This window comes from Streptomyces sp. NPDC005722, from assembly GCF_040630935.1.
In the GTDB taxonomy this organism is placed as follows: Bacteria; Actinomycetota; Actinomycetes; order Streptomycetales; family Streptomycetaceae; genus Actinacidiphila.
This window is the reverse complement of record NZ_JBEXYN010000017.1, coordinates 1-113,006: the sequence shown is the minus strand read 5'-3', so window position 1 is coordinate 113,006 and position 113,006 is coordinate 1. Positions and strand designations below refer to the sequence as shown.

Below are 113,006 nucleotides of genomic sequence, written 5' to 3'. Positions count from 1 at the left end.
GCACCTGGGCGGCCGCCGACTTGTTGCGGCCCGTCGCCAGATAGGTGCGCAGCACCTCCAGCAGCGCCGGGTTCCCCAGCAGGGGGCCCAGCTCCCGCCCGATGAAGGCCTGCAGCTCGGGTTCGTCGCGCAGCAGGCGCACCAGGCCGCGCAGCCGTACGTCGCGCAGCCGGGCCACCGGCGCGTCCGGGGGGCCGGCGACCGCCGCGTCCGCCACGTGCACCGCCTCCACGAAGGAACGGCGGACCTCGTCCAGTTCCCCGCAGCCGAACCCCGCGCCCACCACCGCCGTACGGCCGCGGCCGGCCAGTTCCTCGTGCACCCGCAGCGCCACCTTGTGCACGGCGGCGTCGGCGTCCTGACCGGCGGGGATGCTCAACAGGACCGCCGTGCCGGCGGCGCCGGTCCGCGCGACCAGCCCCGCGACGCCGGGATGTTCGGCCAGCAGGTGCTCGATCAGCTCCGGCATGTCGTCGCGGCCCCCGGGCGGCGGGCCGAGGGGGCGGACCACGACGGGCACGAAGGTGCGCCGGTTGACCGGGAGGCCCGCCGCGCGCACCCGCGTCACCAACTGCTCGGGGCGGGCCGTGCCGGTCGCCAGGTCGTGCAGCAGGGACTCGGCGGCCTGGTCCTCCCAGCCCCGGTCCTGGTCGCCGAGGAGGCGGTGCATCGCCAGCGCCTCCGAGGCGCGGGTGCCCAGCACCCGGCCGAACTCCTCGGGGCCGTGGTGGCCGAAGAGCACCAGGCGCCCCCACTGCCGGCCCCGGGCCTCCAGCGGTGCGACGACCCAGCCGTCCGGGCCGACCGTCACCGCGCCGCTGCCGGCCAGCTCGGCGACCTGGCCGGAGACCCGTTCCCAGTCGCGCAGCAGGTCGTTGAGCGAGCCCTTGTCCCCGGCCGAGGCCAGCACGCGCTGCGCGAGGTTGACGACGACGGCCGGACAGCCGCTGTGCGCCGCGATCTCGTCCAGGACCTGCTGGAGGCCGGCGCCGGAGAGGTTGAGGGCGGTCAGCGAGGAGCGGACCCGGTCGGAGAGGTCGAGCGCGGCGAACCGGCCGTGCACCAGGCGGGCGTGCACCTCCTCGGTGAGCCGCGCGAACGGCGCCGGCCGGTGCAGGACGATCAGCGGCACCCCGCAGCGTTCGGCGGCCCGCCGCATCGGCTCGGGCGTGGTGCGGAACGCCCGGCCGAGACCCAGGACGACCGCCGCGACGTCGGCCCGCTGCATCGACTCGACGTACTCGCGCTGCGCCCGCTCGTCGCCCGCCAGCAGCAGACCGGTGGTCAGCACCATCTCCCCGCCGCTGAGCATGACGCCGACGTCCAGCGCCTCGGCCACGTGCAGCCAGCGCACGGCGCGGTGCAGATGGGCGGAACCGGCCACGACCTCCGGCACCCAGGGAGTGACGAGGTCCAGGTCGAGCACGTCGCGCACGGTGAGCCGCCCCGCCGTGCTCGCCGGGGGTGTGTCCGGTCTGCCGTCGCTCACGCGCCCACGCCCGTTCCTCGTGCCGCCAGGGGTGGGAGTCTAATCACCCGCACCCCGCCCGGCGCCGTCCGCGCGTGTGCTCAGAGACCGTAGACGCGCCGTGCCGTGCCGGAGAAGACCTCCCGCCGCTCCGCGTCGTCCAGCCGGCCGGTCAGGACGCGGGCGGCGTCGACCACCTCGGCGTAGGAGGCGGCGAGCCGGCACACGGGCCAGTCGGAGCCGAACATCAGGCGGCCGGGCCCGAACGCGTCGAGCACGGTGCCGGCGTAGGGCGCGAGGGCGGCGGTCGTCCAGGTGTCCCAGTCGGCCTCGGTGACCATGCCGGACAGCTTGCAGGCGGTGTTGGGCCGGGCGGCCAGCGCCCGCACGTCCGCGCTCCACGGCTGCGTGGCGCCCTCGGCGATGGGCGGCTTGCCCAGGTGGTCGAGGACGAACACCAGCTCGGGCACGAGGGCCGCCGCACGGGTCGCCGCCGGGAGCTGGTGCGGGAGCACCACCAGGTCGTAGACGAGTCCGGCGTCGGCCACCGCGCGCAGCCCGCGCAGCACGTCGGGGCGGAGCAGCCACTCCGGGTCGGGTTCGCCCTGCACCTGGTGACGGATTCCCACCAGGCGCTGCCCGCCGGGCAGTTCGCGCAGGGCCGCCAGCCGGTCGGCGACCGCGGGGTCCGTGAGGTCGGTCCAGCCGACCACCCCGGCCACCAGGTCGCTGCCCGCGGCCAGGGCCAGGAACTCCGGGGTCTCCGCGGCCACCGTGACGGTCTGGACGAGGACGGTCGCGGTGACGCCCGCGGCCTTCGCCTCCGGTTCCAGGTCGGCGAGGGTGAAGTCGCGGCGCAGCGGGGCCAGCCGCTCCCCGGTGATCCAGTCCTGGTCGCGGACGGACAGGTCCCACAGGTGGTGGTGCGCGTCGACGACGCCCTCCGGCACGGTCACAGCTGCCACACCACCGGCAGCGGCGCCCCGGCGCCGTCGGCGGAGTAGTCGTGGGCGACCTCCAGCAGCTCCGCCATCCGGGCCTGCCAGGCGATGTTGACGGGCAGCCGCTCCAGCTCGGCGAGCATCGCCGGGTAGTCGTCGACGTCCAGCAGGTGGAAGAGGTCGCTGCCGCTGCGCCAGATCGTCCACTCCCGTACGCCCGCGCCGCGGATGGCGGCGGTCAGCTCGGGGGGCACCTCGCGGTGCGCCTCCTCGTACGCGGCGATCCGGTCCGTACGCACCCTGGTGTGCAGGGCGACCCTCATGTCGGCTCCTCGTCCGGTACGGGTACGTCCGCGCCGAGCAGGCCCTCGGCGCGCAGGTCGGCCCACATCGCGGCCGGGAGCGGCAGCCGCAGCACGGCGGCGTTGTCCCGCGCCTCGTCGGCGGAGCGCAGCCCCACCAGCGTGCTCGCGACCGCGGGATGGGCCGCGGGGAAGCGCAGCGCGGCCGCCCGCAGCGGCACGCCGTGCCGGCCGGTCACCGAGCGCAGCCGCCGGGCGCGGGCGAGCACGGGTTCCGCGGCGGGCGCGTAGTCGTACGTGGCGCCCTCGCCCGGGTCGATCAGCAGGCCCGAGTTGAAGGCGCCGCCCACGACCACGCTCGCACCGCGGGACGCCGCCAGCGGCAGCACCTCGGCGAGGCCCTCCTGCTCCAGCAGCGTGTAGCGGCCGGCCATCAGCACCACGTCGACGTCGGTGTCCCGCAGGAAGCGGGCGAGCATGGCGGTCTGGTTCATGCCCGCGCCGATCGCGCGGACGACGCCCTCCGCGCGCAGCCGCTCCAGCGCCGGGTACCCCTGGCCGAAGGCCTCCTCGGCGTGGTCGTCGGGGTCGTGGAGGTAGACCAGGTCGACGTGGTCCAGGCCCAGGCGCTCCAGGCTGGCCTCGATGCTCCGGCGCACGCCGTCGGCGCTGAAGTCCCAGACCCGGTGCGTCGTGGCGGGCACGGCGAAGCCGTTCGCCGCGTCGTCGCCGCCGGGCCCGCCGGGTTCCAGCAACCGTCCCACCTTGGTCGAGACGGTGAACGCCGACCGGGGCCGGTCGCGCAGGGCGGCGCCGATCCGGCGTTCGGACAGGCCGAGCCCGTAGTGGGGCGCGGTGTCGAAGTAGCGGACGCCGGCGTCCCAGGCGGCGTCCACCGCCGCGCGGGCGGCGTCGTCGTCGACCGGGGTGAAGAGGTTGCCGATCGGGGCGGCGCCGAAGCCCAGCTCGGTGACGGCGACGCCACTGCGGCCCAGGGTGGTGGTGCGCATCGTGGTCCGGTCCCTCACTGCCCGGCCGGGCGCAGCCGCAGTCCGGCCATGCCGCCGTCCACGGCGAGCGCGGTGCCCGTGACGGAGGCCGCGGCGGGGCTCGCCAGGTAGACGATCGCGGCGGCGACCTCGTCGGCGGTCACCAGACGGCCCATCGGCTGCCGGGCGTTCAGGGCGGCGCGTTCCGCCTCGGGGTCGTCGGCGGCGTCCAGCAGCCGGGCGACCCACGGGGTGTCGGCGGTGCCGGGGTTGACGCAGTTGACCCGGATGCCCTCGCGGACGTGGTCGGCGGCCATCGCCAGGGTCAGCGAGAGCACGGCTCCCTTGCTGGCGCTGTACAGGGCGCGCTGGGGGAGCCCCGCGGTGGCGGCGATGGAGCAGGTGTTGACGATCGCGGGCCGGGCCGAGCGCCGCAGGTGCGGAAGGGCGGCGCGGGTGGTGCGCACCATGCCGAGCACGTTGACGTCGAGCACGCGGTGCCACTGCTCGTCGGGGTTGTCCTCGACGGTGCCCGCCGCGCCGACGCCCGCGTTGTTGACGAGGACGTCGAGGCCGCCGAGGGCCTCCGCCGCGGCGTCCACGGCGGCCCGGGTGGAGGCGTCGTCGGAGACGTCGGCCTTGAAGCCGGTCAGCTGTGCGGGCAGCCCGTCCGGCGCCAGGTCCAGGACGGCGACCCGGGCGCCGCGCGCGGCCAGCAGCCGCGCGGTCGCCAGGCCGATCCCGGAGGCGCCGCCCGTCACCAGGGCGCCGAGGCCCTCCAGGTCGCGCAACTCCTCGCTCATGCCGTCCCACCTTCCTGCCGTGCCCGGTCCGCCACCCAGAACGTACCGTCGGGGTAGCGGTACGTGTCGATCGATTCCGGTCTCATCTGCGCGGAGAAGCCGGGTGCAGTGGGGGCGGTGTAGTGGCCGCCGCGCATGACGACCGGTGTCGCGAAGTGCTCGTGGAGGTGGTCCACGTACTCGATGGCGCGGTCCTCGGTCGTCCCGGCCAGCGCCACGAAGTCGAACATCGACAGGTGCTGCACCAGTTCGCACAGCCCGACGCCGCCGGCGTGCGGGCACACCGGGACGTCGAAGGCCGCGGCCAGCAGCAGGATCGCCAGGTTCTCGTTGACCCCGCCGACCCGTGCCGCGTCGATCTGCAGCACGTCGATCGCGCCGGCCTGCAGCAACTGCTTGAAGACGATGCGGTTCTGCACGTGCTCGCCGGTGGCGACCCGGACCGGGGCGACCGCCTTGCGGATCGCGGCGTGGCCGAGGACGTCGTCGGGGGAGGTGGGCTCCTCGATCCAGTACGGGTCGAACTCGGCCAGGGCGGTGACCCAGGTGACGGCCTCGGCGATGCCCCACCGCTGGTTGGCGTCGATCGCGATCCGGACGTCCGGGCCCACGGCGGCACGGGCCGCGCGCATGCGCCGTACGTCGTCGCCGAGGTCGGCGCCGACCTTCAGCTTGATCTGGGTGAAGCCGTCGGCCACGGCCTGCTCGGCGAGCCGGGTCAGCTTCTCGTCGGAGTAGCCGAGCCAGCCGGGCGAGGTGGTGTAGCCGGGGTAGCCACGGTCCAGCAGTTCGGCGGTGCGTCCGGCGGCGCCGGCGCGGCCCGCGCGCAGCAGTTCCAGCGCGCGCCCGGGGGTGAGGGCGTCGTCGATGTAGCGGAAGTCGACCTGGGAGACGAGCCATTCCGGGTCGGCCTCGGCCAGCAGCCGCCACAGCGGCAGGCCCCGGCGCTTGGCGGCCAGGTCCCACACGGCGTTGACGACGGCTCCGATCGCCATGTGCATCACGCCCTTCTCGGGCCCCAGCCAGCGCAGCTGGCTGTCGCCGGTCAGGTCGCGCGCCACGGAGCCGGGGTCGGCGCACAGCTCCTCGACCGGCCGGCCGAGGAGATGGGGGCGGAGTGCCTCGATCGCCGCGACCTGGACGTCGTTGCCCCGGCCGATGGTGAAGACGAAGCCGTGCCCCTCGTGGCCGTCGTCGGCGTCGGTGCGGAGCACCACGTACGCGGCGGAGTAGTCGGGATCCGGATTCATCGCGTCCGAGCCGTCCAGTTCCCGGGAGGTCGGGAAGCGGATGTCATGGGTGTCGATCGCGGTGATGCGGGCGGAGGTTGCGGACAAGTGGCTGCCTTTCACGCTCGGCCTGGCCAAGACATCGGAGGTCTCGCGCCACGGTGACTCTAGGCCCCCGGGACGGGACTGGCAATCCATTCCTCGGATGTCTCGTCGGTCGAACTCCATTCGATCGTGTCCGTATAGGGGGTTGTCAGGGTCGCGGGACGGACTTACCTTCCTCTCGTCCGGGATACCTCGGATGAATAGCCCCGGCTCACCCGGACAGGGAGAACACGGCATGAAGCCCGCCCGCACGCGCTCCACCGCCGCGATCGCCGCGACCGTGCTCGTCACGGCCGCCCTCGCCACCGCCTGCAACCGCGGCAGCAGCGGCACCGCCGCCGGCTCCGGCGACGACAAGCCCGCCATCGGCGTCGACCTGCCGCGCTCCGACTCCGACTTCTGGAACTCCTACGCGCAGTACATCGAGAAGGGCATCGAGGACGACGGGCTGAACGCGCTCCCGCGGAGCAACTCGCAGAACGACATCACCAAGCTCGTCGCGAACGTCCAGGTCTTCCAGAACACCGGCGCCAAGGCCGTCGTCATGGCCCCGCAGGACACCGGCGCCATCGCCTCCACCCTCGACACCCTCGCCGGCAAGAAGATCCCGGTGGTCAGCGTGGACACCCGCCCCGACAAGGGCGACGTCTACATGGTCGTGCGCGCCGACAACAAGGCGTACGGCACCAAGGCCTGCGAGTTCCTCGGCGAGCAACTGGGCGGCAAGGGCAAGGTCGCCGAGTTCCAGGGCGCCCTGGACTCCATCAACGGACGCGACCGCTCCGAGGCGTTCGCGGCGTGCATGAAGGAGAAGTTCCCCGGCATCACGGTCTTCGAGCTGCCCACCGACTGGAAGGGCGACGTCGCCTCCGCCAAGCTGCAGAGCCTGCTGGCCCAGCACCCCGACCTCAACGGCATCTACATGCAGGCCGGCGGTGTCTTCCTGCAGCCGACGCTCGCCCTGCTCAAGCAGAAGGGCCTGCTCAAGCCGGCCGGGCAGAAGGGCCACATCACCATCGTCTCCAACGACGGCATCCCGCAGGAGCTGGACGCCATCCGCAAGGGCGAGATCGACGCGACCGTCTCCCAGCCCGCCGACCTCTACGCCAAGTACGCGCTGTACTACGCCGAGGCCGCCGCCGAGGGGAAGACCTTCAAGCCCGGCCCCACCGACCACGACTCGACGATCATCAGCATCCCCAACGGCCTGGAGGACCAGCTCCCCGCGCCACTGGTGACCAAGGACAACGTCGACGACAAGGCCCTGTGGGGCAACAACATCGGCTGACCGCCCGTCCGCACCAGAAGAACGGAAACCACCATGGCGGACCCCGCCACCGCGCCGCCGGCCGTGGCCGAGGCGACCGGGATCGGCAAGCGCTTCGGCGCCACCGTGGCGCTGCGCGACGCGGGCATCTCGGTCGCCCCGGGCGAGTCGCACGCCCTCGTGGGCCGCAACGGCGCCGGCAAGTCCACCCTCGTCGGCATCCTCACCGGCCTCCAGCAGCCCGACAGCGGCACCCTGCGCTTCTCGGGCGAACCGGCGCCCTCCGTCGGCGACACCGACGCCTGGCGCTCCCGGGTCGCCTGCGTCTACCAGCGCTCCACCGTCATCGGCGACCTCTCCGTCGCCGAGAACCTGTTCCTCAACCGGCAGAGTCCCGGCGCGCTGCGCCCCATCCGGTGGACGGCGCTGCGCCGCCGCGCGGCGGAACTGCTGGGCGAGTACGGGGTGGACATGGACCCGTCCGTCCGCGCCCGCGACCTCACCGTCGAGCAGCGGCAGTTCGTGGAGATCGCGCGCGCCCTCTCCTTCGGCGCGCGCTTCATCATCCTCGACGAGCCCACCGCCCGGCTCGACGCCCGCGGCATCGCCCGGCTCTTCGACAAGCTCCGCGACCTGCAACGGCAGGGCGTGGCCTTCCTCTTCATCTCGCACCACCTGCAGGAGGTCTACGACCTCTGCACCACCGTCACCGTCTACCGGGACGCCCGCCACATCCTCACCGCCCCCGTCGCCGAACTGGGGCACGACGCCCTGGTCGAGGCGATGACCGGGGAGAGTGCCGCGGCGCCCGCGGCGGGCGCCCCGGCTCCCGGCCCCTCCGCGCCCGCCACGGGCGAACCGGTCCTGGACGTGACCGGCCTGACCCTGCGCGACGCCTACGCGGAGGTCTCCCTGGAGGTCCGCGCGGGCGAGGTCGTCGGCCTCGCCGGGGCCACCGCCAGCGGCAACGTCCGGCTGGCGGAGACCCTCGCAGGGCTGCACCGCGCCGACGCGGGGCGGATCACGGTGGCCGGACGCGAGCTCCGCGCGTCCGGGGTGCCCGCCGCGCTGGCCGCCGGGGTGGGCCTGGTCCCCGAGGACCGCCACCACCAGGGCCTGGTCGGCACGCGCAGCGTGGCCGAGAACGCCACCCTCACCGTCACCGACCAGCTCGGGCCGTACGGCACCGTACTGCCCTCGCGGACCCGCGAGTTCGCCGAGCGCATGATCAAGGACCTCGACATCAGGACACCGGGCGCGGGGACCCCCGTCTCCGCGCTGTCCGGCGGCAACCAGCAGAAGGTCGTGGTCGCCCGCGCCCTGGCCACCGACCCCCACGTGCTGGTCGCCGTGCGTCCCACCAACGGGGTCGACGTGCGTTCCAAGGAGTTCCTGCTGGGCAGGATCCGCAAGGTCGCCGACGACGGGCGGGCGGCGCTGGTCGTCTCCGACGAACTGGACGACCTCAGGGCGTGCGACCGGGTCGTGGCCATGTTCCACGGCCGGGTGGTCGCGGAGTTCGGCCGGGGCTGGCGGGACGAGGAACTGGTCGCCGCCATGGAGGGCGTGGCCGCCCGTCCCGCCGCGCGGGAGCGGGACACCGAGCAGGGAGAGGAACAGGAAAGGTAGCCATGTCCACCACCACTGACGTCACCGAGCCGCCGGTGCCCGCCGCCGAGGCGGCCGCGGCCGGGACGCCGCGCCGCGTACCGGGCGGCCTCGCCCGTTTCCGCGAACTGTCCCTCGTCCCCGCCATCCTGGTGCTGGGCGTCATCGGCTTCATCGTCTCGCCGGCCTTCCTCACCTCCGACAACCTCATCGGCGTCGCCCAGCAGTCCACCGAGCTCAGCCTGCTCGTGCTGGCCCAGGCGCTGATCCTCATCGCGGGCCGGATGGACCTGTCGCTGGAGTCCACCATCGGCGTCGCGCCGGTCATCGCCATCTGGCTCGTGCTGCCCGCATCCGGCGGGCGCTTCACCGGACTGGAACTGCTGCCGGTCTGGACGGCGATACCGGTGTGCCTGCTGGTCGGGGCGGTCATCGGCGCCGTCAACGGCTTCTTCATCCTCAAGCTGCGGCTGAACGGCTTCATCGTCACCCTCGGCGCGCTCACCATGCTGCGCGGGCTGCAGATCGCCATCTCCGAGGGCCGTTCCATCGTCGAACTGCCCGGCTCCTTCAGCTACCTCGGCCACGCCTCCTGGGCCGGGGTGCCCGCCGCGATCTGGATCTGCGCCCTGCTCTTCGCGGCCGGCGGCTGCGCACTCGCCTGGCTGCGGCACGGCCGGGCGCTGTACGCGATCGGCGGCAACCCCGAGGCCGCGCGCACCGCCGGCATCCGGGTGGACCGGATCACCTGGGTGGTGCTCATCGTGGGCGGTGTGCTCGCGGCCTTCGCGGGCGTCCTCTACAGCGGGCACTACGGCTCGATCTCCGCGGACCAGGGCAGCGGCTGGATCTTCCAGGTCTTCGCCGCGACCGTCATCGGCGGCGTCAGCCTCAACGGCGGCCGCGGCACGCTCTTCGGGGCGCTGACCGGCGTCCTGACCCTGCAGCTCGTCGTCAACGTGATGACCCTGGCGGGCGTGCCCCCGCTGTGGAACCAGTTCCTCAACGGGGCCATCATCATCGTCGCCCTGATCATCTCCCGCTTCGCCTCGGGCGAGAAGCAGGAGTGATCGGGCCGGGACGGGCCGGCCGGATCAGTAGTAGCCCTCGACCGGGACGCGGGCCTCGTCGTACAGGGCCGGCCCCTCCTGCGGCACCTGCGGGAAACCGGCCTTGGCCGCGGGCGACTTGAGCCCGGTGAGCTGGTCGGTGGAGAGCGCGTAGACGACCCGGCCCAGCCCCGAGCGCTCCAGGGCGCCCGCGCACATCCCGCAGGGCTGGCAGCTGGTGTACATGGTGGTGGCGGCCGCGGTGGCCGGATCGAGCTCCCGGGCCGCCCACCGCGCCAGCTTCAGCTCGGGGTGGGCGGTGATGTCGTCGTCGCTCAGGCTGCTGTTGCGGTCCTCGGCGAGCACGGTCCCGTCCGGGCCGGCCAGCAGCGAGCCGAAGGGCGGGTTCCCGGACGCGCGGGCCTCGGCGGCCAGCTCGACCGCCCGGCGCAGCAGGCGGCTCGTCATCTCGTCGGTCATCGTCACTCCGATCGTGGGCGGTGGGCGGCGACCGCCGCGAGCGCCTGCCACGCCGTCCGCGGGCGCAGGATCTCGCGGGGATCGCCGTTGAAGGGGTCCAGGACGACGGTGTCCGCGCCGAGCGCCCGCAGTTCGCCGAGGTCGGCGGTGACCTGTTCGAGGGTGCCCTGACCGGCGAGCCGGTCAGGACCGGTGAGCGGCTCCGCCGTGAGCCGCAGCGCGATGCGCGGCGCCAGGGCGGGCACCGGCCGCCCCTGCTCACGTGCCTGCGCGCCGAGCCCGCCGACGGCCTCGCGCAGCCACGGCACGGTGAACCGCAGAGGATGCCAGGCGTCGCCGACGCGGACCGCGCGACGGCGGGCCGCCGCGCTGTTGCCGCCGATCCACAGCGGCACCGGGGCGCCGGCGTAGTCCGCCCCGTCCTTCCACGCCTCGCGCAGGACCGTCAGGTGCTCGTCCGTCAGCGCTCCGCGCCGCTCGAACGGGACGCCCAGCGCGGCGAACTCCTCCCGCGCCCAGCCGACGCCGACCCCGAGGACCAGCCGTCCGCCGCTGAGCATGTTGAGGTTCGCCGCCATCCGGGCCGTCAGCAGCGGATGCCGGTACGGCAGGATCAGCACCGTCGTCCCCAGCCGGATGCGGTCGGTGACGCCCGCGAGCCACGACAGGGTGGTGAACGGCTCGTAGAAGGGCGCCGGGTACTGCTCCGCCACGTCCGGGGTGATGACGACGTGGTCGGAGACCATCAGCAGGTCGAAGCCCAGCCCCTCCACCGTCCGCGCCCAGTCGCGCAGCACGCCGGGGTCGGTTCCGGGCCCGAAGTTCGGGACGTTCACACCGATTCGCACCCCGCCAGGCTATCCAGCGGGCCGTCCCGCCAGGAAGGCGTTCCCCACGGTCCGGGCGGCGCCCGGCCGTGGATCCCCCGGTATCTTCGCCGTATGGCCGAGAATCTCGACGCGACCGACTGGGCGATCCTCACGGAGCTGCAGCGCGACGGCCGGGTCCCCTTCACCGAACTGGCCCGTCGGGTCAGCCTCGGCGCCTCCGCGACCGCCGAGCGGGTCCGCCGGCTGGAGGGCCTGGGCGTCATCACCGGCTACCGCGCCGAGGTCGACCTCGGCAGGGCCGGTTACCCGGTGCTCGCGGTCGTCCGCCTGAAGTACCCCGGCAGCCGGCACGAGCCCCTGCACCGGCTGCTCGGCGAGCGACCGGAGATCCTGGAGTGCCTGCGCACCACCGGGGAGGAGTGCTACGTCCTGAAGGTCGCCGCCGCCTCCATGGGGCACCTGGAGGAGGTCATGGACGAGTTGGCGCGGTTCGGGAGCGTGACGACCAGCGTGGTCTACCGGCAGACCCTGCCGTACCGGGGTCCCGGGCGGGCGCCGTCCGGCATGCTGTGAGCATGGAGTCCGCGAAGGTCGTCGAAGAGCTGTGGCAACGGATCCAGGCGCGCGACTGGGCCGGCGCCGGTGAACTGATCGCCGAGGACGCCGTGGTGGAGTGGCCGGTGAGCGGCGAGCGCATCGTCGGCAGGGCCAACTTCCTGGCGGTCAACAGCGAGTACCCGGAGGGCTGGTCGATCCGGGTGCTCAGGGTGGTGGCCGACGGCGACCAGGCCGTCTCGGAGGTGGAGGTGCCGCACACGGACCTCGGGCTCTTCCACGCGGCGTCGTTCTGGACCGTCCGCGACGGACGGGTCGTCGCCGGCCGCGAGTACTGGACGAGCCCGGGCGCCGACCCCCGCCCGGAGTGGCGCGCCCGCTACGTCGAGCCGATGTAGCGGGCGCGCGCCGGCTCCCGTGCGGGTCAGCCGCCGATCGCCGGGTCGCTCGTGCTCTCCCGGCCCGTCTCGACGTGGCCGGCCAGCCGGCGCCGGAAGGTGCCGTCGAGGTCGGAGGTCACCGACAGGTCGTACCAGCCGTGGCTGTGGTGCGTCCCGGCCACGTGCACGGCGCGGGCGCCCGGACGCAGCGGGTAGGCCACCGGGTGCTCCTTGCCGTAGCCGTCCTTGACGGTGAGCTCGACCGTGCGGGGCCCGTCGTTGGTCAGGACGAGACGTACCGAGCCGCGCTCGCCGTCGTGCCGGGCGCTGACCTCGGGACCGGCCTGGCTCGCCCGGCCCGCGAACCGGCGCAGGAAGCCGTTCGGCCCGTGCGCGGTGAAGTCGTACGCCCCGTGGGCGTCCGCGTCCACGGGCCAGGTGTCCGCCAGGGAGCGCGTGGCCGCGACCGTGTACGACCACGGGCCCTCGGTGTGCGTCGGGGAGGTCACCAGGAAGTGCGCGCCGGCGGAGGCGTGCGAGGCGAAGTCCAGGCGCAGCGTCCCGGTGCTGGTGCTGATCCGGCCGTCCGCCGACAGGTCGTAGGGGACCGGGCGGGCCGGACGCAGTCCGCGCTCCTGGCGGGGGAGCGACGGATGGGCGGGTGGCGCGGGCACGTAGTCCGGGTGCCGGTCGCCGTCCGGCGGCAGGTAGCCGCTGGTGTCGGGCAGCCTCGGGGGCTCGGTGTCCTTGTGCCCGAAGTCGAAGGCCGTGGTGAGGTCGCCGCAGACGGCGCGCCGCCAGGGGGAGATGTTCGGCTCGTGCACGCCGAAGCGGCGCTCCATGAAGCGGATGACCGAGGTGTGGTCGAAGGTCTGCGAGCAGACGTAGCCGCCCTTGCTCCACGGCGACACCACGAACATCGGCACACGCTGGCCGAGCCCGTACGGGCCCGCCGGGCGGGAGCCGGAACCGGCGTACAGGTCGCCGGCGACGTCCACCGTCGAGCCGCCCTGCGCCGCGGAGCCGGCCGGGAACGGCGGGACGACGTGGTCGAAGAAGCCGTCGTTCTCGTCGTAGGTGACGAACAGCGCGGTCCTGCTCCACACCCGGGGGTTCGAGGTGAGGGCGTCGAGGACCTGCGCGATGTACCAGGCGCCGTAGTTGGCGGGCCAGTTCGGGTGCTCGGTGAAGGCCTCGGGGGCCACGATCCACGAGACCTGGGGGAGCTTCCCGGCCTTGACGTCGGCGCGCAGGAGGTCGAAGAAGCCCTCGCCCTTGCGCGCGTCGGTGCCGGTGCGGGCCTTGTCGAACAGCGGGTCGCCCGGCTTCGCGTCGCGGTACTGGTCGAAGTACAGCAGGGAGTTGTCGCCGTAGTTGCCGCGGTACGCGTCGCCGATCCAGCCCCAGCCGCCCGCGGCGTCCAGGCCGTCGCCGACGTCCTGGTAGATCTTCCAGGAGACCCCGGCCGCCTCCAGCCGCTCCGGGTAGGTCGTCCAGGAGTAGCCCAGCTCCTCGTTGCCGAGGACGGGGCCGCCGCCCTTGCCGTCGTTGCCCGTGTGGCCCGTCCACATGTAGTAGCGGTTCGGGTCGGTGGAGCCGATGAACGAGCAGTGGTAGGCGTCGCAGATGGTGAAGGCGTCGGCGAGCGCGAAGTGGAAGGGGATGTCCTCGCGGGTCAGGTGCGCCATGGTGGTGGCGGACTTCTGCGGCACCCAGCGGTCGTACCGGCCCCGGTTGAAGGCGGCCTGGCCGTCGTTCCAGCCGTGCGGCAGGTCCTGCAGGAACGCCAGCCCCAGGTCGTCGGCGTCGGGGTGGAACGGGAGCACGTCCTTGGTGCCGTCGGACTGGTACCAGACCGGCTTGCCGTTCGGCTGGGCCACCGGGTGCGGGTCCCCGAAGCCGCGCACTCCGCGCAGCGTGCCGAAGTAGTGGTCGAAGGAACGGTTCTCCTGCATCAGCACGACGATGTGGTCGATGTCGCGCAGCGAGCCGGTCCTGCGGTCCGCGGGGATCTCCGCCGCGCGGGCGATGCTGGTGGGCAGCGCCGACAACGCGGCGGTACCGCCCGCCAGTTGCATGAAGCGTCTGCGGTCGATGTGGTTCATGGCAGGCCTGTCTCCCGGGTGGTCCGCGGCAGTACGGGGGCGGCGGCCAGTGTCACCCCGCGTGCGCGAACACCGGGCGGCGGCCAGGGGAAGCCCCCGCGAAGGCTGCGCCAATCCGCCACGGCCCGCCTGACCGGATCCGCCCGGAGGGGGCAAAGCGGTGCGTCCGGTCGGGCGTTGGGGTGTCGCGCCGCGGGTCTTCCACGGGACGGCGCGGGCCGGGCGGTGGGGGCGGCCGGGAACGCGGCCTCGGACCGCGGCGGTTCGGGCCCGGGTCCGGGGGCTCGACCGGGGGCCGGCAGGACGACGTCGGTACCGGTGTCCCGTCCGCGGCCGGGGGAATCCGTTCGCGGACCCGGGTGACGGCCCGGTAGCCTCCGCCCCTGTTCGACGCCAACCGTCCACGGGGGAGCAACGTTCCGCGATGCCTCAGCCGACCGCCGCCCGCTCCGCCCTGCTCGCGACCGCCGTCCTCCTGCTCCTCGCCGGCCTGTCCGGGTGCGGGGAGGGTTCCGGCGAAGGGGCCGACGGGGCGGGTGGGCGTGCCGGCGCCGCCGACTTCGACGTCGCGACGGTCCTGGGCCATGCGGACCCGGCACCCTACTCGGCGGCCGTGACCCTGACGACCACCGTCGCCGGGCCGCCCACCGTGTCGCGGGGCCGGGTCAACCTGAACGGCCCGACCACCGGCCGGCTCACCGTGCGCGACCCGCACAACGGGGTGTCCGACGCGCTCTACACCGGAGAACGCGCCTACGTCCGCTTCCGCCAGGACGACGGGCGGCCCGGCCGCTGGAACGCGCTGCCGGCGTCCCTCGGCGGGCGCCTCCACCTCGGCAACCTGGGCGGCTACGCGACCCTCCTGGCCGCACGCCCCGGCGCGGACAAGGGGCCGGAGCGGACCGCGGGCCTCGCCGTCCACCGGCTCGAGGGAACCGTCACCACCGGCGAACTGGCGAAGCTCGACCCGGACGTCCACGACGACATGACCGCCGCTCACGCCCGCTCGTTCGACTGCGAGATCTGGGTGACGGCGCAGGGCCGCGTCGTACGGTTCGAGCGGCGGCTGGTCGGGGACGACCGGACGACGGTCCGCACCGTCGTGACGCTCTCCCGGTTCGGTGCGCCCGAGCGGACCACCGCGCCGGTGAACCCCTGAGCGACCGGTCCGGGTGCCGCAGCATCGTCGTCGCCGCAGGTCAGCCGCGTCCCGCGGACGTTGATCGGCCCCACCGGGGTGCCGGGGCGCGGGGGATACTGCCCCCATGAACCGTCTCGAACGCTGGGAGCAGCAGACCAGGGCGGCGCTGCTCACCCTGGCCGTGGTGTTCGGCGCCGCCTACGCCCTGCCGATCCTGGTGCCGGCGGCCGACCCCGCGCTCATCACCACCGCGCACTGGACGGAGCGGACGGTCTGGGCCCTGTTCGCCGCCGACTACGCGGTCCGGCTGGCCCTGAGCGAGCGGCGCTGGGAGTTCGTCAAGCGGCAGCCGCTCAGCCTCGCCGTGGTCGTCCTCCCGCTGCTCCAGCCGCTGCGCCTGCTGCGCCTGGTGTCCGCGCTCTTCCTGGTCGGCCAGCGGGTGCGGCTGGCGGCCCAGGTACGCCTGACGACCTACGTCGTGGGCGCCGTGCTCGGGCTGCTGGCGTTCGGGTCGGTCGCCGTCCTCGAGGCCGAGCGCAACTCGCCGCACGGCAACATCCGCACCATCGGCGACGCCCTGTGGTGGTCCTTCACCACGATGACGACGGTGGGCTACGGGGACCACGCCCCGACCACGGGCGTCGGCCGGCTCATCGCGGTGGGGCTGATGCTCTCGGGCATCGCCCTGCTCGGTGTCGTCACCGCCAACATCGCCGCCTGGTTCCTGGCCCGCTTCCAGGAGGACGAGGAGGAGAACCGGCGCGTCCAGGAGGTCACCGAGGAACTGCTGCGCGAGGTCCGTGAGCTGCGCCGTCAGGTCGCCGACCTGACGGAGGTGACGACCGGCACCCGCCCCGGGGCGTCCGGACAGGCCGCCGAGCGGCGCTGACCGTGCCGTCGAGGAGCGCCGCAGGAGGACTGCCGGAGAGCTCCCGGGCGGGTCGCGGGGCCGCCGCCGGATAGAGCATCGCGTCCGAACGGATCAAGGGTCCACCGGAATGGGCAAGGTCACAGGTGTGCCCCCTGCTGCTCACCTGCTGACGGGCACTAGCCTCTGTGAGCATGACGGTCCTGCCTGACGACGGGCTCTCCCTGGCCGCCGAATTCCCGGATGCGACCCACGAGCAGTGGCGGCGCCTCGTAGAGGGCGTCCTGCGCAAAGCGGGCAAGGACGTCTCGGGTCAGGCGGCGGAGGACGCGCTGTCCACCTCCCTCGACGACGGGCTCATCACGCGCCCGCTGTACACCGCGCCCGACGCGCCCGACGCCTTCGGCGACGGCGTCGGCCTCCCCGGCTTCGCGCCCTTCACCCGGGGCGGTGCCCCGGCGGGCGGCGTCCTGGGCGGCTGGGACGTACGCCAGCGCCATGCGCGGCCCGACGCGGCCCGCACGAACGAGGCCGTGCTCGCCGACCTGGAGAACGGCGTCACCTCCCTCTGGCTCGTCCTGGGTGACGCCGGCATCCCGGTGCCCGCGCTCGGCGCGGTCCTGGACGGCGTCTACCTCGACCTCGCCCCCGTCGTGCTCGACGCGGGCGCGGACTTCGAGGCGGCCGGCCAGGCGCTGCTCGCGCTCTACGACGAACGGGGCGTGGCCCGCGAGGCCGCGCGCGGCAGCCTCGGCGCCGACCCCCTCGGCCACGTCGCCCGTACCGGTGACGCGGACGCGCTCGCCGCGCACACCGCCGTCGCCGTGGCGCTCGCCCGCCGGACGCACCAGGAGTACCCGGGGCTGCGCGCGCTGACCGTGGACGCCCTGCCGTACCACGAGGCAGGCGGCTCGGCCGCCGAGGAACTCGGCGCGTCCCTCGCCACCGGGGTGGCCTACCTGCGGGCGCTGACCGAGGCCGGGCTGCCGGTCGACGCGGCCTGCGCGCAACTGGAGTTCCGCTACGCCGCCACCGCCGACCAGTTCCTGACGATCGCCAAGCTCCGCGCCGCGCGCCGGCTGTGGGCCCGCGTCGCCGAGGTCTGCGGCGCCTCCGCGACCGCGGCGGGGCAGCGCCAGCACGCCGTCACCTCGCCGGTGATGATGACCCGCCGCGACCCGTGGGTGAACATGCTGCGCACCACCGTCGCCACGCTCGGCGCCGGCGTCGGCGGCGCGGACTCCGTCACGGTGTTGCCGTTCGACCACGCGCTGGGCCTGCCCGACGCCTTCGCGCGCCGCATCGCCCGCAACACCTCCACCATCCTCATGGAGGAGTCCCACCTGGCCCGGGTCGTCGACCCGGCGGGCGGCTCCTGGTACGTGGAGCGGCTCACGGACGAACTCGCCGGGGCCGCCTGGGCCTGGTTCCAGGAGCTGGAGCGCTCCGGCGGGCAGGCCGCCGCCCTCGCCTCCGGCCTGGTCGCCGACCGCCTCGCCACGACCTGGGCGGCGCGCACACGGGCCCTGGCCAGGCGGCGCGAGCCCATCACCGGCGTCAGCGAGTTCCCGCTGCTGTCGGAGCCGCCCGTCGAGCGCGACCCGGCGCCGGCCGCGCCCTCCGGCGGCCTCCCGAAGGTCCGCCGGGACGAGGCCTTCGAGGCCCTGCGCGCACGCTCGGACGCCCACCTGGCCGCGACCGGGTCCCGCCCGAAGGTCTTCCTGGCCGCCCTCGGCCCCGCCGCCGCGCACACCGGACGGGTCACCTTCGCCGCCAACCTCTTCCAGGCCGGCGGCGTCGAGCCCGTCCACGACCCGGTGACGGTCGACGCCACGACCGCGGCCGGGGCCTTCGCCCGAAGCGGCGCGCAGGCCGCGTGCCTGTGCTCCAGCGACGCGCTCTACGAGGAGCACGCCGCGGACGTCGCCGCGGCACTGAAGGAGGCGGGCGCGGGCCGGGTGTTCCTGGCCGGCCGTCCCGGCGAGCGCGAGGCCGCCTGGACGGCGGCGGGTGTCGACGGCTTCGTCTTCGCGGGCGGCGACGCGGTCGCCGTCCTGACCTCGGTCCTCGACCGGATGGGAGTGGCGTGATGCGGATCCCGGACTTCTCGGAGATCGAGCTGGGACCGGGCGCCGGGAACGGCGCCACCGAGGAGCAGTGGCGCGCGGCGGTCAAGGAGACCACCGGCCGCGGCGCCGAGGACCTGGTGTGGGAGACGCCCGAGGGCATCGGCGTCAAGCCGCTCTACACCGGCCGCGACCTGGAGGGCCTGGACTTCCTGGGCACCTACCCGGGCATCGCGCCGTACCTGCGCGGCCCCTACCCGACGATGTACGTCAACCAGCCCTGGACGATCCGGCAGTACGCGGGCTTCTCCACCGCCGAGGAGTCCAACGCCTTCTACCGGCGCAACCTGGCCGCCGGCCAGAAGGGCCTGTCCGTCGCCTTCGACCTGCCGACCCACCGCGGCTACGACAGTGACCACCCGCGCGTCACCGGTGACGTCGGCATGGCGGGCGTCGCCATCGACTCGATCTACGACATGCGGCAGCTCTTCGACGGCATCCCGCTGGACCGGATGACCGTGTCGATGACGATGAACGGCGCCGTGCTGCCGGTGCTGGCGCTCTACATCGTGGCCGCGGAGGAGCAGGGCGTACCGCCCGAGAAGCTGGCGGGGACCATCCAGAACGACATCCTCAAGGAGTTCATGGTCCGCAACACCTACATCTACCCGCCCAAGCCCTCGATGCGGATCATCTCCGACATCTTCGCGTACACCTCGCAGAAGATGCCGCGCTACAACTCGATCTCCATCTCCGGCTACCACATCCAGGAGGCCGGGGCCACGGCCGACCTGGAGCTGGCCTACACCCTCGCGGACGGCGTGGAGTACCTGCGCGCCGGGCTCGGCGCGGGCCTGGACGTCGACGCCTTCGCGCCGCGGCTGTCCTTCTTCTGGGCGATCGGCATGAACTTCTTCATGGAGGTCGCCAAGCTGCGCGCGGCCCGGCTGCTGTGGGCCAAGCTCGTCCGGCAGTTCGAGCCGGAGAACGACAAGTCGCTGTCCCTGCGCACCCATTCGCAGACCTCCGGCTGGTCGCTGACCGCGCAGGACGTCTTCAACAACGTCACACGCACCTGCGTGGAGGCGATGGCCGCCACCCAGGGCCACACCCAGTCGCTGCACACCAACGCCCTCGACGAGGCGCTGGCGCTGCCGACGGACTTCTCCGCGCGGATCGCCCGCAACACCCAGTTGCTGCTGCAGCAGGAATCCGGCACCAACCGGGCCATCGACCCGTGGGGCGGCTCCGCCTACGTCGAGAAGCTGACGTACGACCTGGCGCAGCGCGCCTGGCAGCACATCCAGGAGGTCGAGAAGGCCGGCGGCATGGCGCAGGCGATCGACGCGGGCATCCCCAAGATGCGCGTCGAGGAGGCCGCGGCCCGCACCCAGGCGCGCATCGACTCCGGGCGCCAGCCGGTCATCGGCGTCAACAAGTACCGGGTGGACAGCGACGAGCAGATCGAGGTCCTCAAGGTCGACAACTCCTCCGTGCGCGCGCAGCAGATCGCCAAGCTGCGCCGGCTGCGCGAGGAGCGCGACGAGGGCGCCTGCCAGGACGCTCTCGCCGCGCTGACCGCCGCCGCTGAACGCGGCGCGGGCCAGGGCCTGGAGGGCAACCTGCTGGCGCTGGCGGTGGACGCGGCACGCGCCAAGGCCACCGTGGGCGAGATCTCCGACGCCCTGGAGAAGGTGTACGGCCGGCACTCCGGGCAGATCCGTACGATCTCCGGTGTGTACCGCAACGAGGCAGGGGAGTCGCCGTCCGTGGACCGCACCCGCGCGCTGGTCGGACGCTTCGAGGAGGCGGAGGGCCGGCGCCCGCGCATCCTCGTCGCCAAGATGGGCCAGGACGGCCACGACCGCGGCCAGAAGGTGATCGCCACCGCCTTCGCCGACCTGGGCTTCACGGTGGACGTCGGGCCGCTCTTCCAGACCCCCGCCGAGGTCGCCCGGCAGGCGGTGGAGGCCGACGTGCACATCGTCGGCGTCTCCTCGCTCGCCGCCGGCCACCTCACGCTGGTGCCCGCGCTGCGCGAGGAACTGGCGGCCGAGGGCCGGGAGGACATCATGATCGTGGTCGGCGGCGTCATCCCGCCGCAGGACGTCCCCGAGCTGCTCGGCATGGGCGCGGCCGCGGTCTTCCCGCCCGGTACCGTCATCCCCGACTCGGCGTACGACCTGGTCACGCGGCTCGCCGCCGCGCTCGGCCACGAACTGTGAGCCCATGCCTCCCACCATCGACCTGGACGCGTACGTCAAGGGCGTGCTCGACGGCTCACGGGCCTGGATCGCCCGCGCCATCACCCTGGTGGAGTCGTCGCGGCCCGATCACCGGGAGCTCGCCCAGCGGCTCCTGACGGAGCTGCTGCCGTACGCCGGCAAGGCCCGCAGGATCGGCGTCAGCGGGGTGCCGGGGGTGGGCAAGTCCACCTTCGTCGACGCCTTCGGCACCCTGCTCACGGGCCTCGGTCACCGGGTCGCGGTGCTCGCCGTCGACCCGTCGTCCACACTGACCGGCGGCTCCATCCTGGGCGACAAGACCCGGATGGAGCGGCTGGCGGTGGACCCCTCGGCCTTCGTGCGGCCCTCGCCGTCGGCCGGGACGCTGGGCGGCGTGGCCAAGGCGACCCGGGAGTCCATGGTCGTCGTGGAGGCGGCGGGCTACGACGTGGTGCTCGTGGAGACCGTGGGCGTCGGCCAGTCCGAGACGGCGGTCGCGGGCATGGTCGACACCTTCCTGCTGATGACCCTGGCCCGCACCGGCGACCAGCTCCAGGGCATCAAGAAGGGCGTGCTGGAGCTCGCCGACGTCATCACCGTCAACAAGGCCGACGGCCCGCACGAGCGCGACGCCCGCGCCGCCGCGCGGGAACTGTCCGGCGCCCTGCGGATGATGACCCCGGTGGACGCCGCCTGGACCCCGCCCGTGCTGACCTGCAGCGCCCGCGAGGGCACGGGCCTGGAGACGCTGTGGGAGCGGCTGGAGCAGCACCGCACGCTGCTGGAGTCCACGGGACGGCTGGCGGCCAAGCGCCGCGACCAGCAGATGGAGTGGGCCTGGAGCATGGTCCGTGAGGAACTGCTGGGCCGTCTCCGTGGCCACCCCGAGGTGCGCAGGCTGACCCCGGAGATCGAACGTCAGGTCCGCGAGGGAACGTTGACGCCCACGCTGGCCGCCGCGCGCATCCTCGACGCCTTCTCGGGCTGAGCCCGGGGTCCGCCGTCGGGGTCAGGCCGCCCGCGCCTGGCCCCGGGGCACGGCGCAGCGCCCTGCCGCCCACAGCGCCCCCGGCATGTTGCAGTCCGGGCCCACCTGGTGACGGTCGACGTACGCGAACAGCCGCCGCGCCTCGGCCATGTGCGCCGCGCACGCGAACGAGCCGTGCCCGGGCAGCCATTGGATGTGCCACCGGGCGGCCTCCCCGCACGGGTCCGCCGCGCCGGTGGCGACGCGGCCGCACGGCGTCATGCCGTCGACGGGGATCGGGGTGAGCCGGGGCGTGATGGGATCGGTCATGGGGCAGGCCTCCTGTGCCGCGTGAGGCGACGTGACCTGTGTGCGTGTGGGGGGATGGGGCCGTTTGCGCGCACTCGATGTCGTTATGCCCCGCGGTGGCCGTCTGCGACGCATGTGCGGAGGTCAGGAGTTGGTAACCGGCCGCGGCCCGGTCGGCCGGGCTGTGGTCGGCATTCGCCGTCGGCGTCACGCTCTTCTTGTGGTGGAGCGTCTTCAGGGTGCGGCTCGAGGTCGGCCCGGCCGGGATCGTGGCCGTCAACCCGTGGGGCACCCAGCGTCTGGCGCGGGACGAGGTGGTCGCGGCGCGACTGGGTGCCTGGGGAGCGGAGTTCCACCATGGGGACGGCTTCAAGACCACGGCGTACGCCCTCAGCGAGCCGGCCGCGGGCACACCGCAGGCCCGGCGCTTCGCCGAACTACGGGCCGTCATGGAGGCGGGCTCCTAGCGCGGCGAGTGACGCGGCGGGGTTCGCGGACGCCGCCATGGTGACGGCCCGGGCCCGACGGCACCTGTGCGGGCCGTCGGCCCCCGGCGCTCAGCCCGCGTAGGCGGTGGGCGGCACGCCGACGGTCGCGGTGAAGTCCCGGACGAGATGGGCCTGGTCGCTGTAGCCGAGTTCCGCGGCGAGGGCGGACCAGTCGACCGAGGTCCCGTACTCGGCACGCTCCAGGGCCTCGTGGATGCGGTAGCGGAGGATGACCCACTTCGGGCTGACGCCGACGTACGCCGCGAACAGCCGTTGCAGGGAGCGGGCCGACATGCCCTCGGAGCGGGCGAAGTCCTCGACCCGCAGGATGGTCCGGTCGTGCCGGACACGGTCGGCCAGGGCCGTCGCGAGGGCCGCCTGCGGGTCGGGCGCGGGGGAGAGCGACAGCAGGAACGCGTCGAGGGCCGCCACGCGGGCGTCCTCGTCCCGGGGGCCGAGCACCGCGCCCGGTACGGCCTCGTGGCCCGGCAGCGCGTCGTCGAGCGGGACCCGCCGGCCCGTCCAGTGGGACACCGGCACCGCGGGCGCGAACGGCCGGAATCCGCCCGGCCGGAACTGGATGCCGCAGACGCGTCCGGCGGCCTCCAGCTTCTGCGTGAACAGTTCCAGCCCGATGCCCGCGACCTCGCCGGCGTCCGGGGCGGTGCCGTGCCGCTGGAAGACGATGTTGACCGAGGGGTGCGGCACGACGTGCGAGGCGTACGGCTCGGCGAGGTCCCAGTCGATCAGCCAGTAGTGCTCCAGGTACGGCCGCAGCGCGGGCGCGGGCGCCCGGCGCCGGAAACGGACGCGGGCGAGCAGCTCCGGGGCGTCGACGATGCCCCGGGTGTCGCGGCGCGGGCTGTCCGGACCTGCCATACCCGCGATCCTACGGGGCGCCCCTGTCGCATTTCTTCAAGCCGCAGCGGCCTTCCGCGCCCTAGCGTCGGCGCCATGACGACGAGGACCAGTGAACTGCTCGCCACGGCCCGCGACCGGGCGCTGCCCCTGGTGCGGGCGCTGCCGGACGGCGCCTTGGACGCGCCGACGCCCTGCGCCGGGTACGACGTGCGGAACCTGCTCAACCACCTCTTCCACGTGGTCGTCGGCTTCCAGGCCCTCGCGGCCCGGGAGGAGGCCGACTTCTCCGTCACCCCGGACCGGCTGTCCGCCTACGGCGACGGGTGGCGGGAGCGCTTCGCCAAGGAGACGGACCTGCTGGTCGAGGCCTGGGCGGTACCGGGCGCCGACGAGGGCGTGGCAGGGTCGATGAACCTGCCGGCGCGCACCGTCGGCGCCATGGCGTTGCTCGACCTGACGGTGCACCCCTGGGACCTGGCCCGGGCCACCGGGCTCCCGTACGCGCCGGACGCCGAGGGGCTGCGGGCGCTGGAGGAGCTCGTGGCAGCCATGGGGCCGACCGCCCGCAGGATGGGGGTCTTCGGCGAGCCCGCGCCGGTCCCCGCCGGGGCCTCCGCCTTCGAGGCGCTGCTGGCGGCCACGGGCCGCGATCCGCGCTGGAGCCGCCCCGAGGCGTAGGGGCGCGGGGACACGGCGGCGTAGCGCGGAACACTTTTGCAACTGGTTGCACAATCGGGCCGGGGTGGTCTACAAAAGTCGCGACGACACCGCGCGCCGCCGCCCGAGGAGACCCCGCGATGAGCCCGTACCCGCACCTGCTGAGCCCGCTCGACCTCGGCTTCACCACCCTCCCGAACCGGGTGCTCATGGGCTCGATGCACATCGGGCTGGAGGAGGCCGAGGGCGGCTTCGAGCGGATGGCCGCGTTCTACGCCGCCCGGGCCCGCGGCGGGGTCGGCCTCATCGTGACGGGCGGCATCGCCCCGAACGACCGCGGCCGCCCCTACCCGGGCGGGGCCCGGATGACCACCGAGGACGAGGCGGCGCAGCACACCGTCGTCACGGACGCCGTGCACCGCGCCGGCGGCCGCATCGCGATGCAGATCCTGCACTTCGGCCGGTACGCCTACCACCCCGGCCTGGTCGCCCCCAGCGCGCTGCAGGCGCCGATCAGCCCCTACGTCCCGCACGCCCTCACCGACGAGGAGGTCGAGGAGACCGTCGAGGACTTCGTGCGGGCGGCCGGGCTCGCCCGGCGGGCGGGCTACGACGGCGTCGAGATCATGGGCTCCGAGGGCTACCTGATCAACGAGTTCATCGCCTCCGCCACCAACCACCGCGACGACCGCTGGGGCGGATCCTACGAGAACCGCACCCGCTTCCCGCTGGAGATCGTCCGCCGCACCCGCGAACGGGTCGGCCCGGACTTCGTCATCGTCTACCGGCTGTCCATGCTGGACCTGGTGCCGGGCGGCTCCACCCTGGAGGAGGTCGTCTCCCTCGCCAAGGAGGTCGAGGCGGCCGGCGCCACGATCATCAACACCGGCATCGGCTGGCACGAGGCGCGCATCCCCACCATCGCCACCTCCGTCCCGCGCGCCGCGTACACCTGGGTGACGAAGCGGCTGATGGGGGCGGTCTCGGTGCCGCTGGTCACCAGCAACCGGATCAACACCCCCGAGGTGGCCGAGCGGTTGCTCGCCGAAGGAGCCGCCGACATGGTGTCGATGGCCCGTCCGATGCTCGCCGACCCGGACTTCGTCGCGAAGGCCCGCGAGGACCGCGCCGACGCCATCAACACCTGCATCGGCTGCAACCAGGCGTGCCTGGACCACACCTTCAGCGGGAAGCTCACCTCCTGCCTGGTCAACCCCCGGGCCTGCCACGAGACCGAGCTCGTCCTGCTCCCCACCCGGCTGCGCAAGCGCGTCGCCGTCGTCGGCGCCGGGCCCGCGGGGCTCGCCTGCGCCGTCTCGGCCGCCGAACGCGGCCACGCCGTCACCCTCTTCGACGCCGCCGACCGGATCGGCGGCCAGCTCAACGTCGCGCGGAAGGTGCCGGGCAAGGAGGAGTTCGACGAGACGCTGCGCTACTTCCGCACCCGGCTCGCCGAGGAGGACGTGGAGCTGCGCCTGGACACCCACGTCACGGCCGGGTTCCTGGCGGACCGGGGCTTCGACGAGATCGTCCTGGCCACCGGCGTCACCCCGCGCACCCCGGAGATCCCCGGCGCCGACCACCCCAGCGTGCTCAGCTACCTCGACGTACTGCGCGACGGCGCCCCGGTCGGCGAGCGGGTCGCCGTCGTCGGCGCGGGCGGCATCGGCTTCGACGTCGCCGAGTTCCTCACCGACGGCGGTGAGGGCGCGAGCCGGGACCCCGAGACGTACTTCCGCCAGTGGGGCGTCGACACCGAGTACCGCGGGCCCGGCGGGCTGCGGACGCCCGAACGGCCGCGGCCGCCGCGCACCGTGCACCTGCTGCAGCGCAAGACCACCAAGGTCGGCGCGGGGCTGGGCAGGACCACCGGCTGGATCCACCGCACCGAGCTCAAGCACAGCGGCGTCACCATGGTGGCGGGCGCCGTCTACGAGCGCATCGACGACGAGGGCCTGCACATCACCGTGGACGGCGAGCGGCGCACCGTGCCCGTCGACACCGTCGTCCTGTGCGCCGGTCAGGAGCCGCGCCGCGAGCTGTACGAGGCGCTGCGCGCGGCCGGCCACTCCGTGCACCTCATCGGCGGCGCCGACGTCGCGGCCGAGCTGGACGCCAAGCGGGCCATCCGCCAGGGCACCGAACTGGCCGCGGGCCTGTGACCTCGGACCGTCCGTAGGATGCGGGCATGTCGCTGCCGCACGCCATCCTCACCGCCCTGCTGGAGAAGCCGTCGTCGGGGCTGGAACTGGCGCGCCGTTTCGACCGCTCCATCCGCTACTTCTGGTCCGCGACGCACCAGCAGATCTACCGCGAGCTGGGCCGCCTGGAGGAGGCGGGCCTGATCCGGGAGCTGCCCGCCGCACAGCCCGCCCGCGGGCAGCGCAAGGAGTACGAGGTGCTGCCCGCAGGCCGCGCCGAACTGACCGCCTGGGTCGCCGCCACCGAGGACCCCAAGCCCATCCGCGACCCGCTCCTGCTGCGGCTGCGCGCCGCCGCGGTCGTCGGGACCGACGGGCTCGCGGCGGAGCTGCGCCGGCACCTGGCATTGCACGAGCGGCAGTTGGCGGAGTACGCGGAGATCGAGGGGCGTGACTTCCCGCCGGGGCGCGGCGGAGACGAGGACCGGCTGCGGCACCTGGTGCTGCGGGCCGGCATCGAGCTGGAGACCTTCTGGTCGCGGTGGCTCGTCGAGGCGGTCGCCGAGGTCGAGGGGATGGGACGGTCCTGAGCGCCGGCCGGCGTCGTTGGCCGAACCCGCGTCCGGAAGGGCGTCACATAGGTGCGACCGCAGCCACGAGCGCGGGAACGGCGGGGCGTCCGTGGCCTCCGGCGGAGTTGCGCCGGCACCTGGTGCTGCGGTTGGGGCGCTCCTGAGCGCCGCCGGCGTCCTTGGCCGGGCCCGGGTCCGGAAGGGCGTCACATAGGTGCGGCCGGGGCCCCGGGCCCGGGAGCGGCGGGGCGTCCGTCCGTCACCGGGTACGGCGCAGCGCCAGCAGTGCCGCGTCGTCGCCGAGGCCGCCGCCGCTCCAGGAGCGCAGGTCGGCCAGCACCCGGTCCAGCAGGTCGTCCGGGTCCTGCTCGGGCATCTCCCGCACCCGCTCGGCCAGCGGGTAGAAACGGCCCCGCCGGTCCCGGGCCTCGACCACGCCGTCGGTGCAGAACAGCAGCAGGTCGCCGCGGTGGAAGGGGACCGTCTGTGCGCGGTAGCGGTCGCCGGTCAGGGCGAGCAGCCCGAGCGGCGGCACCGGGGTCTCGGCCGCCAGCTCGGTCACGGTGCCGTGGCGCCGCAGCAGGGGCGGCGGGTGGCCGCAGTTGACCAGCACGGCGGAGTCCCCGTCCTCCGGGACGGCCAGCAGCACGGCGGTGACGAAGTCCTCGCTGCCGCCGCTGCGGGTGAGCGCACCGTCCAGCCGGGCGGCCACCGAGGCCAGCGCCGGTTCGGAGCGGGCCGCGTCCCGGAAGACGCCGAGCACGTCGGCGGCTGTCTCCACAGCGGCCAGCCCCTTGCCGCGTACGTCGCCGAGCAGCACCCGCACCCCGTGGTCGGTCCGCACCACCTCGTACAGGTCGCCCCCGATGCGGGCCTCCGCCTCCGCCGCCACGTAGCGCACCGCGACGCGCAGCGGGCCGATCCGGGGCGGCGGCGGACGCAGCAGGGCGCGCTGCGCCGCCTCGGCGACGCCGCGCACCCGGGCCAGCTCGCGCTCCCGCCCGGTGATCAGGACGACGGCGCCGGTGCTGGTGAAGGTCACCGCGAGCACGGTGATCGCGGAGGCCACGTGGACCAGGGCCGGCACCCCGTGGTTCGCCGCCGCGAGCACGAAGACCAGGCCGATCGCGAGCGCGCCCGCCACCAGCGGCCCGCGGGCGCGGCGGGAGTGCGCACCGGCGAGCACCGGCAGCGCCGCCAGGACGGGGGCGAGGGTCGTGCGCGGGCCCGAGGTCAGGTCGAGGACCATGCACACGGCGATCAGCAGGTAGGCGGACGCCAGGAAGCACAGCGCCCCGCGGGACAGCGCGAGCGGGGGCACCTCCGGGTGCTTGTTCGGGCCGCGGGCCATGGTGCCGGCCCTCCTGTCGCCGGTGCGGGACACCCCTCCTCCATCTTCCCCGCACCGGGCGGACGACGGCGGGAATGGACGCGAGGGGTCCCGCGTTGAACCCCTCGTCCGAAGAAAATGAAAACCATTGTGGACGCTGGAGGTCCCCGCATGGCACGCAGTGAGCAGCGCCCGGTGATCACGCTCCGGTCGACCGCCGGCACCGGCACGGCCTACGTGACCCGCAAGAACCGGCGCAACGACCCGGACCGCATGGTCCTGAGCAAGTACGACCCGGCCGTCGGCCGTCACGTGCCGTTCCGCGAGGAGCGCTGACACCGGCGAAGGCCGACGCACCCCGTCCCTCCCGCAGACTGGAGCCCACCGTGCAGCACACGATCCACCCCGCCTACCGCCCGGTCGTCTTCCGCGACCGCGCCGCGGACCACGCCTTCCTCACCCGCTCCACGATGACCAGCGAGAAGACCGTCGTCTGGGAGGACGGGAACACCTACCCGGTGGTCGACGTGGAGATCTCCTCCGCGAGCCACCCGTTCTACACCGGCAACGCCCGCGTGCTGGACACCGCCGGCCGCGTCGAGCGCTTCGAGCGCCGGTACGGCACCGGCGCCCGCCGGGGCTGACCCCGCCGGCGGCCGCGGCGCCGCTCAGGCCTTGCGGTACGTGTACGCGTCCTGGGCCGCCGCGGCCACCGCGTCCAGGTCGCCGCCCGCGGACGCGGTGACCACCGCGGCCACCGCGCCCTCGACGAACGGCGCGTCCACCAGCCGGGTGCCGGGCGGCAGCTCGTCCTCGTCGGCCAGCAGCGTCTTCACCGTGAGGACGGCGCTGCCCAGGTCGGCGAGGACGGCGACACCGTCGCCCTCGTCCACCGAGCGCGCGGCGGCGACGATCTTGGCGGCGTCGGTGCCGAGCCCGCCGTCCGGCGCACCGCCGGCGGCGGCCACCGGAACCTTGGCGCCGCCACCGCTCAGACCCTTCGCCATACGGGCCACCGTCTCCGCCACCTGGGCGCTGTGCGACACCAGCACCAAGGCGACCGTCACGCGGCCCCCTCCCGGGCGGCGCCGGCCAGGGCCCCCAGCAGGAGCGCCGAGGAGGCCGCTCCCGGATCCTGGTGCCCGATGCTCCGCTCCCCGAGGTAGCTCGCCCGTCCCTTGCGGGCCTGCATCGGCACCGTCGCCAGCGCGCCCTCGTCGGCGGCGATGGCGGCGGCCGCCAGCGCCTCCGCGAGCCCGGCACCCTTGTCGAGGGCGAACGACAGCGCCTCCACGGCCGGCGCCAGCGCGTCCAGCATCGTCTTGTCGCCCTGGGCCGCGCCGCCCAGCTGGGCCACGCCGTCGACCCCCTCCCGCAGCGCCTGCGCGAACTGCTCGGGCGCCACCTGGTGCGCGTCGCCCAGGGCCTTGCCCGTCTTGCGCAGCAGCGTCCCGTACAAGGGGCCCGAGGCCCCGCCCACCGTACTGATCAGCTGCCGGCCGACCAGCACCAGCACGCCGCCCGGGGAGTCCGGCGGCTCCTTCTCCACCGCGGTGCGCGCCGCGATGAAGCCGCGCCGCATGTTCGCGCCGTGGTCGGCGTCCCCGATGGGGGAGTCCAGCTCCGTCAGCCGGTCCGCCTCCCGGTCGATCACCGAGGCCGCGGCGGTGAACCAGCGGCGGAGGAAAGCCGTGTCGATCACCTGGCCCGCTCCGGTGGACGATGCCTCGCTCATCTCTCCCGCTCCTTGATCTCGCTCAGGCGCCCCAGCGCAGGGCCGGCGTGCTCACCGGCGCGTCCCACAACCGCAGCATTTCCTCGTCCACCTGGCACACGGACACCGACGCGCCCGCCATGTCCAGCGACGTCACGTAGTTGCCGACCAGTGTGCGGGCCACCGTCACGCCGCGCTCCCCGAGCACCCGGTGCACCTCGGCGTTGAACCCGTACAGCTCCAGCAGCGGTGTCCCGCCCATGCCGTTCACCAGGAGCAGCACCGGACCGTCCGGGCGGAGGTCGTCCAGGACGGCGTCGACGGCGAACTCCGCGATCTCCGCCGAGGTCATCATCGCCCGCCGCTCCCGGCCCGGCTCGCCGTGGATGCCGATGCCCAGCTCCAGTTCCCCCGCCGGGAGGTCGAAGGTGGGTGCGCCCTTGGCCGGTGTGCTGACCGCGGTCAGCGCCACCCCGAAGCTCCGCGAGAGCTCGTTCACGCGCCGCGCGACGGCCTGGACGCGCTCCAGCGGCGCCCCCTCCTCGGCCAGCGCGCCCGCGATCTTCTCCACGAAGAGCGTGGCGCCGGTGCCGCGCCGCCCCGCGGTGTAGAGGCTGTCGGTCACGGCCACGTCGTCGTTGACCAGGACCTTGCCGACCATGATCCCCTCGTCCTCGGCCAGCTCGGCGGCCATGTCGAAGTTCAGCACGTCACCGGTGTAGTTCTTGACGATGAACAGCACCCCGGCCCCGCTGTCCACCGCCGCGGCCGCCCGCACCATCTGGTCGGGGACGGGCGAGGTGAACACCTCGCCGGGGCACGCCGCGTCGAGCATCCCGCGTCCCACGAACCCGCCGTGCAGCGGCTCGTGCCCCGAACCGCCCCCGGACAGCAGTGCGACCTTGCCCGCGACCGGCGCGTCCCGGCGCACGACCACCCGGTTCTCCACGTCCACGGTCAGCTCCGGATGCGCGGCCGCGAACCCCCGCAGCGCGTCGGCCACCACGGTCTCCGGGACATTGATCAGCATCTTCATGGAACGGCTCCGTCCAAAGGCAGGGTCTGGCGGTGCTGCGCTGTCACATCAGACTACAAATCTGCCGGGCCGTGGGCAGTCCCGATGACCGACGAGTCTGCTGTGCACCGTGCACAGGCCCTGGTCCGTGTCATCACCTGCCTTCCCCCGGCCTTCGCCCGGGGACGCCGCCGGGCCCGCCCGCACAAGGCCTAAGGCCGGCCCCCGTCCGGGACGAGCGGCGCGCGGCGCCCGAGCAGCTGCGCCTCGGCGCGGTCGAGGTAGGAGGTCAGCAGCAGCTCCGCCCCCGCCGGGTCGGCCGCCTCCAGGGCGGCCAGGATCTCCCGGTTGCCGTCCAGATAGGGCTCGTGGAACTCCCGGGGGTCGTCCATCGTGTGGAAGGCGAGCCGGAGTTCGGCGAGCACGCCGGTCATCAGCCCGGTCAGCCGGGGGCTGCGCGCCAGGTCGACCAGCGCCTGGTGGAAGTGGATGTCGGCGGTGCCGAGCTCCACCCACCGCGCCCCGCCGGCGGCCCGTTCGCCCTCCGCCACGGCGTCCGCGGCCGCGGACAGGTCGTACGGCCCGGCCCCGAGGCCGCGGATCACGGAGCACTCGACCACCCGGCGCACCCGGTAGATGTCGGCGACGTCCGCGGCCGTCAGCACCCGGACGAAGACCCCGCGGTTGAGTTCGTGCACCAGCAGCTTCTCGTGCGTCAGCAGCCGGAACGCCTCACGGAGGGTGTTGCGGGACACGCCGAGCGCCCCGGCGACGACGTCCTCGGCGAGCTTGCCGCCCGGCGGCAGACGGCCCTCGGAGATCCGGGTGCGCAGTACCGCGGCGACCCGGTCGGCGGTGCTGGAGCGGGCCAGCAGCGCGCGGTCGCCCGCGAGGACCGCCGGATCCACCTCGGCCGCCATCGTCCCCGCCCCTCTCGCGCCGTGGGTGCGCCGCGGACCCGCGGCGCGGGCCCAGTCAATCCGAGAGCGGAGGAGAAGACAACGGGGCTCTTGTCGGATTGTTCAACAAGAATCTACGGTGATCGGACGCCGGGAAGCGTTCGCCCCGGCCCGCCGGACACCGCAGCTCGCGTCGCCCGACCGGACGCGGCCCTTCCCGAGGAGTTCGCCGTACCGATGACCGACCTCGTGATCGACCTCAACGCGGACCTCGGGGAGGGCTACGGACGCTGGGTCCTCACCGACGACGACGCCCTGCTGTCCGTGGTCACCAGCGCCAACGTCGCCTGCGGCTTCCACGCGGGCGACCCCGGCATCATGCGCCGGGTCTGCGACACGGCTGCCGCGCGCGGGGTGCGCATCGGCGCCCAGGTCTCCTACCGCGACCTCGCGGGGTTCGGCCGGCGGGCGATGGAGGTGCCCGCCGACGAACTCGCCGACGAGATCACGTACCAGATCGGCGCGCTGGAGGTCTTCGCCCGCGCCGCCGGAGCCCAGGTGGCGTACGTGAAACCGCACGGGGCCCTCTACAACAAGGTCGTCGTCGACGACGACCAGGCCGCCGCCGTCGCCGCGGGCACCCGGCGGGCGGACCCGGCCCTGCCGGTGCTCTGCCTGCCCGGTTCCGCCATGGAACGGGCGGCCCGGGAGGCCGGGCTCGACGTGGTGGGGGAGGCCTTCGCCGACCGCGCCTACACCGCCGCCGGCACGCTCGTCCCCCGCGGCACCACGGGCGCGCTCATCGCCGACCCCCACGAGGTCACCCGGCAGGCGGTCGCCCTCGCCCGTGACGGCGTCGCCACGGCCCTGACCGGTGAGCGGGTGACCGTGCGGGCGCGGTCGCTGTGCCTGCACGGCGACTCCCCGGACGCGGTGGCCACGGCCCTGCGGGTACGGGCCGCGCTCGAGGACGCGGGCGTGCGGCTGGCGGCGTTCGCATGAGGGTCCTCACGGTCGGGGAGGACGCGCTCCTGATCGACCTGGCCACCCCCGAGGAGGCGTGGTCCTGGCACGCCGAGCTGCTGCGCCGCCGCGGCGAGGGCACCCTCGTCCCGGTGCGCGAGATCGTCCCCGGCGAGCGGACCGTGCTGCTGTACGGGGTGCCGGACGCGGCGGCGCTGCGCGCCGAGTTGCGCGGCTGGTCCGTCACCGCCCGTCCGGCGGCCACCGGGCCGCTCGTGGAGGTCCCCGTCCGTTACGACGGGCCCGACCTGGCGGTGGTGGCCGAACGCTGGGGCGTCGCGGCGGAGGACGTGGCCCGGGTGCACAGCGGCACCGAACACCGGGTCGCCTTCTGCGGGTTCGCCCCGGGCTTCGCCTACATGACCGGACTGGGCGAGCGGTACGGCGTGCCGCGCCGGGCCGAGCCGCGCACCTCGGTGCCGGCCGGCTCGGTGGCCGTCGCGGGCCCCTACACCGGCATCTACCCGAGGAGTTCACCGGGCGGCTGGCAGCTGATCGGCACCACGTCCGTCCGCCTGTGGGACCTGGAACGGGAGCCGGCCGCGCTGCTCGCCCCCGGTACCCGGGTGCGCTTCGTCCCCGCGTCCGAGGGGGCGGGCGCATGAGCGGGGGCGAGCTGCGGATCGTCCGGGCCGGTGCGCTGACCACCGTCCAGGACCTCGGGCGGTACGGTCACGCCGCCCTCGGCGTCGCCCGTTCCGGGGCCCTGGACAGTCCGGCGCACCGGCTGGCCAACCGCCTGGTGGGTAACGCCGACGACGCCGCGACGCTGGAGACCACGCTCACCGGGGTGGCCGTGCGGGCCGCCCGTCCGGCCGTCGTCGCGGTCACCGGCGCCCCGGCACCGGTCCTGCTCGACGGCCGCCCCGCGCCGTGGGGCACCGCCGTGCGGCTGCCGGCCGGGGCCGTGCTCGACGTGGGGCCCGCCACACGGGGGGTGCGCAGCTACCTCGCGGTCGGCGGCGGCGTGGCCGTGCCCGCGGTGCTCGGCAGCCGCTCCACCGACCTGCTGTCGGGGCTGGGGCCCGCACCGCTCAGGGACGGTGACGTGCTGCCGCTGGGCCCGGCGCCCGGGCTCCCCGTCCACGCGGAACCGGCCCCGCACGCCGGTCCGCCGCGGGAACTCGTGCTGCCGCTGCGACTCGGGCCGCGGGACGACTGGTTCACGGCCGCCGCCGTCCGTACCCTCGCGGCCGGGCGCTTCCATGTGTCGGACCGCAGCAACCGCATCGCGCTGCGCACCACGGGCCCCGCACTGGAGCGGGCCGTCCCCGGGGAGCTGCCGAGCGAGGGGATGGTGGTGGGCGCCGTCCAAGTGCCGCCGGACGGCAGGCCGGTGGTGTTCCTCGCCGATGCGCCCACCACCGGCGGCTACCCGGTGGTCGGTGTCGTCCCCGAGCGCGGCCTGGCCGCGGCCGCGCAGGCCGTCCCGGGGCTGCCGGTGCGCTTCGTGCCCCAACGCTGAAGCCGGTCACGGCCCTTCCGAATTTCTGCAACGCGTTCTACTCTTGCGCCGTCGTCGCTCAGGGACGCGACCGGACCTCGGGAGGGGCCGTGCACCTGGACCACACACCGGAGCAGCAGCGGCTGCGCGCCGAACTCAGGTCGTACTTCGCCGGACTGGTGCCCGACAACGCCTACGCACGCCACTTCGACCGGGCCGCCGCCAAGCGCTTCTACCGCGACACCGTACGGCGGCTCGGCCGCGACGGCTGGCTCGGCGTCGGCTGGCCGAAGGAGTACGGCGGCCGCGGCATGACCCCGATGGAGCAGTTCGTCTTCTTCGACGAGGCCGCGCAGGCGGGCGTCCCGCTGCCGCTCATGGCGCTCAACACCGTCGGCCCCACGATCATGCAGTTCGGCACCGAGGAGCAGAAGGCGTACTTCCTGCCGCGCATCCTCTCCGGGGAGATCGACTTCGCCATCGGCTACTCGGAGCCCGACGCCGGAACGGACCTGGCGGCGCTGCGCACCCGCGCCGTGCGGGAGGGTGACGCCTACGTCGTCAACGGCCAGAAGATCTGGACCACCAACGGCGACACCGCCGACTGGGTCTGGCTCGCCGTCCGCACCGACCCGGGCGCCCCGCCCCACAAGGGCATCTCCATCCTCCTGGTGCCGACCGGCGACCCCGGCTACTCCTGGACGATCATCAACACCCTGGCCTCGCACGACACCACCGCGAGCCACTACGAGGACGTCCGCGTCCCGGTCGACCGCCGCGTCGGCGAGGAGAACCAGGGCTGGCGGCTGATCACCACCCAGCTCAACCACGAACGCGTGACCCTCGCCGCCCACGGCACCATGGCGATCCGCGCCTTCCACGACGTGCGCCGCTGGGCCGCCGACACCAAACTGGCCGACGGCCGCCGGGTCATCGACCTGTCCTGGGTCCGTGGCCGCCTCGCCCGCGTGCACGTCCGCCTGGACGCCATGAAACTGCTCAACTGGCAGATGGTCGACGCCCTCCAGCGCGGCACCCTGACCCCCCACGACGCCTCGGCCGTCAAGGTCTACGGCTCCGAGGCGCGTCGTGACGCGTACGCCTGGCTGATGGAGATCACCGGCGCCCTCGGCCCCATGAAGGAGGGCTCCGCGGGCGCCGTCCTCCACGGCGAGCTGGAACGCGGCTACCGCAGCGCCGTCATCTTCACCTTCGGCGGCGGCAACAACGAGATCCAGCGCGAGATCATCTCCTGGATCGGGCTGGGCATGCCGCGCGTGCGCAGGTGACCAGGCGCCCCGTCGCGGGGCCGGGCGCGTCCCCGGAGCAGGACGCGGTCGCACCGCCACACGGTCCTACGACCACCGGCAGGGGCACGACGGGACCTGCGCTCGATGCCCGCCCGCCCCGGGCGGGCCTAGCGTGCGGCGCATGGAGATCCCCGAGCAGTACAAGTACGCCGTCATCCCGCACGCGTTGGTCGACGGGGCCGCCGAGGCGATCACGTTCTACGCGGCCGCGTTCGGAGCGGAGGAGTCCTTCCGGCTCGAAGGCGACGACGGGCGCATCGTGCACGCCGAGATCACGATCCACGGCTCCACCCTCATGCTCGGCGACACCGAGGCCCCGCCGCCCGCCGGGGCCGCACCCTCCGTCGTCCTGCACGTCTACGTGCCGGACGTGGACACCCTGACCGGCCGCGCGGTGGCCGCCGGCGCCGAACTGCTCACGGCCCCGGCCGACATGCCCTACGGGGCGCGGCAGTCGACGCTCCGCGATCCCTTCGGCCACGTGTGGATCTTCCTGACGCCGCTCACCGGCTGATCAGAAGTGCGTGGCGATCCCGAACGCCTCGCGCAGCCGGCGCATGTCGTGGCGGTCCCGGTCGGCCGGCTCGTACCCCTGGTGGAAGTACACCTGCTGCTCGGCCGACAGGCAAGGGACGGGGGTCCGTTCGACCTCGCCGGTGACGAAGCAGGCGGCCGGGTAGACGAACGGGCGCCCAGGCTCCGGCGAGGGCTGCTCCGCGCTCCCGTCGGCGGCGAACACCAGGGGGTGCAGGTCGATCTCGCGGCCCCGGGGGTCGGTGACGACGAAGCGCACCGGCCGCCGGTCGAGCGACTCGGCGAAGCCGGCCGCGGCCAGCGCCGCGACGACGGCGTCCTCCTGCTCGTGGCGGTGCATCAGGTCCAGGTCCCGGTGGTCGCGGGTCCGTCTCCCGAGCAGGGCGTCGACCCCCCAGCCCCCGCCGACCCAGACCTCCGCGCCGGCCCCCCGCAGCAGGTCCAGGATCTCCACCACGTCCCGGCCGGTCATCATCGCCGCATCCCCCCTCGTCCGGTTCGGCGCCCCCAGGGTGCCACCCGGAGCGGATCACGGCGCAGGGAACCCGGAGTATGCTGGAACCGGCGGTGGTCCCTCGTGACCGCCGCGCGGCGGTGGGGCCCGCCGTACCCGAACCGCGGTGAGGATGCCGCCAACGGTCCCTACTTGTGACGGAACGCGTCCGGTCAGGACGCCTCACGAGTAGGAGACGCATGACCTCACCGGCCCCCCACCCCGCGATGAGCGACCCAGCCTCCCCCGACGCCGAGTCCCCGCCGCCCCTGCCGCCGCGATCCGCGCGGATGCGGGAGCAGGCGCCCGTCGTCGCCGTGGTCGCGGCCGGAGGCGTGCTCGGGGCCTGCGCGCGCTACGGTGCGGCCCTGGTCTGGCCCACCGCTGCCGGCGGCTTCCCGTGGACCACCCTCGGCGTCAACGCGCTCGGCTGCGCCGTGATCGGCGCGTTCATGGTGGCCATCACCGAGGTGTGGGCCGCGCACCGGCTCGTCCGCCCGTTCTTCGGCACGGGCGTCCTCGGAGGCTTCACCACCTTCTCCACGTACGCCGTCGACATCCACGGCCTGGTCCAGGGCGGTCACGCCGGGGCCGGGCTGGCGTACCTCGCCGCCACACCGCTGATCGCGCTGGCCGCGGTGTGGGGCGCGGCGCACACGGCCCGGCGCCTTCTGGGATGGAGGCAGACATGACACGGCTGCACGGCACCGCTCTGCGGCTGACGATCCTGATCGGCGACAACGACACCTGGCACCACAAGCCGTTGTGCTCCGAGATCACCCGCCGCGCCCACGACGCGGGCCTGGCCGGGGCCAGCGTCTTCCACGGGGTCGAGGGCTTCGGCGCCTCCTCGCTGATCCACACCAGCCGGCTGCTCTCGCTGACCGACAACCTTCCGGTGGCCGTCGTCATCGTCGACCACGAGGAGCGCATCCGGGCGTTCCTGCCGCAGCTCGACGAACTGGTCACCGAAGGACTGGTCACCCTCGACGAGGTCGAGGTCATCCGCTACGTGGGACGGGGGAACCACGGGTGAACTGGCTGCTCGTCATCGCCGGGGCCGCGGTCGGGGCGCCGCTGCGCTACCTCACGGACCGTGCCGTCCAGGCCCGGCACGACACGGTCTTCCCGTGGGGCACGTTCACGGTCAACGTGGTCGGCTGCCTCGTCCTCGGTCTGCTGGCCGGTGCCGTCACCTACGACGCGGCCTCCCGCTCGGTGCAGCTCCTGGTCGGCACGGGGTTCTGCGGGGCGCTCACCACCTACTCGACCTTCTCCTACGAGACCCTGCGGCTGGCGGAGACGGGGGCGCGGTTCTTCGCCGTGGCGAACGTCGTCGCCAGTGTGGTCGCCGGCGTCGGCGCCGCCTTCACCGGGGCCGCCGTGGCCCAGGCGCTGTGGGCCTGAACCGGCCCGGCACCCGCCCGCGCTCCTCGGGGGCGGGCGACCGCCGAACAGGACGCCCGGCCCCACGTACCTAAAATGGGAGAGGTCCACACTCCGGCCTGTCGCCCGGAGCGGACGCGGTGTGCCCCGCCGACAGGTGCCGTGCGGACGCGCCGGGCGCCGGGCGACGCGGCTCCCACCGCGGGAGGGCACGATGTCCCTGACTCAGCGTCCCAGCACCAGGATCCAGACGGCGGGCCACGCCCAGACCCCACCGGCCGACATCCGCGACTCGCTGTTCACGGCGCCCCTGCTGCTGATCGGCGGATGGGTGTTCGCCGCCGGCTGGGCGCTGGCGTACCCCGACACGCCCATCGGCAACGACGTGCGGATCGTCGACCTCGTCTTCTCGACGATCGTCCTGCTCAACGCGATCGCGCGGGTGGCCAGGACCCGGGGGCCCGGCAGCGACGTCATCACCATCGTGTGCGGCGCCTGCCTGATCGTCTCGCCCTTCGTCTTCGGCTACTTCGGCGACCCGGGCGCCGGTCTCGCACCCCTCAACCAGATCGTGACGGGGGTGGCCCTGATGGTGCTCGGCGCGGTCAGCCTGGCCCTCATCGAGCGACGGCGCCCCCGCAAGCCGGCCGGTGCCGCGCCCGCCCGCTGAGGCCCCACCGCCGGCGGACCACGCGGGGCAGACCCGGCGTGCCGCGCGGCCCTATGCTCGGCGCTGCGGGGACCAGGCCGCAGGGCGTCGTCCCGGTACGGGCGGGGCCGGCCGTGGTCGCACGGCGACAGGAGGCTGCGATGCGCGACGCCGACCCCGGGCTCTTCGGACCCGCCTCGGTCACCTGGCAGGTGCACGGCGACCCCATGATGTGGATCGCCGGCGTACGGGCGCTGTACCTGCAGGCGCTGCACCCGCGCGCGGTGCGCGGCGTCACGCAGAACTCGGACTTCCGCCGGGACGCGTGGGGCCGCCTGCTGCGCACCGCCGACTTCGTCGGCACGATCACCTACGGCACCACCCTGGAGGCCGAGCGGGCCGGGGCCAAGGTGCGCGGCATCCACCGCCGGCTGTCCGTCACGGACCCGGACAGCGGCGAGCGCCTGCCCGTCGACGACCCCGGCCTGCTGCTGTGGGTGCACTGCGCGGAGATCGACTCGTACCTGGAGGTCGCGCGGCGCTCGGGCTTCCCGCTCTCCGACGCGCAGGCCGACGCCTACGTCGCCGAACAGCGGGAGGCCGCACGACTGGTGGGCCTGGACCCGGCGGAGGTCCCCGACGACACCGGGTCGCTCGCCGCGTACTTCGAGAAGGTGCGGCCCGAACTGGCCGCCGGCCCCGAGGCCCAGGAGGTCTACGCCTTCCTGCAGGGGCCGCCCGTGCCCCGGGTGCTGCTGCCCCTGCGGTTCGCCGTCTGGGGCCGGGCCACCGCACTGGCCTACGCGGCGCTGCCGCCCTTCGCCCACGAGCTGTACGGGCGACCCGCCCCCGCCGTCCCCGTCACAGGGCGGCGGCTGCGCGGCACGGGCCTGCTGCTGCGCACGATCCCCTGCTACGTGCGCTGGCAGCTGCCGCCCGGGCACATCCTCAAGGCGGTCGGACGGCTCGGCCCCGGCACCCACCCGTCCGCCCACCGGCTGCGCGAGCAGGCACGTTCCCGGAGGTAACGGCGGGTCCCCAACCGTGCCCCCCGCGGTCATACTGGGTGCGGGGAGAGGCGGACGACCGGGGGCGGGGCGGCGTACACCATGACGGCGGGTCGGTACGACGGGGGAACACCGCTGCGCGAGCGCTACCGGATGCGGGAGCGCATCGGGCGCGGCGGCATGGGCGAGGTCTGGAAGGCGCTGGACGAGTCGCTGGGCCGGGAGGTCGCGGTCAAGTGCCTGAAGCCGACGAGTCCTTCCCTCGACCCGTCCGTGCACCGGGTGCTGCGTGAACGGTTCCGCAGGGAGGCCCGGGTCGCGGCGGCGCTCCAGCACCGCGGCATCACCGTCGTCCACGACTTCGGCGAGAGCGAGGGCGTGCTCTTCCTCGTCATGGAGCTGCTGGACGGCCGCAACCTGCGGCAGTTGCTCGGCGACAACGAGGGCCGCCCGCTGCCCCTGCCCGACGTCACCGACATCGCCGCGCAGATCGCGGCGGCCCTCGCGTACACCCACGCGCGGGGCATCGTGCACCGCGACCTGAAGCCGGCGAACGTCATGCGGCTCGCCGACGGGGACGTCAAGATCTGCGACTTCGGCATCGCCCGGCTCGGCCACGACATCGGCTTCACCTCGCGGCTGACGGGCACCGGGGTCGCCATGGGCACCCCGCACTACATGTCACCGGAGCAGATCGGCGGCGAGGAGGGGATCGACCACCGCAGCGACCTGTACTCGCTGGGGTGCGTGCTCTACGAGATCGCCACCGGAGTCCCGCCCTTCGACCTCGACGACACCTGGGCCGTCCTGGTCGGCCACCGCGACACCCCGCCCCGGCCGCCGCGCGAGCACCGGCCCGACCTGCCGGGGGAACTGGAGCGACTCGTCCTCGACCTGCTCGCCAAGAGCCCGGAGGACCGCCCGCAGAGCGCGGCCGACGTGGCCGGCCGGCTCAAGACGCTCCGGGACGGCGCGCACGGCGGTCACGGGGGCCACGGCGGCCCGGGCGGCCCGGCAGGGACCCGCCCCGAGCCCGGGCTGCCGTCCTGGGCGCGCCGGCTGGAGCTGCAGTCGGGGGCGCCCAGCGTGCACGGCACCGGGGCGCTGGCGAGCCGGCACACGGCGGCCGTCGGACTCGCCCGGCTGGGCCGCTGGTCCGAGGCCGAGCGGTCGCACCGCGCCGTCGCCGAGGAGCGCGAGCGGCTGCTCGGCGCCACGCATCCCGACACGCTCACCAGCCGCTACGAACTCGCCCTGTGCCTCAGCCGCGGCGGCCGCCACGCCGAGGCGCTGCGCGCGTACGAGGAGGTGGCGGCGGCCCGGGCGCGGGCACTGGGCGAGGACCACCTCGGCACGCTCGCCGCCCGCCAGGAAGCCGCCTACGTCCTCGGGCGCCTCGGCCGTCACGACGAGGCCCGCCAGGGCTACGCCGCGGTGCTCGCCGCGAGGGAACGGCGGCAGGGCGCCGACCATCCCGACACCCTCCACTGCCGGCACAACCTCGCGGTCACGCTCGGGCGGCTCGGCCGTACGCAGGAGGCGTACGCCTCGGCGGCCCAGGTCGCGGACTCCCGCACCCGCGTCCTGGGCCCCGCCCATCCCGACACGCTCACCACCCGCTGCGAGGTCGGCCACCTGCTCGGGCTGCTCGGCCGCTGGCCGGAGGCCCGTGCCACCTACGCCCACGTCGCCGCGATCCGGGCGACCCTGCTGGGCGCCGACCACCCGGACACCCTCGCCACCCGCCACGAACTGGGCATCTGCCTGGGGCGGATGGGCCTCGGCGCCGAGGCGCACGAGCTCTACACCGACCTCGTGGCCCTCCGCACCCGCGTCTCGGGCCCCGCCCACCCCGACACCCTCCGGGCCCGGCACGGCCTCGGGGTCGGCCTCGGGCGCCTCGGCCGGTGGCGGGACGCCCTCGCCGAGGCCCGCGACGTCGCGGCGGTCCGCACCCGCGTGCTGGGCGCGGACCACCCGGACACGCTCGTCAGCCGCCGCGAGATCGCCGTGGCCCTCGGCTGGCTGGGCGACTGGCGCGAGGCGCTGGTTCTCCACGAGGCGGTGTACGAGGCACGCGGCCGCGCCCTCGGCGCGGACCACCCGGACACGGCCGCCAGCCGCGCGGACCGGGCCCACTGCCGTGAGCGCCTGGGCCTGCGCGACTGACCGGGCTCAGGGGCGGCCGGTCAGCCTGGCCCGGGCCGCCCTGCCGAACGCCGCCACGAGCCGGTTGCCCTCGCCGGCGCGGGTCGCCAACACGACGCGGCTCGGCTCGACGCCCTCGAGGGGGATCGCGGTGAGGTCGGGACGCAGGCCGCCGCGGACGCCCGCCGAGATGGACACGGCCTGCCCGGCGGCGACCACCTCGAACTTGTCCTCGACGGCGTCGATGAGGGGACCGTCCGGCGCCGGGCTGCCGTCGGGCCGGGGGTCGATGCGCCAGAACGCGTTCCACGACGGATCGGACTCCCGCACGCGGGGCAGGGGTTCGCCGGCGATGTCGTCGAGGGTGACGGACTCCCTGCCCGCCAGGCGGTGGTCCAGCGGCACCACCAGCACCCGCGGCTCGTCGTAGAGCGCCGTCACGTGCAGCCCGTCGGTGGGCAACGGCATCCGGGTCACCACGGCGTCCACCCGGTGGTCCAGCAACGCCACGCGCGCCTCGTTCCAGGGCACGTGCTGGGTGCGCACCTCGGCCTCCGGGTGCCGCGCGCGCAGCTCCCGTACCGCGGGGGTCACGATGAGGCCCGCGGTGTAGCCGACGGTGATCCCGTCCGGCCGGGCGGCGGCACGGGCCTCGGCCGCGGCGGTCGCGGCGGACCGCAGCAGCGCCTTGGCGCGGGGCAGGAAGACCTCCCCCGCGCCGGTGAGGACGGTGCCTCTCGGGGTGCGGTCCAGCAGACGCGCGCCGAGCTGCTGTTCGAGGCGGCGGACCTGCCGGCTCAGGGACGGCTGGGTGACGTGGAGGGCCTCGGCGGCCCGGCCGAAGTGCCGGTGCTCGGCGACGGCCGCGAAGTAGCGCACCAGCCGCAGGTCGAGGTCCGGCGGAGCGGAAGAGGAGTCGCTCATGGCCTCAGCCTAGCCCGTCGCACGCCGTTCACCTGGGGTGATGCCCGGAACGTATTGCGCCGTGCAGAACAGGCCTTGGACCGCGGGCCTTCCCGGCCCGCACGATGGGGACCGTCCCGGAGCGCGCCGCCGGCACCGCGCGAGGGGACGGCACCACACCACCTCATCGAAGGATCGCAGCATGCGTGTTTTCGTCACCGGCGCCACCGGTCACATCGGGACCGCCGTCGTCGCCGAACTCCTCGGGGCCGGGCACGAGGTCGTCGGCCTCGCCCGCTCGGACCGTTCCGCCGCCGCCTTGACGGCCGCGGGCGCCGGGGTGCACCGCGGCAGCCTGGAGGACCCGGAGGCCCTGCGCCGCGGCGCGGCGGAGGCCGACGGGGTCATCCACCTCGCCTTCGACCACGCCTTCTCCGACTACGTGGGCGCGGTCGCCGCCGACCTGCGGGCCGTCGAGGCGATGGGCGAGGCGCTCGCGGGCTCCGGACGCCCCTTCGTGATCACGTCCGGCACCCTGATGCTCGCGCACGTCGCACCGGGCATCCTCGGGACGGAGGACCACGCCATCGCCCCGTCCACGCCCCCGGTGCCGCGTGCCGAGGCGGAGAAGGCCGCGGTCGCGCTCGCCGCGCGCGGGGTCCGCTCGTCGGTCGTCCGGCTCGCCCCCTCCGTGCACGGCCCCACCGACCTGCACGGCTTCGTCCCACGGCTGATCGGCTTCGCCCGCGACAACGGCGTCGCGGCGTACGTGGAGGACGGCGCCACCCGCTGGCCCGCCGTCCACACCCGCGACGCGGCGCGCCTGTTCCGGCTGGCCCTGGAGGCGGCGCCGGCGGGTTCGCGCCTGCACGGGGCCGCCGACGAGGGCATCCCCTTCCGGGAGATCGCCGAGGCGATCGGCCGCGGCCTGGACGTCCCGGTCAAGAGCGTGCCGCGCGAGGCCGCGCGGGAGCACTTCGGCTTCCTGTCCGGCTTCGTGACGCTCGACAACCCGACGTCGAGCGCGCGCACCCAGGAACTCCTGGGATGGCGCCCGGAGCACCCCGCCCTGCTCCAGGACCTGGCGGAGGGTCGCTACTTCGGCCCCTCCGAGGGCTGAACCGGGGCGGCGGCCGGCGGTCATGGCCACCGGTTAATCTGCGGCCATGACCGCGAACCCGTACGACGCGTCGAGGATCACCCTCCTGGAGTTCGACGCGGGGGTGCGCGCCCGGCCGGGGACGTACTTCCGGTACGGGCAGGGCGACCCGCGGCTGCCGACCGCCGTACTGACCGCCGTCGCCGGGCACGTCCTGCACCCGGAGACGGCCCTCGCCCCGGCGCATTCCCTGAGCGCGCTCGTCGAGATCACCGGGGACCTCGCCTTCGCGGTGACCCTCGACGAGCCGCACGCCTGGCGGGACGCGCCCGCGCCCGGGTACTTCGGCTCCCTGCTCGGCCCCGCCTGGTACCTGCCCGCCGCAGCCGCGGCGCTGACCACGCGCACGGTGGTGGAGATGTGGTGCGGTGGCCGCCGCTTCCGGCAGGAACTGACGGGGTTGCGGCCCGCCACGCCGCCCCGTGAGCGGGCGGCGCCCGCCGCCGGCAGCGGGACGCGGTGGGAATTCGCCCTGGACGCCGGCTACTTCGGGCCGGGCGCGGCCCTGGCCGGGCAGCAGGGCCCGCTCGATACCTGCGCGCCGGACTGCGCGGAGGCCGCGGGGCCCGGCCGGGTGGTCGTCCGGGACCTGCGCGACGGCGGGCGAAGGGCCGGAGACTTCGTCAAAATCTGACGCAGCATCAGAAAATCTCTTCCCCCGGCCGGTCCGCTCGGGCATCCTGCCCCCATGGAGACGGAGCTGAGCAAGAGGCTGGGCATCGAGCACGCCATCTTCGGCTTCACGCCGTTCCCCGCCGTCGCGGCCGCGATCAGCCGGGCCGGCGGCATGGGGGTCCTCGGCGCGGTGCGCTACACCGCGCCCGACGAGCTGGCCCGGAGCCTGGAGTGGCTGGAGGCGCACGCCGACGGCCGCCCCTACGGGCTGGACGTCGTCATGCCGGCCAAGAAGGTGGAGGGCGTCAGCGAGGCGGACGTCGAGGCGATGATCCCCGAGGGGCACCGGGACTACGTCCGGGAGGTGCTGGCCAAGTACGGGGTGCCGGAGCTGGAGCCGGGCGATGCCACGGGCTGGCGCATCACGGGCTGGATGGAGCAGGTGGCCCGCTCGCAGCTCGACGTCGCCTTCGACTTCCCGATCGGCCTGCTCGCCAACGCGCTCGGCTCCCCGCCCCCGGACGTCGTACGGCGCGCCCACGAGCGGGGCGTCCCCGTCGCCGCCCTCGCCGGCAGCGCCCGGCACGCCCGCCACCACCAGGAGGCGGGCATCGACATCGTCGTCGCACAGGGCTACGAGGCCGGCGGGCACACCGGCGAGATCGGCGGCATGGTGCTCGTGCCCGAGGTCGTCCGTGCCGTCGACCCGCTGCCCGTGCTCGCCGCCGGAGGCATCGGCACCGGCGAACAGGCCGCCGCAGGACTGGCGCTGGGCGCACAGGGCGTGTGGCTCGGCTCGGTGTGGCTGACCACAACGGAGGCCGAACTGCCCTCCTCCGCCCTGGTCCGCAAGCTCCTCGCGGCCGGCTCCGGCGACACCGTCCGCTCGCGCGCCCTGACCGGCAAACCGGCCCGCCAGCTGCGCACCGAGTGGACCGACGCCTGGGACGACCCGGCCGGCCCCGCACCGCTGCCGATGCCCCTGCAGGGCCTGCTGGTCGCCGACGCGATCACCCGGATCCAGAAGTACGAGGTGGAGCCGCTGCTCGGCACGCCGGTCGGCCAGATCGTCGGCCAGATGCGCGAGGTACGCAGCGTCCAGGCCGTCTTCGACGACCTGACCCGGGGCTTCGAGCGGGCCCTGGACCGCATGAACCGCATCGCCGGACGCGGTTGAGGAGGCGGCCCCCATGACCTCGACCGCATCGGGCGCCCCCAACGGATTCTGGGCCCAGGCCGGCGCCGACCCGGAACGCGTCGTGCTCACCGCTCCCGACGGCGACCGGTGGAGCGCGCGGCGCTTGCACGAGGAGAGCAACCGCCTCGTCCACGGCCTGCGCGCGGCCGGACTGCGGACGGGCGACGCCTTCGCCGTCGTGCTGCCGAACGGCGCCGAGTTCTTCACGGCCTACCTCGCCGCCTTCCAGGCCGGGTTCTACCTCGTCCCGGTCAACCACCACCTGGTGGGGCCCGAGATCGCCTGGATCGTCGCCGACTCCGGCGCCAAGGTGCTCGTCGCCCACGAACGCTTCGCTGCGCAGGCCCGGGCCGCCGCCGACGAGGCGGGCCTGCCCGGGACGCACCGCTACGCCGTCGGCGCCGGGGGCATCGAGGGCTTCCGCCCGTACGCGGAGCTCACGGCCGGCCTGCCCGGCACCCCGCCGCAGGAGCGCACCACCGGCTGGGTCATGAACTACACCTCGGGCACCACCGGCCGCCCCCGCGGGATCCGGCGCGCCCTGTCCGGCAGGCCGCCGGAGGAGACGTACCTCGGCGGCTTCCTCGGCATCTTCGGCATCCGACCCTTCGACGGCAACGTCCACCTCGTCTGCTCGCCGCTCTACCACACGGCGGTGCTGCAGTTCGCCGGCGCCGCCCTGCACATCGGCCACCCGGTCGTCCTGATGGACAAGTGGACGCCCGAGGAGATGCTGCGGCTGATCGACGTCCACCGCTGCACGCACACCCACATGGTGCCCACGCAGTTCCACCGGTTGCTGGCCCTCCCGGAGGAGGTCAGGCGCCTTCACGACGTCTCCTCGATGCGGCACGCCATCCACGGCGCCGCGCCTTGCCCCGAGCACGTCAAGCGGGCCATGCTGGAGTGGTGGGGGCCGTGCGTCGAGGAGTACTACGCGGCCAGCGAGGGCGGCGGCACCTTCGCCTCCGCCGCCGAGTGGCTGAAGAGGCCCGGCACGGTCGGCAAGGCGTGGCCGATCAGCGAGATCGCCGTCCACGACGACGACGGCGAGCCCCTCCCGCCCGGCGAACTCGGCACCGTCTACATCAAGATGAACACCCCCGGCTTCCGCTACCACAAGGACGAGGCCAAGACCCGGGCGAGCCGCATCGGCGACTTCTTCACCGTCGGGGACCTGGGCTACCTGGACGAGGACGGCTACCTCTACCTCCGCGACCGCAAGATCGACATGATCATCTCCGGCGGGGTCAACGTCTACCCCGCCGAGATCGAGGCCGCCCTCCTCAGCCACCCCGCGGTCGCCGACGCGGCCGCGTTCGGCATCCCGCACGACGACTGGGGCGAGCAGGTCAAGGCCGTCGTGGAGCCCGCCCCCGGCCACGCACCGGGGCCGGAACTGGCCGCCGCCCTCCTGGCCCACTGCGAGGAGCGCCTGGCGGGGTACAAGCGCCCGCGGTCGGTGGACTTCGTCGCCGAGATGCCCCGCGACCCCAACGGCAAGCTCTACAAGCGCCGGCTCCGCGACCCGTACTGGGAGGGCCGCGCACGGCCCGTGTGACGGCGCGGCCGCCCGGCCCCGCCGGGGCGCCGGGCGGGGCGGCGGCGCCTACTGTGGAGGCGAGGCGAGGGAGGCACATCCGATGACCCGACCCGTCACCGTGGGCCTGGACGGCTCGCCGGAGAGCCGCGCCGCCATGCACTGGGCGGCGGGCGAGGCGCTGCGGCGAGCCGTGCCGCTGCGCCTGGTGCACGCCGGGGGACACCCCTACGGCGACGCGCTCGTGCGCGACGCCGCACGGGAGCTCGCCGAGCGCAGCCCGGAACTGCCCGTGACGACCGACGTGGCCGACGCCCCGCCGGCCGAACTGCTGGTCGCGGAGGCGGGACGCAGCGAACTGCTGGCGCTCGGCTCGCAGGGGCTCAGCGGGCTCAGCGGCTTCCTCCTCGGCTCGGTGGGGCAGACGACGCTGGCCCGCGCCGAGGGTCCCGTCGTGGTCGTCCGCACCGGTCAGGAGGAGGAGCCCGGTGACGACCGGCGGCCGGTGGTGCTCGGGTTCAGCCTGCGGAAGGGCGCCGACGAGGTGATCGCCTTCGCGGTGGAGGACGCGCGGCGGCGCGGGGCGCAGTTGCGGGTCGTCCACGCGTGGTCGTACCCGCCGACGTACGGGTACGTCCCCGCGGCCATGGACCCCACGTGCGGCGCGGAGATCTGCGCCGCGGAGCGGCACGCGGTGCAGGCCGCCCTGCTTCCGTGGCGTGAGGAGGCGCCCGGCGTGGAGATCACCGAGGAGGTCGCCGCGGGCAACGCCGCACAGCCGCTGGTGGACGCGGCGGCCGGGGCCTCGCTGCTGGTCGTCGGGCGGTGCCGCAACCGGCCCGGCGGCGTCGGCCCGCACCTCGGCCCCGTGGCGCACGCGGTGCTGCACCACGCGGCCTGCCCGGTGGCCGTCGTCCCGCACTGACGCCGGCGCGGACCGTTTCAGCCGACGGCGGAACGAATCGGCCCTCGGCGGAACGGGCGACGGCCGGGCGGGTGACGCACGCGCCGGCGGGTAGCGTCGCCCGGGTGAGCGATCTCAGCACCGTGCACGTGAACGGCATCCGGATGGCCTACCGCACCTGGGGCGAGCCGGACGCGCCGCCGCTCGTCCTGCTCCACGGACGCGGCTCGGACGGCGCCGACTGGCAGCCGGTCGCGCCCGCCCTCGCCGCGACCCACCGGGTGTACGCCCCCGACCTGCGCGGCCACGGGGCGAGCGACTGGCCGGGCGCGTACGCCTTCGAGGCGATGCGCGACGACGTCGCCGCGTTCCTGGACGCGCTCGGCCCCGGGCCGGTGGCGCTGGCCGGGCACTCGATGGGCGCGGTCGTCGCCTACCTGGTGGCCGCGCAGCGGTCGCCGCGGCTGACCGCGCTCGTCCTGGAGGAGCCCGTGCCGCCGGACCCGGAGGTGCCGCCGCGGGCCGTACCGTCGGGCCCGGCGGGGGACGAGTCCTGCGACTGGCGGGTCATCGCGGCCGTCAACCGCTGGCGCAACGCCCCCGACCCGGGCTGGTGGGACCTGCTGGCGACGATCGGCTGCCCCACCCTCGTCCTCGCCGGCGGGGCGGGCAGCCACGTCCCGCAGGACGGGATCGCGGCCGTCGCGGCCCGGGTGCCGGCGGCGCGGCTGGTGACCGTCGAGGCGGGGCACCTCGTCCACCGGGAACGCCCGGCGGACTTCCTCGCCGAGGTCAGCGCCTTCCTTCCGGCGCCCCGTCGCTGACCGGCAGCCCGGCCCGCAGCCACGCCTGGAAACCGCCCTCCAGGTCGGTGGCGCGGGTCAGGCCGACGTCCAGCAGGGAGGCCGCGGCGAGGCTGGAGGTGTAGCCCTCGGAGCACGCCACGATCCAGCGCACCCCGGGGCCGGTGGCCTCGGGGATCCTGGCGTCGCTGAGCGGGTCCAGGCGCCATTCGAGGACGTTGCGCTCGATCACCAGCGCGTCCGGGAAGCCCCCTTCCGCGGCCCGCTGCGCCGCCGGGCGGATGTCGACCAGCAGCGCCTCACCCGCGGCGAGCTCGGCCGCCGCGGCCTCGGGCCCGACCCGCAGCAGCCGGGCCCGGGCGCGGTCGAGCATCCGGTCGATGCCGGACCTGGCGGGGGTGGGCGGGTTCATCGGACGGCCTCCGGGGCGATGGCGGACGCGGACGTGGACGCGGCGGTGGACGCGGCCCCTGTCACGGTCAGGCCGCGTGACAGGGGGACGGCGCGGGGCACCGCCGAGGGCTCCGGCTCGTCCGTCAGCACGGTACGCGTGCGCCGCAGGGAGCGCGCGGCGTCGACCGCGTAGTACGACATCGCCGTGAGCGGCGGCGAGTACGCGTGCACGCTCACCGCGGGTGCGGCGGAGGCGTTGACGACGTCGTGGACGTGACCGAGCGGGAAGGCCGCATCGCGACCCGCGGCGAGTCCGCGGGTCGCGATGCGGCCGTGGCCCCGGTCGTCGTGGAGCCAGCGGTGCTCGGTGAGGGTGCCGGCGACGACGCTCAGGGCGCCGAGCGAGCCCGCGTGGTCGTGGAGTTCGGTGGAGGTGTCGCCGGGCCAGGTGATCAGCCAGACGTCCACGTAGGGGTCCTGGTGCAGCCGGGTGTACCAGCGGCGGTCGGACAGGTGGACGGGGAGGTGGACACCGGCCGCGACGGCGGCGGCGTAGCCGAGGACGAGCGCGCGCAGTTGGGGGAGGACGAGCGGGGTGGGACCGCTCGCCCGGTGGTGCAGGGCCATGGGAAGGGCTCCAGAGCGGGAACACGACGTGCCCCGGCAGGGCGGGGGCAGGTCATGGGGTGGCCGGGACGGGTGAGGTCAGCTCCGGCGACAGCTCTGGTCGAAGTGGTGCGCACGGCGTCCCGGCCACAGGGGGCCCAGGTTCCAGATGTTCGTGCGCATGCCGCCATGAAAGCACAGGACCGGCCGTTCCGTCGCGGCCACCGTCGCAGCCGTCACATGGGTGACACACGAGCGGCGACGATCCGCGCGCACTCCATCGACTCGGTGTGTGACGTGTCCACTTCGAGGTCGTAGACCACGCCCCGGTGCACCGCCTCCGCCTGCGCCGCCGCCATGCCCGCCACCCGGTCGCCCCGGGCGGTCTCACGGCCCGCCGCCACATCGGGCGGGCAGCGGACGCCCACCCACAGCACCACCAGGCCGTCCAGGGCGCGCCGCCAGCGGTCCTGCGAGGCGGCGCCGCCGAGGAACACCTCGTCGACCACCACCTTGGCCCCGGCGCGCGCCATGGCGGCGATGCCGGCCGTCCAGGCCTCGTCCAGCGCCTTGAAGGCGTCGCCCACCGACACGCTCCCGTCCGCGCCGAAGCCGATGCCCGCGCCGGACCCGGCCCCGGAGCCGCGCAGTCCCGCGGGCAGGCCGTCGACCAGGGTGTCCGTGCCGAACGTCAGCCAGGGCTCGGGCAGCAGCACCGCCTGCAGACAGCGCGCGATGCCCGACTTGCCCGAGCTGGAGCCGCCGTTGAGCACGATCACCTGGTACGCCACCGCGCCAGGCTAGGCGGCCGCCCGGCCGGTCGCGAGCGGATTGCGGGCGACGGGGCGGGCGAAGCGCCACGCCGCCGGGCGCGGGAGCCGTGTTGCCGCCTGCCCTGCGGGGAGGCCTGGGTTCGGGGTGCGTCGTGATCGTCTGCGCGTGACGCGGCCGCGGGTCCCGACGGGTACGTCCACCCGCTCGGGATACCGGTCCGCGCCGGTGCGTACTTCGCGTACATCGGCGCGGCCGCGACGACGGCGATGGTCTTCGTGACCGGGGACCGCTGCCTCCACGGCGTGGCGCGGGGGTGAATGGGGTCGGTCAGGGCCGGGTCCCCGGCGGGCTGTCCAGGGCGCGGCGGGCGAGGCGCCGCAACCGGTGTGCCTCGGCGGGGAGCAGGTTCGGGTCACCGAGGCGGGCGGCGATCGCCTCGGCCATGCGCGGGGCTGGGTCGGTGACGGTGGCGCGCAGGAAGCCGGCGACGAACAGGCGCAGTCCGGCGTCGCGGGCCGGCCCCAGGCTGACGCCGCGCAGGATGGCGAGGGTCAGCGCGGTGTCGGCGGCGGGGTCGCCGCCGGCGGCGTTGCTCCAGTCGATCAGCACCGGGCCGTCCGCGGTGAGGATCACGTTCTCCGGGTGCAGGTCGAGGTGGAGGACGCGGTCCGCGGCGGGCTCCCCGGTGGCGAAGCGGCGGCGGAGCCAGCCGGGTGCCGGGACGTCGTGCAGGGCCGCCTGCAGCCCGGCGAGCAGGCGGCCGTGGGCGTGGGCCCGCCAGGGCCTGCGGGCCAGGTCCTGCGCCATGGTGGGCCCGGTGAGGCGGTCCATGACGAGGTCGGTGCCGTCCGCGTCGTGCACCCGCGGCACGGCGAACCCCACCCCGGCCAGGTGCGCCATCACCCGGGCCTCCTCGTGGGCGGAACCGCCGTGCCGGTAGCGGCGCAGGACCCGTGCCGCGTCGAGGGCGTAGACGTCGGCGTCGCGGCCCGCGCCGATCAGCTCCACAGTGCCTTCGCCAGCTCCGCGGCCGGGGCCACCGTCCCGAAGCGCGGGAGGGATTGCGTGACCGCGGCCTCGTGCTCCGCGGCGCTGAGCGCCGTCATCGCGTCCTCGGCGAAGTGCAGCGCGTACCCGTGGTCGGCCGCGGCGCGGGCCGTGGACTCGACGCCCATGTTCGTCGCGATGCCGGCGACGACGAGGGTGTCGACCCCGCGCTCCCGCAACTGCCCGTCCAGGCCGGTGCCGTGGAAGGCGCCCACGGTCCGTTTGACGACCACGAGGTCGCCCTCCCGTTCCAGCCCGTCGACCAACTCGCTGCCCGGCGGCTGCTCGTCGACGCCGGGGCGCTCCACCCGCACCAGCACGACCGGCGCTCCCGCCTCCCGGAACGCCGTCGCGAGTCCGAGCGAGGCGAGCACGACCTCCTCACCGGACCGCGGCGCCAACGGCAGTTCCACGATGCGTTCCATCAGGTCGATCACGACAAGTGCGGTGCGCTGGGGTTCGAGACGCGTCATGGGCACACCTTAAGTACCGGGACCGGCCGCGCGCAGGGCCGCCCGTCGATCAGGTGTCCGCACCGCGCTCAGCCCTCCGGCGGGAGCAGTTCGAGGCCCTCGCCGGCCGTGCCGTCCCGGTCCACCGCGGACAGGCGCACCCGTTCGCCGGGCCGGACGGCCACCAGCACGAGGGGCGAGAGCAGGGGCTTCTCCAGCACCGAATGTGCCGTGTACGACGACGCCCGCCCGAGGCCGTACCTCTCGACCCGGAGGCGGTCGACGCGCGCGCCCACCAGCAGCTCGCTGAAGCCCACGAGTTCCGCCCCCTCCTCCTCGCCCTCGAAGCCGCCGCGTCCCGTGAGCAGCAGGGACTCGGACGAGGAGAGCACGGTGAACGCCGCGTCGTCCGGGCCCGGTTCCCACCAGGGGTCGCGCGCGCGGTCCCAGGCGTACGCGCCTCCGGACAGGTGCTCGGCCCGTGTCCACCGCCCGTCCGGACCGGGCGTGGACCAGTACAGCTCGGTCGCGGGGAACCCGTCCCTCCTGCGGTGCAGGAGGAGGACGAACCCGAGGTCGTCGTCGGTCCAGAGGTCGGCCACGACGGGGCCGGCGTCCAGGTCCACGCTCCGTACGCCCCCGGGCGTGCCACCGGGGGCGTACGGGCCCCGTTCCAGGGCCGCCGTCGCGATGTCCGCCATGCTCCGTCGCATGGCCGTCCATGGTGCCACGGGCCGGTGTGCCGCCCGGTGTTCAGCCCCCGGCCGCGCCCCGCGCGGCCACCGTGCGGGCCCAGCGGTAGTCGGCCTTGCCGCTGGGCGAGCGCTGGATCAGGGGGGTGAGGACGAGGCTGCGCGGCACCTTGTAGCCCGCGAGGCGGGCCCGGCAGTGGGTCTGCAGGTCCTCCAGGGAGAGCGCGGGGGCGCCCTCGCGGAGCTGGACGACGGCCGAGACGTGGTGCCCCCACTTCGCGTCGGGCACGCCGGCGACCAGGGCGTCGTACACGTCGGGGTGGGCCTTCAGCGCCTCCTCGACCTCCTCCGGGTAGACCTTCTCGCCACCGGTGTTGATGCACTGCGAGCCGCGTCCGAGCACGGTGACGATGCCCTCGTCGTCGACGGTGGCCATGTCGCCCAGCAGCACCCACCGTTCCCCGTCGCGTTCGAAGAAGGTCCGGGCGGTCTTGCCGGGGTCGTTGTAGTAGCCCAGCGGCACGTGGCCGCGCAGCGCGATGCGGCCCGGTTCGCCCGGGGCGGCCGGCTTGAGGGAGCCGGGGTCGACCACCGCGATGTGCGCGCTGACGCGCAGCCGGAAGCCCCTGCGCGGGCCGGAGTCCTCCGTGGCGGTGCCGTTGAAACCGGACTCGGACGAGCCGAAGTTGTTGAGGATCATGCAGTTCGGGGCCAGTGCCTGGAACTGCGCGCGCACGGTCTCGGAGAGGATCGCGCCGGAACTGGAGAGGCTGAACAGCGAGGAGACGTCGGTGTCCGCCAGCGGCCCGCCCAGGGCGTCGGCGAGCGGCCGCAGCATGGCGTCGCCCACCAGGGAGACGCTGGTGACCCTCTCGCGCTCGATGGTGCGCAGCACCTCCTCGGGGACGTACTTGCTGTGGACGACGACCTTCTGGCCGTAGTGGAAGCCGATGAAGGCGGTCAGCGTGGAGGTGCCGTGCATCAGCGGCGCGGTGGGGAAGAAGACCAGTCCCTCGCCGCCGGCCGCGACCCGTTCGGCGAGCTCTTCGGGGCGCGAGACGGGGACCCCGGTGGGGGCGCCGCCGCCCATGCCGGAGAAGAACAGGTCCTCGTGGCGCCACATGACGCCCTTGGGCATCCCCGTCGTGCCGCCGGTGTAGATGACGAAGCGGTCGCCCGCGGAGCGGGCCGGGAAGTCGCGTTCGGGCGAGCCGGAGGCCTCGGCCTCGGCGAAGCCGACGGGTGCGACGGCGGGTTCGGGCGCGTCCGGGGGCGCGGCGCCCACCCGTATCAGGTGGCGCAGCCGTTCGGTGCGGGGGAGGGCGGCCGCGACGCGGCCGGTGAACCCGGCGTCGAAGACGAGCGCGGTGAGGTCGGCGTCGCGGTAGAGGTAGGCCAGCTCGTCCGCGACGTAGCGGTAGTTGACGTTGACCGGGACGGCGCGGATCTTCATGCAGGCCAGCGCGGTCTGCAGGTACTCGACGCCGTTGAGGAGGTGCAGGCCCACGTGCTCGCCGGGGGCGACGCCCTGCGCCGCCAGGTGGTGCGCGAGGCGGTTGGCCGCGGCGTCGAGCTGCGCGTACGTCAGCCGCCGCTCGGCCCCCGTGCCGGGGTGGTCGAGGTGGACCAGCGCCTCGCGGCCGGGCACGGTGTCGGCGACCGATTCGAAGAGGTCGGCAAGGTTGTACTCCACGGCGCTCCTCCTGACCGGGGGCCGGGGGACCGGCTGCACGACCGGCTCCCAGCCGGTCATCAGAGCACCCCGCGAGGGGGCTGTGAAGGGGTCCCGCGGCAAGAATCTGACTGACAGTCAGAAAAGTATTGAACTCGGCCTGCGCCTACTGCAACCTGTTCTAGGTCCGGTACGCGACGCGGGAGGACGGCGATGGGCGGCACCGAACACCTCACGGTGGAGCGCGTCGGCGCGACACTCGTACTGACCCTCGACCGGCCGGAGGCGCGCAACGCGCTCTCCCTGCCCATGCTCGTGGGCCTCCACGACGGCTGGATGGAGGCCGACCGGGACGACGCGATCCGCTCCGTGGTGCTGACCGGCGCCGGCGGGACCTTCTGCTCGGGCATGGACCTCAAGGCCCTCGCCGCCGACGGCGGGACGGACGGCCGGCCGTACCGGGAACGGCTCACCGCCGACCCCGACCTGCACTGGAAGGCCATGCTGCGCCACCACCGCCCCCGCAAGCCGGTGATCGCCGCCGTCGAGGGGGCCTGCGTCGCGGGCGGCACCGAGATCCTCCAGGGCACCGACATCCGCGTCGCTGCGGAGAGCGCGGTCTTCGGCCTGTTCGAGGTACGCCGCGGCCTCTTCCCCATCGGCGGCTCCACCGTCCGCCTCGCCCGCCAGATCCCGCGCACGCACGCCCTGGAGATGCTGCTCACCGGCCGCCCCTACACCGCGGCTGAGGCCGAGCGGATCGGGCTGGTCGGCCACGTGGTCCCCGACGGCACCGCCCTGGACAAGGCCCTGGAGATCGCCGCACTGGTCAACGCCAACGGCCCGCTGGCCGTCGAGGCCGTCAAGGCCTCCGTCTACGAGACCGCGGAGATGACCGAGGCCGAGGGACTGAGGTCCGAACTGGAGCGCGGCTGGCCCGTCTTCGCCACCGCCGACGCCAAGGAGGGCGCCAGGGCCTTCGGGGAGAAGCGCCCGCCCGTCTACCGCCGCGCCTGACACGAGAGGTCACCACGCCATGCCCGAACCGCTCACCGCGCCCCTCGTCGTCGAGTTCCCCTTCACGCGCTCCCTCGGGCCGGTGCAGAGCGCCTTCCTCACCGGCCTGCGCGCGCGGACCGTCCTCGGCGTGCGCACCGGCGACGGCCGCGTCCTCGTCCCGCCGGTCGAGTACGACCCGGTCACCGCCGAGGAGTTGCGCGACCTCGTCGAGGTCGGCACCACCGGCACCGTGACCACCTGGGCCTGGAACCCGTCCCCGCGCCCCCAGCAGCCGCTGGCCACCCCCTTCGCCTGGGTCCTGGTCCGCCTCGACGGCGCCGACACCGCGCTGCTGCACGTCCTGGACGCACCCGGCCCGGAGGCGGTGCGCACCGGCATGCGCGTCCGCGTCCGCTGGGCCGGCCTGCGCACCGGCGCCGTCACCGACATCGCCTGCTTCGAACCCGCCGGGGACGACGCCGGCGGCGAGACCGTCGCGACGGCGCACACCGGCGCCTTCGCCGAGCCCGTCACCGGCATCACCGTGCCCGCCCGCCTGGAGTACACCTACGCCCCCGGCCGGGCCCAGAGCCGCTACCTGGCGGGTCTGGCCGAGCGCCGCACCCTCGGCGAGCGCTGCCCCTCCTGCCGCAAGGTCTACGTCCCGCCCCGGGGCGCCTGCCCCACCTGCGGCGTCGCCACCGACGAGCAGGTCGAGGTCGGCCCGCGCGGCACCGTCACCACCTACTGCATCGTCAACATCAAGGCCAGGAGCCTCGACATCGAGGTGCCGTACGTCTACGCCCACATCGCCCTCGACGGCGCCGGACTCGCCCTGCACGGCCGCATCGGCGGCATCCCGTACGACCGGGTGCGCATGGGCCTGCGCGTCGAACCCGTCTGGAGCGACGACGGGGGCTACCCCGACCACTACCGGCCGACCGGAGAGCCCGACGCCGACTACGACACCTACAAGGAGCTGCTGTGACCACGCGGACGAGGCGGGAGGCGCGCCGGGAGGTGGCCGTCGTGGCCTTCGCCCAGACCCGGCACGTGCGCGACAGCGCCGCGCTCTCCGAGGTCGAGATGCTGATGCCGGTGCTGCACGAGGCGCTGGACCGGGTCGGCCTGACCGCGGGCGAGATCGGCTTCACCTGCTCGGGCTCCTGCGACTACCTGGCGGGCCGGGCCTTCTCCTTCACCATGGCGCTCGACGGGGTCGGGGCCTGGCCGCCGATCTCCGAGTCCCACGTGGAGACCGACGGTGCCTGGGCGCTGTACGAGGCCTGGGTCAAGCTGCTCACCGGTGAGGCCGACACCGCACTGGTCTACTCCTACGGCAAGTCCTCACCGGGGCGGCTGCGGGACGTGCTGACCCGCCAGCTCGACCCCTACTACCTGGCACCGCTGTGGCCCGACTCCGTCGCCCTGGCCGCGCTCCAGGCCCAGGCGCTGATCGACGCCGGCGACACCGACGAGGCCGCGCTCGCCGCCGTCGCCGGCCGCAACCGGACGGCAGCCGTCGCCAACCCGTACGCGCAGGAGTCCGGCGACCGGCCGCAGGGGGAGTACGTGGTGCGGCCGCTGCGCCGGGGCGACTGCCCGCCGGTCGGCGACGGCGCGGCCGCGGTCGTGTTGGCCGCCGGGGACACCGCACGGCGGCTGTGCGCGCGCCCCGCCTGGATCCGCGGCATGGACCACCGCATCGAGGCCCATTCGCTCGGGGTCCGCGACCTCACCGACTCGCCCTCCACCCGGCTGGCCGCGGAACGCGCGGGGGCCTTCGACGCGCCCGTGGACACCGCCGAGCTCCACGCCCCCTTCACCTCCCAGGAGGTCGTGCTCCGCAAGGCACTCCGCCTGGGGGACGACGTCGTGGTCAACCCCTCGGGCGGACCGCTCGCCGCGAACCCCGTGATGGCCGCCGGCCTGGTCCGGCTCGGCGAGGCCGCCGCCCGCATCCACCGCGGAGCGTCCCGCCGGGCGCTCGCCCACGCCACGTCCGGGCCCTGCCTGCAGCAGAACCTGGTCGCCGTCCTGGAAGGAGAGGACCGATGAGCACGGTGACCGGCAGGGAACCCGTCGCGGTCGTCGGCGTCGGCCAGACCCACCACACCTCGGCGCGGCACGACGTCTCCATCGCGGGACTGGTCCGCGAGGCCGCCCACCGCGCCCTGGTGGACGCGTCGATGACCTGGGCGGACGTCGACGCGGTCGTCATCGGCAAGGCCCCGGACTTCTTCGAGGGTGTGATGATGCCCGAGCTGTACCTCGCCGACGCCCTCGGCGCGGTGGGCAAGCCGATGATGCGGGTGCACACCGCGGGTTCGGTCGGGGGCTCCACCGCGCTGGTCGCCACGAGCCTGGTCGCGGCACGGGTCCACCGCACCGTCCTCACCCTCGCCTTCGAGAAGCAGTCCGAGTCCAACGCGATGTGGGGGCTGTCCCTGCCCGTCCCCTTCCAGCAGCCCCTGCTGGCCGGGGCGGGCGGCTTCTTCGCGCCGCACGTACGCGCCTACATGCGCCGCACGGGCGCTCCCGACACCGTCGGCGCGCTCGTCGCGTACAAGGACCGGCGCAACGCGCTGCGGAACCCGTACGCCCATCTGCACGAGGAGGACATCACGCTGGAGAAGGTGCGCTCCTCGCCCATGCTCTGGGACCCGATCCGCTACTCCGAGACCTGCCCGTCCTCCGACGGGGCCTGCGCGATGGTGCTCACCGACGAGGCGGGCGGCCGCCGCGCCCCGGGACCGGTGGCCTGGGTGCACGGCGGGGCGATGCGCAGCGAGCCCACGATGTTCGCGGGCAAGGACTTCGTCAGCCCGCGGGCCGGGCGCGACTGCGCGGCCGACGTCTACCGGCAGTCGGGCGTCACCGATCCGCGGCGGCAGATCGACGTCGTCGAGATGTACGTGCCGTTCTCCTGGTACGAGCCGATGTGGCTGGAGAACCTCGGCTTCGCGGAGGAGGGCGAGGGCTGGAAGCTCACCGAGGCGGGGGTGACGGAGTCCGACGGCGACCTGCCCGTCAACCCTTCGGGTGGTGTGCTGTCCACCAACCCGATCGGCGCCTCGGGGATGATCCGCTTCGCCGAGGCCGCCCTCCAGGTGCGCGGCACCGCGGGCGGGCACCAAGTGGACGGCGCACGCCGGGCGCTCGGGCACGCATATGGCGGCGGTTCGCAGTTCTTCGCCATGTGGATGGTCGGATCCGGGCACCCCGGAGAGTGAAGCGGGCATGAACCGGTACCCGGTCCGGGCAGGTTCTCCCATGACCTGTCCGGGCCCCGGCACGGTCGCTAGGCTGGCCCGGACGACGGAGTCGGGAGGAGAGCGGACGTGGCCGAGAGCACGATCGGATCGCCGTTGGCCAACGGGAAGAAGCCGCAGCTTGATCTGGCCAACGCAACATGGCAGTCGAGCAGCCAGGGCACAGGAGACGTCCAGATCGCCTTCGTCGAGGGCTACATCGCCATGAGGGACGGCCGGAGCCCCGAGGGGCCCTCGCTGATCTTCACCCCGGCGGAGTGGCGGGCCTTCGTCCTCGGGGCCCGCGACGGCGAGTTCGACCTCACCTGACGGACCCCCACGGGCGCGTCCGGCGGCCCGCCCTCGCCCGCGGAGGCGAGCCACCGGCGCACCCCCGGCGCGCGGGGCGCCGCCCGTGCGCCTGCCCGTCGCCTCCCGGGCACATGCACCCGACGGCACGTCATGACGCCGTCGCCCGGGCATGTGCCGGAGGCATCGTGGGCGGTGCGTTCCCGCATGTGGGCGCACCTGATCGAGCAGGGTCGATCATTCCCCGGACGGTTGTGAACAGCCGTCACCAGTTCGCATTTATCCACTCACGCTCGGTCCCTGGTGGCGTACGCTGAGGAACCACCGGACAGGCGTCCGGGCATCACCGGTGCGCCCCCGGCGCGCGCCGGATCAGGGGCAGGGGGTGCACTATGGCGCGGCGCACACCGAAGTCCCGGCGACCGCTCCTCGAACGCGAGGCCGAACTCGTGGCCGTCGACGAGGCGCTGGCGGAACTCACGGGCATACGGACCCAGGGGGACCACCCCCGCAGCGGCACCCGGCGCGGTGGCGTCCTCGCCTTCGCGGCCCCCGCGGGCCTCGGCAAGACCACCCTGCTCGCGGAGACCCGGCGCCGGGCCTCCGCCCTCGGCTGCACCGTCCTGTACGCCCGCGGCGGCGACCAGGAGCAGGGCGTCGCCTTCCACGTGGCCCGCCAGCTGCTCCAGCCCCAGCTCGCCGGAGCCGGCGACGAGGTGCTCCGCTCCACCCTCGGCAGCTGGTACGGCATCGTCGGCCCCGCCCTGGGGCTGTGCACCGACGGCGAGGGCGCGCCCCCCGACCCGCAGGGCCTCGCGGACGGGCTCGACTGGGTCCTGACCCACATCGCCGTCCGCCGCGCCCCCGTGGTCCTCGTGCTCGACGACGCCCACTGGGCCGACCCCGAGTCCCTGGGCTGGCTGGCCGCCTTCGCGCCCCGCGCCGAGGAACTCCCGATGCTCGTCGTCGTGGCCTACCGCCCCGACGAACTCCCCGCCCACGCCGAGGCGTTCCGCGGGCTGCCGGACCGCTCCGGGACCCGCCCGCTCGGCCTGGAACCGCTCAGCGCCGCCGCCATCGGCCGGCTCGTCCGCGACGCCGTGGGCGAGCACGCCGACGAGGCCTTCTGCCGCGAGGCCTGGGCCGTCACCGCCGGCAACCCCTTCGAGGCCGTGGAGCTCACCGCCAAGGTCCTCGACCGCGCGCTGCGGCCCGACGAGACCAGCGCGCACCTCCTGCGCGACCTCGCCGCCGCCGCCAAGGGCAGCGGACTCATCGCCCGCCTGGAGCGCCTGGGCACCTCCACCGTCCGCATGGCGTGGGCCTCCGCCGTCCTCGGCACGTCCATCTCGCCGGCCATCGCGGCGAGCGTGGCGGGCCTGGGCGGCGAGGAGGCCGCCGACGCCGCGGACCGGCTGCGCAAGGCCCGCATCCTCACCGGCAGCGACGTCCTGGAGTTCGTCCACCCCCTCATCGCCACCGCCGTGTACCGGGCGATCCCCGACGCCGTCCGGGTCGCCCTGCACGGCCAGGCCGCCTGGTCCGTCGTGGACGCGGGGCTCGGCCCCTCCGCCGCCGCACGCCACCTGCTGGAGACCCACCCCGAGGGCGACCCCTGGGTCGTCGCCCAGCTGCGCCAGGCCGCCCGGGACACCGCCCGGGCCGGCGCCCCCGACGCGGCCCGCCGCTACCTCGCCCGCGCGCTGCGCGAGCCGCCGCCGTTCGAGGACCGGGCGTCCGTCCTCTTCGAGCTGGGCTGCTCCTCCCTGCTCACCGAGCCGGCCACCACCGTCAACCACCTGCGCGCCGCGCTCGAGGAACCGATCGTCGACCCGGCGCTGCGCGACGCGATCACCTACCGGCTCTCCCAGGCGCTGGCCCACTCCGACCGGCTCGGCGAGGCCGCCGACACCGTGGGCCAGGCCGCCCGTACCGCCACCAACGCGCGGGCCCGGCTGCGGATGCAGGAAGAGCAGTTCATGTGGGACGCCTTCCGCTCCGACGAACCCGACTCCCCGGCCCGCTCCCGCCGGCTGGCCCGCCTCGCCGACCGGCTGTCCGGACGCGACCTGACCGAGCGCTACATCATCGGCCTGCGCGCCTGGGACGCCACCCTCCGCGGCGAGACCGCCGAGACCGCGTTGCGGCACTCCGACCGCGCCCTCGTCGGCGGCCTGCCCTGGGCCAGCGAGGACTTCGGTTTCGAGGTCCCGGTCCTGGTCGCGATGACGTACATGTACGCCGACCGGCCCGGCCGCGCCGAGGAGCTCTTCGCCGCCGGCATCGGCGACTACGAGCGCCAGGGATGGCGCGGCGCCCACCTCGCCTTCGGCTACTCCCTGCTCGGCTACGTCCGTTACCGCCGCGGCCGGCTCGCCGAGGCCGAGGACTTCGCCCGCGACGGCCTCCGCCTCGCCGACCGTGTCGGCCGCGGCACCCCCGTCGTCTGGTACACGGTGGCGATCCTCGTCGAGATCCTGCTCGCCCGCGGCCGGGTCCGCGAGGCCGCGGCCCTCGCCGAGGAGTACGACTTCTGCGAGCCGTTCCCGGCGGCCGTCACCTTCCCGGACGCCCAGACGGTCTACGGCGAGCTGCTGCTCGCCCGGGGCCTGGTCAACGAGGCCATCGCCCAGCTCGAGGCGTGCGGCCGGCGGCTCGACCCCCGGGGCATGCGCAACCCCGCATGGTCCCCGTGGCAGCTCCACCTCGCCCTCGCCGAGGTCCGGGAGACCCCGCAGCGGGCCCGTGCCACCGCGGCCGACGCCGTCGAGCGCGCCCGCCAGTACGGCACGGCGTCCGCGATCGGCCAGGCGCTGCGGGTCTCCGCCGAGGTGGCCGAGGAGCCCGACCGGCTCAAGCTGCTGCACGAGGCCGTCGCGCACCTGGAGCGCTCGCCCGCCGGTTACGAGCTGGCCCGGGCCCTGGTCGACCACGGCGCCGCCCTGCGCCGCGAGGCCCGGCTCCAGGAGGCGGCCGAGCAGCTCTACCGGGGCCTGGAGACCGCCGTCCAATGCGGCGCCGACACACTCGCCGAACGTGCCCGCGACGAACTCGCCGCCGCCGGACTGCGCCCCCGAAGGCTCCGCACGACCGAGACCGACGCCCTCACCGCCCAGGAACGGGCGGCCGCCTCACGGGCCGCGCGCGGCGAGGACGACGAGCAGATCGCCGTGGGTCTGGACACCGACGTCGAGGGCGTCACCCGGTTGCTCTCCGCCGTCTACCGCAAGATCGGCACCGACCGGGCGGGCCTCGCCAGGGCCCTGGCGCCCTGAGGCCCTCCCGTCCGAGCGGCTCACCCGCCACCGCCGCGAGGCGCCCGGGTGTCCTCCTGCCAGGCCACTCGACCGCTCCGGTGGCGCGGCGAGCGCCGCGGGGCGGGCGAGACTTCGGCGACGGGGCCGGGCGGCCGACCCCGGGCACGCGGGCCGTCCGGGGACCGTACGATGGGCGCATGTCGTTCCTCCGCCGCCGCAACGCCGCAACGCCCACAGGGCCGGAATTCGACGTCCTGGCCATGGACCCGGGCGACTGGCCGGGCGAACTCGGCGCCGGGCTGCTGCCCGGTGAGGACGGCAGCTGCCAGGGCATCTTCCTGCGCTACGACCTCTTCGGCGGCCGCGGTCCCGCCATGCTGATCGGCAACCTCCCCGAGGGCTCGCCCGCCCGCGACCTCGAAGAGGGCGAGGTCCCCTTCGAGGTCGCGCAGCTGCTGCTGGCCCTCGGCAACGACGAGCCGGTGGAGGTCGTCGGCAGCGAGGACACCCCGGTCATGCACGGTGACAACCTGCTGATCGTGCGCAAGGTGAAGCTGTCCGAGGGGCGCATCGCCTGCACGCAGTTCGACCGCAGCGACGGCGTCCTGGTCACCATCGCGACCTGGGACCGCCCGATCACCGACGACCTCTACCAGTTGCTCAAGCCCCTCCCCGCGGAGATGTTCCAGCAGGGCTGACCGGGGCCCAGGAGGGCCGCAGGTCGACGTCCGCGGCCTTGACCCAGGCCACCCGGTGGCCGAACTGGATCTCGTAGTAGAGCTGCTCACCCCGCACCACCACGTGCTGCGACGCGTCGAAGGTGACCGCCCGGTAGTACTCGCCGCGCGTGGCCTGGCCCACGGCGTAGCTCTGCCCCGCGAGCAGCCGGTACGGCAGCGGGGACTCCGGCTGCACCGGGACGCCCGCCGGGTAGGCCGACGCCTCCGGGTAGGCGCGCCCGTAGACCGGGACCTCCGCGCGGCCCTCCTTGGGCGTGGCCAGCAGGCCCGTGGCGGGCAGGGCGGTCCGGTGCCCCCGGGGGTCGTGGAACCAGGCCTTCGCGCCGAGGTACCAGATCGCCGTCCAGTCCCCCCGCCGTCCGGCCACGGCGAACTGCTGGCCGGTCGAGGCGCGGGCCCCGGTGTCGTTCACCCCGGTCGTCGAGGGGGCCTCCCCGTGCAGGCCGGCGTCCCTGACGAGCGGGGCGTCCTCGCGCGGCTCGGTGTACAGCCGTACGGCCGTGGAACCGCGGGAGGGGCAGGTGTCGCCGGCGGTCGTGCACCCCGTGTAGACGGGCCGGTTGGAGACGTGGTCCGGGGCGATCGTCAGCAGCGCGCTGCCCGGCCCGGCGGTCTGCCGGAAGGGCGCCCCCAGCAGCTGGAAGTAGTGCGCCCAGTCCCAGTACGGGCCCGGGTCGGTGTGCATCCCCGGGATGTTCGCGGGGGTCGGCCCCGGGACGTCGTCGTGGCCCAGGACGTGCTGCCGGTCCAGCGGGACGCCGTAGCGCAGCGCCAGGTAGCGGACCAGGCGGGCCGACGCCCGGTACATCGCCTCCGTGTACCAGGTGCCCGGATCGGTGAGGAAGCCCTCGTGCTCGATGCCGACCGACTTGGCGTTGACGTACCAGTTGCCCGCGTGCCAGCCGACGTCCTTGGTCCGCACGTGCTGCGCGACGTGGCCGTCGGAGGAGCGGATCGAGTAGTGCCACGCCAGGTAGTCCGGCTTCCGCACCAGTTGGAGGGTGGTGTCCCAGGTGGCCTCGGTGTCGTGCACCACGATGTAGTCGATCTTCTGGTCGTGCGGACGGTCGGCGAGGTCGTGGTTGCCGTAGTCGCCCGTGCCGTACTCCTCGTACGGAGCCGGGACCCACTCGCAGGCGATCGTGCGCGGGCACTCCGTCCGGTCCGCGGCGACGGTGCGCAGGCCCAGGGAGCGGAGCCGGCCGGTGTCCGGCGTGAGACCGGGGTGCGCGGCCAGGACGACGGTCTCCCCGTCCTCCGTGGTGCGCGTGGCGCCGTCCCGGATCACCTGGAAGACGTCGTCGGCGAAGACCGCGGCCGTGGCGGCGTCGTCGGCGCCCGAGTAGCGGGCGACCGCGCCGTACCAGCGCGCGGGGTCGGAACTCAGCGGCGCGCCCAGCGACTTCTGGGCCTGGGCCAGCAGCGCCGCGCCGCCCTCGACGTTGGCCGCCGGGTCCTCCCGCAGCGCCTCGGCGCTCAGCCCGGTCAGCCCGGCGGCGCGGTCCAGTGTGCTGAGCGTCGGGGGCAGCGCACGGGTGTCCGCGGCGGGCAGTCCGACGTCGGTGAGGGGACGTCCTACGTCGCCGCGCGGGTCGTCACCACCATCACCCCTTCGAGGGAAGTCGCTGAGCGCCGTCCGGGCGTCCGTGAGGTGCATGGGGCCGTATCCGCCGGTGACGCTGGGCAGCCCGCGGTGGGTGTCCCAGCGCGATTCCAGGTAGGCCACGCCCATCAGCACGCTCTGCGGCACGTGTTGGCGCTCGGCGGCGTCCTCGAAGGCCTGCCGGAGCGTCCTGTCCCGCTCCTCCGGGGCCGCGCCGGCCGCGGGGAGCGGCGACAGCGCGGAGAGCAGGGCGCCGACGGCCACGCTGACCGTCGCGGCGGTGACGACCTTGCGCGGGCGTCTCGCGTTGTGGGGGGATCCTCGCACTGCAGCCTCCTGTGGTGACGCACGGGGCCGTTCGGCACCACAGAGGTATCCCTTGTCCGACGTCCCGTCAACTGTGCGTACGGAGCGCCGTTTACGCACGTCAGCGCCCGTGCGGGAACTTTCCCCGCACGGGCGCCGTGGCCTGCGGTGCGTCAGAGGACCGGACCACCGGCGGTGCCGCCCCGGCCCTGCGGCCGTCCGGGCGGCACCGCGACGGCACCGGAGGACTCTCCCCTGGCCCCCGGGTCCGCGACCGCGGTGCTCCGTCGTCCACCACGCACCGGTTCCTCCTCCTGCCTCCGGCAACCGGCCGGAGGATCACCTCGTTCCGACGGCGGCCCTGACGGCCCGCCGGGCGAGGCCCGCGTCGTCGTGCAACCGGCGCAGCAGCAGCCGCTGCTCCTCGCCGGCCTCGGCCGCGCCCGGACCCGCCGGGACGGTGCTGCGCATCGTGCGCTGCACGGCCGTCTCGTAGGTGCGGATCTCGCGGGTGACCACCAGCATCAGGTTGACCAGGAAGGCGTCCCGCGCGATCGGGCCCGCGGCCTGTGCCATCTGGCTGATCTGCCGCCGGGTGACCGGGTCGTCGCCCAGGATCATCCAGAGCACCGCCAGGTCGTAACCGGGCAGGTACCAGCCGGCGTGCTCCCAGTCGACCAGCACCGGGCCGGCCGGGGAGAGCAGGATGTTGGAGAGCAGGGCGTCGCCGTGGTTGAACTGGCCCTGCGCGTGCGCCAGTCCGTGCAGCAGCTTCTGCAGGTCGCCCATGTCGCGGTCGGTGAGCAGGCCCAGCTCGTGGTAACGGGACAGCCGTGCCGCGTAGTCGACGGGCGCGTCGAAGACCCCGGCCGGCGGACGCCACATGTTGACCCGGGAGATCGCGCTGAGCGCCATCCGCACGTCCGCCCGGGGCGGGGCCTCCGACGGGTGCCGCTGCAGGGCCGCGACCCGTCCGGGCATCCGCTCCAGGACGAGCGTGCAGCTCTCGGGGTCGGCGGCGATCAGCCGCGGCGCCCTGACCGGCGGCCGGTGCCGCACGAACGCCCGGTACGCGGCGATCTCGTGCCGGTACCGCTCCACCCAGGCGGGGGAGTGGTCCAGCAGGCACTTGGCGACCGCGGGGGCACGGCCCGAGGTGCCGACCAGCAGCACCGAGCGGCCGCTGCGGCGCAGCATCTGGACGGGCGTGAACTCGGGACAGATGCGCTGCACCGAGGCGATGGCCGAACGCAGCTGCGCGCCTTGCGGACCGGTCAAGTCGAGCCTCCCGCTGAGCGGGTGGGAGGTCCCCGGCGCGCCCCTGCGCGGAGCGGGCAGCACCGGGCGAGGACGTATGGCGGTCCCGGTCCCGGAGAACCCCGGGATCTGGGTCGGCCGGGGCGGTGCGGACACGGAGGACGATGCTGAATACATATGGGGAGACAGATCCCTTCGTGTGCCAACGAGCTCTTGACGAGGTGGCGGGGCCGGCGCGTGGACGGATCCGGAGCCGGAGTCGGCGTCCGGTCCCGCACCCTGGGGAATGCGGGTCCGGGCCGGCGGTCCGAACTGTCCACGCGCCGTACGCCCCTCGCGTACCAGTACGCACATGCCTCTCGAGTTGTTCAACGCTGATCGGCGTTTTTCGAAAGTTGCTCATATGCGACCGTTCACGAGCCGGCGAGTGCCGGGCCGGGTGGCGCGTTCTTACTTGACCACCGCGTGCGGGTGGCAGACCATCTGGCGCACCCTGGCGAACCATGGCGAATGCTCGCGGCGGCGCTGACCGGCCGTTAGTGTCAACAGTGCCGAGGAACCTGGGGGCTTGGATGGACAAGGAAGCCAACACACGGCTAGCGGACCTGTTCGCACTCACCGGATGGTCCAAGGGAGAGCTCGCGCGACTCGTCAACCGGCAGGCGGCGGCCATGGGCCACCCGCAGCTGGCGACGGACACCTCGCGCGTGCGCCGCTGGATCGACACCGGTGAATCTCCCCGCGAACCCGTGCCCACCGTGCTGGCGGCCCTGTTCACCGAGCGTCTCGGCCGTGTCGTAACCATCGAGGATCTCGGGTTCGGCCGGCATCGGCGTACGGGAAGGAAGCAGTCCGTCAGCGCCGACGGACTGCCCTGGCCACCGGAGCGAACAGCCGCGGTCCTCACCGAATTCACGGGAATGGACCTCATGCTCAACCGACGCGGTCTGGTGGGCGCGGGAGCCGCGCTTGCCGCGGGTTCCGCAATCAGCAGCGCCATGTACGACTGGCTGCACACCGATCCGGCGCTCGCGGCCGACGCCCCCACCACCCACGACCCCTTCGCCGCCGACGCCGCCTCCTACGACCGATACGAGGCGGCCCCGGTCGGCTCCCAGGAGATCGAGGCGCTCGAGCGCTCGGTCGAGGTCTTCCGCGCCTGGGACGCGTCCCGCGGCGGCGGGCTGCAGCGCAAGGCGGTCGTCGGGCAGCTCAACGAGGTGGGCGGCATGCTCGCCTACCACCACCCCCCGCACCTCAAGCGAAGGCTCTGGGGCGTGGCGGCCAACCTCGCCGTCCTGGCGGGATGGATGTCCCACGACGTGGGCCTGGAGCCCACCGCGCAGAAGTACTTCGTCATCGCTGCGCACGCGGCGCGCGAGGGCGGCGACCGGCCCAGGGCCGGCGAGGCGCTCTCCCGCGCCGCCCGGCAGATGGTCCACCTGGGCCGGCCGGACGACGCCCTGGACCTCATGAAGCTGGCGCAGTCCGGCTCCGGGCAGGAGACCCTGCCGCGCACCCGCGCCATGCTCTGCACCATCGAGGCCTGGGCACAGGCCTCCATGGGGCACGGCCAGGCGATGCGCCGCACGCTGGGCAAGGCCGAGGACCTCTTCGCCACCGACCGCGGGGACGTCCCCCCGCCGAGCTGGATGCAGATGTTCGACGAGGCCGACCTGCACGGCATGCAGGCGCTCGCGTACCGCACCCTCGCCGAGTACGAGCCGCTGGCCGCGCGGACGGCCCAGCAGCACGCCAAGCAGGCGCTGGAACTGCGCGGCAAGGGCCGGGACCGGTCCAACATCTTCGACTACATCTCGCTGGCCTCGGCCTGCTTCATCGCCGACGACCCGGAGCAGGCGGACCGCTACGCACGACTGGCGCTGCTGACCATAAGGCAGAACTCGTCGCTGCGTACCTGGGACCGGCTGCGCGAGATGTACCGGCTGACGGCCCGCTACTCCGACTTCACCAGGATCCAGGACCTGCGCGAGGAGATCGAGACCACGCTGCCCAGCGGCCCGAAGCGCAGGGGACCCGCGATCTGAGCGGAGCCCCCTACGGGGCACGTGGAGGGCGCGCACGGCGCGGAAGGGCGCATGACGCGGACGTCGCGGACGCACTCACGAAGCGGACATCGCCGAGCGGAAGCCGAGCGGGACCAGCCGACTCGACGCCGAACGAGCCGGCTCTCCCGGATGTCCTCCTCGTATCGACACATCGACATGCCGATACGTCGACCGCCGGCGCCGCACCCCGGTGCGGTGCGGTCGTCGCGCGGCGGTCGACGGGGTCAGGCGCTCAGTGGAACCTGGCCACGAGCACGCAGGCGTCGTCCTCGCGCTCGGGGGCGCCGAATTCCTCCACCACGATGCGCACGCACTCCTGAGGGGTACGGGCCCGGGCGAACCTCGGGCCGAGCTCCAGCAGGTGCCGGACCGCGGCGGCCGTGTCCGAGGCCGTCGCGGAACCGGTGCGGCGCGGCAGCAGGCCGTCGGTGTGCAGCACCAGCAGGTCGCCGGGGTGCAACACCTCGGCGGCCTGGCCGTACCGGGCGCCGGAGGTGGCTCCCAGCAGGACCCCCTCGGGCGCCTCGAGCAGCCGCCCCGTCCCGTCGCGGAACAGCAGCGGGGCGGGGTGCCCGGCCTGCGCCCACACCAGGGAGCGGTCCTCCGGGCGGTAGCGGCAGCACAGGGCGCTGCCCAGCGCCGGCTGGGCCGAGCTGTCCAGCAACCGGTTGAGCCCGCCGAGCAGCGGTGCCGGGGCCAGCCCCGTCATCGCCATCCCGCGCAGCGCGCCGAGCAGCATGGCCATGCCGGAGGTGGCGGAGACCCCGTGCCCCGTCAGGTCGCCCACGGTGAGCAGGGCCGAGCCGTCGGGCAGTTGCAGGGCGTCGTACCAGTCGCCGCCTACCAGGGCGCCGGTCGAGGAGGGGAGGTAGTGGGCGGCGAGGTCGACCGTGGTGGGGCCGCCGTCCTGCGGGAACCGCAGGGAACCGCGCCACGGCGGCAGCACGGCTTCCTGCAGCTCGACCGCCAGCCGGCGCTCGGTCTGCGCGATCTGCCGCTCGCGCTGCAACGAGTCACGGGTCTCGCGCAGCGTCCGCTGGCTGCGGCGCAGTTCGCTGACGTCCCGGAGCACCGCCCACATCGAGGAGGTGGCGCCCGCGGCGTCCAGCACCGGCTCGCCCACCATGTGCACCGTGCGCACGGCACCGTCCGGCCGGACGATGCGGAACTCGCAGTCGATCGGCCGGGCGTCCACCAGGCAGCCGGTGACGGCCGCGGTGAGGGTCTGCTGGTCCTCGGCGAAGAGCCAGGAGGGCAGTTCGTCCAGGGTCAGCGGCCCGTCCTCGCGGGTGCGCCCGAAGATGCGGTAGAGCTCCTCCGACCACTGGACACCGTCCGTGACCAGGTTCCACTCCGCGCTGCCGGCCCGACCCAGGGCCTGCACGGCGCCGGGGACCGGCGCGGGGACGGGGGCCTCCGGGGCCCGGGGCGCCGTCCAGGCGACGGCCGCGGGCCCGGCGTCCGCCGCGCGGTCGCCGAGGACGGGGAGCCCGTCCCGCAGCTGCCCGAGGTGCGCGCCCAGGTCGTCGAGCTGGTGGACGGCCAGGTCGCACAGCGCGCGCTGCCAGCGCAGCTGCGGGTCCTCCTCGTCCTCGGCCGCGGCGTCGCGGCGGACGGCGTCGACCTTGCCGCGCAGCTGGCGGGTCTGGGAGATGAGCGCGTCCACGGTGCCGGGCTCAGGCTTCGCGGTGGCGCGATCCTCATGCAAATGGGGCGGCATGACGCTCTCCGAACATGTCTCCGAACCGGGCGCCGGCCTCAACGGGGCCGTACGGATGGGCCAGTCACGACTCTTGCACAAGGAGTGATGGCCCGTAAGGGTTTCTGCAATACCCGATCCGGTGGTGCTGACGGCATATGCCAGAAGCCTGCGGTGCCCGCACGCTCGGGGGACTCGGCGGAATGCCTCGGTCCGGGTAAGCTGCGGGACTCCGCCCGTGAGCGCGCTCACGGGCCGCCCGGGTGCTGTGCAAAGGGTTTGAACCCGGGACGATCTGCGAAGATACCTCGCAGCCGGTAACGGGAAATCCCGTTGCCAACCAACCCCCCGCACCGGATGCTGACCTCATGTTCGACCCCGACATAGCGCCCAGCGGTACCCTTCTCGGCCTCCTCCAGAGAGGACGCGGAGACGGGACCCTGCACGCCCTCGCGGCGCAGCGAGCCGACGCGCTCGCCGCGCTGGAGCAGTGCGTCCTGCGCGACCCCCGTCACGACTGGCGCGTGGAGTCCCGCTCCCTTTATTACGCGCGCCTCTACTCGGAGCTCGAGGGCCCGCTCGACGGGATCGAACAGCACCTCTTCCACCCCGACGACATCGTCAGCCCCGACGAGCACCGCTGCGGCCTGGCCCTGTCCGTCCTCGGCCACCTCGCCGGCTACGGCCGCCGGGACGCCGTCCTGCTGCTGCGCCGCTACGCCGCCACCGGCGGCAACTGGGAGTGGGCCCTGGACGAGCTCGCCGTGCGTGACGACGACGACGCGCTGCGTGCGCTCGGCCCGGCCGTGCTCGCCCGCTTCCCGCTGACCACGGAGGGTGACGCCCAGCTCGCCGCCGCGCTCCGTGAGGCGTACGAGCCACGCCCCTGGCGGTTGTGGGCGGAGGATCCCGACCCCGCCGTCTCCGAACGTGTGCGCAAGGCGTCGGAGCAGACCGCCTTCGACCGGTGGCAGCGGCAGATGCGGCCCGCCGGGCCCACCCCGGGCTGGAGCGTGCGCGCCGTGCTCGAATGGGCCCAGGAGGGCCTGGCCGCTTTCCCGGCGCAATACCGTGACGCCCCGGCTGCCCGCTGCCTGGCCGCCGTCGCCGGTCCCGAGGACCGCGAGGAACTCGTCCAGGCGGCCCGCGGCGGTCCCGAGGCCGCCCGCGCGGCCGCCCTGCGCCACCTCTCCGACCGCCAGGACCGCGAGGCCCTCGACCTCATCGAGGCCGCCGCCCTCAGCGCGTCGGAACTCGTCTCCCGTGCCGCCGTCGAGTCCTTCGAACGGATGCGCAGCGTCGCCGCCCTCACCCGGGCCCGCGCCTGGACGCACCGCGACGACGTGCTCGGCGCGGCCGCCGCCCGCATGCTCGCCTGTCGCGGCGGCGAACAGGACGCGGACCGCGTCCTCGGCGCGCTGCGCCGACTCGTCCAGCGCGAGGGCGCCGACGCGGAGGGCCTGGCCACCCTCGTCGAGGGGGCAGGACGGCTCTCCATCGAGTGCGCCGCGCCCGTGCTGCGCCACGTCTACCGCGAGACCAGTTCCTCACAGGTGCGCGGCGTCGCCGCCCACGCCCTCGGCCGTACCGATCCCTGCTTCGGCGCCGGACTCGCCGTCGAGTGCCTGTGGGACTGCGAGGAGACCACCCGCGAACTCGCCGCCCGCACCGCCACGACCTCGGACGTCCGGGTCCTGGCGAGGCTGCGCAGCCTGGCCGCGGATCCCGCCGAGGAGGCCGAGGTCCAGACCGCCGTCCGCGGCCGCCTCAGCTCCGGCGACCCCGCGCGGTAGGTCCGGGTCACAGCCCCTGTCCCGGCCCCGGCTGTCGGCGCCCGCGCGCACCGTCTCCCCGTGGCCGCAACAGGGAGTGGGAGGACGGCACATACCGGGACCGGACCGGACGGACGGGTGCGACCTGCCGCTGCTGGGCCCGAGCCCGACCTCCGCCGGTTCCGCCACGCCGGCGACGGGCAGACCGTGCCACCCGGCGGTTCACCCCCCGCACCGCGCGCCCCGGGGGCGGTACCCGAGGACGAGGACCACGGCGCCCTCCCCGCACCGCGCGGCCCGTTCCGAGGGACTCGGCGGCGGCCTCCCGCGCGCCGACCCGACCGCCTGCCCCGTGCCCGTCGCCGAACTTCCGCCCGGACCGGCGAGCGGCGCCGGACATCGCCGGACGCGGCGTCCGGAGGAGGCCCAGGGGCGCCGCGGCGGCCGGAAGGCCCGATCCGGGGCCAACGCTCACGGCACGTTCCCCAAGGTGAAAGATCCACGTGACCCGGACAACGCCCGGGGAGCCGACAACGTCCGTATGCGAGTAGCCATCGTCACAGAATCCTTCCCACCCGACGTCAACGGAGTGGCCCACTGCGCGCTGCGCACGGCCGAGCACCTGGTCCGCAGGGGCCATGAGCCGCTGGTGATCGCGCCCGCCGGCCCGCACGAGTCCACCCCGGGCGACGAGCCGTGCCCCGTCGTGCGCGTGCCGTCGCTGCCCCTGCCCGGCTACCCGCAGGTCCGGGTGGCGCTGCCCGGCCGCAGGACCGCGGCGGCGATCGCCGCGCACCGCGCCGAACTCGTCCACCTGGCCAGCCCGTTCATCCTCGGCGTGCGCGGCATGGCCGCTGCCACCCGGCAGCACATCCCCGCGGTCGCGGTCTACCAGACCGACCTGGCGGGCTACGCCCGTACCTACCTGAGCCGCGGCGAGAGCACCGCGTGGCGCCGTATCCGCGCCGTGCACACGGCCGCCGACCGCACGCTCGCGCCCTCCAGCGCGTCCCTGCGCGACCTGGAGGAGCACGGCGTCCCGCGGGTGCACCTGTGGCCGCGCGGCGTGGACTCCTCGCGCTTCGACCCGGCGCACCGCGACGAGACGCTGCGTCGTGAACTCGCCCCGAACGGCGAGGTCCTGGTCGGCTACATCGGACGTCTGGCCCCGGAGAAGCACGTGGAGCTGCTGGCCGGCGTCTGCCGCCTGCAAGGGGTCAAGGTGGTCGTCGTCGGCGACGGCCCGAGCGCCCCGGGGCTGCACGAGGCGCTGCCGGGCGCGGTGTTCCTGGGCCGCCGCACCGGGCACGACCTGGCGCGGATCTACGCCTCCCTGGACGTGTTCGTCCACACCGGGCCGTTCGAGACGTTCTGCCAGACCGTCCAGGAGGCGATGGCCAGCGGGCTGCCCGTGGTCGCCCCCGCCGCCGGCGGTCCGCTCGACCTCGTCGACCACGGCCGCACCGGGCTGCTCGTGCCGCCCGGCGACCTGGACGCCGTCACCGGCGCCGTACGCCTGCTGGCGAGCGCTCCCGCCATGCGTGACCAATTCGGCGCCGAGGGGCGCGCCGACGTGGCCGCACGTACCTGGGAGGCCGTCGGCGACCTGCTCCTGGAGCACTACGCGCAGGTGATCGAGGCCCGTACGGCGGTGGCGGCATGACCGGACGGCTGCGCATCGTCAGGCTGGCGAACTTCGTCACGCCCACCTCAGGGGGCCTGCGCACCGCGCTGCGCCACCTCGGCGAGGGCTACCTCGCGGCCGGCCACGACCCGGTCCTGGTCGTCCCGGGTCCCGCCGCCAAGGACGAGACCACCTCCCAGGGCCGTGTCATCACGCTCCCCGGCCCCCTGGTCGCGGGCACCGGGGGCTACCGCGTGCTGACCGGCAGGGCCCGGCTGGAGGCGGTGCTGGACGGCCTCCGCCCGGACCGGCTGGAGGTCTCCGACCGTACGACGCTGCGCTGGACCGGGGAATGGGCGCGCCGCCGCAGGGTGCCGTCCGTCATGGTGTCCCACGAGAGCGTCGACGGGGTGCTGCGTACCTGGGGCCTGCCGAGCGGCCTCGCCCAGGGTGCCGCCGACCGGCTCAACCGCCGCAGCGCGCACGTGTACTCGCGCATCGTCTGCACCACCGCCTGGGCGGCCGCGGAGTTCGAGCGGATCGGGGCCCGCAACGTCGTGCGGGCGCCGCTCGGCGTCGACCTCGAGGCGTGCCACCCGGCGCACCACGACCCGGAGTTGCGCGCCCGGTACGCCGGCAACGCCGAGGTGCTGCTGGTGATGTGCTCCCGCCTGTCGCCCGAGAAGCGGCCGGGACGCGCCCTGGAGGCGCTCGCCCACATGCGTCACCAGGGTGTCGACGCCGTCCTCGTCGTCGCCGGGGACGGGCCGATGCGCGCCCGTCTGGAGGCGCGGGCCCGGGAGTCCCGGCTGCCGGTCACCTTCCTCGGGCACGTTCCCACCCGCCGCGCCCTGTCCGCGCTCCAGGCCACCGCCGACGTGGTCCTGGCCCCGGGCCCGGTGGAGACGTTCGGCCTGTCCGCCCTCGAGGCCCTCGCCTGCGGCACCCCGGTCGTCGCCAGTGCGCTGTCGGCGCTGCCCGACATCCTGGGCCCCGCCGGTGCCGCCGCCACCGACGACGGTCCCGCCTTCGCCGACGCCGTCGGCCATCTGCTGTCCCGTCCCGAGTCGATGCGCCGGGCCATCGCCCGCGCCCAGGCCGAGCGCTACGGCTGGCCGACCGCGGTCAGCGCCTTCCTCGCCGCCCACGACGCCGCACCCCGGCTCACCGCCCCGGAGGTCACGCCATGACGACGGGCACGGAGACGCCCACCGTCCCCGGACGTCCCAGACCCGCGCTCCTTCCGCCCACCGGGACCGAGGCCGCGGCCACCGTGCCCCCCACGGTCGCCGCTCACGCCCAGGTCACCGTCCCGCCCCAGGCCGCCGCCCGGACGCCTGCCTCCACCGAGGCGGGCGGTGTGTTCGCCGGCATCAAGGAGATACGTTTCGCCGCCCTCGGCGACTCGCTCACCGAGGGCCTCGGCGACCCCGTCGCCGGCGGATGGCGCGGCTGGGTGCCGCTCCTGGCGCAGGGGCTGTCCGCCGAACCCTCGGCGGTGCGCCTGCTCAACTGCTCCCGCAGCGGCGCCCTCACCAAGGACGTCGTCGAGGAGCAGCTGCCCCGCGCCCTGGACCACCGGCCGCACCTGGCCTCCGTGGTGATCGGTGCCAATGACACGCTCCGCGGCAGCTTCGACATCGAGACCGTCGCCCACCGCCTGGACACCGTGCTGGCCCAATTGCGCGCCCACGGCACCGAGGTGCTCACCGCCTGCCTGCCGGACCCCGGCCGCATGCTGGGCCTGCCGTGGCCGCTCGCCCGCCCGCTGGGCCGCCGGATGGCCGCGCTGAACCAGGTCGTGCACGTCCTGTCCGAACGCCACGGAGCCGTGCACCTGCACGCCGCCCGCCACCCGTGGGTGGCCGACCGCGCCTCCTGGAGCGCGGACCGGCTGCACCCCAGCGAACTCGGCCACCGGCTGCTGGCCCGGGAGTTCCACGACCTCCTGGCGGCGCGCGGCCTGTCGGACGGCGAACCGCCGTCCACGACCCCCGGCGGCCCAGGCCCCGGGGCCGCGGCGAGCGTCTGGTGGATGGCGACCAAGGGCACCCGCTGGGTCGCCGACCGCTGCACCGATCTGCTGCCCGACCTGCTGCGGCTCGCCGGGCGGGAGACCCGGCACCGGCTGGCCGGCACCGACGGCCTGCTGGACCTGCGCTCCCGCGACGCCACGGCCGGTGCGCTGGCCCGCCTGGGAGGGACGTCCCTGGGACAATGAGGGCGTGACCGGACGCTGGGAGTTCTGGATCGACCGGGGCGGCACCTTCACCGACGTCGTCGCCAGACGGCCCGACGGCGGCCTGCAGACGTGCAAGCTGCTCTCCCACGACCCCGGCCGCTACCGGGACGCCCCCGTCGAGGGCATCCGGCGCATGCTGGGCCTCGAGCCCGGCGAACCCGTGCCCGCCGACCGGATCTCCGCCGTCAAGATGGGCACCACGGTCGCCACCAACGCCCTCCTGGAGCGCAGGGGCGAGCCGACCGTCCTGCTCGTCACCGAGGGCTTCCGGGACGCGCTGCGCATCGCGTACCAGAACCGGCCCCGGCTCTTCGACCGCGAGATCGTGCTTCCCGAGGCGCTCTACGAGCGCGTCGTCGAGGTGCCCGAACGCATCGACGCGCACGGTGACGTCGTCCGTCCCCTCGACGCGGCCGCCACCGGCGCGGCCCTGCGCGGGGCACGCCGGGACGGCCTCAAGAGCGTCGCCGTGGTGCTGCTGCACGGCTACCGCCATCCCGCTCACGAGCAGGCCGTCGCGCGGGCGGCGCGCGAGGCCGGATTCGACCAGGTCAGCTGCTCCCACGAGGTGAGCCCGCTGATCAAGCTGGTCCCGCGCGGCGACACCACCGTGGTCGACGCCTACCTGTCGCCGATCCTGCGCCGCTACGTGGACGAGGTGGCCGCCGAACTGCGGGGCGTCCGCCTGATGTTCATGCAGTCCAACGGCGGGCTCCGCGAGGCCGGCCACTTCCGGGGCAAGGACGCCGTGCTCTCCGGTCCCGCCGGGGGAGTGGTCGGCATGGTCCGCACCTCCCGGCAGGCCGGGTTCGACCGCGTCGTCGGCTTCGACATGGGCGGCACGTCCACCGACGTCTCCCACTGGGCGGGCGAGCTGGAACGCGTCCTCGGCACCCAGGTGGCGGGCGTACGGATGCGCGCGCCCATGATGAACATCCACACGGTCGCGGCGGGCGGCGGCTCCGTCCTCCACTTCGACGGGCAGCGCTACCGCGTCGGCCCCGACTCCGCCGGCGCCGACCCCGGACCCGCCTGCTACCGCCGCGGCGGCCCGCTGACCGTCACCGACGCCAACGTGATGCTCGGCCGCGTCCAGGCGGCGCACTTCCCGCCCGTCTTCGGCCCGGACGGCGACCTGCCACTGGACACCGAGGCCGTACGCGACGGCTTCGCGCGGCTCGCCGACGAGGCCACCGCCGCGACAGGCGACCGCCGCACCCCGGAGGAGGTCGCCGCGGGCTTCCTGGAGATCGCCGTCCTGAACATGGCCAACGCCGTCAAGAAGATCTCCGTGCAGCGCGGCCACGACATCACCCGCTACGCCCTCACCAGCTTCGGCGGCGCCGGCGGGCAGCACGCCTGCGCGGTCGCCGACGCCCTGTCCGTCGACACCGTCGTCGTGCCGCCGCTGGCCGGTGTGCTCTCCGCGTACGGGATCGGCCTGGCCGACGCCACCGCCATGCGGGAACAGTCCGTGGAGAGCGGGCTCACCGAGGAGGGGTTGCCCGCCCTGGCGGAGGTCCGCGACCGGCTCGACGGTCTCGCCCGCGCCCAGTTGCGCGAGGACGGGGTCCCCGACGCCACCGTGGGGACCGTCACCCGCGTCCACGTCCGCTACGCGGGCACCGACGCGGCGCTGCCCGTCCCCATGGGGACGGTCGACGCCATGCGCGAGGCGTTCACCGCCGAGCACCGCGCCCGTTACGCCTTCACCATGGACAAGCCGCTGGTCGTCGAGGCGGTCTCGGTGGAGGTGGTCGGCTCCGCCGGCCCGCCGGGCCGGCACTTCGTGGAGCAACCGGCCCGCGAGGGCCCGCTGCGGCCGGCCGCCGAGGTGTCGCTGTACGCGGAGGGCCGGCGGCAGGACTGCCCCCTGTTCCGCAGGGACGGGATGCGCCCGGGCGACACCGTGGACGGGCCCGCGGTGATCGCCGAGGCCGACGCGACGACCGTCGTCGACCCCGGCTGGCGGGCCGCGGTGGGCGAGCACGGCCATCTCCTGCTCACCCGGGTGCGGCCACGGCCCCGCAGGACGGCCGTCGGCACCGAGGTCGACCCCGTGATGCTGGAGGTCTTCAACAACCTCTTCATGGCGATCGCCGAGCAGATGGGGGTCCGCCTGGAGAACACCGCCCACTCCGTCAACATCAAGGAACGCCTGGACTTCTCCTGCGCCCTGTTCGACCCCGAGGGCAACCTCATCGCCAACGCGCCCCACATCCCCGTCCACCTCGGCTCCATGGGCGAGTCCATCAAGGAGGTGCTGCGACGCAACCGGGGCACCATGCGCCCTGGCGACGCCTACGCCGTCAACGACCCCTACCACGGCGGCACCCATCTGCCGGACGTCACCGTGATCACCCCCGTCTTCGACGAGGAGGGGCGCTCGCTGCTCTTCCTGGTGGCCTCGCGTGGCCACCACGCCGAGATCGGCGGGCTCACCCCCGGTTCGATGCCCGCCTTCAGCCGCACCGTGCACGAGGAGGGCGTCCTCTTCGACAACTGGCTCCTGGTGCGCGACGGCCGGCTGCGCGAGGAGGAGACCCGCGCCCTGCTCGCGGACGCCCCGTACCCCTCGCGCGACCCGGACACCAACATCGCCGACCTGCGCGCGCAGATCGCCGCCAACGAGAAGGGCATCTCCGAGCTGCGGCGTACGACCGCCGAGTTCGGCCTCGACGTCGTGCACGCCTACATGCGGCACGTGCAGGACAACGCCGAGGAGTCCGTGCGGCGCATCGTCGCCGGCCTCCACGACGGCGACCGCGCGTACGAGACGGACAACGGCGCGGTCATCCGCGTCGCCGTCCGCGTCGACCGCGGTGCACGCGCCGCCGTCCTGGACTTCACCGGCACCTCGCCGCAGCAGGAAGGCAGCCTCAACGCCCCGCGCTCCGTGGTCATGGCCGCCGTGCTCTACGTCTTCCGCACCCTCGTCGCCGACGACATCCCGCTCAACAGCGGCTGCCTCAAGCCCCTGGACGTCCGCGTTCCCGAGGGGTCGATGCTCGCCCCGGAGTACCCGGCGGCCACCGTCGCCGGCAACGTGGAGACGTCCCAGGCCGTCACGGGAGCCCTGTACGCGGCGCTCGGCGTGCAGGCCGAGGGCTCCGGCACGATGAACAACGTCACCTTCGGCAACGACCGGGTGCAGTACTACGAGACGGTGGCCTCCGGCGCCGGGGCGGGCGAGGGCTTCGACGGCGCCGACGCCGTCCAGACCCACATGACCAACTCCCGGCTCACCGACCCCGAGATCCTGGAATGGCGCTACCCCGTCCGTGTCGAGGGCTTCGCCCTGCGCGACGGCAGCGGGGGCGAGGGCCGCTGGCACGGGGGCCGCGGCGCGGTGCGCCGCATCCGCTTCCTGGAACCCATGACGGTCGCCGTGTTGTCCGGCCACCGGCGGGTCGCCCCGTACGGCATGGCGGGCGGCGGGCCCGGCGCGCTCGGCGAGAACCGGATCGAGCGTGCCGACGGCACCGTCACCCCGCTCAGCGGGGTCGACTCGGCCGAGGTGGGGCCCGGTGACGTCCTGGTCGTCGCCACGCCCGGCGGGGGCGGCTACGGGGCCGCCGGCACCTGAAGGGTCCCGGACGCGGTGGTGCCCGGACCGCGCCGTTTGGGCCGTTGTCGGTCGGAGCGCCTAGTCTGTGCGTCGTGACCACGACCGTTCCGCACCAGCTCAGCGGCGGTGTCCGGCCCGCGCCGGGCCCGGCCGCCGACGAGGGCCTGGCCCGCCGCCTCAAGGCCCTGGCCTGCACGGCGCCGCTGCACGACCTCGACGTGCGCAAGGCCAACCTCGCGGGCGAGTACTCGGTGTACGCGATGGCGGAGGTCGCCCTGGCCGCCATCGACCTGGTCACGCTCAACATGGACTTCGACACCGGCGCCGACCACGACCAGATAATCTCCCGGCTGCTGCCCCGCATCGCCGCACAGGCCCCCGGCCGTCCCGCCCCCGAGCACGAACGGGTGGGCCGCTGGGTCCTGGAGAACCTGATCAACGTCGGCAGCGTCGACCGCGGCTTCCGCGCCGTCTACGGCACCTTCGGCGCCGACGGCGCGTACGTCCGCCGCGACTACGACTTCAAGCTGATCGAGGAGGTCGCGGGCCGCGACGGCACCGTCTACCTGCGCACCACCGACGAGGCCGTCAACGTGCTCGTCGGCGCCCTCGACACGGACGTCACCAGCGCCCAGATCGCCGCCGAGGTCAAGCTCGAGGTGCTGATCAACCGGGGCCGCCTCGCCGACGCCCAGCTCGCCGCCGAGCAGGCCCGCTACCGCACGGTGCAGTACGCCGAGACGCTGCGCCGCGCCCTGGACGCCACCCGCCGCAACGTGCGGGCCGTCGACTGGGTCGCGGCCGTCCCCGACATGATCGCCGAGGCGCTCGACCACGTCGCCGACCGCTACCGGCACGAGAACGCCATCCTGACCAACATCCGCAAGGCCAGGGACGAGTCGGAGGACCCGGAGCACAAGCGCCGCGCCGCCGAACTCGTCGACATCGTCAAGGACTGCATCCGCCGCCACACCCAGCTGCAGTCCCGGCTGCTGGAGGCCGGCCCGATCTTCCGCGCCGAGCAGGACCGGCAGGCCTTCGCCGCACCCCGCGGCGGCGCCCTCGTCGGCATGCTCGACCTGTACGGGCAGCTGGTCGCGCCCGTGCTGCCGCTCCCGGTGGAGCAGGCCACCCGCGTCACCGACGCATGGTTCGCCCGCGGCACGGGCTACCGCACCCCCGCCTCGGTGCGCGTCACGGACCTCGTGGAGGCGCTGCTCACCCCGCCGCTGGAGCGCGAGCACCTCGGCGCCGAGATGCCCGAGCCCGACCTCGTCGCCACGCCCGACGACAGCCGGTTCAGCGAGGAGCAGCTCGAGACCGCCCTGGAGCTCCTCGACCTGCCCCACGACGCCCCGCGCCGGCTGTCCGGGCTGCTCGCCGAGGCCCGTCGTCTCGACCCCGAACTGCCCTACCTGGTGGCCCTGCTGGCGGTGCACGCCGCCAGCCCGCCGGTCGGCACCGCCTACCGCCAGGGCGAGGAGCGGCTGCTGTTCGCCGTGGACGACGGCACCCGGCTGGACGACCCCGAGTTCGGCGGCGCCGACCTGGTCGTGGGCACGGCCCGGCTGGACGCCGCCGGAATGGCCGCCGAGCGGTCCGAGGTGGCGTGACGATGAGCGAACCGACCATCCGTACCGAGGAGACGACCCCGTGAGCGACCACCGCGACGGCGAGAGCACGCAGCCGCCCGCAGCGGCCCCCGCGGCGGCGGCCGTCACCCCGGGGGACGCCGCGGACGCCGCCCGCCTCGTCGCCTTCGGCCTGCAGCCGAAGCTGCTGCCCGCGCGCGACGCCGAGTACGCCGAACTGATCCGCCGCTACCGCGAGGAGCCGCTGTTCTCCCGGCTGGCCGACGCCGTGGCCGCCGGCCTCGGCCTGGTCGTGCTGGAGGTCTCGCCGCGGGCCGGCATGGCACTGGCCGCCGGCGAGGACTCCGTCTTCGCCGTCCGCATGGGCGACTACTCGCGCCGCGCCGCCTCCGACGCCGGCGACCGCTTCCTGCACGGCCTCGCCCACCTCGCCACCGCCGCCATGGCCTTCCCGCGCCCGGAGGACCTCGCCGACGACGCGTACATCGGCCGCGTCACCGTCAACGGCATCGACGGCTTCCTGCGCCAGGCCTGCCGCCGGCTGGAGGAACGGGCCGAGGAGCAGGGCGAGAACACCGACCCGGCCACCGACGCCCCGGGCCTCGAGTCCGCCTGGCGGGTCTACGTGCGCCGCAGCTCCACCGGGGCGACCAAGGACGCGCGCCGCCTGGCGGGCTCCACCACCGGCATCGTCGGCAAGGCGGTCTCCTTCCTCGTCGACTCGGGGTTCCTGCAGCGCACGGGTGACGAGTCGGGCGGCACCTACCGCACCACCGCCCGCTACCAGCTCCAGGTGCGCGACATGGCGGGCAGCGCCGCCATGGCCGAGCTCCTCGACCTCGGCATCGTGCCCCGGGCCGGGGAGGCGGCGGCCCTGATGCCGGCCGAGGAGGGCGACGACCTCGGCCTCGCGGCCGGAGCCGGCCTGCCCTTCCACTCCTGACAAGAGGCCCGCCCCGCCACCGGGATCCAGCCGATCCACCCGAAACCGCCGACCACAGACCACCACGACGAGAGCCCCCCATGTACGAGCTGTCCCGGGTCCGCCTCTACTCCATCGGGCCCGCCGGTGCGCGCTACGCCGACACCGTGCTGGACCTGCGCGGAGTCGGCGAGCCCGTGCCGCAACCCGCACCCGCCCAGGCGGAGTTCTTCGAGGACGAGCCGACCGGGCCGCCGCGCCGTCCGGCCCCGGCCGGGGTGCTGTTCCTGGAGAACGGCGGCGGCAAGTCCGTCCTGCTCAAGCTGATCTTCTCGGTCATGCTGCCCGGCCACCGCAACACCCTGGGCGGCGCCAGCTCCGGCGTGCTCCGCAAGTTCCTGCTGGCCGACGACTGCGGCCACGTCGCCCTGGAGTGGCAGCACACGGTCACCGGCGAACTGGTCGTCGTGGGCAAGGTCAGCGAGTGGCGCGGACGCCAGGTCTCCTCGGACCCGCGCAAGTTCGCCGAGGCCTGGTACTCCTTCCGGCCCGGTCCCGGGCTCGGCCTGGACTCGCTGCCCGTCGCCGAGTCCACCGCGGTCCGCCCGTCCGCCGAGGGCGCCTCGGGCGCCCGTGGCCGCCGCCGCACCATGAAGGGCTTCCGCGACGCGCTGACCGACGCCGGACGCTACTACCCGCACCTGGAGGTGGTGTGGGAGGAGATCCACGACCGGTGGAACGAGCACCTCGGCGAGCTCGGCCTCGACCCCGAACTCTTCCGCTACCAGCGGGAGATGAACGCCGACGAGGGCGAGGCGGCCGGCCTCTTCGCGGTGAAGAAGGACTCCGACTTCACCGACCTGCTGCTGCGCGCCGTCACCGACACCCGGGACACCGACGGCCTCGCCGACCTCGTGCACGGCTTCGCCGGCAAGCTGGGCCGCCGGGCCGAACTCACCGCGGAACGCGACTTCACGGCCGGCTCCCTCGAACTGCTCGGCCGCATCGTCGAGACCACCGCCGCCCGCGACCAGGCGCGCGGTGTGCACGCACAGTCCGAGCGCCGCACCCGCGCCCTGGCCCGCCGGCTGTCCGCGCGCGCCCGCGAGGAGCGGGGCCGTGCCGCGGAACTGGCCGAGGAGACGGCCCGGGCCGCGCACACCGTCACCGACGCCGAGGCCGCCCGCGGCCGCGGCGCCCTCGTCGCGGCCGAACTCGCCTACCGGCACGCCTCGCTGGCCCTGGCCGCCGGCGAGAAGAGCGCCACCGCGCTGCGCCGTGAGCTCAACGACGCCAGGACGTTGCAGTCCGCCTGGCAGGCCGCGGAGACCGTCCTGCGGCACCGTGCCGCCGCCGACCGCCTGGCCCGGGTCACCGCCGCCATCCGCGAGGCGGAACGGGACGCCGCACCCGCGCTCGCCGCCCGTACGAAGGCCGCCGCCGACCTCGTCCGCGTCCTGCACGCCGCCGCGGATGCCGCCGACGAGCGGGCGGACGCGGAGGAGGAACGCTCCGCGGGACTCCAGGCGCAGTCCGAGGCGGCGCATCGCGACGCCACCGCCGCCGCGACGGAGGGGCAGCGCGCCCGCAGCGAGGCCGGGCACCTGGTGCAGCGGCTCGCGGAGGTCGAGCAGGAGACCGCGGAGGCGGTCCGGGCCGGCTGGCTGGACGACTCCGCCCCGGACGCCGACCCGGCCCGTGCGGCCCTGGAGGCCTCGGACGCCGAGAAGGCGGCCTCGACCGTGGCCGAGGCGGCCCGCGACGCCGCCCGCCGGGCCGGGGAGCGGGCCCGGGAGGCCGCCGCCGCCGACGCGCGCGCCGAGCTGTCCGCCGCCCGCGCGGCCGACGCCCTCGCCGCGGCCGAGGCCGCGCACGCCGCCGAGTCGCGCGTCGCCGACGCCCTCGCGGCCGAACCCCGGCTGGCCGCACTGCTCAGCCTCCCGCCCGCGGAGGTGCAGGGGACCGTCCCTGCGGCCGGCACGGAGGACGACACCGCCGCGGACCGGGCCCCCGCCATCCCCGCGCAGGCCTCCGCCGCCCGTCGCGGCGTCCCCGCGTCCGGTCGGCGTCCGGCCGAGCAGGGCCCGCTGACCGCGGCCGAACTCGACGCCTTCGCGGAGCCGCTGCGGGAGATGCTGGACGGCGCGGTGGCCTCCGCCGAGCGGCAGCTGTTCGACCTGCGCACCGCCGCCGCCGACGACGCCCGCATCCTGGCCGCGCTCGGTGACGGCGGGCTGCTGCCGCCGGGCCCCGACGTGCTCGCCACGGTCGAGTACCTGGGTGAGCACGGCATCCCCGCGCTCCCCGGCTGGCGTTACCTCGCCCAGGCCGTCGACCCGGCCGACCACGCCGCCGTGCTCGCCGCACGCCCGGAGCTGGTGGACGGCGTGGTCGTCACCGACCCGCAGAGCTACGCCAGGGCCCGCGAGGTGCTGGCGCAGGCGGCCCTGCTGCCGCGGTCGACCGTCACGGTCGGTACGGCGGCGGCCCTGCTCGCCCCGCCGCCCCCGGTGGGCGCCGAGCCCGAGCTCTTCCTCGTCCCGCCCAACCCGGCCATGCACGACGAACTGGCCGCCGACGGCGAGCGGCAGGCGCTGCGCGCCCGCGCGACCGCCCGCGAGGAGGACATCCGCCACCTCGCCGCCCGGCTGGCCGAGGACCGCACGCTGGCCGCCCGGCTCTCCTCCTGGCGCTCCGGCTGCCCGAGCGGCCGGCTCGCCGAGCTCGCCGATGCCGTCGGGACCGCCCGGGAGTCCGCGGGCACCGCCCGCGAGGAACTGGCCGAGGCACGCTCCGTACGGAGGGAGGCCGACGAGGCCGCCGCCGAGGCGACCGCCCTGCGCGACGAGCGCCAGGAGACGGCACAGCAGGCCCGCCGGGCCGCCGACGCGCTCGCCGGCCTCGCCTTCCGGCTGCGGGAGCGGGCCAACTGGCAGCGCAGGACCCGGGAGCTGGCCGAGGACGCCGCCGAGGCCGAGACCCGGGCCGAGGCGTGCCTGACGCTGGCGCGCGCCGCCGACGAGGACCGCCGCGCCGCCCAGCGCGCCGCGGACGACGCCCGCCGCACCGCGCGGGTGCTCCGCGCCGAGCGCTCGGAGATCACCGGCGCCCCCGACGAGGCCCTCGACGACGAGGACGGCGCGGCAGAGCAGTCCGGATCGCTGCCCGCCCTGCGCGAGGCCTACCGGGCCGCGTCCCAGGTGTACGAGAAGGTGGGCGTCGGCGCCGACCTGCGGGCCGAGCAGGCCCGCGCCGAGAGCACCGAGCAGTCCGCGCTCACCGAACTGGAGCGCCTCACCAACAAGGTGCGCACCCGCGCCGCCCAGCTGCTGGAAGGCACGGACGGCGCCGACGGCCCCGCCCGGCAGGCCGCGGCCGCGCGCGCCGAACAGCTCGTGGCGACCCTGGACTCCCGCGCCTCCACGGCCAGCGAGCAGCTGGGCCGGCTGCGCGGCGAGGCCGAGCGGCACGCCCCGGCGGACGGCGAGGCGCACACCGAGCTCCCCGAGGAGCTGCTGCCCCGCGACGCCGGGCACGCCCAGGAGCTGCTGCGCGGCGCCAATGGCGAACTGGCCGCCCGCACCGAGGCGCTGGCACACGCCCGGGACGGCCACGGGGACCTGGTGCGCGCCCACCGTGCCGCCGAGGACGCCGCGACCGGCTTCGACGAACTCGCCGCCCTGCTGCGGGACCTGCTCCGCGACGGCGACCGCCAGCCCGAGGAGGCGGAGGAGGAGCCCGAGCCGTACTCCGGCTCCCTGGAGGAGGCCAGGGCCGCGGTCGCCGAGACCCGCCGCAGCCTGCGCGGATGCGCCGCCGACCTGTCGGCGGCCGAATCGCAGCTGCGCGAGGCCTGCGACGTCCTCGTGCGGCACGCCAACGCGGCCCGCTACGAGCAGGTGCGCACCCCGGCCCGCCAGCAGATCCGCGAACTGCCCGGCTCCGCGCTGCCCGATCACGCGGCGGCCTGGCACACCGCCTTCGCGCCGCGGCTGCGCGTCCTGACCGACGAACTGGAGCAGCTGGAGCGCAACCGCGACAGCATCGTCGACCGGCTGCGCGGCATGGTGGAGTCCTCGCTGGCGACCCTGCGGTCCGCGCAGCGGCTGTCCCGCCTGCCGGAGGGGCTGGGGGAGTGGTCGGGCCAGGAGTTCCTGCGGATCCGCTTCGACGACCCGGACCACGCGGAGCTCAACGAGCGGCTCGGCGCCGTGATCGACGAGGCGACCCGGGCGGCCGTCCGCAAGAACTCCGACCTGCGCCGGGACGGCATGTCGCTGCTGCTGCGCGGGGTCGCGGCGGCCCTCGAGCCCAAGGGCGTGGCCGTCGAGATCCTCAAGCCGGACGCGGTGCTGCGGGCCGAGCGCGTGCCCGTCGGGCAGATGGGCGACGTCTTCTCCGGCGGCCAGCTACTCACCGCCGCCATCGCGCTGTACTGCACGATGGCCGCGCTGCGCAGCAACGACCGCGGCAGGGACCGGCACCGGCACGCGGGCACGCTCTTCCTCGACAACCCCATCGGTCGTGCCAACGCCACCTACCTGCTGGAGCTGCAGCGGGCGGTCGCCGACGCGCTGGGCGTCCAGCTGATCTACACCACGGGGCTGTTCGACACCACGGCGCTCGCCGAGTTCCCGCTGGTCGTACGGCTGCGCAATGACGCTGACCTGCGCGCGGGCCTGAAGTACATCAGCGTCGAGGAGCACCTGCGGCCCGGACTGCCCGTCCGGGACCCGGAGTCCGAGCCGGTGCACGGCGAGATCACGGCGACGCGGATGTTCCGCCGCCCGGCCGAGCAGCCGGCCCCCCAGGGCGGCTGACCCCGCGGCCGGGCGCCGTCGCGCCCCTGGGCCGCCCCGGCTTGCTCAGGCGGTACGGGCGCCGGTGCCGGACACGCGCCGGCGCCGTTCCGCGTCGCGGGCCTCGGACCGGGCCCGCCGCCGCCCCCGCCTGCGCTCGCGGCGCAGCCTGCGGGCCGCACTGCTGGGGCTGGACACCACGCCGTTGCGCTGGTTCCAGACCTGGCGCGTGATCCACACGTCCAGCACCGCCCAGGTGGCGAGGACGGTGAAGGCTATGGCGGTGAGCATCGCGGGCGCCGCGAGCCAGGACTCACCGGCCGTCCCCAGTGCGGCGATCACCGCGGCGATCACGGTCAGCGACACGACGAGCCAGGCCCGCACGGCCGCCCGGCGCACCGGGTCGGGCAGGCGCGGTCGCCCGACGGGCTCCTCCACCCACAACTGCCGCCGGGCCTTCCGCGGCGGAATGTCGCGATCCAATGCGTCCTCGACGAGGTCGTCCATGAAATCTGCTCCCCTGCGGCATACCGGTGCTGCGGTGCCGGATCCCCGATGTCCGACTCCAGAGTGGCTGCCCGGTTTCCGCCGATGAATGCCCTCCGCATTCCGGAGCACCCCCTCCCCACCTCTCATACGCCGGACGGGCCCCCCGGGTTCCCTGTGCGGTGCATTTCGGCCAGGCGTGCCGGCTGTTCATCCGTACGAATCGGGTCGTCCCGGGGCAAGGGCGGAAGCAGGGCTTTCGGTTTGGTCATCCGGCAGTAGTAGGCTCGCGCCGTTTGCAGTCGGAACACGACAGCCCTTGACCGGGTTTGACGTTGGGGAGGCCATGCGCTTTCGCGGTACGACGATCCGGCGGAAGATCGTGGCACTGCTGCTCATTCCGCTGGTGTCCCTCACGGCCATCTGGGCCTTCGCCGCGACCCTGACCGGACGTCAGGTCTGGGGCCTCTTCGGCGTCGAGCAGACCGTCAACGCGCTCGGCTACCCGGTCGAGGACGGCATCCAGGCACTCCAGCAGGAACGCCGTTCCGCCATGCTCTACTTGGCCGATCCTCGACGGTCCGACGCCCGCGGCACGCTGCTGGCGCGGGAACGCGCGACGGACACGGTGATCGCCCGGCTGCGCGACAACGCGCGCGACTCCGGCAACCGGGAACGGCTGACCCCTGGCTCGCGGCGCCGCCTCGACCTCGTCGTCCGCGGGTTCGGCGGCCTGGAGACGCTGCGCGGCAAGGTCGCCAAGGGCGGCATCAGCCGCAACGACGCCTTCCGTGCCTACAGCGGCCTCTTCGACCCGGCCTACGCCTTCCTGGACTCGCTGAACCCGATCAACAACGTCACCATCGACAAGCAGGGCCGCGCCCTCATCCAGGTCACCCGGGCCCGCGAGGCGATCAGCCAGGAGGACGCCCTCATGGTGGCGGCCATCGCGGCCGGCCGCATGAGCGCGGCGGAGATGCGCTCCTTCACCTTCGCCGTCGCCGAGCAGCGCGCCTACTACGCCGACAACCTCCATCTGCTGACCGGCGAAGAGCGCGCCCTTTACGACGCCTACTGGGCCGGGCCCTCCGGCCGCGCCCTGCGTGCCGCCGAGGACACCGTCATCTCCGCGGGCGCTTCCGGCGCGCCCCGGGCCGCGGACCGCGTGTCCTGGCAGAGCACGGCCTCCACCGCGCTGAGCGACCTGGACCGGATGGGCGTCGAGGCCGGGGACCTGCACAAGAAGCGCGCCGAACCGATCGGCATGCGGCTGGTCGCGACCGCCTCGATAGCCGGCGGCCTCGGCCTGATCGCCGTCGTCGCGTCCGTCATCGTCTCCATACGCATCGGCCGCAGCCTCATCCGCGACCTGTCCCGGCTCCGCAAGGAGGCCCAGGAGGTCTCCGGCACCCGGCTGCCACGCGTCATGCGCCGGCTCGCCGCGGGCGAGGAGGTCGACGTCGAGACCGAGGCGCCGCGCCTGGACTACCCCGACGACGAGGTCGGCCAGGTCGGCAAGGCCGTCAACACGCTGCAGCGCGCGGCCGTCGAGGCCGCCGTGCGCCAGTCCGAGTTGCGCCGCGGCGTCTCCGAGGTCTTCGTCAACCTCGCCCGCCGCAGCCAGGTGCTGCTGCACCGCCAGCTCACCCTGCTGGACGCCATGGAGCGGCGCACCGAGGACCCGCAGGAACTCGCGGACCTCTTCCGCCTCGACCACATGACCACCCGCATGCGCCGCCACGCCGAGGGCCTGGTGATCCTCTCGGGCGCCGTGCCGTCCCGGCAGTGGCGCAAGCCGGTTCAGCTGATGGACGTGGTGCGGGCGGCCGTCGCCGAGGTCGAGGACTACGAGCGGGTCGACGTGCGCCGGCTGCCGCGGCTCGCCGTCACCGGCCACGCCGTCGCCGACCTCACCCACCTCGTCGCCGAACTCATCGAGAACGCCACCGTCTTCTCGCCGCCGCACACCAGCGTCCAGGTGCACGGCGAGTCCGTCGCCAACGGCTTCGTCCTGGAGATCGACGACCGCGGCCTCGGCCTCACCCCCGACGCCATGCTGGAGGCGAACCTCCGTCTCGCCGAGACGCCCGAGTTCGAGCTCTCCGACACCGACCGGCTCGGCCTCTTCGTGGTCAGCCGGCTGGCCCAGCGCCAGGGCGTCCGGGTGTCGCTGCGCCCGTCCCCCTACGGCGGCACCACGGCCGTGGTGCTGGTGCCGGCGACGCTGCTGACCGAGCCCGGCGAGGAACAGCAGCCGGAGCCCCCGGCCGACGAGACCGCGGAGCAGGACGCGCCGGACGTGACGGTGGTCCCGGACGCGCCGGACGAGCCGCGGGTCCGGCCCATGTCGGCCGCCACCGAGCACAGCTTCCGCCAGTGGGGTCTGGTCCCCGAGCCGGACGACGAGCCCCGCGAGCACCGGCCGCACCTCACCGAGACCGAGGGGGCGCCGGCCGGCGCGGGCGACGCGGCCCCGGGGGCGAAGCCCTCCCTGGCGCCGGGCGACGGCCTCACCGTGCTGCCGCGCCGCCGCCGCACGCCGGTCCTGGTCGCCGAGAACGGCCGCCCCGTGGGCGAAGCGCCCCCGACCGCCGACCCCGCGCCGCAGGAGGAGCCCGCCGTGCCCGAGCCGCAGGAGGAGCCCGTGGGCGCCGGACTGCCCCGCCGGGTGCGCCAGGCCAGCCTCGCCCCGCAGTTGCGCGGGGAATCCACCACCGGGACCCGTACCGCCGCCGCCGGCGCGGACGGGGACGACGGGCCCGAGCGCTCGCCCGAAGAGGTGCGCGACCGCATGGCCTCGCTGCAGCGAGGATGGCTGCGCGGCCGCGCGGTCGCCGACGACCTCGGCACCGACGGCACCGACGACGTCCGCCCCGCCGACCGTCCGGGAACCACCCCGGCGGAGCGCGGCGGCGACGGCACAACCAGAACCACCACGGAGGGGAACGGTCCATGACGGCACCATCGAGCGCGTCCCGCGAGCTCAGCTGGCTTCTCGACGAACTGGTCGGTCGCGTGGCCAGCATCCGCAAGGCGCTGGTGCTCTCCAGCGACGGCCTGGCCACCGGCGCGTCCGAGGGCCTCACCCGTGAGGACGCGGAGCACCTCGCAGCCGTCGCCTCCGGCTTCCACAGCCTCGCCAAGGGCGTCGGACGGCACTTCGAGGCCGGCAAGGTCCGGCAGACCCTCGTGGAGCTGGACGAGGCCTTCCTGTTCGTCACCGCCGCGGGCGACGGCAGCTGCCTTGCCGTGCTCGCCGACTCCGACTCCGACGTCGGGCAGGTCGCCTACGAGATGGCGCTGCTGGTGAAGCGGGTCGGCGTGCACCTCGCCACCGCCCCGCGCACCGACGACGACGCGGCGCGGGCGGTGTGACGAGGACGCCATGAGCTCCGAAGCGGACCGCTGGTACGACGACGACGCCGGGCCCGTGGTGCGGCCCTACGCCATGACGCGCGGCCGTACCAGCCACGCCGCCGAAGCCCGGCTCGACCTGATCGCCCTGGTGATCGCCGAGTCCCGCAGCGAGGACGACGACGCCGACGTCGACCGCACCCTGTCGCCCGAGCACCTCGACATCGTCGGGCTCTGCCGGGAGCAGCCGATGTCGGTCGCCGAGCTGGCGGCCGACCTCGACCTGCCCGTGGGCGTCGTGCGGGTGCTCATCGGCGACGTCCTGGAGGCCGGCCTGGTCCACATCAGCCGGCCCGTCCCGCCGGCGGAGCTGCCCGACGCCGGGCTGCTCCGTGACGTCATCGACGGCCTGCGCGCGCTCTGAGCCACCCCGGGGGCACCGTGGGCCCGCCGTGGCCCCTGGTGCCCCTCGTGCGCGCCCGAGGGGCCGTCAGGACCGTTCCCGGCCGGACGGGTGAGGCCTCGGACCGGTAACGGCCCCGGGACCGCTGGTAGTTGGCCGGTCGTACCGTAGTAATGTTCCACTGCCACAGCTGATCGCCCGACGCAGTCCCTAGGACCCAGGATGCCTCTGACCTGTGTAAACGGCACGACCGGAGGAGTGAGTCATGGCCTTCGGACGCTCTGAGAGCCGTCTTTCCCCCGTCGAGCCCGTCACGCTGAAGATCCTGGTGGCCGGCGGCTTCGGCGTCGGCAAGACCACGCTCGTCGGCGCGGTCAGCGAGATCCGCCCGCTGCGCACCGAGGAGACGCTCAGCGAGGCCGGGCGGCCCGTCGACGACACCGCGGGCGTCGAGGCCAAGCGCACCACCACCGTCGCCATGGACTTCGGCCGGATCACCCTCCGCGACGACCTGGTGCTCTACCTGTTCGGCACACCGGGCCAGGACCGCTTCTGGTTCCTGTGGGACGAACTGGCGCAGGGCGCCCTCGGCGCGGTCGTCCTCGCCGACACCCGGCGCCTGGAGGACTGCTTCTCCGCGGTCGACTACTTCGAGCGCCGCGGCATCCCCTTCGCCGTGGCCGTCAACGTCTTCGACGACGCCGAGCGGCACCCCGCCGACACCGTGCGCGACGCGCTCGACCTCGACCCCGAGGTGCCGCTGGTGATGTGCGACGCCCGGGACCGCGCCTCCGCGAAGAAGGTGCTGATCACGGTGGTCGAGCACGCGGCCCAGGTGGCCGGCGACCGCAGGGCCGCCGCCGCCAACTGAGCCGCGCGGCGCGTACGGCGCAGGCCGGTCAGCCCCCGGCGGACGGCGCGGGGCCCTCGTCCTCGTCGTCGTCCTGCCAGCCGAAGCTGCGCTCGACCGCCTTCTTCCAGCGGCGGTACTCCTTCTCACGGGTCTTCGCGTCCATCCGGGGCTGCCACTCGGCGTCCTTCTGCCAGTGCGCCTTGAGCGTGTCCAGGCCGTCCCACACCCCGGTGGCGAGGCCGGCGGCGTAGGCCGCCCCCAGCGCCGTGGTCTCCGAGATCCGCGGCCGCACCACCGGGACGCCCAGCACGTCCGCCTGGTGCTGCATCAGCAGGCCGTTCGCCGTCATGCCGCCGTCGACCTTGAGCCCGGTGATGTGCACCCCGGAGTCCTGGTACATCGCGTCGACGACCTCGCGGGTCTGCCAGCTGGTCGCCTCCAGCACCGCCCGCGCCAGGTGCGCCTTGGTGACGTACCGGGTGAGGCCGGTGATCACCCCGCGCGCGTCGGAGCGCCAGTACGGGGCGAAGAGCCCGGAGAAGGCGGGGACGATGTAGGCGCCCCCGTTGTCCGGGACGCTCGCCGCGAGGGCCTCGATCTCGTCCGCGGCGGTGATGATGCCGAGGCTGTCGCGGAACCACTGCACCAGGGCGCCGGTGATGGCGATCGACCCCTCCAGGCAGTAGACCGGGGCCTGCCCGCCCAGCCGGTAGCCCATGGTGGTGAGCAGGCCGTTCTTCGACGGCACCGGCCGGTTCCCGGTGTTGAGCAGCAGGAAGCTGCCCGTCCCGTAGGTGTTCTTGGCGTCTCCCGTCCCGTAGCAGGCCTGGCCGAAGATCGCGGCCTGCTGGTCGCCGAGGGCCGAGGCCACGGGCACCCCGCCGAGCTGGCCGACCGCCGTGCCGTACACCTCGGAGGAGGAGCGGATCTCCGGGAGCAGCGCCTCGGGGACGTTCATCGCGGCGAGGATCGCCGGGTCCCACTCCAGCGACTCCAGGTTCATCAGCATCGTGCGGCTCGCATTGGTGACGTCCGTGACGTGGACGCCGCCCTCCGTACCGCCCGTCAGGTTCCAGATCAGCCAGGAGTCGATGGTGCCGAAGGCGATCTCGCCGTTCTCCGCGCGGGCGCGCAGGCCCGGCACGTTGTCCAGCAGCCACGCCACCTTGGGGCCGGAGAAGTAGCTGGCGAGCGGCAGTCCCGTGGACTCGCGGAAGCGGTCCTGGCCGTCCTGGCCGCCGAGCCGGTCGCACAGCGCGGCGGTACGGGTGTCCTGCCACACGATCGCGTTGTGCACCGGGCGGCCGGTGGTGCGGTCCCACAGCACGGTGGTCTCGCGCTGGTTGGTGATGCCGAGCGCACTGAGCTGGTCCGGGTGGAGCCGGGCCTTGGCGAGCGCGCCCGCCACCACGGCCTGCACCTTGGACCAGATCTCGGTGGCGTCGTGCTCCACCCAGCCCGGCTTGGGGAAGATCTGGCGGTGCTCGCGCTGGTCGAGCGCCACGATCGACCCGTCGGAGTCGAAGACGATGCAGCGGCTGGAGGTCGTTCCCTGGTCGATGGCGGCCACGTAGCGGGTCGCCGTACCGGACGTTTCGGTCATGACCGCCTCACTTGAACGCGACGTTGTAGATGAGACCGGACAGGGCGCCGCCGAGCAGCGGACCGGCCACCGGGATCCAGGCGTACGCCCAGTCGGAGGTGCCCTTGAAGGGGATCGGCAGCACGGAGTGGACGATGCGCGGCCCGAGGTCGCGCGCCGGGTTGATGGCGTAGCCGGTGGGGCCGCCCAGGGAGAGCCCGATGCCGGTCACGAGCAGCGCCACGATCAGGGTGCCCGTGCCGGTCTCGCCGAGGCCCTTGCTGAGGCCGAAGGCCAGGATCGGCAGGACCAGGCCCATGGTGGCGATCGCCTCGGTGATCAGGTTCTGCCACCAGACGCGGATCTCGGGGACGGTGGAGAAGACGGCGAGCGTGGGCTGGCGGGTCTCCTCGGCGCGGTTCGCCGCGAACTGGCCGTAGTACACCAGCCAGCACAGGACGGCGCCCAGCATCGCGCCGATGATCTGCCCGGCGAGGTAGACCGGCACCTGGCTCCACTTGCCGGTGCTGATGGCGACCCCGAGCGTGACGGCGGGGTTCAGCTGCCCGCCCGACAGGGGACCCGCGGTGTACGCGCCGGCCAGGACCGCGAGGCCCCACCCGAAGGAGATCACGATCCACCCGGATGCCCGCGCCTTCGAGTGGTGCAGGAGGACCCCGGCCACCACGCCGGCGCCGAACAGGATCAGGATCGCCGTTCCGATGATCTCGCCGACAAAGACGTCTCCGTTGGAATACATGACGGCTCCTTCGTGCGGGCGCACGTGTCGGGCATGCGCCGCCAGAGAATGGCGCACGCGGACGCGGGTACGGAGGTCCCGCCTCCCGCCCGGCCTCCGCGCCACCCGGAAGTGTTGTCCCGGGGTGATGGAGCGTCAAGGTATCGGACAGATCACCTGATTACGACCACCGACGAGCCGTGCCCGAACAGGCCCTGGTTCGCCGTCACCCCGACGCGGGCCCCCGCGGTCTGCCGGTGCCCCGACCGGCCGCGCAACTGCCAGGTCAGTTCGCACACCTGGGCGAGCGCCTGGGCGGGCACGGCCTCGCCGAAGGAGGCGAGGCCGCCGCTCGGATTGACCGGGATCCGCCCCCCGATCGCCGTGGCCCCGTCGCGCAGCAGCTTCGCCGCTCCGCCCGGCGGGCACAGGCCCAGGTCCTCGTACCAGTCCAGTTCCAGCGCCGTCGACAGGTCGTAGACCTCCGCCAGGTCCAGGTCCTCGGGGCCGATGCCCGCCTCCTCGTAGGCCGCGCGGACGACGGTCGCCCGGAAGCCCACGGCCGGCTCCCCGGGCACGGTGGCGAGGGCGGAGTCGGTGGCGATGTCCGGGAGGTCCGGCACCGTGCGCGGGTAGACCGGAGTGACGGTGGAGACCGCGCGGATCCGCACCGGGTCCGCCGTCGCGCGGCGCCGGGCGAAGTCCAGGCTGGACAGGACGACGGCGGCGCCCCCGTCCGAGGTGGCGCAGACGTCGAGCAGCCGCAGGGGGTCGGCGACGACGGGGGAGGCCGCCACCTCGGCGGCCGTGACCGGTGCCCGGTAGCGGGCGAGCGGGTTGGCGGCCCCGGCGGCGGCGTTCTTCACCTTCACCCGGGCGAAGTCCTCCGGCGTGTCGCCGTGCAGTGCCATCCGGCGGCGCGCGTACAGCCCGAAGTACGCCGGGTTGGTGGCGCCCAGCACGCGGAAGCGCAGCCAGTCCGGGTCGTCGGGCCGGTCGCCGCCGGCGGGCGCGAAGAAGCCCTTGGGAGCCGCGTCCGCGCCGACGACCAGCGCGGTGTCCACCAGGCCGGCCAGGATCCGCGCCCGGGCGGTGTCCAGGGCCTGCGCCCCGGAGGCGCAGGCGGCGTACACGCTGGCCACCCGGGCGCCCTGCCAGCCCAGCGCCTGCGCGAAGGCGGCGCCCGCGACGTAGCCGGGGTAGCCGCCGCGTACGGTGTCCGCGCCGACGACCAGACCGACGTCGCGCCAGTCCAGTCCGGCGTCGGCGAGCGCGGCGCGCGCCGCCGCGACCCCGTACCGCGTGAAGGGGCGGCCCCACTTGCCCCACGGGTGCATGCCGACGCCGAGGACGGCCACGTCACGGTTCATCGTCCGCCTCCACGGGGCGCCAGTGCCAGGTGGTCCAGATGTGCTCCGCGTCCTCGTGCAGCACGCCGGTGACCAGCTCGACCTCCATGCCCACGGCCAGGTCGGCCACGCCCGTCCCGGCCGCGGCCTGCCCGAGCACGATCATCCGTTCCGCCGTCAGCTCCACCGCCACCAGGGCGTACGGCTCCCAGGGGCGCGCAGGGTCGGAGACGTACGGGGCGGGCGGGCGGTAGCGGGCGTCGGTGTACGACCAGACCCTGCCCCGCCGGGACAGCGCTACCTCCTCCAGCTCCGCCGCGCCGCCGTCGCAGGCCGGGTTGCGGCAGGCGTCGTCCTCGCGCGGGAAGAACACCGCGCCGCAGCCGCGGCAACGGGTGCCGAGCAGCCGGAAGCCGGTGCCGTCCGCCGTGTCCTGCGTGAACCAGCCCGTCACCACGGGCTTCCGTGAGCGCCCCACGTCCGGCCCCTCCTCATCGACCCTTGTCGCGATCTGGCGAGTCGTCAGAAGTCTGTCACGGGCGGGCCGTACCGCGGAACGGGGTGGACGGTGTCGGTGCCGGCTGCTAAGTTCTTCTCGAAGCGAGAAATACTCGAAGTGAGAACAACTGGCGAGGGGTGGCGCACGATGGCAGACCGGCAGGGTGAGGACGCGTTCCTCGCCGCCTATGACCCGCGCGCCTTCGAGCCCATCGCCGTGACCGTGGACGTCGTCGCCCTGACGCTGCGTCAAGGCGCCCTTCACGTGCTGCTGGTGCGCCGCGGCGGACCGCCGTACGAGGGAGCCTGGGCACTGCCCGGCGGCTTCGTACGAGCCGGCCGTGAGTCCCTGGACGAGGCGGCGGCCCGTGAACTGGCCGAGGAGACCGGGCTCGACGCGGCGCACGGCCTCGGCCGCGTCCACCTCGAACAGCTCGGCACCTACGGCCGTCCCGACCGCGACCCGCGCATGCACGTCGTCTCCGTCGCCTACCTCGCCTTCGCCCCGGACCTGCCCGAGGCGCAGGCGGGCAGCGACGCCGCGGCGGCCGAGTGGGTGCCCGTCGAGGCGGTCGCGCCGTGGGGGAACCCTGATGCCGCCCCTGTGCGTCCCAAGGAGCAGGACCGGCCGGCCGGGATCCACGGGGGTGGTTCCGGCCGCCGGTCCGACCTGTCCGACCCGCCCGGCCTGAGGTCCGGTCGGGCGTCCGGCCCCGGCGCCGGTCTCGCCTTCGACCACGGCACGATCCTCGCCGAAGGCCTCGACCGGGCCCGCGCCAAGATCGAGTACACCCCGCTGGCCACCGCCTTCCTCGGCGAGGAGTTCACCGTCACCGAGCTCCGCTCGGTCTACGAGGCGGTCTGGGGCCGCACCCTGCACGCCGGGAACTTCCACCGCAAGGTCCTGTCGGTGCCGGGCTTCGTCGAGTCCACCGGCACCACCGCGGGCCGCGGCGGCTCCAGGGGCGGCCCCCGGGCCCGCCTCTACCGTGCCGGCGACGCCCGCCTCCTGCACCCCGCACTGCTCCGTCCCGACCGTGAGGACAGTGTCCGATGACCGCCACGACGCCCTCCGCGTCCGCCCACCGGGTCCGTACCTTCGACGACGCCCTGGCCGCCCTCGGCCGGCCCTTCCCGGCCGGCACCACCGAGGCCGCCCGCCACTACCGCCGGCTCGCCCGCCTCCTGCACCCCGACACCGCACCGCCCGGCCGCGCAGGCGAGGCCGAGGCCGCCTTCGTCCGCCTCACCGCCCTGTGGCGGCGGCACACAGGCGACGGCCCGGCCCTCACCACCGCGCGCGGTACGTACCCGCTGGGACCCGTCCTCGCCGAGGGCGACCTTGCCGTGCTGCGCGCCGCGGGGCCCGGCACCGTACTGAAGATCCCGCGCCGCCCCGCGGACAACGACCTGATGGAGCGTGAGGCCGACGCCCTCACCCGGCTGCACACCGTCGCCGACGCCCGGCACCGCGCCTACGCGCCCCGCCTCGTCGAGTCCTTCCGCCACCGCGGCCCCGACGGCACCGAGCGCCGCGTCAACGCCCTCCAGCGGCTGCGCGGATTCCACAACCTCGCCGCGGTCCGGGCACTCCATCCCGGCGGCCTCGACCCGCGGGACGCCGCATGGATGTGGCGCCGTCTGCTGGTGGCCCTCGGCTGGGCGCACCGGGCCGGGGTCGTCCACGGCGCCGTGCTGCCCGAGCACATCCTGATCCACCCCGCCGAGCACGGTCTCGTCCTGGTCGGCTGGTGCCACTCCACCGAACGCGGCGCGACCGTCCCCGCCCTCGTGGAGCGGCACCGCGCCCTCTACCCGCCGGAGGTCCCCGGCCGGCGCCCCGCCACCGAGGCCACCGACATCCACCTCGCCTCGCGCTGCGTCGAGCAGCTGATGGGGGACCGCGCGCCGCGCCCGCTGAGCGCCTTCCTGCGCGGCTGCACGCTCCCCTCCGAGGCCCGCCGTCCGCACGACGCCTGGCGGCTGCTCGCGGAGCTCGACGACGTCCTGGAACGCCTCTACGGCCCGCGCGCCTTCCGCCCGTTCACCATGCCGGGCACCGGCACCTGACGCCCGGCACAACCGACGTACCTGACACACCTGACACACCAAGGGGGAACCACCATGGGCAGCGGAAGCTGGTCCACCAACGTCTACGACGCCGCCTCGCGCTACCGCGCCGCCAGCGGCACCGGCGCCTTCGCCTACAGCGACCGCGTCACCTCGTCCGCCCCGCGCGGTTCCTGGACCGCGCACCCCTCGCTCGACCCCAAGGACATCGGCGTCCGCGAGAGCCGGGACTCCGACGAGCACCCCACCTCGCTCGCCATCTCCGTCCTGTTCGACGTCACCGGCTCCATGCGCACCGTCCCGCAGGTCCTGCAGACCAAGCTCCCCGAGCTCTTCGGCCTGCTCCTGCGCAAGGGCTACACCGAGCACCCGCAGATCCTGTTCGGCGCGGTCGGCGACGCCACCTGCGACCGGGTCCCGCTGCAGCTCGGGCAGTTCGAGTCGGACAACCGCATGGACGACGACCTCGGCAACATCCTGCTCGAGGGCGGTGGCGGCGGCCAGATGACCGAGTCCTACGAGCTCGCCCTGTACGCGATGGCCCGGCACACCTCGATCGACTGCCACGAGAAGCGCGGCCGCCGCGGCTACCTCTTCCTGATCGGCGACGAGCTGCCCTACGGCAAGGTCAAGGCCCGTGAGGTGCGCGAGGTCATCGGGGACGACCTCGCCGAGGACATCCCCGTCACGCGGATCGTCGCCGAGCTCAAGCAGAGGTTCGACGTCTACTACATCCTCCCGGCGGGCTCGTCCTACGTCGGCAACACCGAGGTCCTCGGCACCTGGCGGGGGCTCCTCGGCCAGAACGTCATCGAGCTCGACGACCTCGACGCCGTCTGCGAGACCATCGCCCTCACCATCGGGCTCGGCGAGGAGGCCATCGACCTCGCCGAGGGCCTCGACGACCTCGCCGACCTCGGCTCCACCGCCGCGGGCACCGTGGGCAAGGCACTCGCCGCCCTCGACCGAGACCGCGCGGCCGTCGCGGTGACTGACACGCCCCTGATCGACGGCGACGGCGGCGCCACCGGCGCAGGCCCCGGCGACGGTCCCGCCACCGGCACCACCCGCCTGTAGGCACCTCCCGGAGGACCCCGTGCACACCATCGTCGTCGACCTCGGCTACGGCGACGCCGGCAAGGGCACCGTCGTGGACCGGCTCTGCGCGAGCGGGCCGGTCCGCGCGGTCGTCCGCTTCAACGGCGGAGCCCAAGCGGCGCACAACGTCGTCACCACCGACGGACGCCACCACACCTTCGCCCAGTTCGGCTCCGGCACCCTCCAGGGCGTCCCCACCCACCTGTCCCGCTCCATGCTGGTGGACCCGCTCGCGCTGGCCGCCGAGGCCGACCACCTCGCCGCCCTCGGGGTCCCCGCGCCGTACGCGCTGCTCAACGTCGACCGCGAGGCGCGCCTGACGACGCCGTACCACGCCGCCGCCAACCGGCTGCGGGAGCAGGCCCGGGGCGCGGCCCGCCACGGTTCGTGCGGCATCGGCATCGGCGAGACCGCCGCCTACGCCCTCGCCCACCCCGGGGACGCCCCCACCGCGGGGGACTGCGCCTCACGCCCCCGGCTGTTGCGCAAGCTCCGCCTGCTGCGCGATCGCCTGGCGGACGAGTTCGGGCGACGGCTGCCCGCACCCCCGCCCGAGGACTGCGCCGACGCCTTCACGGCCTTCGCCCGTGCCGTCACCCTCACCGCGGACGGCCACCTCGCCCGCGTCCTGCGCGAGGGCGCCGTCGTCCTGGAGGGCGCCCAGGGCGTGCTCCTGGACGAGTGGCACGGCTTCCACCCGTACACCACCTGGTCCACGACCACGTTCGAGGGCGCCGAGGCCCTGCTGACGGAGGCCGGGCAGGAGGCCCGCCGGCTCGGCGTCGTACGGACGTACACCACCCGGCACGGCCCCGGACCGCACGTCACCGAGGACCGGGAGCTCGCCCCCCTGCTGCCCGAACCGCACAACGGTGACGGCCGCTGGCAGGGCGCGTTCCGCACCGGCCACTTCGACGCCGTCGCCCACCGCTACGCCGTCGACGTCTGCGGGGGCGTGGACGCCCTCGCCGTCACCCACCTCGACGCCCCGCGCCGCGTCCCGTGGCTGCGGCTGGTCCGCGCGTACGACACCGGCGAGACGCGGCTGCCCACCGGCCCGCCCGGGGACCTGGCCCGCCAGGCCGCCCTCACCGAACGCCTGCTGAAGGCCCGTCCGGCCCGCTGGGACGTGCCGGGCCCCGACCCGGCCGCCTGGACCGAGGCGGTCGGCGAGGCCCTGGGCGCTCCGGTCGTGCTGGAGTCCCACGGCCCGACGGCCGCCGACAAGCGGGAGGTTCAGCGCAGGATCCCGGCCTGCCGCGCGGCCGTGATCCAGGAGGGGAACTCCGAGAGGAGCCGGTCGTAGAGCTCCGCGTCGGGCACGGTGGCGATGTCGTCCACGGCGAAGAACCCGACGTTGTCCACGCGCCGGCCCGGCAGGGTGTCGAAACGCTCCAGCACCCCGTAGTTGGCCCGGCCCAGACCGACGAACTGCCAGAACACCGGTTCCTCCACCGCCTCCCGCAACTGCTGCTCGATCTGGGCGTTGCGGTAGACGCCCCCGTCGGAGAAGAACAGCACGAGCGTCGGCACCGCCGTCGGGTAGGCCCGCACGAACCCCCGGACCTCGGCGATGACCTTCTGCTCCTCGTTCTGGATGCCGACGAACCGCATGTCGACCTGCCCCGGCGCGAGCCCGTGCCGGGGCTTCTTCGGGCGGCCGAACAGGCTCAGCTCCCCGACCCGGACGTGCAGCCGCAGCCACAGCGGGAGCTCCGCGATCCGCAGGTCCGGCAGGCGCGCCGGGTGCGAGGCGAAGGTCCATGCCTGCATGTCGCCGTCGTCGTCCAGTTGCGCCGCGACCGCCGCCATGCGCTCGACCACGTCGGCGACGACCCCGCGGGCGTACAGGCCGCTCATCGAGCCCGAGGCGTCCAGGACGAGGATCACGCGCGCCACGACGCCCGCCGCCCCGTGTTTGCGCAGGCTGACGGCGACCTGCTCCTTGCGCAGGCTCAGCCGTTCGCGCATGTCGGGCGGCAGTTGCTCCTCGCCCTTGGTGAGCCGTGGGGGCGGCTGGGGCTGCGGCTGGGGCTGGGGCTGGGGAGCCGACGGGTAGGGGAACGGCGGCGGGGGAGGGGGCGGGGGCACCGTCACGGGCAACGCGGGCCGTGGGTACTGGGGTTGGGGCTGGACGGGCGGCGGAGCCTGAGCTGCGACGGGTGCCGCGGGCGGCTGCGGCACCTCGACGGTGATCCCGAAGTCCGTGGCCAGCCCGGCCAGTCCGGAGTTCCAGCCCTGACCGACGGCACGGAACTTCCAGACCCCGCTGCGCCGGTACAGCTCGCCGCCCAGGAACGCCGTCTCCGTGGTCGCCTGCATGTCGAACCGCGCGATCTCGGCCCCGTTGCGGGCGTCCAGCAAACGCAGCCGCAACCCCGGAACCTGCCCGAAGGTGCCGCCGTCCGCCGAGGCGCACAGCACGATCCGCTCGACCGCCGGCTCGACCCGGGCCAGGTCGACGTCGAGCGCGTCCGAGGCCTGCCCGGGGCCCGCCGCCTGCTTGCCGGCGTGCCGCACGGCGCCGGAGGCGTGCGCGGGCTGGTTGTAGAAGACGAAGTCGGCGTCCGAACGGACCCGTCCGTCGCCGGTCAGCAGCAGCGCCGAGGCGTCGACGTCGGGCACGCCGGGACCCGCGGTCCAGTCGAGCACGGCCCGGACGGCGGGCACGGGAACCGGCAGATTGGCGCCTTTTCCGAGGGATTCGGGTGTCACGGACGCCAGTGTGCCCCCTCACCCACCGCGACGGACAGGGCTCCGCACGACCCTCGTGCCCGCGCGGCCGTGCCGGCCCGGCCGGCTCCCCGCACACCGTCCGCTACAGTCCGCGCGTGACCACTCGTCAGAAGGACAGCCACTGCTCCTACTGCGGTACGGAGTTCGCCCCCGGCGCGGGATGGCCGCGCACCTGCGCCGCCTGTGGTGGCGTCGCGTACCGCAATCCGCTCCCCGTCGCCATTGCGCTGCTCCCGGTCCGCACCGGTGACGGCACCGGCCTGGCCGTCATCCGCCGGTCCATCGAGCCGCGGCGCGGACTGCTTGCCCTTCCCGGCGGTTTCGTGGACCTCGGCGAGACGTGGCAGGAGGCCGTGGTCCGCGAACTCGACGAGGAGACCGGCATCAAGGCCGCCGCCGCCGACGTACGGCTCGCGGACGCCCTCAGCGGCGACACCGGGCACCTGCTGGTCTTCGGCCTCCTGCCGGAGCGCGCCGCCGAGGAGCTCCCGCCCGCCGTCGCCACCGACGAGACCGACGGCCGGGAGATCCTCCTCGCCCCCGCGGAGCTGGCGTTCCCGCTGCACACCGAGGCGGTCCGCAACTGGTTCGGCGGCCGCTACTGAACCGCCGCTACTGAGCCGCCGCCACCGAACCCGCCGCTACTGAGCCGCCGCACTGAACCCGCCGCCACCGAACCGGCCTACCGGACGGCGGTACCGCGCACCCGCACCCGGTACCCCACGTCGTCACCCTCCTCGCGCACGACGACCACCTCACCGTCCACCACCCGTGAGGTGAAGCGCTCCACGCGCGGGTCCGCCCAGCCGTCCCCGGCGTCCGTCACCAAGGTGCCGCCCCCGCCGCGCCCGGGCGGCGGCGCCCACACCTCCAGGGCCACCGTGCCGTCCTCCTCCGCCACCGGCACGACGGCGCCGGCCCTCGCCAGCACCGGGACGCGCTCCAAGGGTGCGGGCAACAGCACCTGCCCGGGCCCCTGGTACGCCTCCCCGGTAGCGGTGTCGTACCACAGGCCCCGGGGCAGCCGCACCGCCCGTTCCGTCGCCCCTCGTTCCATCACCGGCGCCACCAGCAGTGCGTCGCCCAGCAGGAAGGCGTCCGAGCAGGCACGGAGCTTGCGGTCCTCCGGATCGCCCCACCACAGCGGCCGCACATAGGGCGCGCCCGAACTCCGCGTGATGTGCGCCAGCGTGTACAGGTACGGCATGAGCCGCTCGCGCTCGCGCATCGCCGCGCCGGCCGCCGCCAGCACCTGCGGCCCGAACTCCCACGGCTCGCGGTGCCCGGCGTCGATCGCCGAGTGCGTGCGGAAGAACGGGAAGTACGCGGCCATCTGGAACCAGCGCAGGTACAGCTCCGGCGACGGGCTCCCGGTGAAGCCGCCGACGTCCGGCCCCGAGTAGGGCACCCCGCACAGGCCCAGCCCCAGCACCAGTGCCAGCGAGGAGCGCAGCCCGGGCCAGCCGGTCGACACGTCGCCCGACCACGTGCCGCCGTACCGCTGCATGCCCGCCCACCCGGAGCGGGAGAACAGGAACGGCCGGGAGCCGGGGCGCAGTTCGCGCAGCCCCTCGTGGCCGGCCCGGGCCATGGCCAGCGCGTACACGTTGTGCGCCTCGCGGTGGTCGCCGCCGCGGCCCTCCAGGGCGTGCCGGGCGGATCGGGGCAGGGTGGTGTCCCCGAACGCCGCGAAGGAGACCGGCTCGTTCATGTCGTGCCACACCCCGGCGAAGCCCTGCGTGAGGCGTTCGGCGTAGAGGCCGCCCCACCACTTGCGCACCCGCGGGTCGGTGAAGTCCGGGAAGACCGCGTCGCCCGGCCACACCACCCCGTGCACCGTGCGGCCCTGCGCGTCCCGTACGAAGGCGTCGGCGGCCGCGCCGCTGTCGTGGACGGGGTTGCCCGGTTCCAGCTTCACCGCCGGGTCGACGATCGACACCAGGCGCACCCCCTGCCCCCGCAGCTCCTCGGCGAGCGCGGGCAGGTCGGGGAAGCGTTCCCGGTCGACGGTGAAGACCCGGTGGCCGTCGTAGTGGTCGATGTCCAGGTGCAGCGCCGACAGCGGCAGTTCGCGCTCCCGGTAGCCCGCCGCGACCCGCCGCACCTCCGCCGCCGTGCCGAAGCCCCAGCGGGAGTGCTGGTACCCCAGCGCCCAGCGCGGCGGCAGGGCCGGCCGGCCGGTCAGCGCCGTCCAGGAGGACAGGATCCGTGCGGGTGTGCCGGGGATCACCCAGTAGCGCAGCGGGCCGCCGTCCATCCGCGTCTCGCAGCCGCCCGGGCGGTCGTGGCCGGAGCCCGCGCCCTCCTCGCCCTCGCGCAGGGTGACCCGGCCGTCCCAGGTGTTGTCGTGGAAGACCAGGTGGCTGCCCGCGTCGGCGACGACCAGCTGCAGCGGCATGGTGATGTAGAGGGGATCGGTCTCCGGCTCGAAGGCGCCGCCGGGGTCGGTGTTCCACAGCCGGTAGGTGCCCTCGCCCAGCCGCGGCCCCGAGGCCCGCCCGCCGAGCCCGAACACGGCCGCGTCCGCGGCCGTCTCCGAGCGCTGCACCCAGCGCGGTTCCGCGCCCTCCGCCCGGTTCACCGGGTCCCACCAGCGCGGCGGCAGGTCGCGCCGCAGCAGCACGCCCCCCGGGGTGCGGAACTCCACCGCGCCGTGCCGGGAGACCAGCACCGTGATCCGCTCCGACACCACCCGCCAGCCGTCCTTGTCGGGCTCGATGACGGCCCGTGTGTCGGCGTCGGGGCAGCCGCCGTCCAGCGCGTACGAGGGCTCGGGCTCGGCACCGTCCCAGCCGCAGAACACCGCGCCGCCCGTCGCGACCCGCACCCGCAGGGTCGAGCGGGCGAAGCGCACCAGCCCGCCGCCCGGCAGCGGGTCCGCGCCCCCGGCGGGACCCGGCACCCGCGCCCGCTCCGGTCCCCGCCGCGGGAGGTCCCGCGCGTCCGTGCGCTGCCGGCGCCATGCCGCGCGCACCGCCCTCAGCCCGTTCGCCGATCCGACCTGCCGTACCTGTCGCACCAGGTCCCGAGCATCCATAAGCCCCACCCTTTCACCGTTCCCGCCCGCCCCGCCGCCGGCCGGCCACCTTCCACCTGGCGGCCGGGCACATGCTCGCACCCCCGAATGTGTGGGGGGTGCCCTGGCGCCGGAGACGATCACGTGGCATCGTCCTGCCCAGCCGCGACCGGGGACATTCCGCCCGGCCGGGGTCCAGCCGCACATCACGCAGCGTCGCGTACCGTCCGGGAGCCGCCCCATGAGCACCACACCTGAGCCCACCGACGACCCGGTGACCGAGCAGCCCCTCTGGCAGCCCGGACCGGACCGGGTATCCGGTGCCCAGGTGACCCGCTTCCAGGCCTGGGCGGCCGAGCACCACGGGGCGCCCGCGCCCGATCCCGCCGACCCCGTCGCCGGCTACCAGGCGCTGCACGCGTGGTCGGTGCGCGAGAGCGAGACCTTCTGGCGGTCCGTCGTCGAGTGGTTCGACGTGCGCTTCTCCACGCCGTACGAGACCGTCCTCGCCGACGCCTCCATGCCCGGCGCGAAGTGGTTCCCCGGGGCCACCCTCAACTACGCCGAGCACGCCCTGCGCCCCGCCGGCGACGCGGCGAGGGCCGGTGAGCCCGCCCTCCTCCACCTCGACGAGCGCCACGAGATCGGCGCCATCGGCTGGGGCGAACTGCGCCGCCAGGTCGCCTCGCTCGCCCACGAGCTGCGCGTCCTCGGCGTCCGCCCCGGCGACCGGGTCAGCGGCTACCTGCCCAACGTCCCCCAGGCCGTGGTCGCCCTGCTGGCCACCGCCGCCGTGGGCGGCGTGTGGACGTCCTGCGCCCCGGACTTCGGCGCGCGCAGCGTGCTGGACCGCTTCCAGCAGGTCGAGCCCGTCGTCCTGTTCACCGTCGACGGCTACCGCTACGGCGGCAAGGAGCACGACCGCACCGACGTCGTCGCCGAGCTGCGCGCCGAACTGCCCTCGCTGCGGGCCGTCGTGCACATCCCGCTGCTGGGCACGCCCGCCCCCGAGGGCGCCCTGGAGTGGGAGTCCCTGGTCTCCGGCGACCCCGAGCCGGTGTACGAGCAGGTCTCCTTCGACCACCCGCTGTGGGTGCTCTACTCCTCCGGTACGACGGGCCTGCCCAAGGCCATCGTCCAGTCCCAGGGCGGCATCCTGCTGGAGCACCTCAAGCAGACCGGCCTGCACCTCGACCTCGGGCCGCGGGACCGTTTCTTCTGGTACACCTCCACCGGCTGGATGATGTGGAACTTCCTCGTCGGCGGCCTGCTCGCGGGCTCCACGATCGTCCTCTACGACGGCAGCCCCGGCTTCCCCGACACCGGCGCCCAGTGGGGCGTGGCCGAGCGCACCGGCACCACCGTCTTCGGCACCTCCGCCGCGTACGTCATCGCCTGCCGCAAGGCCGGCGTCCAGCCCGGCCGCGACCACGACCTGTCGGCGGTCAGCTGCGTGGCCACCACCGGCTCCCCGCTCCCGCCGGACGGCTTCCGCTGGATCCACGACGAGGTCAAGGAGGACCTGTGGATCGCCTCCGTCAGCGGCGGCACCGACGTGTGCAGCTGCTTCGCGGGCGGCGTCCCGACCCTCCCGGTGTACATCGGCGAGCTCCAGGCCCCCTGCCTCGGCACCGACCTGCAGGCCTGGGACCCGTACGGCAAGCCGGTCACCGACGAGGTCGGCGAACTGGTCGTCACCAACCCCATGCCGTCGATGCCGATCCACTTCTGGAACGACCCCGACGGCAGCCGCTACCGGGACAGCTACTTCGAGATGTTCCCCGGCGTCTGGCGGCACGGCGACTGGATCACCCTGACCTCGCGCGGCACCGTCGTCATCCACGGCCGTTCCGACTCCACCCTCAACCGGCAGGGCGTCCGCATGGGCTCCGCCGACATCTACGAGGCCGTCGAACGGCTCCCGGAGATCCGCGAGTCGCTGGTCATCGGTGTCGAACAGGCCGACGGCGGCTACTGGATGCCGCTGTTCGTGCAGCTCGCCGAGGGCGCGGTCCTCGACGACGCCCTGCGCGACAAGGTCAAGCGCACGATCCGCGAACAGCTCTCGCCGCGCCACGTCCCGGACGAGATCATCCCGGTCCCCGGCATCCCGCACACCCTCACCGGCAAGCGCATCGAGGTCCCGGTGAAGAAGCTGCTGCAGGGCACGCCGATGGACAAGGCCGTCAACCCCGGCTCCGTCGACGACGTGCGGCTGCTGCGGTTCTACGAGGACCTGGCCCGCACCCGAGGCTGACCGCCCGCGGGGGGTGCCGCGGGCCCTGCCTCACCCCCCGTAGGTCGCGCCGAACTCGCCGAGGACGCCGGCGAAGTCGGCGGCCAGGGCTGCCGCCTCGGCGGGCCGCAGCCCGGCGGTCGTGATCCGCACCCCGGGCCCCGCCGCGAGCCGGAACCTCGCCCCCGCCGCCACCCACCACCCGCGCGAGCGCAGGCCGTTCACCACCGCCGCCTCGTCCCGCACCGGTACCCACACGTTCAGCCCGCTGGCCCCGTGCGCGGCGATGCCGTGCCCACCGAGCTCCGCGACGAGCGCCTCCCGCCGCTCCGTGTACGCGTCCCGCGCGGCGTCCACCAGCAGCCGCGCCGCCGCGTCCGTCATCAGCCGCGCGGCCATCCCCTGCAGCACATGACTGACCCACCCCGAGGTGAGCAGCAGCCGCCCGTCGTGCCGCGCCAGCGTCGTCGGGTCGCAGGCCAGGGCCGCCCACCGCAGGTCCGTGCCCAGGTACTTGGTGACGGTGCGCACCTGTGCCCAGCGCGGCAGCGCACCCCCCGACGTCAGGCTGTTCAGCGGCACACCGGCGATCTCCGCGGCGTGGTCGTTCTCCACGACGAGCACGTCGGGCGCCTCCTGCAGCACCTCGACCAGCGCGTCCCGTCGCTCGGGCGAGAAGCACCCGCCGTACGGGTTCTGGGAGCGCGGACTGCACACCACCGCACGGGCCCCGGCCCGCAGCGCGTCGCGCAGCGCGTCGGGCCGCATGCCCTCGTCGTCCACCGCGACGGGCACCATCCGCAGCCCCAGCGCGGGCACCAGGTCGAGCAGGTGGTGGTAGCCCGGGTCCTCCATCGCCACGGCGTCGCCCGGCCGCAGTTCGACGGAGAGCAGCCGACCCACGCAGTCGAGGGCGCCGTGCGCGAAGGTCACGTCCCGCGCCGGCACCCCGTCGCGGTCGAACCACGCCCGGGTCAGCGCCTCCAGTTCGGGAAGGCGCGGCGCCGACCGGTGCGAGCACGCCCCGGGCGTCACGCGCACCGACCGCGGCAGCTCCGGGAGGAACGCCGGGTCCGGATGGCCGCCCGCCAGGTCCCGCAGTCCCGCGGGCACCTTCGGCGGCCTCCTGGACGCCACCGCCGGCGCCTCCGCGACGACGGTGCCGCCCCGCCCGCGGGTGACGACGATCCCGCGCCGCCGCAGCTCCTTGTAGGCGGTCGCCACCGTGCCGGGGCTGATCCCCAGACGCTCGGCCAGCGCCCGCACCGGCGGGAGCGCGGCCCCGGGGGGCAACGCCCCTTCGGCCACGCCCCGTTCGACGGACGCGGCAATGCCCTTGGCGGTCGTACCACTGATCGCATATTGTGCTGCCACATTCGCAAGTCTGTATCAATACAAACTTCGGGTCAAGGGGGCAGTACATGCGGATCCCTCGCAGCCGCAGCGACATCGAGGACCTCGTACCGGGCGGCCCCGACGGCCGCCGCATGCTCTGGGTGAGCCTCACCGACAAGGCCGGATCCGGCCTCTGGTACGGCACTTCGGCGCTCTACTACACCTACGTCGCCGGACTCGCCCCGCACGAGATCGGCCTCCTGCTCGGCGTCGCAGGAGCCGTCGGGGTCGCGGGCACCCCCGTCGCGGGCCGCGTCGCCGACCACGTCCCGCTCACCCGACTGCTCCCCGCCGTCCACGCCCTGCGCGCCGCGGCCGCCGTCGGCATCCTGCTCACCGGCGCCTTCTGGCTGCTGCTCCCGATCGCCGCGCTCGGCAGCCTCGGCGACCGCGCCGCCTCCGTCCTCACCAAGCTCTACGCCGCCCGCGTCGCCGGCCCGGACCGCGTCCGCTACCAGGCCCTCCAGCGCACCGTCGTGAACATCGGCTTCGGCATCGGCGGCCTCGCCGCCGCCGTCGCCCTGGCCCTCGGCACCGACACGGCCTACCGCGCCATGCTCATCGGGGACGCCCTGTCCTTCGCCGGCGCCGCCCTGCTCGTCCTGCGCTGCGCCGAACCCCCGTCCGCCGCACGCGTGGTGGCCGGCGCGGGCACCGCCGGCGACGGCGGACCGGCCCTGAGCAAGGCCCCGGCCACCAGCCCCTGGCGCGACCGCGGCTACCTCGCGTACACCGCGACCGAGACCCTGCTGTTCCTCGACGACACGGCGCTCAACGTCGGCCTGCCGCTGTGGATCGCCACCGCGACCGCCGCGCCGCACAGCCTCGTCGCCCTGCTCTTCGTGCTCAACAACGTGCTCGTCGTGCTCTTCCAGGTCCGCCTCAGCCGGCTCGGCGAACAGCCGCGCAGGGCCGCCGCCTCACTGCCGCTGCTCGGCGTCGCCTTCCTCGTCGCGGGAGGCGCCATGGCCCTCTCGGCCACGGACTCGGCGGGCACCGCCGTCGTCGCCCTCGTCGTCGCCGCCACGGCGTTCACCGCCGCCGAGATCGTCCACGCCGCGATCTCCTGGGAACTGTCCCTCGCACTCGCCCCCGGCCGCTCCCAGGGCGCGTACCTCGGCGTCCACGGACTCGCGCAGTCGGCCCAGCGTGCGGCGGGACCGGTCCTGCTCACCTCCGCCGTCATGGCCGCGGGGCCGCTCGGCTGGCTGGGCCTCGGCGCCGGGCTCGCGGCCGTGTCCGTCGGCCAGCGCACCCTCGTACGCCGCCGCCTGGACCGGCTGGACGCCCTGGAACGTCCCGCACCCGCGGCCCCGCGGACCCCCGCCGCTCCGGACGGTACGGTCACTGTCAGTGGCGGCGATTACGGTGGGTGACAGTTGACCGCCGTACCGAGGGGGGAGCCGTCATGGCACACACCAAGCACCGCAAGCAGAGCACCCGCCCCGCCCGCCGCGCCGCGAGGAGCGGCCGCCGCACCCTGCGCCGCGAGTCCCCGACCACCGTCGCCGTCCTCACCGACCCCGCGGACTTCGCCGCCATGCGCGGCTACCGCAGCTTCACCTTCGACGACCACCCGGGCTACCTGCGGCAGGTCGAGGGCCTGCTGCGCTCGCTCTCCTCCCGCGGCGTCCACGTGCGCGTCGGCCCCTTCGACCCGGCCGAGTACGCCGAGTACTGCGCCGACACCGGCCACGAACCCGACAGTTCACGCTCCCGCACGCGCTACGCGGCCGACGTCACCACGTCCGGACCCACCGTCCCCTACACCGGGCAACCCCTGGAACTCCTCGTCACCGAGCTCGAGTACGAGGCCGGCCGCCAGGCCACCTGGGAACGGGCCTCCGGCATCCTGGCCGGCGCCGGGGACTGCGCGGGCTGCGGCGACGACCTCGCCCGCACCTCCTTCGAACGCGCCTCCCAGGCACTGATGCGCCTGCTGGAGGCCGCCGGGCCGGGCCACCACCACCTCGTGTGCAGCGTCCCCGCCGACGGCACCACGCTCCTCGCCGCCCTGCACGCCCGCTGCGACGAACAGGGCATGGTCCACCTCGTGGAGGCCGAGGCCCTGGTCTGCTGCACCGTCCTCGCCGCCGGGTTCGCCGAGGACAGCCCCGGCGGCGTCGTCCTGCGCAGCGGCGCGGGCACCGGGCAGCCCCCACCGGAGCGTCCGGACGAGGTCCGCGGCTGGACCCTGCGCGACGGCTGGCTGCGGCCCCTCACCGAGGCACAGGTCTTCAACGCCTACTGCACCGACGCCGAGTCCGGCGACCCCGTACCCCCGGAGCCCGGCGTCGTCCACCGGCCGGGATTCGTCCTCCCACCACCGGATGACGACGACTGAGCACGGCGCGCGGTACGGCCGTGCACGACCCGGCCCGGAACGCCGAGGGGCGCCCCACCACCGGTGGGACGCCCCTCGGGAGACGGGAAGCGCTCACTCCCCGGACAGCACCGCCTGCGCCGCGCGCCGCGCCTCGTCGGCCGTGTCGGTCGCCCGCGCGGCCGCCGCCGCACGCTCGCACTGCGCCAGCGTGTACTTCGCCAGCGTCGCCCGCACGTAGGGGATCGACGCCGAGCCCATCGACAGGCTGGTCACGCCCAGACCCGTCAGCACACACGCCAGCAGCGGATCGGAGGCCGCCTCACCGCACACACCGCAGCTCTTGCCCTCGGCCCGCGCGGCGTCGGCCGCCGCGGCCACCAGGTCCAGCAGCGCCGGCTGCCACGGATCCTGCAGCCGCGACACCGAACCCACCTGGCGGTCCGCCGCGAAGGTGTACTGCGCCAGGTCGTTCGTCCCCAGCGACAGGAACTCGACCTCCTGCAGGATCGAACGCGCCCGCAGCGCCGCCGACGGGATCTCCACCATCGCGCCGAACTTCGCGTGCAGCCCCGCCTCCCGGCACGCGTCCGCGAACGCCTTGGCGTCGACGCGGTCCGCCACCATGGGCGCCATGACCTCGAGGTACACCGGCAGGCCCTCGGCGGCCAGGGCGAGCGCCCGCAGCTGCGTGTGCAGCACATCGGGGTGCGCGAGCAGCGTCCGCAGACCCCGCACGCCCAGCGCAGGGTTCGGCTCGTCCGCCGGCGTCAGGAACTCCAGCGGCTTGTCGGCCCCCGCGTCCAGCACCCGGACCACGACCCGGCCCTCGGGGAACGCCTCCAGCACCCGCCGGTACGCCTCGACCTGCTTCTCCTGCGACGGCGCGTTCTTCGAGTCGTCCAGGAACAGGAACTCCGTGCGGAACAGGCCCACGCCCTCCGCGCCCGCCTTCACGGCGGCCTCGACGTCCGCGGGCCCGCCGACGTTCGCCAGCAGCGGCACCTTGTGCCCGTCCGAGGTCGCACCGGGGCCGGAGGTCGCGGCGAGCGCCGCCCTGCGCTCCTCCGCGGCCTTCGCCAGCTCGGCCCGCCGGTCCTTGCCCGGGTCGACGTAGATGTCGCCGGTGCTGCCGTCCACGGCGATGACCGTGCCCTCCGCGAGCTCCGTGGCACCCGGTAGCGCCACCACCGCGGGCACCCCCAGCGCACGCGCGAGGATCGCGCTGTGGCTGGTCGGGCCGCCCTCCTCGGTCACGAAACCGAGCACCAGCGAGGGGTCGAGCAGAGCGGTGTCCGCCGGCGCCAGGTCCCGCGCGATCAGCACATACGGCTCGTCGCTGTCCGGGACGCCCGGCATCGGCACCCCGAGCAGCCGCGCCACGATCCGGTTGCGGACGTCGTCCAGGTCGGCGACCCGTCCTGCCAGGTACTCGCCCGCGTTGGCGAGCAGCGCCCGGTAGGAGGCGAAGGCGTCGTACACCGCGCGCTCCGCCGAGCTGCCCACCGCGATGCGGCGCTCCACGTCGGCCATCAGCTCGGGGTCCTGCGCCATCAGCGCCTGGGCCTCCAGCACCGCCTGCGCCTCGCCACCCGCCAGGTTGCCGCGCGCGATGAGGTCGTTGGCCACCGCGTCGACCGCCTGTCGCGCCCGGGCCTGCTCGCGCGGCGCCTCGTCGGCCGGAATCTGCTTGGCCGGGGGCTCGAGAACCGCGGTTCCCATGTGCCGTACCTCGCCGATCGCCACGCCGTGGCTGACACCGACGCCTCGCAGCGTTGTCTCCATCTCACCCGTCTCCGGTTGTCGCGGACGCTGGCGACCGCGTTGCCTGTGTGTTTGCGTCAGGAGTGGCCTTGCCGAAAAGGCTACGTCCAGGAGAAGAGGGTGGCCCCGGTGGTCACCTCTCCGTCCTCGACGAGGCCGGTCAGCGCCTCGGCCGCCGCCTCCAGCGCCACCACCGGGCACACGGGCGACTTGCCGGCGGCCTCGACCGCCGCGGGGTCCCAGCGGACCATCTCCTGGCCGCGCGCCACGGTGTCGCCCTTGTTGACGAGGACCTCGAAGCCCTCGCCGTTGAGCTGCACGGTGTCGATGCCGAGGTGGGTCAGCACCCCGTGCCCGTCCGCGTCCACCACGACGAACGCGTGCGCGTGCAGGGACACGACCACGCCGTCCACCGGGGACACCGCCACCGCCGGCTCGCGCACGGGATCGATCGCCGTGCCGGGCCCCACCATGGCGCCCGAGAACACGGGGTCCGGCACCGCGGCCAGACCGATGACGCGCCCGGTCAGGGGCGACGAGACAGTCGTCATGATGAAGCCTCCCAGCAAGTGGTCCAGACCACTCAGTCTGCCACCCCCTCGGACCGCGGCACACCGCGGCACCGCACGCCACCCCGGATTTGCTCCGACCGGGGCCCTCCAGTACCTTGGGTCAACCCCGCGACGAGAACGCCACGGAGACGTGCGTCCTCTCAGCGGCCGGTAAATCCGACGGAAAGCATCTGCTAAAGTCGGAGAGCGCGAAAGCCGAAAGGCCGGAACGCAAAAGAAGGAAAAGCAGGAGATCCCCGCCGGCGGGAATCGGGCCCGAAAGAGTCTGATAAGCTGGTGACAACGAAGGGAAAGCCCGGAGGGGCCGGTGAGACGGTCTCGAAGGAAGCTTCCGTTCCTTGAGAACTCAACAGCGTGCCAAAAGTCAACGCCAGATATGTTGATACCCCGTCTCCGGGCCATTCGGT

Annotated in this window: 99 protein-coding genes and 1 pseudogene (1 of these 100 running past the window's edge); 62 read left to right on the top strand and 38 right to left on the bottom strand. The window is 74.6% G+C overall.

Features of this window, described 5'->3' with window-relative positions:
• The 6 genes from ABZ479_RS21175 to ABZ479_RS21150 form a co-directional block, all read right to left on the bottom strand.
• Positions 1-1,489: the 5' portion of a PucR family transcriptional regulator gene (locus ABZ479_RS21175; protein ID WP_500463030.1), read on the bottom strand. It extends 155 nt beyond the left edge of the window; 1,489 of the gene's 1,644 nt are visible here — the first part of the coding sequence; it begins with the start codon at positions 1,487-1,489; its stop codon lies off the left edge, out of view.
• Between the two features lie 80 nt (positions 1,490-1,569).
• On the bottom strand, positions 1,570-2,424 hold the full coding sequence (locus tag ABZ479_RS21170) for an amidohydrolase family protein (protein WP_500463029.1): 855 nt from the start codon (positions 2,422-2,424) through the stop codon (positions 1,570-1,572).
• Positions 2,421-2,732 carry an L-rhamnose mutarotase gene (locus ABZ479_RS21165; RefSeq protein WP_500463028.1) on the bottom strand — a complete coding sequence of 104 codons (312 nt, stop codon included), beginning with the start codon at positions 2,730-2,732 and terminating at the stop codon, positions 2,421-2,423. The genes ABZ479_RS21170 and ABZ479_RS21165 overlap by 4 nt, the downstream gene beginning before the upstream one ends.
• Positions 2,729-3,721 (bottom strand): aldo/keto reductase, encoded by a 993-nt coding sequence (locus ABZ479_RS21160; protein WP_500463027.1) that lies wholly within the window; start codon positions 3,719-3,721, stop codon positions 2,729-2,731. Before ABZ479_RS21160 ends, ABZ479_RS21165 begins: the two co-directional genes overlap by 4 nt.
• Before the next feature lie 14 nt (positions 3,722-3,735).
• The gene (locus ABZ479_RS21155) at positions 3,736-4,503 is read right to left on the bottom strand and encodes an SDR family NAD(P)-dependent oxidoreductase (protein ID WP_499607477.1); all 768 of its coding nucleotides are present in this window, start codon (positions 4,501-4,503) and stop codon (positions 3,736-3,738) included.
• A complete protein-coding gene (locus ABZ479_RS21150; protein WP_500463026.1) occupies positions 4,500-5,840 on the bottom strand; it encodes an enolase C-terminal domain-like protein in 1,341 nt (446 codons plus the stop codon). Before ABZ479_RS21150 ends, ABZ479_RS21155 begins: the two co-directional genes overlap by 4 nt.
• A gap of 232 nt (positions 5,841-6,072) precedes the next feature.
• Here ABZ479_RS21150 and ABZ479_RS21145 point away from each other — a divergent pair, with 232 nt between their 5' ends.
• Genes ABZ479_RS21145 through ABZ479_RS21135 form a run of 3 tightly spaced genes read left to right on the top strand, consistent with a single transcriptional unit; the run spans position 6,073 to position 9,782 of the window.
• Positions 6,073-7,125, top strand: a complete 1,053-nt coding sequence (locus tag ABZ479_RS21145; protein ID WP_500463025.1) for a sugar ABC transporter substrate-binding protein — start codon at positions 6,073-6,075, stop codon at positions 7,123-7,125.
• 33 nt (positions 7,126-7,158) lie between these two features.
• Positions 7,159-8,733, top strand: a complete 1,575-nt coding sequence (locus ABZ479_RS21140; RefSeq protein ID WP_500463024.1) for a sugar ABC transporter ATP-binding protein — start codon at positions 7,159-7,161, stop codon at positions 8,731-8,733.
• 2 nt (positions 8,734-8,735) lie between these two features.
• Positions 8,736-9,782 (top strand): ABC transporter permease, encoded by a 1,047-nt coding sequence (locus ABZ479_RS21135; protein WP_499607466.1) that lies wholly within the window; start codon positions 8,736-8,738, stop codon positions 9,780-9,782.
• A 24-nt stretch (positions 9,783-9,806) separates the two neighbouring features.
• Here the strand turns inward: ABZ479_RS21135 and ABZ479_RS21130 are convergent, their stop codons facing one another.
• Together ABZ479_RS21130 and ABZ479_RS21125 are read right to left on the bottom strand one after the other, a co-directional pair.
• Positions 9,807-10,241, bottom strand: coding sequence for a nucleoside deaminase (locus tag ABZ479_RS21130; protein WP_500463023.1), 435 nt, complete (start codon positions 10,239-10,241; stop codon positions 9,807-9,809).
• A gap of 2 nt (positions 10,242-10,243) precedes the next feature.
• A complete protein-coding gene (locus tag ABZ479_RS21125; protein WP_500463022.1) occupies positions 10,244-11,089 on the bottom strand; it encodes an LLM class flavin-dependent oxidoreductase in 846 nt (281 codons plus the stop codon).
• A gap of 93 nt (positions 11,090-11,182) precedes the next feature.
• On the opposite strand from ABZ479_RS21125, the gene ABZ479_RS21120 reads away from it, so the two are divergent.
• Together ABZ479_RS21120 and ABZ479_RS21115 are read left to right on the top strand one after the other, a co-directional pair.
• Entirely contained in the window at positions 11,183-11,644 is a 462-nt protein-coding gene (locus ABZ479_RS21120; protein ID WP_500463021.1) for an Lrp/AsnC family transcriptional regulator, read from the top strand.
• A gap of 2 nt (positions 11,645-11,646) precedes the next feature.
• The gene (locus ABZ479_RS21115; RefSeq protein WP_500463020.1) at positions 11,647-12,024 is read left to right on the top strand and encodes a nuclear transport factor 2 family protein; all 378 of its coding nucleotides are present in this window, start codon (positions 11,647-11,649) and stop codon (positions 12,022-12,024) included.
• Between the two features lie 26 nt (positions 12,025-12,050).
• Here the strand turns inward: ABZ479_RS21115 and ABZ479_RS21110 are convergent, their stop codons facing one another.
• The gene (locus tag ABZ479_RS21110; protein WP_500463019.1) at positions 12,051-14,111 is read right to left on the bottom strand and encodes a phosphocholine-specific phospholipase C; all 2,061 of its coding nucleotides are present in this window, start codon (positions 14,109-14,111) and stop codon (positions 12,051-12,053) included.
• Between the two features lie 424 nt (positions 14,112-14,535).
• On the opposite strand from ABZ479_RS21110, the gene ABZ479_RS21105 reads away from it, so the two are divergent.
• The 5 genes from ABZ479_RS21105 (at position 14,536) to meaB (ending at position 21,399) form a co-directional block, all read left to right on the top strand.
• Positions 14,536-15,270, top strand: coding sequence for a hypothetical protein (locus ABZ479_RS21105; RefSeq protein ID WP_500463018.1), 735 nt, complete (start codon positions 14,536-14,538; stop codon positions 15,268-15,270).
• Between the two features lie 106 nt (positions 15,271-15,376).
• Positions 15,377-16,141, top strand: a complete 765-nt coding sequence (locus ABZ479_RS21100; protein ID WP_500463017.1) for a potassium channel family protein — start codon at positions 15,377-15,379, stop codon at positions 16,139-16,141.
• Between the two features lie 173 nt (positions 16,142-16,314).
• Positions 16,315-18,210 carry a methylmalonyl-CoA mutase small subunit gene (gene mutA / locus ABZ479_RS21095; protein ID WP_500463016.1) on the top strand — a complete coding sequence of 632 codons (1,896 nt, stop codon included), beginning with the start codon at positions 16,315-16,317 and terminating at the stop codon, positions 18,208-18,210.
• Complete coding sequence (gene scpA / locus ABZ479_RS21090) at positions 18,210-20,411, top strand: methylmalonyl-CoA mutase (RefSeq protein ID WP_500463015.1); 2,202 nt, start codon at positions 18,210-18,212, stop codon at positions 20,409-20,411. The genes mutA and scpA overlap by 1 nt, the downstream gene beginning before the upstream one ends.
• A 4-nt stretch (positions 20,412-20,415) precedes the next feature.
• A complete protein-coding gene (gene meaB / locus ABZ479_RS21085; protein WP_499607440.1) occupies positions 20,416-21,399 on the top strand; it encodes a methylmalonyl Co-A mutase-associated GTPase MeaB in 984 nt (327 codons plus the stop codon).
• 21 nt (positions 21,400-21,420) lie between these two features.
• On the opposite strand, the gene ABZ479_RS21080 is transcribed toward meaB, so the two are convergent.
• Positions 21,421-21,708 (bottom strand): hypothetical protein, encoded by a 288-nt coding sequence (locus tag ABZ479_RS21080; protein WP_499607437.1) that lies wholly within the window; start codon positions 21,706-21,708, stop codon positions 21,421-21,423.
• Between the two features lie 218 nt (positions 21,709-21,926).
• Here ABZ479_RS21080 and ABZ479_RS21075 point away from each other — a divergent pair, with 218 nt between their 5' ends.
• Entirely contained in the window at positions 21,927-22,154 is a 228-nt protein-coding gene (locus ABZ479_RS21075) for a hypothetical protein (RefSeq protein ID WP_500463014.1), read from the top strand.
• A gap of 90 nt (positions 22,155-22,244) precedes the next feature.
• Here the strand turns inward: ABZ479_RS21075 and ABZ479_RS21070 are convergent, their stop codons facing one another.
• On the bottom strand, positions 22,245-23,054 hold the full coding sequence (locus ABZ479_RS21070) for a DUF6597 domain-containing transcriptional factor (RefSeq protein ID WP_500463013.1): 810 nt from the start codon (positions 23,052-23,054) through the stop codon (positions 22,245-22,247).
• 75 nt (positions 23,055-23,129) lie between these two features.
• Between ABZ479_RS21070 and ABZ479_RS21065 the strand changes: the two genes are divergently transcribed.
• The 3 genes from ABZ479_RS21065 to ABZ479_RS21055 all read left to right on the top strand — a co-directional run bounded on the left by ABZ479_RS21065 (position 23,130) and on the right by ABZ479_RS21055 (position 26,424).
• Positions 23,130-23,714: a TIGR03086 family metal-binding protein gene (locus tag ABZ479_RS21065; RefSeq protein ID WP_500463012.1), complete on the top strand. Its 585-nt coding sequence runs from the start codon at positions 23,130-23,132 to the stop codon at positions 23,712-23,714.
• Positions 23,715-23,833: 119 nt separating this feature from the next.
• Entirely contained in the window at positions 23,834-25,855 is a 2,022-nt protein-coding gene (locus ABZ479_RS21060; protein WP_500463011.1) for an FAD-dependent oxidoreductase, read from the top strand.
• Positions 25,856-25,881: 26 nt separating this feature from the next.
• Positions 25,882-26,424 (top strand): PadR family transcriptional regulator, encoded by a 543-nt coding sequence (locus ABZ479_RS21055; RefSeq protein ID WP_500463010.1) that lies wholly within the window; start codon positions 25,882-25,884, stop codon positions 26,422-26,424.
• Positions 26,425-26,665: 241 nt separating this feature from the next.
• Here the strand turns inward: ABZ479_RS21055 and ABZ479_RS21050 are convergent, their stop codons facing one another.
• Complete coding sequence (locus tag ABZ479_RS21050; protein ID WP_500463009.1) at positions 26,666-27,790, bottom strand: PP2C family protein-serine/threonine phosphatase; 1,125 nt, start codon at positions 27,788-27,790, stop codon at positions 26,666-26,668.
• Between the two features lie 117 nt (positions 27,791-27,907).
• On the opposite strand from ABZ479_RS21050, the gene rpmG reads away from it, so the two are divergent.
• Positions 27,908-28,072 carry a 50S ribosomal protein L33 gene (gene rpmG, locus ABZ479_RS21045; protein WP_018561168.1) on the top strand — a complete coding sequence of 55 codons (165 nt, stop codon included), beginning with the start codon at positions 27,908-27,910 and terminating at the stop codon, positions 28,070-28,072.
• 50 nt (positions 28,073-28,122) lie between these two features.
• On the top strand, positions 28,123-28,380 hold the full coding sequence (locus ABZ479_RS21040) for a type B 50S ribosomal protein L31 (RefSeq protein WP_499607416.1): 258 nt from the start codon (positions 28,123-28,125) through the stop codon (positions 28,378-28,380).
• 24 nt (positions 28,381-28,404) lie between these two features.
• Here ABZ479_RS21040 and dhaM read toward each other — a convergent pair whose 3' ends face one another.
• The 4 genes from dhaM to ABZ479_RS21020 all read right to left on the bottom strand — a co-directional run bounded on the left by dhaM (position 28,405) and on the right by ABZ479_RS21020 (position 31,385).
• Positions 28,405-28,803, bottom strand: a complete 399-nt coding sequence (dhaM, locus tag ABZ479_RS21035; RefSeq protein WP_500463008.1) for a dihydroxyacetone kinase phosphoryl donor subunit DhaM — start codon at positions 28,801-28,803, stop codon at positions 28,405-28,407.
• Complete coding sequence (dhaL, locus tag ABZ479_RS21030; RefSeq protein WP_500463007.1) at positions 28,800-29,471, bottom strand: dihydroxyacetone kinase subunit DhaL; 672 nt, start codon at positions 29,469-29,471, stop codon at positions 28,800-28,802. Before dhaL ends, dhaM begins: the two co-directional genes overlap by 4 nt.
• Positions 29,472-29,493: 22 nt before the next feature.
• Complete coding sequence (gene dhaK, locus ABZ479_RS21025) at positions 29,494-30,486, bottom strand: dihydroxyacetone kinase subunit DhaK (RefSeq protein WP_500463006.1); 993 nt, start codon at positions 30,484-30,486, stop codon at positions 29,494-29,496.
• A 191-nt stretch (positions 30,487-30,677) separates the two neighbouring features.
• Positions 30,678-31,385, bottom strand: coding sequence for a GntR family transcriptional regulator (locus ABZ479_RS21020; protein WP_500463005.1), 708 nt, complete (start codon positions 31,383-31,385; stop codon positions 30,678-30,680).
• Positions 31,386-31,601: 216 nt separating this feature from the next.
• On the opposite strand from ABZ479_RS21020, the gene ABZ479_RS21015 reads away from it, so the two are divergent.
• From ABZ479_RS21015 to ABZ479_RS20995, 5 genes are all read left to right on the top strand, one after another.
• Positions 31,602-32,366: a LamB/YcsF family protein gene (locus tag ABZ479_RS21015; RefSeq protein ID WP_500463004.1), complete on the top strand. Its 765-nt coding sequence runs from the start codon at positions 31,602-31,604 to the stop codon at positions 32,364-32,366.
• Positions 32,363-32,992 (top strand): 5-oxoprolinase subunit B family protein, encoded by a 630-nt coding sequence (locus ABZ479_RS21010; RefSeq protein ID WP_500463003.1) that lies wholly within the window; start codon positions 32,363-32,365, stop codon positions 32,990-32,992. The genes ABZ479_RS21015 and ABZ479_RS21010 overlap by 4 nt, the downstream gene beginning before the upstream one ends.
• A complete protein-coding gene (locus tag ABZ479_RS21005) occupies positions 32,989-33,852 on the top strand; it encodes a 5-oxoprolinase subunit C family protein (protein WP_500463002.1) in 864 nt (287 codons plus the stop codon). The genes ABZ479_RS21010 and ABZ479_RS21005 overlap by 4 nt, the downstream gene beginning before the upstream one ends.
• Before the next feature lie 89 nt (positions 33,853-33,941).
• Complete coding sequence (locus ABZ479_RS21000) at positions 33,942-35,120, top strand: acyl-CoA dehydrogenase family protein (protein ID WP_500463001.1); 1,179 nt, start codon at positions 33,942-33,944, stop codon at positions 35,118-35,120.
• Positions 35,121-35,262: 142 nt separating this feature from the next.
• On the top strand, positions 35,263-35,655 hold the full coding sequence (locus ABZ479_RS20995; RefSeq protein ID WP_500463000.1) for a VOC family protein: 393 nt from the start codon (positions 35,263-35,265) through the stop codon (positions 35,653-35,655).
• Here the strand turns inward: ABZ479_RS20995 and ABZ479_RS20990 are convergent, their stop codons facing one another.
• On the bottom strand, positions 35,656-36,147 hold the full coding sequence (locus tag ABZ479_RS20990) for a nucleotidyltransferase domain-containing protein (protein ID WP_500463078.1): 492 nt from the start codon (positions 36,145-36,147) through the stop codon (positions 35,656-35,658). It abuts the gene before it with no gap.
• A 221-nt stretch (positions 36,148-36,368) separates the two neighbouring features.
• Between ABZ479_RS20990 and ABZ479_RS20985 the strand changes: the two genes are divergently transcribed.
• The 6 genes from ABZ479_RS20985 to ABZ479_RS20960 all read left to right on the top strand — a co-directional run bounded on the left by ABZ479_RS20985 (position 36,369) and on the right by ABZ479_RS20960 (position 41,379).
• Positions 36,369-36,860 carry a fluoride efflux transporter FluC gene (locus tag ABZ479_RS20985; RefSeq protein WP_500462999.1) on the top strand — a complete coding sequence of 164 codons (492 nt, stop codon included), beginning with the start codon at positions 36,369-36,371 and terminating at the stop codon, positions 36,858-36,860.
• The gene (locus ABZ479_RS20980; protein ID WP_500462998.1) at positions 36,857-37,204 is read left to right on the top strand and encodes a DUF190 domain-containing protein; all 348 of its coding nucleotides are present in this window, start codon (positions 36,857-36,859) and stop codon (positions 37,202-37,204) included. Before ABZ479_RS20985 ends, ABZ479_RS20980 begins: the two co-directional genes overlap by 4 nt.
• A complete protein-coding gene (gene crcB / locus ABZ479_RS20975) occupies positions 37,201-37,575 on the top strand; it encodes a fluoride efflux transporter CrcB (protein WP_500462997.1) in 375 nt (124 codons plus the stop codon). The genes ABZ479_RS20980 and crcB overlap by 4 nt, the downstream gene beginning before the upstream one ends.
• Before the next feature lie 193 nt (positions 37,576-37,768).
• Complete coding sequence (locus ABZ479_RS20970) at positions 37,769-38,224, top strand: SPW repeat domain-containing protein (RefSeq protein ID WP_500462996.1); 456 nt, start codon at positions 37,769-37,771, stop codon at positions 38,222-38,224.
• Between the two features lie 140 nt (positions 38,225-38,364).
• Positions 38,365-39,231, top strand: coding sequence for an oxygenase MpaB family protein (locus ABZ479_RS20965; protein ID WP_500462995.1), 867 nt, complete (start codon positions 38,365-38,367; stop codon positions 39,229-39,231).
• Positions 39,232-39,312: 81 nt separating this feature from the next.
• The gene (locus tag ABZ479_RS20960; protein ID WP_500462994.1) at positions 39,313-41,379 is read left to right on the top strand and encodes a serine/threonine-protein kinase; all 2,067 of its coding nucleotides are present in this window, start codon (positions 39,313-39,315) and stop codon (positions 41,377-41,379) included.
• 6 nt (positions 41,380-41,385) lie between these two features.
• On the opposite strand, the gene ABZ479_RS20955 is transcribed toward ABZ479_RS20960, so the two are convergent.
• A complete protein-coding gene (locus ABZ479_RS20955) occupies positions 41,386-42,282 on the bottom strand; it encodes a LysR family transcriptional regulator (RefSeq protein ID WP_500462993.1) in 897 nt (298 codons plus the stop codon).
• A 181-nt stretch (positions 42,283-42,463) separates the two neighbouring features.
• Here ABZ479_RS20955 and ABZ479_RS20950 point away from each other — a divergent pair, with 181 nt between their 5' ends.
• The 6 genes from ABZ479_RS20950 (at position 42,464) to ABZ479_RS20925 (ending at position 48,501) form a co-directional block, all read left to right on the top strand.
• Positions 42,464-43,381 carry an SDR family oxidoreductase gene (locus ABZ479_RS20950; protein WP_500462992.1) on the top strand — a complete coding sequence of 306 codons (918 nt, stop codon included), beginning with the start codon at positions 42,464-42,466 and terminating at the stop codon, positions 43,379-43,381.
• A gap of 46 nt (positions 43,382-43,427) precedes the next feature.
• A complete protein-coding gene (locus tag ABZ479_RS20945) occupies positions 43,428-44,054 on the top strand; it encodes a hypothetical protein (RefSeq protein ID WP_500462991.1) in 627 nt (208 codons plus the stop codon).
• A gap of 54 nt (positions 44,055-44,108) precedes the next feature.
• Positions 44,109-45,212 (top strand): NAD(P)H-dependent flavin oxidoreductase, encoded by a 1,104-nt coding sequence (locus ABZ479_RS20940; protein ID WP_500462990.1) that lies wholly within the window; start codon positions 44,109-44,111, stop codon positions 45,210-45,212.
• Positions 45,213-45,225: 13 nt separating this feature from the next.
• A complete protein-coding gene (locus ABZ479_RS20935; RefSeq protein ID WP_500462989.1) occupies positions 45,226-46,794 on the top strand; it encodes an acyl-CoA synthetase in 1,569 nt (522 codons plus the stop codon).
• A gap of 82 nt (positions 46,795-46,876) precedes the next feature.
• On the top strand, positions 46,877-47,698 hold the full coding sequence (locus tag ABZ479_RS20930; RefSeq protein ID WP_500462988.1) for a universal stress protein: 822 nt from the start codon (positions 46,877-46,879) through the stop codon (positions 47,696-47,698).
• A 104-nt stretch (positions 47,699-47,802) separates the two neighbouring features.
• Positions 47,803-48,501 carry an alpha/beta fold hydrolase gene (locus ABZ479_RS20925; RefSeq protein WP_500462987.1) on the top strand — a complete coding sequence of 233 codons (699 nt, stop codon included), beginning with the start codon at positions 47,803-47,805 and terminating at the stop codon, positions 48,499-48,501.
• Here ABZ479_RS20925 and ABZ479_RS20920 read toward each other — a convergent pair.
• From ABZ479_RS20920 to cpt, 3 genes are all read right to left on the bottom strand, one after another.
• Positions 48,470-48,892, bottom strand: coding sequence for a rhodanese-like domain-containing protein (locus ABZ479_RS20920; RefSeq protein WP_499607360.1), 423 nt, complete (start codon positions 48,890-48,892; stop codon positions 48,470-48,472). The two genes, ABZ479_RS20925 and ABZ479_RS20920, sit on opposite strands and share 32 nt — an antisense overlap.
• Positions 48,889-49,500 carry a cysteine dioxygenase gene (locus tag ABZ479_RS20915; protein ID WP_500462986.1) on the bottom strand — a complete coding sequence of 204 codons (612 nt, stop codon included), beginning with the start codon at positions 49,498-49,500 and terminating at the stop codon, positions 48,889-48,891. Before ABZ479_RS20915 ends, ABZ479_RS20920 begins: the two co-directional genes overlap by 4 nt.
• A gap of 215 nt (positions 49,501-49,715) precedes the next feature.
• Complete coding sequence (cpt, locus tag ABZ479_RS20910; RefSeq protein WP_500462985.1) at positions 49,716-50,270, bottom strand: chloramphenicol phosphotransferase CPT; 555 nt, start codon at positions 50,268-50,270, stop codon at positions 49,716-49,718.
• A 138-nt stretch (positions 50,271-50,408) separates the two neighbouring features.
• Here cpt and ABZ479_RS20905 point away from each other — a divergent pair.
• Positions 50,409-50,555: pseudogene (locus ABZ479_RS20905) on the top strand (MFS transporter); the annotation flags it as partial.
• 25 nt (positions 50,556-50,580) lie between these two features.
• On the opposite strand, the gene ABZ479_RS20900 reads toward ABZ479_RS20905, so the two are convergent.
• The 4 genes from ABZ479_RS20900 to ABZ479_RS20885 all read right to left on the bottom strand — a co-directional run bounded on the left by ABZ479_RS20900 (position 50,581) and on the right by ABZ479_RS20885 (position 54,137).
• On the bottom strand, positions 50,581-51,261 hold the full coding sequence (locus ABZ479_RS20900) for a phosphotransferase (RefSeq protein ID WP_500462984.1): 681 nt from the start codon (positions 51,259-51,261) through the stop codon (positions 50,581-50,583).
• On the bottom strand, positions 51,252-51,773 hold the full coding sequence (locus tag ABZ479_RS20895; protein ID WP_500462983.1) for an isochorismatase family protein: 522 nt from the start codon (positions 51,771-51,773) through the stop codon (positions 51,252-51,254). Before ABZ479_RS20895 ends, ABZ479_RS20900 begins: the two co-directional genes overlap by 10 nt.
• A gap of 68 nt (positions 51,774-51,841) precedes the next feature.
• Positions 51,842-52,465, bottom strand: a complete 624-nt coding sequence (locus ABZ479_RS20890; RefSeq protein WP_500462982.1) for a hypothetical protein — start codon at positions 52,463-52,465, stop codon at positions 51,842-51,844.
• Positions 52,466-52,505: 40 nt separating this feature from the next.
• Positions 52,506-54,137, bottom strand: coding sequence for an acyl-CoA synthetase (locus tag ABZ479_RS20885; protein WP_500462981.1), 1,632 nt, complete (start codon positions 54,135-54,137; stop codon positions 52,506-52,508).
• 192 nt (positions 54,138-54,329) lie between these two features.
• On the opposite strand from ABZ479_RS20885, the gene ABZ479_RS20880 reads away from it, so the two are divergent.
• From ABZ479_RS20880 to ABZ479_RS20850, 7 genes are all read left to right on the top strand, one after another.
• Positions 54,330-55,133, top strand: a complete 804-nt coding sequence (locus ABZ479_RS20880) for a crotonase/enoyl-CoA hydratase family protein (protein WP_500462980.1) — start codon at positions 54,330-54,332, stop codon at positions 55,131-55,133.
• 19 nt (positions 55,134-55,152) lie between these two features.
• Positions 55,153-56,103: an OB-fold nucleic acid binding domain-containing protein gene (locus ABZ479_RS20875; RefSeq protein WP_500462979.1), complete on the top strand. Its 951-nt coding sequence runs from the start codon at positions 55,153-55,155 to the stop codon at positions 56,101-56,103.
• Positions 56,100-57,173 (top strand): thiolase family protein, encoded by a 1,074-nt coding sequence (locus tag ABZ479_RS20870; RefSeq protein ID WP_500462978.1) that lies wholly within the window; start codon positions 56,100-56,102, stop codon positions 57,171-57,173. Before ABZ479_RS20875 ends, ABZ479_RS20870 begins: the two co-directional genes overlap by 4 nt.
• Positions 57,170-58,348, top strand: a complete 1,179-nt coding sequence (locus tag ABZ479_RS20865; RefSeq protein ID WP_500462977.1) for a thiolase family protein — start codon at positions 57,170-57,172, stop codon at positions 58,346-58,348. The genes ABZ479_RS20870 and ABZ479_RS20865 overlap by 4 nt, the downstream gene beginning before the upstream one ends.
• A gap of 108 nt (positions 58,349-58,456) precedes the next feature.
• Positions 58,457-58,696, top strand: coding sequence for a DUF397 domain-containing protein (locus tag ABZ479_RS20860; RefSeq protein ID WP_018561140.1), 240 nt, complete (start codon positions 58,457-58,459; stop codon positions 58,694-58,696).
• 371 nt (positions 58,697-59,067) lie between these two features.
• Complete coding sequence (locus ABZ479_RS20855) at positions 59,068-61,950, top strand: ATP-binding protein (RefSeq protein ID WP_500462976.1); 2,883 nt, start codon at positions 59,068-59,070, stop codon at positions 61,948-61,950.
• A 179-nt stretch (positions 61,951-62,129) separates the two neighbouring features.
• Complete coding sequence (locus tag ABZ479_RS20850) at positions 62,130-62,630, top strand: hypothetical protein (protein WP_500462975.1); 501 nt, start codon at positions 62,130-62,132, stop codon at positions 62,628-62,630.
• Here ABZ479_RS20850 and ABZ479_RS20845 read toward each other — a convergent pair.
• Both ABZ479_RS20845 and ABZ479_RS20840 read right to left on the bottom strand, forming a co-directional pair.
• Positions 62,593-64,602, bottom strand: coding sequence for an N-acetylmuramoyl-L-alanine amidase (locus ABZ479_RS20845; RefSeq protein ID WP_500462974.1), 2,010 nt, complete (start codon positions 64,600-64,602; stop codon positions 62,593-62,595). The two genes, ABZ479_RS20850 and ABZ479_RS20845, sit on opposite strands and share 38 nt — an antisense overlap.
• A 318-nt stretch (positions 64,603-64,920) precedes the next feature.
• Positions 64,921-66,015: an aminoglycoside phosphotransferase family protein gene (locus ABZ479_RS20840; RefSeq protein ID WP_500462973.1), complete on the bottom strand. Its 1,095-nt coding sequence runs from the start codon at positions 66,013-66,015 to the stop codon at positions 64,921-64,923.
• A 395-nt stretch (positions 66,016-66,410) separates the two neighbouring features.
• Here ABZ479_RS20840 and ABZ479_RS20835 point away from each other — a divergent pair, with 395 nt between their 5' ends.
• Positions 66,411-67,886: a DNA-binding protein NsdB gene (locus ABZ479_RS20835; RefSeq protein WP_500462972.1), complete on the top strand. Its 1,476-nt coding sequence runs from the start codon at positions 66,411-66,413 to the stop codon at positions 67,884-67,886.
• A gap of 253 nt (positions 67,887-68,139) precedes the next feature.
• On the opposite strand, the gene ABZ479_RS20830 is transcribed toward ABZ479_RS20835, so the two are convergent.
• Positions 68,140-69,627 carry a PP2C family protein-serine/threonine phosphatase gene (locus ABZ479_RS20830; RefSeq protein WP_500462971.1) on the bottom strand — a complete coding sequence of 496 codons (1,488 nt, stop codon included), beginning with the start codon at positions 69,625-69,627 and terminating at the stop codon, positions 68,140-68,142.
• Between the two features lie 347 nt (positions 69,628-69,974).
• Between ABZ479_RS20830 and ABZ479_RS20825 the strand changes: the two genes are divergently transcribed.
• The 8 genes from ABZ479_RS20825 (at position 69,975) to ABZ479_RS20790 (ending at position 86,146) form a co-directional block, all read left to right on the top strand.
• Positions 69,975-71,399 (top strand): HEAT repeat domain-containing protein, encoded by a 1,425-nt coding sequence (locus ABZ479_RS20825; RefSeq protein ID WP_500462970.1) that lies wholly within the window; start codon positions 69,975-69,977, stop codon positions 71,397-71,399.
• Between the two features lie 520 nt (positions 71,400-71,919).
• On the top strand, positions 71,920-73,041 hold the full coding sequence (locus ABZ479_RS20820; protein ID WP_500462969.1) for a glycosyltransferase family 4 protein: 1,122 nt from the start codon (positions 71,920-71,922) through the stop codon (positions 73,039-73,041).
• A complete protein-coding gene (locus tag ABZ479_RS20815; protein ID WP_500462968.1) occupies positions 73,038-74,192 on the top strand; it encodes a glycosyltransferase in 1,155 nt (384 codons plus the stop codon). The genes ABZ479_RS20820 and ABZ479_RS20815 overlap by 4 nt, the downstream gene beginning before the upstream one ends.
• Positions 74,189-75,223: an SGNH/GDSL hydrolase family protein gene (locus tag ABZ479_RS20810; protein ID WP_500462967.1), complete on the top strand. Its 1,035-nt coding sequence runs from the start codon at positions 74,189-74,191 to the stop codon at positions 75,221-75,223. Before ABZ479_RS20815 ends, ABZ479_RS20810 begins: the two co-directional genes overlap by 4 nt.
• 4 nt (positions 75,224-75,227) lie before the next feature.
• Positions 75,228-78,830 (top strand): hydantoinase B/oxoprolinase family protein, encoded by a 3,603-nt coding sequence (locus ABZ479_RS20805; RefSeq protein WP_500462966.1) that lies wholly within the window; start codon positions 75,228-75,230, stop codon positions 78,828-78,830.
• Between the two features lie 74 nt (positions 78,831-78,904).
• Positions 78,905-80,425 (top strand): hypothetical protein, encoded by a 1,521-nt coding sequence (locus ABZ479_RS20800; RefSeq protein ID WP_500462965.1) that lies wholly within the window; start codon positions 78,905-78,907, stop codon positions 80,423-80,425.
• A 40-nt stretch (positions 80,426-80,465) separates the two neighbouring features.
• Entirely contained in the window at positions 80,466-81,347 is an 882-nt protein-coding gene (locus ABZ479_RS20795) for a hypothetical protein (RefSeq protein WP_500462964.1), read from the top strand.
• Positions 81,348-81,427: 80 nt separating this feature from the next.
• Positions 81,428-86,146, top strand: coding sequence for a coiled-coil domain-containing protein (locus ABZ479_RS20790; RefSeq protein ID WP_500462963.1), 4,719 nt, complete (start codon positions 81,428-81,430; stop codon positions 86,144-86,146).
• A 45-nt stretch (positions 86,147-86,191) separates the two neighbouring features.
• Here ABZ479_RS20790 and ABZ479_RS20785 read toward each other — a convergent pair whose 3' ends face one another.
• Positions 86,192-86,632, bottom strand: a complete 441-nt coding sequence (locus ABZ479_RS20785) for a hypothetical protein (RefSeq protein WP_500462962.1) — start codon at positions 86,630-86,632, stop codon at positions 86,192-86,194.
• Positions 86,633-86,957: 325 nt separating this feature from the next.
• On the opposite strand from ABZ479_RS20785, the gene ABZ479_RS20780 reads away from it, so the two are divergent.
• The 4 genes from ABZ479_RS20780 to ABZ479_RS20765 all read left to right on the top strand — a co-directional run bounded on the left by ABZ479_RS20780 (position 86,958) and on the right by ABZ479_RS20765 (position 91,239).
• Positions 86,958-89,567, top strand: coding sequence for a sensor histidine kinase (locus ABZ479_RS20780; protein ID WP_500462961.1), 2,610 nt, complete (start codon positions 86,958-86,960; stop codon positions 89,565-89,567).
• On the top strand, positions 89,564-89,986 hold the full coding sequence (locus ABZ479_RS20775) for a roadblock/LC7 domain-containing protein (RefSeq protein ID WP_499607290.1): 423 nt from the start codon (positions 89,564-89,566) through the stop codon (positions 89,984-89,986). Before ABZ479_RS20780 ends, ABZ479_RS20775 begins: the two co-directional genes overlap by 4 nt.
• A gap of 10 nt (positions 89,987-89,996) precedes the next feature.
• Positions 89,997-90,389: a DUF742 domain-containing protein gene (locus ABZ479_RS20770; protein ID WP_500462960.1), complete on the top strand. Its 393-nt coding sequence runs from the start codon at positions 89,997-89,999 to the stop codon at positions 90,387-90,389.
• A gap of 244 nt (positions 90,390-90,633) precedes the next feature.
• Complete coding sequence (locus ABZ479_RS20765) at positions 90,634-91,239, top strand: GTP-binding protein (RefSeq protein ID WP_499607284.1); 606 nt, start codon at positions 90,634-90,636, stop codon at positions 91,237-91,239.
• A gap of 28 nt (positions 91,240-91,267) precedes the next feature.
• Here the strand turns inward: ABZ479_RS20765 and glpK are convergent, their stop codons facing one another.
• The 4 genes from glpK to ABZ479_RS20745 form a co-directional block, all read right to left on the bottom strand.
• Positions 91,268-92,824 (bottom strand): glycerol kinase GlpK, encoded by a 1,557-nt coding sequence (gene glpK, locus ABZ479_RS20760; RefSeq protein ID WP_500462959.1) that lies wholly within the window; start codon positions 92,822-92,824, stop codon positions 91,268-91,270.
• 7 nt (positions 92,825-92,831) lie between these two features.
• Positions 92,832-93,563, bottom strand: a complete 732-nt coding sequence (locus ABZ479_RS20755) for an MIP/aquaporin family protein (protein WP_500462958.1) — start codon at positions 93,561-93,563, stop codon at positions 92,832-92,834.
• Between the two features lie 152 nt (positions 93,564-93,715).
• The gene (locus ABZ479_RS20750; protein ID WP_500462957.1) at positions 93,716-94,912 is read right to left on the bottom strand and encodes a lipid-transfer protein; all 1,197 of its coding nucleotides are present in this window, start codon (positions 94,910-94,912) and stop codon (positions 93,716-93,718) included.
• Positions 94,902-95,348 carry a Zn-ribbon domain-containing OB-fold protein gene (locus tag ABZ479_RS20745; protein WP_500463077.1) on the bottom strand — a complete coding sequence of 149 codons (447 nt, stop codon included), beginning with the start codon at positions 95,346-95,348 and terminating at the stop codon, positions 94,902-94,904. Before ABZ479_RS20745 ends, ABZ479_RS20750 begins: the two co-directional genes overlap by 11 nt.
• A gap of 189 nt (positions 95,349-95,537) precedes the next feature.
• On the opposite strand from ABZ479_RS20745, the gene ABZ479_RS20740 reads away from it, so the two are divergent.
• From ABZ479_RS20740 to ABZ479_RS20725, 4 genes are read left to right on the top strand one after another with little or no spacing between them, the layout of a single operon-like run.
• Positions 95,538-96,446, top strand: a complete 909-nt coding sequence (locus ABZ479_RS20740) for an NUDIX hydrolase (RefSeq protein ID WP_500462956.1) — start codon at positions 95,538-95,540, stop codon at positions 96,444-96,446.
• Complete coding sequence (locus tag ABZ479_RS20735) at positions 96,443-97,459, top strand: J domain-containing protein (protein ID WP_500462955.1); 1,017 nt, start codon at positions 96,443-96,445, stop codon at positions 97,457-97,459. Before ABZ479_RS20740 ends, ABZ479_RS20735 begins: the two co-directional genes overlap by 4 nt.
• A 54-nt stretch (positions 97,460-97,513) precedes the next feature.
• Positions 97,514-98,536, top strand: coding sequence for a hypothetical protein (locus tag ABZ479_RS20730; RefSeq protein WP_500462954.1), 1,023 nt, complete (start codon positions 97,514-97,516; stop codon positions 98,534-98,536).
• A 19-nt stretch (positions 98,537-98,555) separates the two neighbouring features.
• Entirely contained in the window at positions 98,556-99,863 is a 1,308-nt protein-coding gene (locus ABZ479_RS20725) for an adenylosuccinate synthetase (RefSeq protein ID WP_500462953.1), read from the top strand.
• On the opposite strand, the gene ABZ479_RS20720 is transcribed toward ABZ479_RS20725, so the two are convergent.
• On the bottom strand, positions 99,794-101,272 hold the full coding sequence (locus ABZ479_RS20720) for a VWA domain-containing protein (RefSeq protein WP_500462952.1): 1,479 nt from the start codon (positions 101,270-101,272) through the stop codon (positions 99,794-99,796). The genes ABZ479_RS20725 and ABZ479_RS20720 overlap by 70 nt on opposite strands.
• A 116-nt stretch (positions 101,273-101,388) precedes the next feature.
• Between ABZ479_RS20720 and ABZ479_RS20715 the strand changes: the two genes are divergently transcribed.
• Positions 101,389-101,898, top strand: coding sequence for an NUDIX domain-containing protein (locus ABZ479_RS20715; protein ID WP_500462951.1), 510 nt, complete (start codon positions 101,389-101,391; stop codon positions 101,896-101,898).
• 77 nt (positions 101,899-101,975) lie between these two features.
• Here the strand turns inward: ABZ479_RS20715 and ABZ479_RS20710 are convergent, their stop codons facing one another.
• A complete protein-coding gene (locus ABZ479_RS20710) occupies positions 101,976-104,330 on the bottom strand; it encodes a glycoside hydrolase family 31 protein (protein WP_500462950.1) in 2,355 nt (784 codons plus the stop codon).
• Between the two features lie 220 nt (positions 104,331-104,550).
• Here ABZ479_RS20710 and ABZ479_RS20705 point away from each other — a divergent pair, with 220 nt between their 5' ends.
• Complete coding sequence (locus ABZ479_RS20705; RefSeq protein WP_500462949.1) at positions 104,551-106,566, top strand: acetoacetate--CoA ligase; 2,016 nt, start codon at positions 104,551-104,553, stop codon at positions 106,564-106,566.
• Positions 106,567-106,596: 30 nt separating this feature from the next.
• Here ABZ479_RS20705 and ABZ479_RS20700 read toward each other — a convergent pair whose 3' ends face one another.
• The gene (locus ABZ479_RS20700; protein ID WP_500462948.1) at positions 106,597-107,919 is read right to left on the bottom strand and encodes an aminotransferase class I/II-fold pyridoxal phosphate-dependent enzyme; all 1,323 of its coding nucleotides are present in this window, start codon (positions 107,917-107,919) and stop codon (positions 106,597-106,599) included.
• A gap of 47 nt (positions 107,920-107,966) precedes the next feature.
• Here ABZ479_RS20700 and ABZ479_RS20695 point away from each other — a divergent pair, with 47 nt between their 5' ends.
• Together ABZ479_RS20695 and ABZ479_RS20690 are read left to right on the top strand one after the other, a co-directional pair.
• A complete protein-coding gene (locus ABZ479_RS20695; RefSeq protein WP_500462947.1) occupies positions 107,967-109,316 on the top strand; it encodes an MFS transporter in 1,350 nt (449 codons plus the stop codon).
• 32 nt (positions 109,317-109,348) lie between these two features.
• The gene (locus ABZ479_RS20690; RefSeq protein ID WP_500462946.1) at positions 109,349-110,284 is read left to right on the top strand and encodes a DUF8829 domain-containing protein; all 936 of its coding nucleotides are present in this window, start codon (positions 109,349-109,351) and stop codon (positions 110,282-110,284) included.
• Between the two features lie 93 nt (positions 110,285-110,377).
• On the opposite strand, the gene ptsP is transcribed toward ABZ479_RS20690, so the two are convergent.
• Together ptsP and ABZ479_RS20680 are read right to left on the bottom strand one after the other, a co-directional pair.
• On the bottom strand, positions 110,378-112,048 hold the full coding sequence (gene ptsP, locus ABZ479_RS20685) for a phosphoenolpyruvate--protein phosphotransferase (RefSeq protein WP_500462945.1): 1,671 nt from the start codon (positions 112,046-112,048) through the stop codon (positions 110,378-110,380).
• An 80-nt stretch (positions 112,049-112,128) separates the two neighbouring features.
• Positions 112,129-112,578: a PTS sugar transporter subunit IIA gene (locus ABZ479_RS20680; RefSeq protein ID WP_500462944.1), complete on the bottom strand. Its 450-nt coding sequence runs from the start codon at positions 112,576-112,578 to the stop codon at positions 112,129-112,131.
• Between the last annotated feature and the right edge of the window lie 428 nt (positions 112,579-113,006).

Excerpts from the sequence above, each read along its gene's own strand:
- ABZ479_RS20755 (WP_500462958.1), bottom strand. The coding sequence starts at position 93,563 with ATGTATTCCAACGGAGACGTCTTTGTCGGCGAGATCATCGGAACGGCG.
- dhaK (WP_500463006.1), bottom strand. The coding sequence starts at position 30,486 with ATGAAGATGCTGATCAATGTCCCGGAGACCGTGGTGGCCGACGCGCTG.
- ABZ479_RS21020 (WP_500463005.1), bottom strand. The coding sequence starts at position 31,385 with ATGGCGGCCGAGGTGGATCCGGCGGTCCTCGCGGGCGACCGCGCGCTG.
- ABZ479_RS20820 (WP_500462969.1), top strand. The coding sequence starts at position 71,920 with ATGCGAGTAGCCATCGTCACAGAATCCTTCCCACCCGACGTCAACGGA.
- ABZ479_RS20730 (WP_500462954.1), top strand. The coding sequence starts at position 97,514 with ATGGGCAGCGGAAGCTGGTCCACCAACGTCTACGACGCCGCCTCGCGC.
- ABZ479_RS20705 (WP_500462949.1), top strand. The coding sequence starts at position 104,551 with ATGAGCACCACACCTGAGCCCACCGACGACCCGGTGACCGAGCAGCCC.
- ABZ479_RS20865 (WP_500462977.1), top strand. The coding sequence starts at position 57,170 with ATGAGCACGGTGACCGGCAGGGAACCCGTCGCGGTCGTCGGCGTCGGC.
- ABZ479_RS20775 (WP_499607290.1), top strand. The coding sequence starts at position 89,564 with ATGACGGCACCATCGAGCGCGTCCCGCGAGCTCAGCTGGCTTCTCGAC.
- ABZ479_RS20790 (WP_500462963.1), top strand. The coding sequence starts at position 81,428 with ATGTACGAGCTGTCCCGGGTCCGCCTCTACTCCATCGGGCCCGCCGGT.
- ABZ479_RS20960 (WP_500462994.1), top strand. The coding sequence starts at position 39,313 with ATGACGGCGGGTCGGTACGACGGGGGAACACCGCTGCGCGAGCGCTAC.
- ABZ479_RS20765 (WP_499607284.1), top strand. The coding sequence starts at position 90,634 with ATGGCCTTCGGACGCTCTGAGAGCCGTCTTTCCCCCGTCGAGCCCGTC.
- ABZ479_RS20855 (WP_500462976.1), top strand. The coding sequence starts at position 59,068 with ATGGCGCGGCGCACACCGAAGTCCCGGCGACCGCTCCTCGAACGCGAG.
- ABZ479_RS21060 (WP_500463011.1), top strand. The coding sequence starts at position 23,834 with ATGAGCCCGTACCCGCACCTGCTGAGCCCGCTCGACCTCGGCTTCACC.
- ABZ479_RS21160 (WP_500463027.1), bottom strand. The coding sequence starts at position 3,721 with ATGCGCACCACCACCCTGGGCCGCAGTGGCGTCGCCGTCACCGAGCTG.
- ABZ479_RS20850 (WP_500462975.1), top strand. The coding sequence starts at position 62,130 with ATGTCGTTCCTCCGCCGCCGCAACGCCGCAACGCCCACAGGGCCGGAA.
- ABZ479_RS20840 (WP_500462973.1), bottom strand. The coding sequence starts at position 66,015 with ATGTATTCAGCATCGTCCTCCGTGTCCGCACCGCCCCGGCCGACCCAG.
- ABZ479_RS20970 (WP_500462996.1), top strand. The coding sequence starts at position 37,769 with ATGTCCCTGACTCAGCGTCCCAGCACCAGGATCCAGACGGCGGGCCAC.
- ABZ479_RS20985 (WP_500462999.1), top strand. The coding sequence starts at position 36,369 with ATGACCTCACCGGCCCCCCACCCCGCGATGAGCGACCCAGCCTCCCCC.
- ABZ479_RS20875 (WP_500462979.1), top strand. The coding sequence starts at position 55,153 with ATGCCCGAACCGCTCACCGCGCCCCTCGTCGTCGAGTTCCCCTTCACG.
- glpK (WP_500462959.1), bottom strand. The coding sequence starts at position 92,824 with ATGACCGAAACGTCCGGTACGGCGACCCGCTACGTGGCCGCCATCGAC.
- ABZ479_RS20895 (WP_500462983.1), bottom strand. The coding sequence starts at position 51,773 with ATGACGCGTCTCGAACCCCAGCGCACCGCACTTGTCGTGATCGACCTG.
- dhaL (WP_500463007.1), bottom strand. The coding sequence starts at position 29,471 with ATGAGCGAGGCATCGTCCACCGGAGCGGGCCAGGTGATCGACACGGCT.
- ABZ479_RS20955 (WP_500462993.1), bottom strand. The coding sequence starts at position 42,282 with ATGAGCGACTCCTCTTCCGCTCCGCCGGACCTCGACCTGCGGCTGGTG.
- meaB (WP_499607440.1), top strand. The coding sequence starts at position 20,416 with ATGCCTCCCACCATCGACCTGGACGCGTACGTCAAGGGCGTGCTCGAC.
- ABZ479_RS21105 (WP_500463018.1), top strand. The coding sequence starts at position 14,536 with ATGCCTCAGCCGACCGCCGCCCGCTCCGCCCTGCTCGCGACCGCCGTC.
- ABZ479_RS20825 (WP_500462970.1), top strand. The coding sequence starts at position 69,975 with ATGTTCGACCCCGACATAGCGCCCAGCGGTACCCTTCTCGGCCTCCTC.
- ABZ479_RS21100 (WP_500463017.1), top strand. The coding sequence starts at position 15,377 with ATGAACCGTCTCGAACGCTGGGAGCAGCAGACCAGGGCGGCGCTGCTC.
- ABZ479_RS20780 (WP_500462961.1), top strand. The coding sequence starts at position 86,958 with ATGCGCTTTCGCGGTACGACGATCCGGCGGAAGATCGTGGCACTGCTG.
- ABZ479_RS21130 (WP_500463023.1), bottom strand. The coding sequence starts at position 10,241 with ATGACCGACGAGATGACGAGCCGCCTGCTGCGCCGGGCGGTCGAGCTG.
- ABZ479_RS21145 (WP_500463025.1), top strand. The coding sequence starts at position 6,073 with ATGAAGCCCGCCCGCACGCGCTCCACCGCCGCGATCGCCGCGACCGTG.
- ABZ479_RS20835 (WP_500462972.1), top strand. The coding sequence starts at position 66,411 with ATGGACAAGGAAGCCAACACACGGCTAGCGGACCTGTTCGCACTCACC.
- ABZ479_RS20950 (WP_500462992.1), top strand. The coding sequence starts at position 42,464 with ATGCGTGTTTTCGTCACCGGCGCCACCGGTCACATCGGGACCGCCGTC.
- ABZ479_RS20785 (WP_500462962.1), bottom strand. The coding sequence starts at position 86,632 with ATGGACGACCTCGTCGAGGACGCATTGGATCGCGACATTCCGCCGCGG.
- ABZ479_RS20695 (WP_500462947.1), top strand. The coding sequence starts at position 107,967 with ATGCGGATCCCTCGCAGCCGCAGCGACATCGAGGACCTCGTACCGGGC.
- ABZ479_RS21010 (WP_500463003.1), top strand. The coding sequence starts at position 32,363 with ATGAGGGTCCTCACGGTCGGGGAGGACGCGCTCCTGATCGACCTGGCC.
- ABZ479_RS20890 (WP_500462982.1), bottom strand. The coding sequence starts at position 52,465 with ATGCGACGGAGCATGGCGGACATCGCGACGGCGGCCCTGGAACGGGGC.
- ABZ479_RS20940 (WP_500462990.1), top strand. The coding sequence starts at position 44,109 with ATGGAGACGGAGCTGAGCAAGAGGCTGGGCATCGAGCACGCCATCTTC.
- ABZ479_RS20995 (WP_500463000.1), top strand. The coding sequence starts at position 35,263 with ATGGAGATCCCCGAGCAGTACAAGTACGCCGTCATCCCGCACGCGTTG.
- ABZ479_RS21070 (WP_500463013.1), bottom strand. The coding sequence starts at position 23,054 with ATGGCAGGTCCGGACAGCCCGCGCCGCGACACCCGGGGCATCGTCGAC.
- ABZ479_RS20830 (WP_500462971.1), bottom strand. The coding sequence starts at position 69,627 with ATGCCGCCCCATTTGCATGAGGATCGCGCCACCGCGAAGCCTGAGCCC.
- ABZ479_RS20810 (WP_500462967.1), top strand. The coding sequence starts at position 74,189 with ATGACGACGGGCACGGAGACGCCCACCGTCCCCGGACGTCCCAGACCC.
- ABZ479_RS20750 (WP_500462957.1), bottom strand. The coding sequence starts at position 94,912 with ATGAACCGTGACGTGGCCGTCCTCGGCGTCGGCATGCACCCGTGGGGC.
- ABZ479_RS21135 (WP_499607466.1), top strand. The coding sequence starts at position 8,736 with ATGTCCACCACCACTGACGTCACCGAGCCGCCGGTGCCCGCCGCCGAG.
- ABZ479_RS21110 (WP_500463019.1), bottom strand. The coding sequence starts at position 14,111 with ATGAACCACATCGACCGCAGACGCTTCATGCAACTGGCGGGCGGTACC.
- ABZ479_RS21065 (WP_500463012.1), top strand. The coding sequence starts at position 23,130 with ATGACGACGAGGACCAGTGAACTGCTCGCCACGGCCCGCGACCGGGCG.
- ABZ479_RS20770 (WP_500462960.1), top strand. The coding sequence starts at position 89,997 with ATGAGCTCCGAAGCGGACCGCTGGTACGACGACGACGCCGGGCCCGTG.
- ABZ479_RS20965 (WP_500462995.1), top strand. The coding sequence starts at position 38,365 with ATGCGCGACGCCGACCCCGGGCTCTTCGGACCCGCCTCGGTCACCTGG.
- ABZ479_RS21140 (WP_500463024.1), top strand. The coding sequence starts at position 7,159 with ATGGCGGACCCCGCCACCGCGCCGCCGGCCGTGGCCGAGGCGACCGGG.
- ABZ479_RS20930 (WP_500462988.1), top strand. The coding sequence starts at position 46,877 with ATGACCCGACCCGTCACCGTGGGCCTGGACGGCTCGCCGGAGAGCCGC.
- ABZ479_RS20915 (WP_500462986.1), bottom strand. The coding sequence starts at position 49,500 with ATGGCCCTGCACCACCGGGCGAGCGGTCCCACCCCGCTCGTCCTCCCC.
- rpmG (WP_018561168.1), top strand. The coding sequence starts at position 27,908 with ATGGCACGCAGTGAGCAGCGCCCGGTGATCACGCTCCGGTCGACCGCC.
- ABZ479_RS21155 (WP_499607477.1), bottom strand. The coding sequence starts at position 4,503 with ATGAGCGAGGAGTTGCGCGACCTGGAGGGCCTCGGCGCCCTGGTGACG.
- ABZ479_RS21005 (WP_500463002.1), top strand. The coding sequence starts at position 32,989 with ATGAGCGGGGGCGAGCTGCGGATCGTCCGGGCCGGTGCGCTGACCACC.
- ABZ479_RS20980 (WP_500462998.1), top strand. The coding sequence starts at position 36,857 with ATGACACGGCTGCACGGCACCGCTCTGCGGCTGACGATCCTGATCGGC.
- ABZ479_RS20880 (WP_500462980.1), top strand. The coding sequence starts at position 54,330 with ATGGGCGGCACCGAACACCTCACGGTGGAGCGCGTCGGCGCGACACTC.
- ABZ479_RS20710 (WP_500462950.1), bottom strand. The coding sequence starts at position 104,330 with ATGGATGCTCGGGACCTGGTGCGACAGGTACGGCAGGTCGGATCGGCG.
- ABZ479_RS21120 (WP_500463021.1), top strand. The coding sequence starts at position 11,183 with ATGGCCGAGAATCTCGACGCGACCGACTGGGCGATCCTCACGGAGCTG.
- ABZ479_RS21015 (WP_500463004.1), top strand. The coding sequence starts at position 31,602 with ATGACCGACCTCGTGATCGACCTCAACGCGGACCTCGGGGAGGGCTAC.
- ABZ479_RS20935 (WP_500462989.1), top strand. The coding sequence starts at position 45,226 with ATGACCTCGACCGCATCGGGCGCCCCCAACGGATTCTGGGCCCAGGCC.
- ABZ479_RS20945 (WP_500462991.1), top strand. The coding sequence starts at position 43,428 with ATGACCGCGAACCCGTACGACGCGTCGAGGATCACCCTCCTGGAGTTC.
- ABZ479_RS21165 (WP_500463028.1), bottom strand. The coding sequence starts at position 2,732 with ATGAGGGTCGCCCTGCACACCAGGGTGCGTACGGACCGGATCGCCGCG.
- ABZ479_RS21080 (WP_499607437.1), bottom strand. The coding sequence starts at position 21,708 with ATGACCGATCCCATCACGCCCCGGCTCACCCCGATCCCCGTCGACGGC.
- ABZ479_RS20815 (WP_500462968.1), top strand. The coding sequence starts at position 73,038 with ATGACCGGACGGCTGCGCATCGTCAGGCTGGCGAACTTCGTCACGCCC.
- ABZ479_RS20680 (WP_500462944.1), bottom strand. The coding sequence starts at position 112,578 with ATGACGACTGTCTCGTCGCCCCTGACCGGGCGCGTCATCGGTCTGGCC.
- ptsP (WP_500462945.1), bottom strand. The coding sequence starts at position 112,048 with ATGGAGACAACGCTGCGAGGCGTCGGTGTCAGCCACGGCGTGGCGATC.
- ABZ479_RS20735 (WP_500462955.1), top strand. The coding sequence starts at position 96,443 with ATGACCGCCACGACGCCCTCCGCGTCCGCCCACCGGGTCCGTACCTTC.
- ABZ479_RS21055 (WP_500463010.1), top strand. The coding sequence starts at position 25,882 with ATGTCGCTGCCGCACGCCATCCTCACCGCCCTGCTGGAGAAGCCGTCG.
- mutA (WP_500463016.1), top strand. The coding sequence starts at position 16,315 with ATGACGGTCCTGCCTGACGACGGGCTCTCCCTGGCCGCCGAATTCCCG.
- ABZ479_RS20690 (WP_500462946.1), top strand. The coding sequence starts at position 109,349 with ATGGCACACACCAAGCACCGCAAGCAGAGCACCCGCCCCGCCCGCCGC.
- ABZ479_RS20920 (WP_499607360.1), bottom strand. The coding sequence starts at position 48,892 with ATGAACCCGCCCACCCCCGCCAGGTCCGGCATCGACCGGATGCTCGAC.
- ABZ479_RS20740 (WP_500462956.1), top strand. The coding sequence starts at position 95,538 with ATGGCAGACCGGCAGGGTGAGGACGCGTTCCTCGCCGCCTATGACCCG.
- ABZ479_RS20990 (WP_500463078.1), bottom strand. The coding sequence starts at position 36,147 with ATGACCGGCCGGGACGTGGTGGAGATCCTGGACCTGCTGCGGGGGGCC.
- ABZ479_RS21115 (WP_500463020.1), top strand. The coding sequence starts at position 11,647 with ATGGAGTCCGCGAAGGTCGTCGAAGAGCTGTGGCAACGGATCCAGGCG.
- scpA (WP_500463015.1), top strand. The coding sequence starts at position 18,210 with ATGCGGATCCCGGACTTCTCGGAGATCGAGCTGGGACCGGGCGCCGGG.